Genomic DNA, 88,367 nt, shown 5'->3' with positions numbered 1-88,367 from the left:
TGCCCGGCCATCCACGTCTTTTCGTCATCGCTCATCGTCGCCAGAAAATCATCCCGAGGCGGAATGAACTTGCATAGATAGTTCTTCATAGTGTGCTCCGGTGTTTAAGTGGTCGCCAATGAGCCCCGATGTCATCTGCAGATTTACCTACAGATTCAGGGAGTGCCGCCAGTGCACACAAGTTACTATTTAATTGGTGGCAAGTCACTATGAAAATGATACTAACATTAAAGATCGCAATCGGGTTCGTGGGTTGAAGGTGTCGCGTGCCTGGCGTTTTTGTGTGGGATGTCGGTCATGTGGAATGAGCATACGGTCCTGATCGATCTTGCCGAAGCATGCCGATAGGATAACGTGTCGATGGTCCGCGCGCCGGACCATTGAAATGATCGGGCAATACCCGGCAGTCTCCGGTTGCTTCCTACAGTCGGCATCCTGCATAACGGGCGACAGACCACGAGGAAATTTGGCTATGATCTTTGCCGCGGCGCATATCTTCGAGGCTGTCATGACGAGTGTTCAGTAGTTGGAGCGTTGCCTCAACATGGAGCAAAAGTCGGGTGACCTTTCATAGTGGGACAAGGCCTCGGTCGCGAGATTCTATTTCTGTTACAATTATCTTGCTCGCGGCCGGAGAGGCGAGCCGCATGGGTGCCGGCGGACCGCACAAACTACTTGCCGAATTCGCCGGCGTGCCCCTCGTGCGCCGATCTGCCGAACGCGCTATTTCAAGTAGTGCCGACTCCGTAACCGTTGTTACCGGTTACAGGCAGGAGGAAATCAAGGCCGCCTTGGCTGGCCTTGAACTCAACTATGTCCACAATCCCGAATTTGCTTCCGGTCTTGCGAGTTCGCTGAAGCTGGGCTTCGGCGCACCGAAGTCCAGCTGTGCAGACGGCGTTTTGGTGATGCTCGCCGACATGCCGAATGTCACCGCCGATCATCTCACGATCCTGATTGAAACATTCCGGAGCGCCCTCGCCCAGACGATCGTGCGCGCGTCGTCGCAGGGCAAACCCGGCAACCCCGTCATTTTGCCAATGTCGCTGCATCAGGAGGTGACCCGGCTTGAAGGCGATGTCGGTGCCAGACACATTATCGAAGCCTGCAGCTTCCCGATTATCGACGTCGCTATCGGCTCCGCCGCCGCTCTCGACGTCGATACGCCGGAGGAGGTTATCGCAGCCGGTGGCATCCTCAAGTAACGGCACCATACGGGCCGCAAGTTTGGGAAGGCAGGGGACAAATTCATGCCCGACTGCTGCACAATTAAGATGGTGCGCCTGAAAGTCTAGCCACAAGCCCATAGGTTTCGGCCGCGGTACGGCCAAATCGCCTGTTGTAGCGTGCTTAAAAAGTCATATTCGACGACGCCCATCAGTGAGATACACCCCGCGATCCGTTCATCATAGGGTCATGGAAATTTCTCCAACCGGGTCGCGGCGACGTCCGCCAGAATGGAAAGCGCAAGCGAAGTTGCGTCTCTGGTCGGGCCGAAAAGACCTATTGGAGCTCTTATACGCTCGATCGTCTCTCGAGACACGTCGCGGCTTTCCAGTCGATCGGCCCGATTTCGATGAGTTCGCACACTGCCCAGCGCCCCGATATAAAATGCGTCCGACTTGAGCGCCGCTAAGAGTATTTGTTCTTCGGCATCGAGATCATGATGGAGCAGAATGACGGCGGTGAATGGATCGATCACTGGCAAGGGTCTAGGCTGTAGTGACAATTTAAGGGAATGGGATTCCGTTTTGTCGTTGAATCAGATTCAACACTGACTTTTGGAGGTCGGTGATGGATGGCGAGGTTTTGCGCGACGATCAGTGGGATCGGCTGAAATCGTTCGTTCCCGGTGGTCGCCAAGGCAAGCGCGGCCCGCGTAGTGACGGTCGCCGTTTTTTCGATGCGGTGTTGTGGCTGGCACGCTCGGGTGCACGCTGGCGCGATCTGCCGGAAGATCGTTTCGGGCCTTATCAGACGGTGAAGCGACGGTATTATCGGTGGATCGAGCAAGGTGTATTCGATCAGATTTTCGAAGCGATAGCCGCCGATCCTGATCTGGAGTGGCTTTCGATCGATGCGACCGTGATTCGGGCGCAGGCCCAAGCTGCTGGTGGCCGACGAAAAAGGGGGGCTCGCAAGCCCAGGCTCTCGGTCGCTCCCGCGGTGGATTTGGCAGTAAAATCCATGCGGTAGTTGACGCGTTGGGCCTACCGGTTCGCTTCCATCTTGGACCGGGACAGCAGAATGACATGGCTCCAGCTTGCGATCTTGTCCGGGGTATACCCGCCAAACAGGTGCTGGCAGACCGCGCCTATGATGCCGATAGCCTGCACGACATCATTCTCGAACAGGGCGGCGAGCCGGTCATCCCGCCGCGCCGCCATCGCAAGTATCAGCACGCCTACGACCGCATCGCATACAAGGCCCGATGGGGTATCGAAAGCTTCTTCGCAAAGCTCAAGCAGTGGCGGCGTATCGCAACACGCTATGACAAAATCGCCGCAAACTTCATGGGCTTCATCAAAATCGCAAGCATAATGCTATGGCTCAAATGATTAAATTGTCACTACAGCCTAGATAATTTCGAGCCATCTGCGATTAAAATGACATCATAGCCAGCAGCGTCTGCAAGCCTCTGTAGCACCTGGGCCTCCCCCATCTGGCCAGATATGACAAGTCGAGTTCGTGGTCGATATACCGTGTGCATGGTACCATCGCGAAAACCGGAAAGACGATTTGGCTGTTCGACGAACGTAATCGTTTCGTCTAGCCGCGAATAATCGAGCCCGCAAGCTTTCCGGCTTTCTAGCCATTCAATGGCGCGAACAAGCGGCTCGGCTTGTCGTAATATGTGTATGGATACGGTGATGCCTCCACCACAAGGCAGAACGATATCAAAAAAGGGAGACCCTTCTCCAAAGACAACGGTGCGATCTTTCCCGCTCATCATCGACGCCAAAGCTTCCGACGCAACGGCGGCCTCAACGCAGCCTCCAGACACGTAGCCACAAAATTGCCCGTTTGCAGCCACCGCCATGTGAGCGCCGAGCGCGCGGGCAGCGCCACCACGGACATCAACAAGAGTGGCAAGAACCGCACCTTGGGTCTGAACCGCGTTCGCGGCGAAACGGAGAATCTCCAACTGATCGTCGCCTGCGTTGATGCGGGACGGGGTTATCGCCGCAATGTGTTCCACGTGCTTTTCCTGCCCACTCATCGCATTTGCAGGACCACGGGATTGCTGCTGGCGGGATCAGTGTGGTCGCGCATTGCTTTCACGTCTTCCGGCGTGACGGCGCTGCCATGGTTGCCCCAAGCAGTGCGCATATAGGTCAACACATCCGCAATCTCCCTGTCGGACAATTGCTGGCGGAAGGGAGGCATGCGATATGAGTCTGGAACACCGGCGGTAACAACCCGGCCAGACCCATTAAGGGTGACATTGATCTGAGATTCTGGATGCTCTGCCAACGAAGAGGCTGCTCCGGCCAGTGGTGAAATCCATTGGCTTTGACCCCGACCATCTGCGCCATGGCAGAAACCGCAACGGGTTGAATAAATCTGCTCGCCCGGCGTTCGACTTCCGGTAGAGGTCGATGCGGCAACGGCATAGTGCCACGGCTTGCCGTCGCGATCGACATCCCCGGGCAGAGATTTGAGATAGTGGCCGATTGACCTAAGATCTTCATCCGTCATGAATTGCAGAGAATTGTTGTATGCCTCTGTCATAGAGCCAAAAACCACGGCATGCTGGTTGCGGCCGTTTTTCAGAAACTGGAAAATGTCGTCCTCACTCCAACGTCCAAGCCCCGTGTTGTGGTCTTGCCGCAAGCTTGGAGCGTACCAGCCGTCCAGCAACGCGCCAGACAAGAAAGCCGGACTGGCCTCGTCCAAGGCCTTTTCATTCATCGTCACACTCCGAGGCGTATGACAGGCACCACAATGGCCCGCGGCCTGGACAAGATAGGCTCCACGGTTCCACCGTTCATCTCTTTCAGGCTTTTGCACATAAACGCCTGCATCCACGAACATCGCGTTCCAGATCGCAAGGGGCCAGCGCAGGTTCAGCGGCCATTCTATTTCAGTCGGCTTGTTTGGATGGTGCTCAGGTTTAACCCCATTGAAAAAGAAAGCATAAAGTGCCTCGATATCAGTATCTGTCATCTTGACATAAGACGGATAGGGCATGGCCGGATAAAGTCGACTGCCATCAGGTGTTACACCGTGGCGAACAGCCCTATCGAAATCCGCAAGCGAATAAGTCCCGATACCTGTTTCCTTATCAGGAGTGATGTTCGTAGCGAAAATGGAACCGAGCGGCGTGCCCATTTCGAGACCGCCCACAAACGGTCTGCTGCCGGGTGTGCTGTGACACGCAACACAGTCAGCCTGCCTGGCGACCATTTCACCTCGCGCCAGAACTTCTAGCGTTATCGGCTTTGATGTCGCGCTATCAAACGGCGACGATGGCGTGTGTGTTACGAACAACACGGTTGCGGCGCATGCACCCATTATGATGCCGACGACAAACAGAAATCTCTTCAAGGCAAACTACCTTTTTTTGGCGGCCTCAAGTCCAGCCAAGCCGCCGGAAATGCGCGTTCAGGCTTTAAATCAACTCTCGAATGTGTAGTGAGAGAGCGGCATGCTTCGGATGCGCTGACCGGTTAATACTGAAACGGCATTGGCGACGGCAGGCGGCACCGCCGGAAGCCCTGGCTCCCCAACTCCTCCCATTATCTCGCCGCTTTCGATAATGCGCGTGTGCACACGAGGCATCCGCTCTGGACCGAGAATGGGATAAAGATCATAGTTGCGAGCGATCGGTTGGCCCATCTCGTAGACGGTTTCCTCTAACAAAACTTGCGAGAGACCCAAAGCCACCGCCGAGTTGATTTGGGCTTCAACGATCGCAGGATTGACAACGCTGCCTGGATCAATCGCTTGCCACAGGTCGTGAACAACAACTCCACCAGCCTTGATCGATACCTCCGCTATCGCAACGGTATGGCTACCGAACGGTGACGCCATGCCGATTCCCCGCGCACGGCGCGTACCATCGTCTGCCTTAAACGGCCCGCGCTTCCAGCCTCCCGACATGTCTGCGCCAGCTTTGAGAAGTGTGGTCAGACGGGGGTTGTCTTTGAGTAGGTGCAACCGCAGTTCATAGGGATCCTTGCCGCCTTTATCTGCGAGTTCGTCGAGGAAACATTCGTAGAAGAAATCGTTCATCGAGTTGCCAACTGACCGCCAGAAAGCCAGCATTGTCGGGTTTTGGACAAAAATTTGCGCAGTGCGTCGATTCGGTATGGCGTAGGATTTCCCAGTCAGCCCCTCGACAGCAGTATCATCGACCTTCTCCGGATTGTGTCCTCGCAGGCCCTCTGTCGGGCCTTCGCAGATGCTGACGGCTTCAAAGGCGACTGGCATCCCGCCGTCATCAAGCGCACCCCGGAATCGAACAGCCGCCATTGGCCGGAGCGTATCGCGAAGAAACTCCTCCTCGCGGCTCCAGATGAGTTTGATCGGTCGTCCCGTCTCCTTGGCCAACTGAATTGCCTGCACGTGGGGATTACCCGCTATATAGAGGAAATGCCGTCCAAAAAACCCGCCGAGCAGAGGACTTCGGACGTTGATCTTCGACACATCAAGGCCCGTTATTTTTGCGATATCAGCCTGAAACACCTCAGGTGCCTGATTGGGCATCCACACATCGAGACTGCCGTCTTCGTTGAACCTCGCAAGTGCCGATGGTGGCTCGAGCTGCGCATGATTGAGGTACTGGCTGTGATAGGTGGATGCCAGGGTATTTTTGGAAGAGGCAAATACCCCGGCAGGGTCACCCGCTTTCTCTGCTTCCCGGCCTTCGCCCGGCTCGTTCGCAAGACGATCTGCGAAAGCCACAGATGAAAAATCACTCGGCATGATGCGTCCGCCTTGAACAGCAGACACACCGTTCGCCTCCCGCCATTCGACCTGCAATGCCTCGACAGCGCGCTTTGCGTTCCACCAGCGCTCAGCCACGACCGCAACAGCACCAGGTAGGCGGTGAACGGAATGAACACCTTTCATCCCCCTCACGGCATCCTCATTTCGGATGGCGCCCACAGCCATGCCCAGGCGCGGCGCGTGTTGCACGGCGGCGTGCAACATGCCATCAACCTTGCAGTCGATGGCGTAAACCGCACGGCCAGTCGATTTGTCGAGCACATCAAGACGCTTGATGGGCTTACCAATCCACCTGAACTGGCCAGTATCCCTCAATTTTACGCTCTGTGCCGGAGGAATTGGCAGATCCAGTGCCTCGCGAGCGATTTCGCCGTACTCAAGCGAGCGGCCAGAAGCAACATGGATCACCTTGCCCGGCTCCGTTGTCAGTTCGGAAAGAGGGACACTGAGACGTCTTGCAGATGCCTGCAGGAGCATCAGACGTGCCGACGCGCCAAGGTGGCGCATGGTGTCATAACTGAAGCGCGTCGACATGCTGCCGCCGGTCAGGCGCATCTTGCCCCCGATGATTTGATAGTCGCGGCCAGCTGGCGCATTTTCAACGACGAATGAGGAAGGATCAAGGTCGAGTTCTTCGCCGACGATTTGTGCCATAGCCGTAAAAATGCCTTGACCACCTTCAACGAACGGACTCAGCAGCCTTGCGGTGTTATCCGGCCGGATTTCGAGAAATGCAGGTACACGCGTGCCAGGTGCGGCGGTAGCGGGCGCATCCTGTGCTCTTGCGACCACCGGCAAGCCAAAGCCGATCACCAGCGCACCAAAGGTCGCACCGGCAGATGCCAATAGCAGCCCGCGACGCGAGATATTCACGGGTTGGTTGTTCGGAAACTCGTCCAGGTTCATCGAGGCGCGGAAAATCTCGCTCATCGAGAAATCTCCTTACGGCTGGCAACGTCGTTCACCGCAGCCTTGATGGCATTGTAGGTGCCGCATCGACAGAGATTGATCATCGCAGCGGTGATGTCTTCCTGTGTCGGATTGGATATCTCCTTTAGGAGTGCAGTAGCCGCCACCACCTGGCCGGACTGACAATATCCACATTGTGGGACTTGGTGATCGACCCAAGCGGCGACGACCGCCTTTCCGATCGGATCCTCTTCGATCGCTTCAATGGTCACGATTGATTTACCTGCCAGCCCATCAAGCGGCGTCACGCACGAACGGGTGACTTTTCCATCTATTAGAACCGAACATGCTCCGCACTGGGCAAGGCCACAGCCATACTTGGTCCCTGTCATGCCAAGCTCATCTCGGATCACCCACAAAAGAGGCATGTCGGGATCGGCATCAACCCGATGGATGCTACCATTGACAGAGATTTCCATTGTTTGCTCCTTAGGTCTTGCATCCGCTCAAGCTTTTGGGGTTGTTATTTTTACGAACGTTCTGCGTTTTTTTGCAGTGGTGTTTGCCAGGACAAGAAGTTACTATTAAATCTGGAGTTAGTCACTATGAATTCGATATTATCGTGGAAAATCTATCAAACTTGCCCTGTCTCGTAGCTCGGAGACTCGCACTTGTAAGAGATTATTGGAGCATACTCATTCTGCGTGATGCCCAACCGGGCTCAATACCGCAAGATCCGTTTGATTTGATCGGTAGCCTGGGAGCACCCCATCCCAAACAACGTCTGGCGATGCCAGTCTTTGCGACTTTTCAATGGTGTACTTTACCAGAGCGGCGGCATAGATTTTGCCGCCGCTCCTATGATCGGTCAGTTGTTGCGCAAGCATGTCGCGATCCGCGCCAGCCTCCTTTTTCCAAGGCATGCCAATGCTCCGGCCGTTAATGTCTTTCTTTCCGTTGCTGTGGTCGCTCTTTGCTCACCCGCGCGAGGGATCGATCAGGAATTTCGCCCCCGTAGCCTTACGCTGATAAGACGCCAGCACTACGGGATCGAGTGCTTCGACCAGTCCGATCGTGCGGGTGTACTGGGTGGCGAATGTGGTCGTCAGTTCATCGTTGACCCGCTGGCGCAGGCGCTGCACCGCTTCCGGTCCTGCCTTCTGCAGGAACTGAGTCATCAGCCAGCCCGAGACGCTCCAGTCAAAGCCGAAGGCCAGGCGATCAAGAACAGCAAGAGAATAGTCAAGCATGCCATAGGAATAGAGATGTTTGGAGACTGCGGAGCCGTAGGGGGAGTAGCGAGTGAGATCGCGAGCCGCAGCCTTTTCGATCGCACGCAACATGTCGCTTCCCAGCGTTCCTCCCCCCACGGCATCAAACACCACCGTTGCGCCTGTCTCGGCGACGGCATCCACCAGATCGTCGAAAAACTGCGCGTCGCGGCTATTGAGCACATAGGTTGCGCCAATTTCGCGCAAGAGCGCCGCCTGCTCGGCCGAGCGAACGATATTAATCAGTGGAATGCCATCAGCCAGGCAGATGCGCTGGAGAATCTGGCCGAGGCTGGAGGCCGCGGCGGTATGGATGATCGCCTTGTGGCCGCCATTGCGCGCGGTTTCGATAAAGCCAAGTGCGGTCAACGGATTGATCGAGATCGCGGCGCCCTCGGCGGCGCTTGCTCCTTCCGGGAGGGCAATGGCGTCGTTTGCGCGAACAACGCGGTGGTCCGCATACATAGCGCCTCCCAAAGTGGCGACCCGCCGCCCCAACCACGCCTGCGCGCCCGCACCAGCCACGACCACGGTGCCGGCCCCTTCGTTACCAGGCCGTAGGGTTTGACCAATGCGTGCCTTCGCGCTGGCCAGCTGATCCGCGGGAATGTCGAACGTGAGTATCGGGCTCTCCGGCGTACCGGATTGACGCAACGTGCTCAGGTCAGCGGGCCCCAGAAGCAGGGTCAGGTCACTCGGGTTGATCGGAGCTCCCTCGACCCGGATGACGATTTCATCGGCAGCCGGCTCGGGAACGGTGACATTCACCAGGGCGAGGGTAAGTGTCCCGTCGTCATGGATCGTCGAGTGTAGTTCGCGTGAAATACTCTTCATGTTCAAGCTCCTTTTTGTATGTCGGTTTATGATGCTTGTGACGCCGCCTGCGCTGCGTTGGCGCGCATTCCGGCAAGAAAGATGGTGGTGAAGGTTGTGACGAGGCCGAAGACGTCGATGTCGCCGCTATGCATCTTCGATGCGATCATCGAGAATGAGGATGGCTATACCGTGAACAATCGCCCAAAGCGCGAGCGCCTCTGCGACCAAAGGGGCCAGAACTCCGATCGGCAACAACTGCGTCTGCATCAGCGCGAAAACTGCGTCCCCAGCGATTTTCAATTCGACATATTGGGGTTTCGCAAGATCCTTGCCGATCACCAGCAGAAAGATCGCCGGTTCCGCCATCGCGAAGCTGGAGCATGCCGGGTATGACGGCCGCCGTCAGCAAGGTGGGCACCAGCGAATTGAGGCGCAGCAGGTTCTCCAGTGCAACCGGATCGGCATTGGCGAGACCGCCACTCAGACCCGCGCCGGCATTGTTGACCAGAATGTCGATCGGCGGATCGGCACGCAGGCGCTGCGCCACCGGCTCCGTCTGTGCGGCATCCGTCAGGTCTGCGGTGATCACCTCGACGGTTACGCCATGGGCCGAGCGAAGCTCATCGGCAAGTGCGTTCAGCCGGTCGGTGGCTCTGGCAACGAGGACGAGATTGTGGCCGCGGGCCGCCAGACGGCGTGCGTAGACCGTACCGATGCCACTGGAGGCACCGGTAATAAGGGCGATTATCATGTCTGTTGTCCTTGAATAGTACGAAGGTTCGGGCGCCTTGGCCCCCGCTTTTCTCAGTCGCGCGCCTTCAGGTGCGGCATCGGATTATGCTCGTAGTGGCCAACGCCGTTAGCAACGATCGGATCGCGGGAAGTGAAGGATGCGATGCCCTGATCGAGCAGGTCGTCGAGGAAGGCGCCGTGCCCGGCCATCCATGTCTTTTCGTCATCGCTCATCGTCGCCAGGAATTCATCCCGAGGCGGAATGAACTTGCATAGATAGTTCTTCATAAAATGCTCCCGCTTTCGGTGAGAAACGGAGGCTGACCTTACACTGGAACCGCCGTTTTTATTGGACCTCAACCAGGCAGTAAGCTAATATCGATTTCATAGTCTGTCACTATGAAATCGATATTAACATGAAGAACGTTTCGGATTACCCCTGCCTTATCGCCCGAAGTCTTGCTCTCGTAGGAGATGCATGGAGTATGCTGATCATGCGGGACGCGCATGCTGGCCTCACTCGTTTCGACGAATTCAGAAAAAATCTGGGCATCGCGCCGACGATGCTGACCAGCCGGCTGGCATCGCTGACCGAGGAGGGGCTTTTGGAGAAGAGGCGCTATTCCGATCGACCGCCGCGCGATGAATATCTCCTGACACCAGCCGGCCAGGATTTGTTGCCCGTATTGTTTGCGCTAGCCTCTTGGGCAGGCAAGCACAGAGGTGGTGGTGACTTCACTCGCTTTTTCGACACCGAAGCGGAGACGGAGATCGATCCGGTGACCATAGATAAAGTGACTGGCGCCCCTATCGGCACACGCCCGATTACCATCGCACTTCCGAAGTGCGTTCCGACAGGCGACATTTAACTGCTGCCGCACGCACATTTGAAGACATTGGGCATCAAGACTCTGGTCTACCTATGGAGGCTGTTGATCCTCCGAGGATAAGCGTTGGAGGGGATATCCGAATACGTTCATCGTCAGGAATGTCTCTACCACCTTACCACCAGGCCGGCCTGACGGGTCCGGATCGACGAAAAGCGCTGGGTCAAGACCGGCGTCGAATTCACCGATGGCGAATTGTTCCTCAGCACGATGATCACCGACGGCAAGTCGGACTGGTCGGTGTCACAGCCCTTCAAGGAGCTCAAGGATTCTACATTCGCATTACGCGCGCCACGGGCGCGATGTGCGTCCATCCGCCTTTATTCTTTCCGGCCTCATGGCGGCCGCTTACTTCACGGCCCACTTTCCTGTCAGCTTTTTCCCGACTGAGAACGGCGGTTACACCGCCGCCGGTTGGTGTTTCATTTTTCTTTGTTTCGTTACGTCGGGCGGTGGGCCGACCAGTCTAGACGCTATCTTGTCTAAACACGCGGACCGCTAACTAAGAGCGATCCAGGTGACCATTTCGATCAACGGCCAGGGAACGAATGACCCCGGCGGAGGCGTTTGCCCTTCACAACTGCCCCCGGATGATGAGTTAGTTGACATTCATCTGTGCTCTTCAACGATATTGGCCCGGAAAAACAATATCCTGATCAACAAGAACGTTGAATTTGTAGCCCGGTCGGATCTGCAACGTCGGCTGCACGTCCATATTCCGCTGGATTGTCCGGTCGGCCACTCGCCCAAAGGTCTCGGCAAAATTGCGCCTTGCTGCGTCGGAGGCGGTATCCTGGGTGGCAAGCGTCGAGCTCTGAGGAACCGCCATGTCGATGCCGGTCCCGATCAGCGCGATCATAACCGCCGAGCCGAAGGTTTTAAGATAGTGGTTGTTCACCTTGTCATTGAAGCCGCCGTAACCTTCTGAATCCGTGCCGGCCATACCGCCGATTTGCAAAGTCGATCCGTTCGGGAAGATGATGTCTGACCAAACGACGAGCACGCGGCTCTGGCCGAACGACACCTTGCTGTCATAGCGACCGAACAGTTTCGTGCCCTGTGGGATCAGCAGGCGATGGCCTGTTGCGCTGTCATAGACATTCTGGCTGACCTGCGCGGTGATACGCCCTGGAAGGTCGGAATTGATGCCTGTTATCAATGTCGCCGGGATAACCGAGCCTCGTTTCAGTTCGTACAGGGACTGCTGCGGCACGACGCGGCTTGGCAGATAGCCGAGGTCCTTGAGGTCGGCATTGAAGAAGTCTTCCTTGGAGCTCTGTCCGTTTGGATCGACGTTCTGTCCGCCAAGACCGGCGCGCACAGCCGCGGCGTAAAGATCGGACGCGCTTCCATTGGTGGCGGCTGTCGTTGTCATCCGGGACGCGGCGCTCTCATCTTTTTCCGACCTTATTTCCAGCTTGCCACGATCGATGGCAAGCGGTGCGTCATAGGCGGAGTCTCGCGCCTGCATTCGCGCCATCCGCTGACGCTGCTGCTCGCGCAGAACCTGTTCCTGCTGCTCACGTGAGAGACGCGCCCGCCACACCTCTTCCGGCTCCAGTTCCGATTCGCGCCGTTGCTCTTGTCTCGCTTCGGGCTGTGCGAACGGATTGGCCGCCTTCTCTTCCTCCTGTTTTGTCTCGACCGGCGTCGGCTGGAAAGTCGTCTTCTGTTGGGGTTCGCCGATGATGCCGTCGGTGACGCCCCGTTTAATCTGGTCCGCATAGGTCGAGGCCGGATTGCCGGAACTCGTGTCCAGACCACTATCCTTGCCAAAGTAAAGCCCGCGCGAGGCGAGGCCAAAGAAGATAATGCCGAGGAAAGCGACGAGCAGCACGATCACGACGATGACCGGCAAGCGATTCACCCGCTTGATGCCCGATTTACCCTGGCTGTTCGCAGCGCCGCCGAGCTTGAGAGACTGCACCATGACGTTTCTCCCTCACCCGCGACGCATGAGCGACAGCGCGCTTGCCGGTGTCGCACCCGATGTCGTCACTATGTAGGCCCGACCGAGTTCGACACTGCTCGTCGAAAGCCGAGCGAGTACCTGGCCGTCGTAGGGCACGATGACATAGGCGAGCGGAACGACGGCGCCGCCGCGATCCGTCTTTTGATCGGTGACAACGGCATAGCCCCATCCCTTCAGGGCTGCTTCAAGTGCCTGTCCGAACGGCGAATTGTCTTGTTTGAGCGCAACGGTCACCTTCCCCTGCCCGATCTGTTCGGCAAGACGGCTGACCATATCGCCAGCAATGGCGCCCGCCGCCGGTCCGGAGATATTCGGGGGCGTCGCGCTGGTGACGAGGGCCCCACTATCCATCGACTGGCATCCGGAAAGGAGGATAGCGAGGGCAGTCGTTGCGGCGAAGCACCGGATCGGGCTCAGACGGTTTCCTCTGCGACGGAGGAGATTCAACATTACTGCCCTCCCCTGCTGATCGTCACCTTCTGCTGTTTCCAGCCGACGCCAGAGACGAGGACGGCACGATCGATATTGTAATCCACCACCATCATGTTGCTCTTCATGCGGTAGTTGACGATGCGGTTCTGGCCGCCGGAGACGACGAAGAGAACCGGTGCATCCTGCCCGGAGATCGACCGTGGAAACTGGATGTAGGTCTTTTGTCCATCCGAATAGACCCGCGTCGGCCGCCAGCCGGCACTGCCCGAGACGGAATAGGCGAAGCTTAGTTGCTCGGCTGGGACGCCCGCGCCCGGGATTGTACTGGCTTCCAGCCGCGCGTTGACATCGGCAAGCTTGGCCGAGACGTCCTCGGGATATTCGAAACCAACGCGCGCCATATATTGCGTGGCATGCGATTTCAGCTGGATATGATAGGTCCGCCGCGACGTCGTCACGACCATCGACGTGACCAGACCCGGCTCCGACGGCTTGACGATCAGGTGGATCGCTTGGCCACCCGCCGCTCCAGAGGTCGCAGGCTCTACTTTCCACCGCACAGTGTCACCGACCAGCACGTCCCGAACGACCTCACCACCCTGAAGCTCGATGTCGCAGACCTGCAGGGGTGAGCAGACGACCGACGGCTGCACTTCGCCATAGAGGAAAACCACCTTTCCATCCGCGCCTTTCGTGACAAGGCCGCGGCTTCCGCGCCACTGTGTTGAGATTCCCATACCCTTTGCCTCGTTTGCCGTGACACCATCGGCGGCGAGAGAAGCAGACGGGAGAAGGGTTGACGAGGCTGCAACGGCAATAGCGATGATGCCGGCGCTCATGGCGACCCGTGACAGTGCGTGTGATCTTTTCATGTTCAGGGCCATGCCTTTCAAAGCTGCGCAGTCCAGTCGAAATCGCGGAGATAGAGACCGATGGGATTGATACGGATGACACCTTCATCCTGGGGAGGCGTCAGTGTCACCGTGGCGATCCCGCGGAAGCGGCGAGTGGCAGTCTCCTTGCCGCGGCGATCTCGCTCGAACTCGGTCCAGTCGATCTGGTAGCTTTGGTTCGACAGCGCGACGATGTTGTTGACCTCGATCGCCACCGTTGCGGTCTTCGCCTTCTCGAAGGGCGAGTTGGAGCGAAACCAAGCATTCACCTTTTCCGTCGCTGGATCGGATGTGCGCAGCAGCCCATATGTCCGGTCGATATACTGCTTCTGTACAACCGCATCGGGGGTGACGGATCGGAAGCTCGACACGAAACTACCGAGTGTCGCGCGCACCACGCGTGGATCGGCATATTCGATCTGCTGCGGGAAGCCGGCATTGACTGATGTGCCGAGCTTGTCGACTTCGACGATATAAGGGATCAGCTTGACCTGCGTGCTCTGGTAGAGCGCGTAGCCGAAGCCGATAACGGCCATGGTCATGCCGGCTATCCCGACGACGCGCCAGGCGGCAGCCGCTTTGACGTACGAGCCATAACGCTCGTTCCATTCGTGGCGAGCAGCAACATAGGGATTATCGGGAATATTCTGTCCGGCCATTCTGGAGCGTTCCGTCACTTGTCATTGATCGGCGGTGGTGGAGGAGGTGTGCCAGGCCGGCCGGGCTGCTGATCGAGCTTTGCGTTGGCAAGGCCGAGCATCGATCCGGCATAGGCGCCGGGCGAACCGATCGCTTTTTCTTTCGCTGCGGAGCCGACCGCACCGGCCGCCCCGCCAACCCCCGCCTGCATGCGCCGTAGCGCAGCACTGGCCAGAGACGAGCCTCCTGCCCTCGCAGCACTGGCGGCTCCAAACCCTCTGTTTGCCGCGCCGATCGTTAGAAATCCGGCGCCGAGCGCCGCGGATGCCGCCTGCCCGCCGTGGCGGATGGCCTCCATTCCGCCGCCGACCGATGCGCCCTGAACCACGCCCTGCAAGATGGGTGGCACATACATGGCGATCACGAAGACGACGACAGAGATGCCGGCAATCGCCAACGTGGTGATGAACTGTTCCGATGTGGCGGTGGGAGCTTCGGCAAGACCAAGAAGGATGTCCGAGCCGATCTTTGCGATCATCACCAAGGCCATCAGCTTCATGCCAACGGAAAAGGCATAGACCAGATACTTGATCGCAAAATCCTTGGTGTGGGACGAGCCACCCAGCCCGAGCATGATCATGCCGGCGAGCAGGCCGACATACATCTCGACCATCACCGCGACGAAGATCGCAGCAACCAGCGAGAATGACACGACGACCACGACCATGGCGAAGACGGCGGCGATCGCCAGCGCGTTATCCTCCCAGAGACCGAACTTGGCCTGTTCCGACATCTTCGTTGCGACACGAATGCCGGCATCGAAGATGTTGGCGGGAGATGCCGATCCGCCACCGGCGCCGATCTGGTAGAGACTGTCGACCACGGCCTTGGCAAACTCCGGCCCCCTGTCGAGGATGAAGGCGAAGAGCCCGATGAACATGATGCGCTTGACGAGTTCGGCGAACCAGCTGTCGAGCGAGGCGGCGTTGATCGCCAGCCATACGGCGGCGATCCCGACCTCGATGCCGGCGAGGATCCAGAACAACGAGCGGGCTGCATTCATCACCGTCGTCTCCCAGCCCTTGGCAGCGGTGACGACGGAATTTTCAAGGGTGGTCAGGACTTGGCCCTGTTGTGCCAACGCCGGCGTGGTCGCCAGCAGGACGACTGAGATCGCGATGAACATCCGTTCGAGCGTGCGGGAAGAAGGAACAGCTACCATCGTGGCTTCATCTCCTGGCCGCCGCGGATGTCGCGGTTGGCGTCTCCACCGAAGAACTCATCACGATGTCGGCGCCGGTCTTCATCGGAGGGAGAACCTTTCGCTATCGCGCCAGATCGCAAAACTGGCTCCGGCCGAAGCAAGACCGAGGTTACGACGCTTGCACCCGCCGCGGAGACTACTGCTACAAGGGCGATAATGACGATCAGACGAAAACTCACCAGCGTGGCTCCATCGTTTGGCCGCCCCTGATATCGCGCTCGGTCCCACTGAAAAATTGTTCGCGCCGCGCCTGTGCCAGATCCTTTTGCGCCTGTTCGGACTGGTACCAGGTCCCCATCATCGTCATCTGCTGGGACACCAGACCGCGCAGTTTCTGCATCTGCGCGACCTGCTGGGCGGCAATCTCGTGCCCGACCTGCAGCGCCTTCATCTGGCCGTCGGACGATTCCGAAATTGATCTGAGCTGCGACATCGTGCTCTCCTCGCTGGAGAACTGATCGGCCGTGAGGTTGGCGGCCTTCAGTGTGCCGGCGATCGTGTCGCGATTGGTGTCGGACCAGCTCTGATAAGTCGTGGAGAAGCTCGCGCCGTCAGGCAGGTTGCTCTTTATCTGGGCAAAGCTCTGAAAGCGCTGCTTGAGGACATCGTCGACATTGCCCATGGAGAAGGCGACGCCCTGGCCCTGGTTGACGATGGTCTGGAGGTTCTTCAGATCGCTTTCGACCTGACCCCAGACATGGTTCGGAAGCTGCGCGGTGTTCTGTAGCATGTTCTTGTAGATGTTGAGCTGGTTCTGGATCTGCTCGGCCAGCTGCGAGATCTGTGTGATCTGGTTGTTCACCTGCTCAGCGGACTTGCCGACGAGCGAGATCAGTTCGGTATTGTTGGCAAGCTGTGTCCATTCGGTTGCCTGACCCGTCACGCCACCGGCCTCAGCTGGAAGCGGGAAAGCGGACGAGAGCGTGAGGAACACACCGAGCGCAGCGTGCCATATCCTATTCGGTTGGGAAGAGCGTGTGGGCATGGGCGATCCCCCTTTGCTGAAGCCAATGAAGAGGCCAGGCGGCCCCATATTCATGATGCAGGGCGCGGATGCGCTTGAGGTCTTCCTTTCCGGACGCTCCGACAAAGGAGAGCGCCACCGGCCCAAGCGCCATGTCAAACAGACGTCGACCCTCGGGCGACACGACGTAATAGTCCCGCTTCGGGATCGCGGTCGCGACGATCTCGATCTGCCGCTCGTTGAAGCCGATGCGCTCGTAGAACTCGCGCGTGCCCGGCTCCCGCGCAGCACCGTTCGGGAGGCAGATCTTGGTCGGGCAGCTCTCCTTCAGCACATCAATGATGCCTGACCGCTCGGCATCAGAGATTGACTGGGTGGCCAGCACCACGGCGCAATTGGCCTTGCGCAGTACCTTCAGCCATTCCCTGATCTTGTCGCGGAACACCGGGTGGCCGAGCATCAGCCAGGCCTCGTCAAGAATGATGAGGCTGGGTACACCGGTCAGGCGTTTTTCAATGCGTCGGAAAAGATAGGTCAGAACGGGCACAAGGTTGCGCTCGCCCATATTCATCAGTTCCTCGATCTCGAAGCATTGGAAGGCGCCGAGAGCCAGCCCGTCTTCTTCGGCGTCGAGCAGCTGCCCCATCGGACCATCGACGGTGTAGTGATGCAGGGCGTCCTTGATCTCCCGCATTTGGACACCCGAGACAAAGTCCGAGAGCGAGCGGCCGCGGGATTCGGCCATCAGGCCGACCTGCCGTGAAATGGCATTGCGGTAGTCCGGAGTGATCGTCACGCCCTGCAGTGCCACCAGCATCTCGATCCACTCGGAGGCGAACGCACGATCGCCCTCGGTCGAGAGCTCGGCCAGCGGGCAGAAAGAGAGTGGCCTTCCCTCCCCCGCTTCCTGAGCATCGCCGCCGATCTGATAATGATCGCCGCCGAGCCCCAGCGTCAGCGGCAGCATCGAGCCACCCTTGTCGAACGCGAAGATCTGCGCACCGGCGTAGCGTCGGAACTGGGCTGCGATCAATGAGAGCAGCGTTGATTTGCCCGACCCCGTCGGACCGAAGATCAGAGTGTGGCCGACATCGTCGACATGCAGGTTCAGCCGGAAGGGAGTTGATCCGCTGGCGACCTGCATCAGCGGCGGCGATGCGGCCGGATAGAATGGGCAAGGTGCGACCGGGCTTCCGGACCAGATAGAATTAAGCGGGATCAGGTCGGCGAGATTGCGCGTGTTGATCAGCGGCTCACGGATATTGGCATAGGATACGCCCGGCAGGCTGCCAAGAAATGCATCGGTCGCGTTGATTGTCTCGATGCGGGCACCAAAACCTTCGGCCTGGATCAGGCGCCGGACTGCCTCACACTTCTCCTGCAGGCTTTGCTGGTCCTCAACAAAGAGAACGATGACCGGTGTGTAATAACCATAGGCGACGAGCTGCGACGAGGCTTCGGCGATGGCGTCTTCGGTTTCCGCCACCATCATCATGGCGTCCTGATCGACCGAGCGGCTCTGTGTCTGGAAAAGCTGGTCGAAGAATGGCCTGACCTTCTGCTGCCACTTCTTGCGGGTACGCTCGAGCCTTCCGCGTGCCTCCTCGGCGTCAAGGAATATGAAGCGGGAAGACCAGCGATAGGTGAGCGGCATCAGGTCGAGACTGTTGAGTATCCCCGGCCAGCTTTCGGCGGGCAGGCCGTCGATCGCCACCACGCCAAGAAACCGGTTCTCGACAAGTGGCGTCAGGCCGTGCTGCAGCTCGGCCGTGACCAGCCAGTCGAGATACATTGGGATCTCTGGCAGGCGCACTGGATGATTTTCCCCGGTGATGCAAAAGCGGATGAACTGGAAGAGTTCGTCGTAGCGGGCGACACGATGACCGCCGCGCTCCGGCGTTTCGCGTGTCATCATCCGTCGGATCGAAACGACATTGGCAAGATACTGTTCGACCTCCCGGATCGACGTCAGAAAGGTTTCGAGCGCCTTGTCGGCATAGGTGGCGGACCGGCTGCCAACGTCGGAATAGACATAGCGCGTCAATCCGGACCGCCTCGGCTCCGGTGGACGCCAGGTCAGGACCAGGGCATGCCGGCTTTCGTAATGCCCCCTCTCCTTCTGGAAATGTGCCCGCCGCTCCGCATCGATGGCGCGGGTCACCGGATCGGTGAAATGGCTGGCCTCCTCCGTCGGATAATCTCCCGTCGGCACTCGGACAGCCTCGACCTGGATCATCCAGCCGGAACCGAGGCGCGACAGGATTGCATTGATCTGCCGCGACACCTCGTTCCGCTCAGCACCGGTCGAGCTTTCGCTATCGGGTCCGGCAAAGTACCAGCCCGCCATCAGCGAGCCGTCCTTCAGGAGAAGGACGCCGTTATCGACCAACCCGGCATAGGGAACGAGATCGGCAAAGGATGGTCCGGAATGGCGGAAGGATTTGAGGGCAACCATGCAGTGCTCCCTCAATACCTGCGCCACGGCGAAGACGTCGCGCGGTAGAAGGTTTTGTAGGAGATATGACGGATATAGACTCTTCGCATCAGCGGGTCGGCCTTGGCCATCATACGAAGGGCTGCGACCGCGACCAGCCAGATCGCAACGCCGAACAGCGCCGCATACCAGGTCAGAACCACGAAGATCAGGATGGCGGCAGCCAGCGCCGTCACAAGGACAAGCTCGCGATCGGCGCCCATCAAAAGGTTGGGACGCGAGAGTGCCCTGTGCACTCGCGATCGAATGAGGTTTGAGCCGGCTTCAGCCACGAGCCCCCTCCCCTACTGCTGACGGCGTCATCACAGCCGCAGGAAAGGCTGGAGCAACATCTGCGTCGGCGTGTACCTCGCCGATCGAGGCACCAGTTGCGCCGAACAGAGCGACGATCTGTGTCGCGCCGAGCAGTACGCCGCCGACCAGGGCGACATAGCAAAGGCGACGCGCGAAATCATTCAGCTCGCCTCCGAAGATCAGCATGGCGCCGGCGATGGCGACAGCGGCTAGCGCGATAAACCCGGCGACAGGTCCGGTGATCGATTGCTGGATCTGTTGCAGCGGCGATTCCCAGGGAAGGCCGCCTCCGCCCGAGGAAGCGAATGCGGAATCACTAAACCCGATAGAAATGGCGAAAAGCGTCGTGCCGGTGAGAAGAATAGAGATTTTACGCGACATGGCTGTCCTCATCGATATGGGCATAGTGTTCGGTCTGGTAGCGGCCGTTGCGGTATCCTTCGATGTGGATCACCTCACGGACCCGCCTCCCCTTTCCCGTTCGCTCGATAGAGACGACGAGATCGACGGCCTCTCCGATGACCTCCTGCATCGGTTGCTGGCTGGCCTCGGCGGTGAGTTGCTCAAGCCGCCGCAGCGCCGACATGGCGGTGTTGGAATGGATGGTAGTGACCCCGCCGGGATGACCGGTGTTCCAGGCCTTCAGGAGCGTGAGCGCTGCGCCGTCGCGGACCTCGCCGACGATGATGCGGTCCGGCCGCAGCCGCATGGTGCTTTTCAGTAAACGAGCCATGTCGATGGTATCGCTGGTGTGAAGCGAAACTGCGTTTTCTGCCGCGCACTGGATTTCGGCGGTGTCTTCGAGGATAACCATCCGATCGTCCGGGGCCGCCGCCACGATCTCGGCGATGATGGCGTTGGCAAGCGTCGTTTTTCCGGACCCGGTGCCCCCGGAGATGATGATATTCATCCGCGCATCGATCGCGCTTCGAATGGCAGATGCCTGGGCATCAGTCATCACCTTCGACTTCACGTACTCTGTCAGTGGAATGAGACGCGAAGCACGACGGCGGATCGTGAATGCCGGTCCGGCGACCACCGGTGGCAACAGCCCCTCGAAGCGGTGTCCGCCAATCGGCAGTTCACCAGAGATGATCGGTCGTTCGTCGTCGGCCTCCGATTGCAGGGCATGCGCAACGCTGCCGATGACGACTTCGGCTGCGGCAGTGCTCATTGCGCCGGCCGGTGCTACGCCGTGCCCCAGCCGTTCGATGAACAGCTTTCCGTCCGGATTGAGCATGATCTCGACCACGGTCGCATCATCGAGCGCGATGCAGAGTTGGTCGCCGAGGGCGTCCTGCAGTTTACGAACCAGACGAGGATGAGAGCGAAGTTGGGTCACGCAGCGCTCCGGATCTCGCGACCGTGATATTCGGCGATGATCGAGTGGTAGTCCGGTGGGCAGACCCGCTCGAAGCTAACCCGGTCGGCCGGCAGTGTTCCGGCGATGGCCACCGTGTTTCCGATTGCCACGGGTTCGCCAAGCCGCCTCATCGGCCATCCGGCCCGGTTCAGGATACGCTCGAAGCGCAGGTCGGTGGCCGTGACGATCTCGTCGTAGCCGTTTGCCATCGACCACTCGATGATCCCGGCAAACATTGTGAGCGTCGCGAGATGGAGTTGGCCCCCTCCCCTTGCCGCAGCCAATGACGTATCGACGCAAAAGCGCGAGCTCTCGACCACGCTGGCCGACGTGGTGAGCGAACCCGATGCCAGCAATTGCGGGAATGTCTGCTCCAGCATGGTCGGCCCCAGAGCCGGCAGCAGGCGCGCGCAGCCGACGACCCTTTCGTCATCAGTGGCCGCAAGTATGTAAGTCGGGTCGAGATCGTCGTACTCGTCCCGTTCTCCTGCCTCAGTAATCGTGACATCCCACTCAAGACGTTCGCGGAAGACTGCGGCGCGCAAGCAGTGCATCTGTTTCAGGAGATTTGAACGATCGGCGTAGCGATCCGGGGAAACGCTCAGAATCTGCATTTTGCTCTCCGCACGATGTGGACATGCGGGACAAAGATCATCTCAAAATGCGGCTGGCTATCTGCAGATCTGCAGAGAGCTGAGTCGGCTTGGAAACACGCCTTCGGTTGCCCAAGCCTGGCAAAGCCACAGGATTCTGTCTGCAGATCTGCAGAACTCAAGGAATAGAAATCATGCCGAGAATCGGCCTAACCTGCGGATAGATATTGAGAATTCTGACCCACGCCGAAGCTTCAGAAAATTACGTTAACTTCTTGTTAACTCTAATTCTCTTGCAGCATTGTTAGAATCGTGCGCTATCTTGAGACGGCATAAGCGCGTCTGACGCTTGCAAACCGTCTTGAACCTGAGGCTAAAGTGAACGTGATCGACAGGCACATCAGTAGAGCAGCAACCTCTGCACATATCACGCAGCGCGCCGAAGCGCTATCTGCGCGACTTCGTGCGGTCGGTGAGCGCGCCTTTCCGCCGACAGCGCAGAAGTCGCTTCGCTCATTCACTTCTGGCGAGGTTGCCGAGATAGTTGGCGTGTCTGATGGGTACCTGCGCCAACTGTCGCTGGATGGCCTCGGCCCGGCGCCGGATATTGGCTCGGGAGGACGGCGCTCCTATACGTTGGAGCAGATTAACGAGCTGCGGCGATACCTCGCCGACGCGCGTCCGAAAGAGGCTGGGCGATTTTGGCCACGTCGTCGTGAAGGTGACAAACTTCAGATCATAACCGTCGCAAACTTCAAGGGTGGATCGGCCAAAACCACCACCTCACTTTATCTCGCACAGGGTTTGGCGCTGCAAGGTTACAGGGTTCTCGCAATCGATCTCGATCCTCAGGCATCGCTTTCCGCGATGTTCGGGTATCAGCCCGAGTTTGATGTTGCCGAGAATGCCACCATCTATGGCGCAATCAGATATGACGACCAGCGGGTGCCGATGAAGGATGTCATCCGGTCGACCTACTTCACTGGCATCAGCGTTGTCCCTGGCAATCTCGAACTGATGGAGTTCGAGCATCAGACGCCTCGCTTCATGCTTCAGAACCGAGGTCGGCCGGAAGATCTGTTCTTCAGGCGTGTTGCGAGCGCAATCGATCAGGTTGAAGATGAATACGATATCGTCGTCATCGACTGCCCTCCTCAGCTCGGCTTTCTAACCATGGGGGCTCTCAATGCCGCGACGGGTATGATTGTTACCGTTCACCCACAGATGGTGGACGTCGCGTCCATGAGCCAGTTTCTTCTCATGACGTCCGATCTTGTATCCGTCATCGAGGAAGCGGGCGGTAAGCTCGATTATGATTTCCTTAGGTTCCTTGTTACTCGCCACGATCCGCGAGACGTCCCTGAACAGGAAATTGTCGGTCTGCTTCGCGACGTATTCGGAACTGATGTAATGACTGCTGCAGCCTGGAAATCGACTGCAATCGCCAATGCCGGTTTGACCAAACAATCGCTCTACGAGCTTTCGCGTGGTGCTGTAGGTCGGTCGACTTACGATCGCGCCATGGAATCGATCAGTGCCGTGAACCATGAAGCTGTCAGCTTAATCAATGACGTTTGGGGCAGGTGATCATGCTCCACAGTCAAAAGAATCAATCGTTTAGCTTGGTGTCAGCTGACGACACGACGTTATTGCCTCTGCATGGGCAGCGTTTTTATCGGAGAGACCAAAGATGAGCAAACGAACTCAATCAGTTCGCAATCTTTTCGCTGCTGGGCCGGATGTGGTGCCCACGGCCGAGACCCGCCAACCGATGCAGCGTGTAGCGTCGGGCGCGGTGCGGTCCTTGAAAGACACCTTCTCGGAAGTTGAGAGAGATTACGAGGAACTCAAGCAGCGGGTTGCGGAAGGCGCTCTGCCTATCGAGCTGGATCCCTCACTCATTGACCCCTCTCCTTTCTCTGATCGTTTTGCGGATCAGGATCCCTCCGCTGTCGAAGCACTCAAAACCTCGTTCCTGGAGAACGGCCAGGAAATACCTGTCCTCGTTCGCGATCATCCGACGGAGACCGGCCGCTATCAGATTGCCTACGGTCATCGCCGTGTGCGGGCTGCCAGCGAACTCGGCATCAAGGTAAAAGCTTACGTCCGCGAGCTAGGGGACGACCGCCTCGTTCTTGCACAGGGCATCGAAAACTCCGCTCGCGAGGACCTTACCTTCATTGAGCGCTCGATGTTCGCTCTCAAACTCGAAGACGGTGGCTTCGATCGGACACTCATTCAGACCGCTCTCTCAGTTGATCGTCAAGAGGCATCGAAGCTCATCAACGTAGGCCGCGCGGTTCCAACATGGCTAAGCGAAGCGATAGGAAGAGCTCCGAAAATTGGTCGACCTCGGTGGCAAGAGCTTGTCGACGTGCTGAAGAGCGAAGGCGCGGAAACCAAAGCGCGCAAAGCAATGAGGGACAGTTCTTTCGGCCACAAGACGTCTGATGATCGCTTTATCGCAGTGCTTCGCGCCATTAAGGCGATCGATAAGCCGGTTTCCGTGAAACCCCATGCCCTTATCGCAAAGTCTGCGGATGGGTCCGAGATCGCCACACTTGCTGTCACAGGTAAGGTTTGCAAGATCCAAATTGATAGAGATCGAGACGAGGCATTTGCCAAGTTCGTGATGGATCGGATTCCCGATCTTTACGAGAACTTCCGACAGAGCGCGTCCGGATCCGAAAGTTAGAAGGAAGAAACCGCAAAAGAAAAAGGCCCCCAAACGTTGCCGTCGTGGAAGCCTCTCTCATTGGTCTAAGCAGCCTGAGAATCGCATTTCCATGAATCCCAGTCAAGAGTCTTTGGCACCGTTTTGGTGAGCGGATTTCTTTTGCCGATCGAAAGGTGAAAGAAAAATGCAAAATGGAAGTGTAACGACGCCCTTCGGGCGGCGGCCGATGACGCTTGCGTTGGTCAGGGCCCAATTCAAGGTATCTGAGATCCGCGAGGGAAAGTCTGCGGATAAGTGGAAAGTGTACCGTGACGTTTGCGATGCGCGAACACTTCTTGGCTTGCGCGATCGTGCGCTTGCCGTACTCAACGCCCTCCTGTCATTTTATCCCGAGACGGAACTCAACCACGACGAAAACCTTGTCGTCTTTCCGTCTAATGCCCAGTTGATCGCTCGAGCAAACGGTATCGCCGGCACGACCCTGAGAGAGAACCTAGCTGTGCTGGTAGATGCAGGGTTGATCAATCGCAACGACAGCCCAAATGGCAAGCGTTACGTGAGGCGTGCCAAGGACGGTGCTGTCGAGACAGCTTATGGGTTCAGTCTTAGCCCCCTACTTGCCAGGTCGGAAGAATTCGCACTCATGGCGCAACAGGTTGCCGAAGACGCCCGACGTCTGAAGGTCGTCAAAGAACGCACGACTATCGCCCGCAGGGATGTTCGAAAGCTCATCACTGCTGCGATCGAAGACGGCGCGGCTGGCGACTGGGCGACGATCGACGCCGCCTATATCGCGGCGGTAGCGAGGCTGCGGACAGCCAAATCGAGAACGGATTTCGAAGCAATCTTGGACGAACTGTCACTTTTGCGTGAAGGCATTCTCAACATACTGGAATGCCAAGTTTTTTCGCAAGAATCCGACACCAATGATAGCGGTATCCGTCGGCACATACAGAATTCAAATACCGAATCTATAACTGAACTTGAACCAAGCTCCGAAATGGGGCAGGGCGAAACGGCGGTGGAAAATCTCAGCCGTCAATCCGAAACGCTAAAAGCTTTTCCAATTGGCTTGGTTATGCGGGCATGCCCGGAGATAGAGTCCTATGGGCCGGGAGGTGAAATCCGCAATTGGAGAGACCTCATGTCGGCCGCGGTGGTTGTCCGCTCGAGTTTGGGGGTGAGCGCGTCGGCCTATCAGGATGCTTGTGAGGCGATGGGGGCCGAAAACGCTGCGGTTGCCATGGCAGCGATACTCGAGCGAGCGGGGCACATCAATTCGGCTGGCGGATATCTCCGCAACCTCACATCAAGAACGCGTCGCGGTGAGTTTTCGCTCGGTCCGATGTTAATGGCGCTCCTGAAAGTAAATTCACGCGGCACAATGCGAGCGTGAGGTTATCTCGGCATCGCGTAGGTGGCTGACTATGGGGCTGAAGGCTTTGTCGTCAGCTGACAACACTCTAAAGCATTGAATTAATTGACTTGGAGGACAGACCACCAAGGATAGAAGATCAGTGCGGGTAATTATGTCGATGGCGCATCAGGCATTGATGAGCGAAGTCTGTTCAGGACGTCGGTCGCGGCGCGACGAAGGTCGTCGTCAGTCCAGATCTTGATGGAATGAGGCACAGAAAGCGCCTCGCCTAACATCAACGCTTCAGCTGTTTCGGTCCGGTCTATCTGGCGATATGCGTTAAGCGCGTCGCGCCGCAAGAGCCATGCCAGCAGATCAGCAGCCTGCAGACCTGGGCATTCGTCGTCACTCATAAACTTGGGGGTAGCAACATTTAAACCGGGAAAACCTCCAGCCGCCAGACGCGCGAATTCATCCATTCCTCCAAGGATTCTAGCAGCTGATTCTCCGCCCTGCTCATCGAACGTAATCTCGAGGCTTTTGTCGAAACGACGTTTGAACATGTGCTGATGGATCTGCGTCAGCAGGCCGTAGAATGCCATGTTGTAGACACGCAGCTCGGGATGTTCCGGAAACTGCTTGGGTGCAAACCAATGCTCGTGGCTCTCGAGTGGGATAGAGACAGCAAATGCATGCTCGACATGTTGAGTGATGCAATTGAGCAATTGAACAAAGACGCTGCTGCGGACCAAGGGGCTCTTTACGCCGGACGAATACCCTAACCGCCATACGTCGACAGCATGAAAATTGGTCATCCCATGGAGCGTCAAGATGGTATTCCACCTTGCATCGAACAACTGCCATTTCTCGTCGGATGCGAGATATCCAGCGAGAACCAGAACGGGGGATTGGTCCGATTTTCCACTATCGTCAATGTAAACCTGAATCATGGGTCTCCAGACAAGTTTGCTCTTGCAGGAAGAGCAAGGGCTTGAAGATTGGTGTGATTGCTACCTTCCTGGACGTTGGTTACGCATCAATCGGGGTGCGAAATGATGGAGCTGTAGTCCTCAAACCCAACGCTTAAAGTGCTGGTGTCGAGCGTACATTCGAAGGCCTTGAGTTGTGGGTGCTCTTGCCGGGCGTGACTAACGAGTGCCTCAGCTTGAGCAAGATCGGCTCTAATTCCAACATAGAGTTCGACGATGGATCCTGGCGGCAATTTATATAAATGCAAAGTCCGGGACGGCGTCGTAACAACGTCAAATGTTCCGCTTTCTGTCGTGCTGATGGGGGCGGATGTTCCCCTTAGACATTTTATAACTCGCACCTCTTCCTCGTATGACCAGTAAAGTGGCTTGCGAAGAAATACTCGTTGCAGCTTTTCAAAGTGATCAGCTGGAAAGTAGTGCGTAGCACCTACCGCCAGGCCGGTCTCGGGGCGGGTGGCGAATTCCGACACTTCTCGTCGCGAGGCATACACGACGCTACCAAACTGAGCCGGGATGAAGTTAGAAGCTACATTTGTGAAACCAGCTTTCGCAGCGTCGATGCCTAAGACGACACCATGATGATGCTCGGCGTAGTGAGCCCACATCAGCGCGTTGACCGGCGTTCGCGTAAGCGAAAGAACACCACTGTTTTCCGCCCATGCTTTGTTTTTTACCATCGCGGGTATGTTCGAGAACAAACCAGATGCCGGATCGGACGAAGGTTCTTCCGGATAAGAGGGCAGATCAAAAGGATCGTTGAAATGCTCTGGCCGGCTGAAGAGAATGGTACTGTCTCGCAAGACAGATTGGCCTGTTGAAAACGGCATGTACTTGTAGAGTATCACCAGACCTGCCTTTCGCATCGAATTTAGCTAGATATATATAACGGTAGGCATAAATGAGTGGCAGATAACCTGCATGCCGACGAGTAGAAATTCGCTAGAAATTGCATGACTTATACAGGATCCGCGCCGCAAGAGTGGCACTTACCATCGTGCTCGGGTGACGTACTCATCACATTGCCTTCGCAGTGCTCGCAATCGTTTCTCGCAACGGGATAATCGTTGCCACAAAGCAGGCAACACAGCGTGCTCGTTGACTTCAGGTAAGCTGTCCTGAATTCACTTTCGTCTACCGCTCCCTGTGCGAGTGAGCCTTCATAAAAGCATTCGTGGCAGACATATCGCCTACCGCCTTTCTTGCGCCCGGTAAGCGCTTCAATCTGACCGCTGCCCAGAGTCTCATAGAAATAGTCCAGCATCTCTGCGAGCTCCATGTGAGGCGTGGACCAGTCACCGTCGTGAAAGAACGAAAACCGCGTTCCTGAAATGTAGGCCATCCAGTCACTGAGGAACCGTTTTTTTGGCCACAACTCGGCGTACTGGCGCGCTAGCAGCTCGGCCATCTGCTTTGGTTCGAATACGGCGTTTGATGTTCCTTGGTGAACGATCTTGTTCCGCCATTGGCGAAGGCGATTGAACCGCTCCGTAAACTCGGGAGACATCGCGGTGGAACATACGGTGTTCACCGTGGTGAGAAGATCGGTCGCATCGAGGGTCCGCAGGTCAGTGAAGTCGATATCGCCGCCAGCTGCTTTGAACCTTTGATCCGTTCCGAGAAGGAGCAAGTAGGGACTCACCGCGCAGATTTTTGCTTTTAGGGCAAGCTCTGTAGCCTGGCCGGCCCAGGAACAGACTTTCTCGAGCTCGACTTTGCAGTGCGCGTAGTAGCGCTTTCGCTCATCATCCCAGTCGTCGGCTGCGTGTGGCTCTCGCTCGCGATGCAGTTCGAAATCGCTGATCAAGTGCAGGAGATCATTCCATCCGGCAAAGAACGCGGTCTTTGCAGCCTGCTCGAAATGATCCGCGGTGGGTATATTGATTATCGCCACTTGTGCCGCCGAGTTGAGTTAACGTCGAACTTCTATGACGCCTTTGCCTCTTCAACAATCGTAAATGAGCCTGAGTAAAGCGTTAGCTTAGCCACAGCGACAAAAAACTGATCCACGACCGATCCGAGGGTGGGCGAAAATACTGCCGATCCATCAAAATTTTGTGGCGGTCCGGAAGGCATTGTGCTCCAATCGCCCGTCAGAGCATCCGAGCTGCACGCCCACTTCTACGCGTGGCGTTGTTATAGTAGCTGGAAGCCTGCTGCACAGACCTGTGGCATGACTGCTCCATCGCCTCGGGGAGGGGGATGCCGCGATTGGCAGCCTCCGTCAGATAACCCGACCGAAGCCCATGTGCAGAAAACTCCCCAGGCTCCAACCCGGCCATTGCCGCCCGCTGCTTGAGGATCGCATTGACCGACTGCGGATCGATCGCCCGCCGCGACACCGTTCCCCAGCGCCCGATCGCTCGGAACACGCTACCGCTTTCGATCCTGGCGGCTGTCATCCAGGCGTTCAACGCTTCCACCGGCCGACCCGTCAGATAGACGACGTCGTCCTGCTCGCCGGAGGTGGTCTTGGTGCGGCCGAGATGGATGGCAAGAGAGGGGAGGGGGCTTTCCCCTTCGACCGGAATCGGCGGCTCGACGGTCAGTTGCTCGCGCCGCAGCCCGGCGACCTCGCTGCGCCGACGTCCCCCGGACGCAAACGCGACCATCAGGATCGCCCGGTCGCGCAGATCGCGCAGACTGTCGGTGGCGCAGGTCGCCAGCAGTTTGGCCAGCACGTCGCCAGTGACGGCCTTGGCGCTCTTGCGACGACGCGTCCGGGGGACAGCGCGCACGGCGAGCCGAATCGACGACTTGAGGGCAGGGGAGGTGAAGGCGCCGTCGAGCCCGCGCCATTTTGTCAGCGTCGACCAGTTGGCCAGGCGGCGGCGCACGGTTGCCGGCGCATGTGGGCCGGTGGATTTGAGAAAGCCTTGCTGCCGCAGGTTCTCTGCGATGTCCGCCGGCATGCCGTGATCTGGATCGATCATTCGCTTTTCCGGATCCCATAGATGCTGCGCCACGAATTTCAGAAGCAGCGCCTCGGGCGCTGGCCAGGGCAGGGACCGGCCGGTGGTCGCTAGGCCCCAGGCTTCGAGATAGGCGAGATCCGAGGTCAGTGCCCGCAGAGTGTTGTCACCCATGCCCTGGTTGACCAAGTGGCGCAGCGTTTCGACGTCCTGGTCGGTCAGCAGCTCGGCGAGCTCGTCGCGGCGTTCGAGCGGCAGCACGGCGGCAATGGTGTCGAGTTCCTCGGCGCGTCGCTCGACAATGGTCATTGATGTCTTGGCTTTCACCACGGACGCTCCAAAATTGCGGGTTTTACCGGCCGCTAGGACCGTGATCTGCTGCGATTCTTTCTGATTTGCGACTTCAGATCAACTACCATCGATAAACGATGGTTATCGATGGTTATAACCCCGTCCACCAATCATACCATGTGAAGAACCGCAATATCGATCTAGAGTTCGTTTAGCAAATCATTTACCATGATTTCAATGGCTTATGATCTCCCGAAAATCAGCATATCCACCTTGATGCGGCCGGCCTTCGACGCCGGTGTCGCCCTCACGCGGCTGGACGAACGTATCGCCCGTTCACCGGTCGGCCAGGGATGGATCGAACGATCCCATTTTGCCGATGCCTGCGCCTCGTTGTGGATCGACGGCGAACTCGTCCATCTCGAGGACCTCGTCCTGCACGACGCTACCCGCGATATTCGCACACCCACCCACGAACTGACAATCGCGCGTGACGTCTTGCGCACCCGCCGGCGCATCGCTGCGCAGTCGCCAGATTGGGCGTTATCCACAGAGGGTATCCGAACGTTGCGACAGACGTCGGACATCAATCCGGTCAGCGTTGAAGCAGTAAAGCCAGCCGACGTCGTTCGGCCCGCGGTCGCCATCGATAGGGAAGGGGATGGGGACGATGGTGATGACGTGGAAAATCTATCCGGCATCGACTATGCCGCCATCGATGCCGTTCTCGCCCGATCGGAGGCGGCGATCGAGAACGCAACACGGCCCGGTCGGAGTGGCGACCAGGAAAAAGATCCGATGATCTACGATCTCGACTGGGACGAGGACGCGCGGCTGGAGGAATGGCGTGCTGTGTTGCGGCAGGCCGAAAACCTGCCGGCTATGCTGCAGGCCATCGTCGCCCTCGATGCCTGGAACGAGCTATCCGTCCTGCAACACGCGCCCTGGCTCGGCCGGCTGCTGGCTGCCTCGATCCTGCGCCAGGCCGGTGTCACCTCGGGAGCGCATCTTGCTGCCATCAATCTCGGCGTGAAAAGCATTCCCGTCGATCGGCGCCGGCATCGCGATCGCGAAACCCGGCTGCTCGCGATTGCTCACGGCCTGATCGCGGCGGCCGAGCTCGGGTTGAAAGAGCATGACCGGCTGGCGCTTGCGCGAACAATGATGGAGCGGAAGCTCGAGGGGCGACGGACGTCGTCAAAGCTGCCGGAGCTGGTTGAATTAGTGATGGCGAAACCGCTCGTGTCGGCCGGGATGGTGGCGAAGGCGCTCGAGGTGACGCCGCAGGCGGCGCGGCGGATTGTTTTGGAGCTGGGCTTGCGCGAGATAACGGGGAGGGGGAGGTTTCGAGCATGGGGGATTGTCTAGTCGCGAGACGATCGGCGCGCTTCGGTCGTTTTCGGGCTATCAACCAACGCCCGAGGTTTCCTCGACCTATTTCACCACGAGGGAGTTTCTGTCCCACGCCGGGTTCGCGACGCTTTTCGATCTGCCCCACGCTAAGAAGGAACTTGGCTCAACCGTGAGGAGTGCCTCCTCAGGTCGCAGGTTCCGATCGTTAGCGACGAAGCGGGTTGGTGAAGACGTAAAAGATATGCGTCTCGGTCCCGAGGCCACAGAACGGTCTCCTGCCCTTCGAAGTTGGAAGGACCGTTCGCGCCCATTTCGGACGAAAAGCGTGAGTGACTGTGCAGTTTTCGTGAGGTTGGCGGAAGTCTATATACAATCATTGATATACATGATTCTGATATCAGCCTGGCCACGTCGGAATTAACTCGGGGGAATGCGTGGGGCTCTACGAACGATGGTGCGATGCCACCAGAGAAAAGGATAAGCGCAAGCGTTACTGGGCCTACATCGAGAAGGATGGAGGCCGAGACGATATTCGAGACGACCTCGCCGAGACCATCCGCTCGCACTACGACCGCCTCGAACGCATTGCCGACGACGTAAAGCGGCTCGGCTACAATGTTGCTGCCACCATCCTTAGCGAGGCAATGCCTCAAACGCCAAAGGGCCGTTCTGGCGATCTTGGCGAAATTCTTGCGACGGAGTTGGTGGAAGAAGAGATCGGCCTGCGCGTTCCTGTACGCCGTCTTCGCTACAAGGATGGCCGCAACATGGCCATGCGCGGCGATGACTTTATAGGCGCTGGTTACGACGGGGCTGGCGAAAAGCTCTGGCTCCTGAAAGGCGAGGCCAAGAGCAATGAGAGGCTTGGGAAGGCTACCGTCACGAGCGCCCGCAAGGTGCTCGACCGTGACAACGGGCGCTGTACGCCCGATTCTCTGCTGTTCGTCGCCAATCGCCTGCTCGACAGCAACGACCTGGACGACAATGCATTGGGCCGAAGCCTCCGCGACGAGGTGGGATTGAAGTCTCTCCGCGCCGATCGCATCGACCACATGCTCTTCACTGTCTCGGGCAATGGTCCGCACGCTTCGCTGAAGGACGACCTCCAAGCTGCGGGAACCAACCGAGACCACTACGTGGTGAATATTCACGTCGAAGATCACCAAGACTTCATCAAGGCGATGTACCAGGAGGCGGAAGATCTTGGAGACGATTGACGAGCTGACCACTTTTCTGGAAGCCGCAACTGTCGACGGCATTCTTGGGCGCCTCCTCTATCGCGGCGCCGCCTGGTCACTGATGCGCGAGGAAGGTGTCCTGCCGCCCAATGCGCCGCCGCTCGGCGTGACAATCGAGACCGATCTTGCAGAGCACGCCTTTGCCCTGCTTCGAGGTGCGATGGCGCTACGCGCTCAAGCTGGCCCCTCGGAATTGACTAGCAAGGCGTTTGAACGTGCCGCCAACGCCTTCGAAGCCCTCATACGCAACGGCGATCCGGGGGCGGCCGATCGCGGTTTCCGCCGGATGCTGGCTGCCGCAACCTATCACCTTGCCGGTTTCTCGGCCGTCGCCTATTCGCTCTTCAACGAGACCGCGGAGGACCTCAATGTATCGCCGGGCGAGGCGGCGATCAGGCACCTAATCCTGCGCGATCTCGGCGAAATGCGTGCTTTCGTCCGTGATTGGCTGAATGATGCCGCCCATGGAGATGAGCAGATTGCCGAGGTGCTTCGCGGCGAAGAACCCGACATCGATGAGGTTCTGTCGACCATACTCAACACGACGATCTGTCGCGCTCTCGCACATTTTGATTTCGCGCTCGAGACAGGTGAACCCGAGCCGATCGAGGATGCACGTGCATTGCTGCGGACCGCAGTCAGTCTTGCGGACAACGCCGAGAACGTCCCCCTGTGGTGGATTTCGAACCTCTGTCTCCACCTGATCGATGACCTCTGGCAGCACTCGCTACACCAGAACCTACCGACCGAGCCTCCGGACGGAACGGAGGAAAGATACCCGGATCTGCGGCGGCTGTTCATCTCGTCGCTCTACGCCCGCAAGACATCCGAGGTGGAGCTATGGCCATCGCAACGCGAAGCGGCCCGGCGTTCCACTGACGTTACCGACGATCTCGTCGTCGCCTTACCGACTAGTGCCGGCAAGACGCGTGTTGCGGAGATCGCAGCACTGATGACCTTGTCGTCGGCCCGCCGGGTGCTGATCGTCACACCGCTGCGCGCCCTCTCCGCGCAGACCGAACGCTCTTTCAGAAAGACTTTCGCGCCGCTCGGGTTCAGCGTCTCTTCGCTCTATGGCGCAAGCGGTGTTTCCGCTGGTGACGAGGATGCCTTGCGAACCCGCGAGATCATCATCGCCACGCCCGAGAAGCTCGACTTTGCGCTGAGAAGCGACCCTTCGCTCATCGATGACGTCGGCCTAATCGTCCTGGATGAAGGACATATGATCGGCCCGAGCGAGCGCGAAATCCGGTACGAAACGTTGGTACAGCGTCTGCTTCGACGTGCGGACGCGGGCGACCGCCGAATTGTATGTCTTTCCGCTATATTGCCGAGTGGCGACGAACTCGACGACTTGACCGCGTGGATCCGCTCGGACGAACCGGGCGGGCCGGTTCGGTCCGACTGGCGCCCCACGCGTCAGCGGTTCGGCGCACTAACCTGGCGGGGTAAGGACGCGCTGCTTCGGCTAGACCTTGATGAGAGCGGCCCCTTTGTCGACAAATTTGTTGTCGAAAAGCCCCCACTAGGGAGGGAGAAAAATTCTTACCCCCGCCAGAACTCGCATCTCACTCTGTTTGCAGCGTGGGAGTTCGCAGGCCAAGGCAAGCGGACTTTGATCTTTTCCACTCAAGCGAATTGGGTCGAGAGCTACGGCAAACAGGTCGTCGACCTCTGCAAGCGCGGCTATCTTCAGTCCCTTCTGGAAGATGAAGGGTCGATCGTCCGCGCCCTGGAGATCGGAAAGGAATGGCTCGGCGAGGAACATCCCGCAGTTGCCTGCCTGAAAGTGGGCGTTGCCATTCACCACGGTCGGCTTCCAAGTCCATTCCTGCGTGAGCTGGAATCGTTGCTTTCCGAGGGAACGCTAAAGGTGATCATCGCATCACCGACGTTGTCGCAAGGACTTAACCTGAACGCCGCTGTGCTACTGGTGCCCACGTTGTATCGGGCGTCAGAAAAGATCCAGGGAGAGGAGTTTGCGAATGTCGCCGGCCGCGCGGGCCGCGCCTTCGTGGATGTCGAAGGGCTCATTGTCCACGTAATGTTCGACAGGGTCGATTGGCGAAAGAGGGAATGGCGAAAGCTCGTTGCTTCAGCCAAAGCCCGTACGCTCAAGAGCGGTCTCATCCAAATCGTCGCCGAGATTCTGGAGCGACTTTCGCGGGAAGGAATTCTCGATCGCAAAGATGCCTGGGAATATCTCGCCAACGCCCGTGAAGCCTGGAGATCGCCAGGGGAGGAAGCTTCTTTGGCAGAGCGCTTGGCTGCGTCGAGACAAAATGATGCTGATGTGACTGACATCGATAGTGACGACGATGATGCCGAGCAGGAGGAGTCTATTGAAGAAGAGCCGCTTTCTCAGATCGTTGAACGTCTCGATGCGACCGTATTTGGCCTGATAGAAGCGCTTGACTCAGATAGCGCCGACCTGCCGAAACTCCTGGATGATGCTCTCAAAGGATCGCTCTGGGCCCGGCAGATCGCCCGCGAGGACGAGGACGTCGCTCCGCTCCATAAAATGGTGTTGGAGGCGCGTGCCAGGCTAATCTGGAAGACCACGACGGCGCCTGCAAGGCGTGGTCATTTTGCCATGGGTGTTGGACTGGAGGCCGGTCTTGCAATCGATGCAATGGCTGATGTGCTGGCCGAGCTCCTTGACCGGGCCGATGGCGCAGCGCTGGCCGGCGATATTGACGTGCTTGTCGATGCCCTCAGCGGCCTCGGTGAGCGTCTGCTTTTCATGCGGCCCTTCATTCCGAGCAAGGCGAATGCGCTTCATGCGAACTGGACGGTGATCCTGCGCAGTTGGGTGGCTGGCGAGGATGTTTCCACGATGGGACCACAGAATATGCGCGCCGTGGAGGAGGCGTTCATCTATCGATTGGTCTGGGCACTCGAGGCTGTGCGTACCCGCCGCATGTCGCTCGGGTGGTTGCCGGAAACGGTAGCCGGGGGCGCTGCAGCATCCGTTGAAACTGGCGTTCCGCAACTCATGATGTCGATACTTATCCGCGCGGGACTCCCATCGCGGCGCGCGGCGATGGAGGCGATCGAGGACGCGAAGCCGGCCTTTGTTAGTCCGGCCGAGATGCGAGCCTGGCTCGAATCCGACGAGATCACCGCCTATACCGACGCCGGCAACTGGCCGACTCCTGACACGGCCGCTCTTTGGGCGCGTTTTCGAACGGAAGCACTCAGTGGCGGCATCCAAAAGTGGTCGGTCGAACACTACAGTCGTCTGCTTGATATCGAGGTGGCCCCGCCTGCTGGCCTCTATCGGATAGTCACCGACGAGGGTGACGGGCGAACCTGGTTGGCCACACCTGACTATCGGCATATCGCTGCCTTTAGGAAGCCAGCGGTCGATCCCAAGCCCAGTCTATTTTCAGGCCGGTTGTCGGGGGACACGAGGCTGGTGGAGGCCTTGCGTATCGGTCGAGGCAAATTACGCTGGCCAAAGGCGGATACCTGATGAGGTCGGTCATCAGGTCGTGCTTTCGGTGCGGTGATCACCAACGCGTGCACTCGGTAAAGATCGAGTGCCTGGCTCGATGCGACGGTTGCACGGCCGTCTTAGCTTTGCCTAAGGGGACAGGACATGGCGGGTGACATTCGAACCCTATTCGTGAGCCTGCTGCAGGGGATGACCCACACCCAGTTGAGCGAGGAGCCGTCGCGGATTGCCGGACTGGTGGTGCCCAGCGAGGATGGACTGTCGAAGCGGCAGCGTATCGATATGGCCCTTTCGCCCCTTTCAGAGGCACAACTTGCGCAGTTTGCACTAAAATTTGCTGCCCACCGCGGCGACGTCGATCTCGACGAAGCCGGCCGAAAGGTTCTCGAGGCGGGCGACCCGCCCCTCTCGCAGATCACACGGCGAGATGTCGCCCGCGCTTTCGGGGACGATCTCGCGGGTGAGCGCAGCACGGTAGAGATGGTCGGACGCTTCTTCCCTCTCTCCTCACCCCTCGATGATTTCCTTGGCAGCAACGGTCGAAGCTTGCGTGACCGTGTTGATCGCCACATGGATCAAAACCCCGGTGACTGGTCGGTGGAGCATCTCTTTGGTGAAATCGGTGCGTTTGATTGCTCCAGAGCACGCTTCGCCGCTTTGGTGGAGGAGGCCGTCCACCCTCTTTCAAGGTCGGGTGACGATCAGCTTCAGATGATCGGCGCTATCAACAAGATCCTTGAACGCGACGGTTACGAGCTGGCACAAGAAAGCGAACTCTCAGGCCATCCGATCTTCGGGTTCCGTGCTATCGTGAGAGGGGTGGGCGGTCGGCCCAAGAACTTGATCTTTGCCTCCCGGGGAAAGAAGCCAGAGATCGGCTTTGCCGACGCGATCAACAATGACATCGTCATTCTATCTGGTGAGGAGAGCTGTTTGGTCTATGACCGACCGATCGGTTCGAACGGCCTTCGCTGGTCCGAGCTCGTCGACTGGTGGAGCGATGTCACACCAGGCGGGAATGCAGCGAGTCTTGGAGCGCGCTTGCAGGAATCTTTAGCCTCGGAAGCTGAACGGAGGCTTTTCGCCGGCTACTTCAAGGCGTTCCGTTCGGACCTAGGTGAGGCGCTACCGGCGCTCCTCCCACAAGTTTATCTTCATTATGACCCTGCTGTTGTGAAGACCCTGCGTCACCGCCTTCCACTTCCACGTCAACGCATGGATTTTTTGCTGCTTCTTCCCGGAAGGCAGCGCGTCGTGGTCGAAGTTGATGGCCAGCACCATTTCGCAGAAAAAGATCGTCCATCATTGAAGATCTATGCTGAAATGGTGTCAGCAGATCGCGAGCTGCGCCTTGCTGGATATGAAGTCTATCGCTTCGGAGCGAACGAACTCGTCGGGGCCGGCGCTGAAACGAGGGTGACAGACTTCTTCGAAAAGCTTTTCCGATTGCATCGAGTTCGACAGTAACAGATGTGTCGGGCAGTTGCGAAATTCGAGCTTTCAGCAGCCCTATCGGCTCCGAACATAATTAATGAGACGGTCCACGAACCCTTCCCTCGCGCAATCGGCCTGGGGCAGGTCTGTCGTGGGATCGAAGAATGCTTTCAGCATATAGCTTCCGATCTCTAGCGCTTCACTTTCGTCGGTCAAGCCGGAGAACCGTTCGAACGCCTGACCCAGTCGTTGCGCAGCGTGCGGATGGGTTGTGCCGCCACGGCGTACATCGTCGATAAGGCCGATCCATATGAAGGCTACGCAGATCGCAAGCGTCCGGAACTCGCGTTCCTTTGCATCCATGACTTTTGCGAGGATCCAATCCACAGCCCAGGCGTCAGCCTCGAATTCTTGCTGGTGAGCTTGGGGAGAGTCTGGCAAGTGCTTTTGCACGATATGACCGCACTCGTGCAGGACGACGACGCTGGCCGCCGCCAGGAATAGATTGGTAACGAGTCCATCCGGCGTAGAAAGCGGGGCCGCGTGATATGGAGCAGGCAAATCCTCGCTCCAGGATGCCGTCGAATCCCTGATGAGCGCAACGGCAGCGTGCTTGAATTCCATCACTTCGGAGCCCAGCCCACCCGGCTCGATGACGATCGTTGATTTGCCCGCCGCAGCGGCAGCCCTCACGAGGTCCATCATCGTGAGCACCGCGGCGGCTACCGCCCATATGCTCAGCATCGCCGCGTAGGTCCCCGTGATTTTCTTTTCCAACGGATAAGCGGTAAAGTTTGCCCGCCCCGCATTGATGTCCAGCGGCCACGGCTCTCCCTGCATTTCGCTGACCAGCTCGTCAACACGCTCCGGTGCGATCCGAAACGGACTTTGAGCAAGCAAGTGGACAAAGTCTTGCATCAGTCGTTCAGCATCAGTCATTCGAGCCACCTCCCAGATCGCGTGCGGGAAAATTATCTAGACATCTCAACAATCCGGCTCCCCCTCATCGAAGAAAGCCGTATTTGCCGAGCAGAAGCCGAATGTATGTGGGGGTTATTGCATAAACCTGCCTTGAGACGAGCGCGCCGTCAGGATGGGCTTGAATGTGCTCCCCACTTTCGACGTCATAGTAATTGAGAGCGATTTCTGCGGGCCATGGGAAGTTTGGGTCAAACGGCACCTCTGCATACGGATTGAAATAGACCTGAAGCCCATCCAGATGGGTTTCACGATGAAGCGATGAGTGCTGAATGAGCACATCTAAGCCGCCGATCTGTTGCTCGCTCTCTCGTCGTTGCGTGAGAAGGTAGTTCAGCGCGGCGAGCTGAAACCGGTGCGTCCCGACCTCCCAGAGCACGGAACCCGGCGCGATTTTGTGCTTGTCGATTACCCTGTAGCGGGTTGCCCGGACTAGCCTATCAATCTTACTTTCAACGACTGCTTTTCCAAAGGTTCCGACCGTCGAGAAAAAGACGGCGCTGATCTCCTTGAACGAATCGTTCGTGAAGATTCCCATCTCCACCGGAGCACCGGAAGGCTTCAGGAGCGAGGTTATCTTGCCTTGCTTCCCATAGTCTGGGCCTTCGAGCACCGGCGGCGTCAAGCCAAAAAGGACCATATTGATAAGTTCGTTATTTTGAGTGAGCGATAGGTCGCTATCGAAGGGGGCGATCGCAATGACGAACGGCCGACCTTGCACGTGGCTCCTCGAGGAATACGGGTGCTTCTTTCCATTCCTTCCGCGGAAAAGATCCAGCTTGTCCCTGATCTTCCCGGCAAGTTTAAGCGCACCGCGGGTCTTGAAATCTTGCTCGTCAAAGTTCTTCCGCTGCTTCGCAGTCGGGGGCTGATCAGAGACGACAGCTTCTATGTTGAACTCGTAGTTTCCGGGTCCTCGGACAAAGAAATCCGGCGACGACTTTGAAAAGTCCACACTGCATTTTAAATCAATAAGCGCTCTATTCAGATATAGCTCCCACATCGAGGAATTGAACGTCGTTTGAAATTCCTTGATGAACTTCTGGTTCTCTCCCCTACGATCCAGCAGGCCAGTCGCCCAGTTTTGAATGATGGGCTGCACCTTTGTGTAGTCTGGATCGGCCGAGATAAGACGAAAATGATCGTGGAGTTTTTCTTCCGGGAATCGCGGAGTGAACAAGTCTAACATTCATGTACCGTTCGCGTGTTACAGTTGCGCAGCGCGCTGATCACGCGGCACAAAGGTTTCCTATGGCGCCGGTCAATACGGGCCACGATCGAAGCGCCGCAAAAATAGTCTCGCTGTGACCAGAGTTATTTGAAGCCTGAATGTTGCGTCTTCTTCTTCGGACAGCCCAGGATGCCCGCCGTGAGGATGCATTCGGCTCATGAGTGCCTGGACAAATGGAGACTTTTTCCCATCAGGACTCCATTCATTGTAGTCTGCCAGCAGAAACGGCGGTGTGGCGCTTCCACCCAAGAAGTCTCGCTTCTGCCGGCTGTCCAAGGTGGGATCGCAACCCGCCAGGACCGCAATCTCATTAAAGTAGCTCTCAAGGAAGTTCCGAAGCTCGCCATTTGCACCTGACCACTCGCCTCGCTGGAACGCGGACATCGCTCTAGACAAATGGCCTTCGGCTGTGGTCAGTTGGTGTTTCCTGAGAAGTTGAACGACCTCGTTCTCGGCCTCTCTCATATTCAGCTCAGGGGCATCGGATGGTAACATCCTTACAAGCGTTGCGGGTGCCTTTGGGGCTCGTCTCCCCCACACGTCGTCCACCTCAGCAGGTTCAACGATCTCAAAACCGTCGAACCTAAGACCTGCTTTCAGCTTTTGCCACGATGCCGTCTCCTTTGCAGTTGACCAGTTTGCGAGCGCCTTTTCGATCATGGCACGCTCCAAGCTGACTTGGCCGGATTCAGTGTAGACTGCTGGACCACCTTCTACGGCAGCCTTGGAGAGGCTGACGACCCGGGCCGATTTGCTGCTCCCGCCACCCTTATCCTCAATCCCCCATTGCATTTCGAGAACATCAATCTCGCTATGGGAATAGCTATCTGAAATAACTTCAGCAGCAGCTACTACTGTCATCCGATTGAATTCGCCCATCGTCCTTTGGTCCCCAGTCGTAATTATGATGCAAGATCGTCGAACTTGCGCACAAACGCCGCTTGAAGATCAGTGTCAGCGAGTAGATCACAGCCGTAGCGATCGATGTAGTCTTCAATGAGCGTTTGAAACGTGTTTCGATAGACGATCTTCCGCGAGCAATTGACGCCGGTCCGCCCTGACGCGTGGATGGTCCAGCCGCCCTTGGTCCTTGCCTCATGCAACAGTGCGCAACGAACCTTCCGATAGAATTCGACAGCATCGTCACGCGTGAACAACGCGTTGAACGGCGCTGTTTCCGACAAAAAAGACGCAAAAAGTTCTCCGCTCGCGCTGTACTCGAAAGGCGGCTGAGCGTTTCTGTGGCGATAGATCAGACCACCACGACATGCCGCGAGAAATTCCAACATAGCACACTGAATGGAGACTATGCTGAAACCTTCACCCTCCCAGCTTCCCTCGTTCTGGAGAAGACGGATAGGCTTGAGATATCGGCTCTCCAGCCGCTCAAAGAAAAACTCTTGAAAAGCGGCTGCCCATGGTGACGCATCACTGCCGATTATCAGCTGGCTTGACAGTCGTCGCCAGTCTTCGTCGCTTCGACGCGGCGCCAAGAATATTTGCTTATCACTTCCGCTGTCCACTCCGGCCATACCTCTCTGCTCCCCAAAACAAGATTCTACCTAGGAGAGAAGTTGACATGTCATACAAAAAATATCAAGATACCTGACATTAGGAGATTCGTATGAGCGACGGTCCGCATAAAAGCTTGCCTCTGCGCCCCGGATACCAACGTGTCGCAGCCTGGGCCTATAAGCCTGCCTTCAGCGTTAGTCAGATTGGCGAGGCGGCCGAGTCCGCGCTCTTGCGCGATGTCGCCATCGAATTTGCCCCAACACTCAAGCCACTCCTCGCCATAGTCGATGGCCAGGACCTTCTGAGCCTGGGGTCCTCGATGCATAATCAGCTTGATAGTCTTCGGGTGGATCCCGCGGTCGATACGTTGGCAGCCAACGCTGTCGAGGGAACTCAGATGGCACTCCGCGAAGGATATGGTGGGCTCATTGCTATAGAGAAGGGATTGGCTTCCGCTTTGACCGAACGCCTCGCAGCTGGAGGCCGCGCCATGGAGGAACACTATCTCGTCAAAGCCGGGCCAGGCGCATGTCAGCAGATGCGTCGGCGTATGAACGAAACGATTACGTACATGACGAACAACGGAACCTTCGATCGCATGGCGAAATCCATTCTTGGCGATCGCTCAGTCAGTGTCGCGCGAACGCCAACTGTTCACGATGGCGTCGATCAAGGGGTTCCGCTTTGAGCACGATACCAGAAGACGCGCCGTCCATTCGGGTCGCTGTCATAGAGCCAGGGCGTAAGCCCGACGACGGCTGGCACTCAGCCGAAATCGGCAAGGCTATCGTCTTCAAGACCGAGGATCTGGATGATTATCGGACGAAGAACTGGGACAGTCGCGTGTACGACGCCATGCTTTTGATTGCCGCAGTCGAATACTGCGACAAGGTGCTGAAGCGGTCTGGCCTTCGTTGGGTGCGGAGATTTGAGCTTATGGTCCCGGTGCATGACGTCGCGCACTGGCAGAATCCCGATGTAGCGGGCTCGATCGTTGGCGCGTTGAAATTCTTGACCGGCGACGATTGGAAAATCACGTTCACCGCTGCATCGAGCGATGTGGACCGCGATTTTGGCCAGCAAAGCCTGTTAGAATGGGGGGATCCTGGTCGTACCATAACGCCCTTTAGCGACGGTCTCGATTCGCGGGCGATGTCGGCCATCCTTGGCGCCAAAGGGCGGGCAGACAGATTGATAAGGGTTCGGGTCGGCTCCAAGGCCGATGACCGTCCACTCCGTGATCGCAAAAGAGTCCCGTTTCTGAATATCCCGTTTTCCGTCAACATGCGGTATGGCGGCGGGATCAAGGAATCGTCTGTCAGGAGCCGCGGGTTCAAATTTACCCTGCTTAGCGCGCTTGCGGCCTATCTAGTTGGAACGCACGACGTAGCAATGCCGGAAAGCGGGCAGGGCGCATTGGGCCCGACCCTTGTCCCGACGAGTCACGGCTATGAGGATTATCGCAACCATCCGCGGTTCCTTCGCAGAATGGAGGACGTCGTGCAGGCGATCTTCCAGTACCCTGTCTCCTTCCGCCTACCGCAGCTGTGGAACACCAAAGGACAAACGCTTGCAGAATTCGCTGCGCTCGAGAGCAATCCCGATGAGTGGAACCGGACCCGATCGTGTTGGCAGCAGAGCCGGAATTCCTCGTTTGAGGGCAGACGCCGGCATTGTGGAATTTGTGCAGCATGCATGCTGCGTAGACTGAGCTTTCATTCTGCCGGTATCAGCGAGCCGAAGGAAAACTACATCTGGGAAGACCTTAGGGCCGGTGAATTCGCCGATGGTGCCGTCAGAGGGTTCACCAAGGTGACGCGCGCGATGCAACGCTACGGCATAGCTGGGGCATTGCATCTTGATCATCTTGCCGAAATGCGCTTTTCCCCGGTGCATCAGCCACGCGTGAAGCGAAGCGCCTGGCAGCTTGCAGACCATCTGCAAATATCGACGGACGAGGCCGAAGAGCGACTCTTCGGCCTGCTGGAACAGCATGACAGAGAATGGAAGGCATTCATGAAGGATCTTGGGCCAAAATCATTCGTCGCCCAATGGTTGGCGTGACCGATATGAGTGAAGGTCATGACCAGCTCAATCCCGAGCAACTCGGCGAGCGGCTTCGCATTGCCCGGGAGACCGCAGCGAAGACGCAAGCGGACGCGGCTGCCCTGATCGGCGTGGGACGCACTACCCTCGTTGCCATGGAAAAAGGCTCTCGGCGGGTCAAGATTGGCGAGCTTCAGCAGCTCGCCCACTTTTACGGCACCAGTGCCAATGCGATCCTGCGCAAAGAAGCTGTGCACGTCGAGCTCGCCCCTAAATTTCGCAAGCTTGCCGACCACGAAGAAGCCTTTGTCTCGAAGGCAGCAGAACTTATGGCAGATCTTGTTCGGGCCGATGTTGAATTGGAAACGCTTCTTGGCATTCCCCACGTCCGTAATCTGCCGCCCGAGCGTGCCATCCTCGCCGGTGATGTTCGCCAGCAGGCTGAGCAGCATGCCCTGGAACTCCGTCACTGGTTAGGGCTGGGGCTTGCTCCCGTTTCGGACATTGGCGCTGTCCTGGAACTGCAAATGGGCGTGCGGCTTTATGTTCGCCGTCTGCCAGCAAAGATTTCTGGGCTCTTTGCATTCGAGGAATCGGTCGGAGCCTGTATCCTCCTCAATTCGAGCCATCCACTCGATCGGCGCACGCAAACGGCAGCCCATGAGCTTGGGCACCTCGTTGCAACGCGGACTCAGCCGGAGGTCAATGAAATCGACGAGTTGGAAAGTTCGCGGGAAGAGAAATATGCGAATGCATTCGCGCGTGGGTTTCTCACCCCGGCCCAAGCGGTCCGCCAGAAATTTGAGGAAGTCACGGCTGGCGCATCGAGCCTGACGCGCCGTCATGTCATCGTTCTCGCTCATTTCTTCCGTGTTTCCCGGGAGGCCATGGTGCGGCGGTTGGAGGAGCTGCAACTGACCAAACGCGGCACTTGGGACTGGTTTCAGGCGAACGGTCACATCACCGATGACCATGTGAGGCAGGTTCTCGGTGATGCAGTTCAAAATGATCGTATGAAGGACGAAGCCGCTTTGCCGGTCCCGCTTAAAACCGGGCTGATGGCCTATCAAGCAGCAAAGCGCGGTCTATTGAGCGAGGGCCAGATCGCGCGGATGCTGCATATGGATCGTGTCAAAGTGCGCGACATCCTCAGCGATATCGATACCGAAGAAAGCGGGGGCAATGCGGCAACCTCTATTCTCCGGTGATGTCTCAGCTCATCTCGTGGTCGATACGAGTGTGATCATTAATCTCAATGCGACGGGACGAGCGAGCGATATCGTGCGCGCATTCGGAGTAAAGCTTCGGGCATCCGCCGTCGTCCGCGATGAGCTCGTCGCCGACCGTTTTAGTGCAAGAAATGATGCAGAAATGGCCGCAGCGCTCGTAAGCGAAGAATTGCTCCAGTTTGTCGAACTCGATGATCAGGGTGAGCGCATCTTTGCAGGCCTGGTTAGTGGCAGCGCCGCAGAAACTCTGGATGACGGCGAAGCTGCAACCCTCGCGGTTGGGGCGGTATTGGGACATACGGTTGTGATAGATGAACGCAAGGCTCAGAGGATTGCGGCCGAACGCTTTGCTGGCATGCAGATCATCGCCACTGCGGATATCCTCTGTTCCGAGCGCGTGGTCGCGAACCTGGGTGCCGAACAAGTCGGAGATTTGATCTTCAACAGCTTGGCGGGGGCGAGAATGTTTATTCCGGAAAGGCATCATGGCTGGGTGATCGATTTGCTCGGTGCGCGTGCTGTCGAATGCCACAGCCTCCCGGCGGCACTACGCCAGGTGGCTAGTTCTTTGACGTGACATGCTCCGTTGCGAGCCTGGCAGAAAGGACATGACAGTGATCATAGATGTGAATAAGCGGCGTGCCGGACCTATAGCGCTTCATGGGCTTTTTAACGCCGATCGCGCCTACACGATCTTTTACGACGAAACCAACAATCATCGCCTTGTCCACGTTCGCGAGAGCGGGCTGAACATCCCCGAAGCAAATTGTTTCGTGGTCGGCGGAGTGGCTTACGATGGGCCGCAGCGCGTCTTTGATCTCGGGCGTCTACGCAAAATTCTTGCGGTGCAGGACAATGCACCCGAGATCAAGTTGAAGTATGTCGCGACGGGCGGTTTTCTGCAGATGCTCAGCAGCAGGAAACTGGAGACGTTTCTGCGCTGGATCAGCGAACAGGGCCTCTATGTCCACTATTCGGTCGTTGATCCAATCTATTGGAGCATTGTCGATATTATAGATTCCATTTTGTCGGACGACGTGGCGACGCATCTCATCCCTTTCGAGCGTTCTCTAAAAAACGATCTTTTTTCAATTCTCCGATACGATTTTGAAGGGTTGATTGATCTTTTCCGGCGCTACACATTTCCCAATGTCGGTTCCGAGAGGAGGCGTGACTTCATTGATGAACTGTTGGACCTCGCCGAAGCTCGATCCGATTTGCTCGATCACTTCAATTACATGATGCTAAAGGGCGTGTTGCAGCTGGGGCGAAAGATTAAATCGCTTCCCTTCCTTGAGGCAGAAGCTCCTAATGTTCTGGTCGATAGCTTCGGTCATTTTTTTCTGGAGCGTCTTTATATCCTTAAGAACGCGTCGCACATCCTGGACGTCGAGGAGCTCGTTATCGACTACCTCAAAGATGTGACCTTCGTCGACGGCAAGACGAAGATGAACCATTTTCGGTTCGTCGTCTCCCACAGTGAACCAGGAATTCAGATCTCAGACGTCATCGTCGGCCTGCTGGGCAAATATTTCTCATTTATCTGTGCGACAGCGGACGAAGATTTGGTGGAAACTCGCCAAACGTTGAAGCCTCAACAGCTTATGAACCTTTCGCTTTTGTCTGGCATTTTGGAGCGCTCTGTCGAGGAGAATCCTGTTTTTGCCCATGCGGTCATGAGCAATCGCGATAGAGCAATATCAGAAGAATTTCGGGCACCCGCGTGACTGCAATTGGTGCGGCGGATTGGGTCGACGCTATTTTTGGTGGGCTTGGTACAAAGCTACAAATTGAAGTGGAGCTGCGGCTTCTCGAAGCCGGCATCGTTCCTGTCTGCTTTCGTCAGTGACGACAACGTAACGCCGAGCAACCGAACGGAAAGTTTGAAAGGGTAAACCGTCGTCAGCAAGTCGGCTGCGATACGGAGAACGTCGTGGCCATCGGCAAAGGGTAGGACGCTTGTCTTGCTTCGTGTTGCTTGCGTAAAATCCGAATATTTGATCTTCACGGTCACGGTTTTGGCCTCGATGCCTGACGACTTGCAATAGCCCCAAACCTTATCTGCAAGCGGCTTCAACTCGTCTCTAGCAACCCCGAGGTCATTGATGTCTTGGATGAAGGTGTCTTCTGCTCCTACCGATTTTCGGACCCGATCCGGTCGCACCTGACGCTCATCGATGCCGCGGGCGATTCCGTAGAAATAACCACCCGACTTCCCAAAGTGCTGCGACAAGAATTGCAGCGATTTCGTTTTCAGATCCGCCCCGGTTTCGATACCAAGCCGATGCATCTTCTCTGCGGTGGCCGGACCGACGCCATGAAACTTCTTGACTGCAAGTCCTTCTACAAAGGCAGGCCCGTTCTTTGGGGTGATGACGGCCTGCCCGTTGGGCTTGTTGAGATCCGAGGCCATCTTTGCGAGAAATTTATTGTAGGAGATGCCGGCGGACGCATTCAGACCAGTCACCGCTTTGATCTTCGCGCGTATCGCCAAGGCGATTTCTGTCGCGATCGGCATTTCCTTTAGATTTTCGGTCACATCAAGATAGGCCTCATCCAGTGACAAGGGTTCGACCAAAGACGTGTACTCGGCGAAAATTTCGCAAATTTGCCGGGACACTTCGCGATAGACCTCGAATCGCGGTTTCACGAAAATCAGGTCAGGGCATTTGCGGGCAGCAGTCACCGATGGCATTGCCGAATGAATGCCAAAGACGCGCGCCTCATAGCTCGCTGTGGTCAGCACGCCTCGGGCGCCTGCACCTCCGACCGCTATCGGTTTCCCACGGAGATCCGGATTGTCGCGCTGCTCCACGGATGCGTAGAACGCGTCCATATCCACGTGGATTATCTTTCTAATTTGGGCAGTGTTATTCATTTCACTATCCAGCCGTCTGTAGAGGTAGAGTAGAACAAAACAAGAACATAGCATGGTGGATGGAAACTGCAACCCTTGGAGGGGCCTGCGTCGAGGAGCGCTGCATCGCTTGCAATTCGTAAAAGTTTTGTTATCTTTTGGTGACGGAGCCGAACGCCAGGGCTGCAAGCGACCCAAAAGGCGGCACATCCTAAATAAGATCCTGAACGGCAACCATTCAGCCGGCGCAGGGTGTTCATAAAGCGCTTGCGACCACCCCTCCACGACGCCGGTGTGAAATGGATTTGTCATGTCTACCCAAAAAGATTGCGCAGATTACCTGCGCGCAGCCTACCGGAATATGACCGGCGAGAAACTTCGCTCGTCTCATGCCCACGAGCTTGTTGCAGCTTACTTCGGTTATGGCACCGCTGCGGCTCTGCAAGCTGATGTCACATTTCCCCTTTCCTCCTTGGAAGAGGCTGAAATCCTTATTCCTGACATTGATGGTATCAATCGGCGGCGTGCGGAACTGTCGAATGTTCCTGTTGAACTTCCCGACGGTAGGGCGATTGCAAAGATTATCTCGGCGTCGCTTGAGGCGGCTGGGCATTTCAGGGGAGAGATATGGGATTCGACCTACCTGAGTGATGACATCAACGATTACATCCAGCGCGACCCCATGGTCATAGAAAACGAACTCGCCGGAGAGATCGCAACGACCAACGCCTATTTCGATGAGCTCTACATCGAGGAGACGAGCGTGGAAACTCATGACGATAGCTTGATCGCAACGCTGTCGGGATCGCTCAACGGTGAGCAGGATCAGGATCGGGCGTTCCACGGCGATAAGATCAAATTCACGAGCATCATGACAATGCGTCGTGCTGCCAGCCGTGTCGGGTACTTCGAGCCGGAGTTCGAGACGGGCGGGAGAGTCGACGATTCCATGTATTACGATCCTGAATGGGCTTGAAATGATAGGGGGCCGCCTCAGGGCGGTCCCCTCTTTCATCTTCATCTAAAGTTCTGTGACTTCAGTTCGACAGCCTGTTTTCCCGAGCAGAGTGCGGAACCTTGTCACCCGGCTTCTAGGCACGCCGCGACACGGGTTTCAGTACTGTTGTTTGATTTCATCGCGAGATTATCCTTGATTTTACCCTAAAAGAAACATATCAGTGTTGATATAGTCACTTTTGGAGTAATATCATGATTACAGCTGAACAATGCCGGGCGGGGCGGGCTCTTATCGATTGGTCTCAAATCGAACTATCCGAACGTGCGCGCATCGCTAAAAAGACAATCGCAGATTTCGAGCGCGGCAATCGCGCCTACCACCCGAAAACGCCTCATGCGGTCAAGGTCGCTCTCGAATCGCATGGCGTGATCTTCATTCCGGAAAACGGGGGCGGGGTAGGGGTTCGCCTCCGTAAGGCGATGCCCCGCCTGTTTCGTCGTGATCCCGTTGACGGCCGCGAGTGGATGGCGTTTGCCTTTGACTACAAGGGACAGCGCCATACAGGCTTCGTCACCTACCGCTCGCTGGTCCGGGTCGCGTTGGATAGCCTCAGCCCGACCGAGATCTTCGATCGGGATAAGGCACGGATCCTGTTGATCGCATCTGACAAGATTGATGCCGACCAGGTCGACGAGCATGGGAGGGTGCTCGTTGACTGGGGTGATCTGTCGCCCGTCGAGTTCGATAGCGATGAAGAACGCGCACGAAACACCGAAGGCGACTGAGACGGCGAGATGCGTCAAAATAATTCGCACATGTTCAATTCTTTCGAAAAGCCTGCCGCACCTCCTCCCGCGGCAGGCTTTTTCGCTCTGAATTCAGGAGTTAGAGCAGACTGCCCGGTTCCACCGGCTCTCCGGATTTCGAGATGATCGACGATCCATACGGTTCGCGCGACGAAATGATCAGCGCGTCATCCGGTAACGGGCGGGCCAAATCCTTGGCTTCATCCCATGGCGCCCGCATCCAAATGTCGGTCTCTTCCTTCGTCAGCAACAGGACGGGCATCGCCTTCTCATGGATCGGCTTCACCAGGTCGTTGGGATCTGTGGTCAAGAACCCGTAGAGATCGTCGGTGGTCAGGCCGTCCCTGACCTTTCGGACACTCTGCCATTGCGGCACATGGAGACCGGCAAAGAACATCAGCGACTTCTCCTCATTGCAGGCGAACCAGGCATTCGGCACGTTTCCGCCAACCACCTGGCTGGCCGGATCCGGCTCGGCGAAGCTGGTAACCGGGACGAGGCATCTGTTCTCGACACCGAACCACCGCTTCCAGTGCGGAAAACTGAGCTTGCGCACATTGGTCGTGCCGCGGTCGGCCTCCATGCGGATCAGTTCCTCAAGATCGAAGGGTCTGCCCTTGGCCGCAAGCTTCTCGGCCTTGGCCTTGGCGCCTTTCTCGAGCGCGAAGCGAGGAGAGGGCAGTCCCCATCGTGCGTGGACCAGCTGCTTCTTGCCGCCAGCCGTGTTGCGGACGATCGGCCCCATCTGGTCGGGGTTCATCTGGTAGGCCGGCATCAGGTTGATCAGGCTTTCCGCATCCTGGGCCCATTTCGCGACCCAGTCCTTGTCTTCCATCCGATAAAGATTGCACATCTCACGCCATCCACTTCGCTCAGGTCGTGGAAGACAATCTAGCGGATGGCTCTGATTTCGCTAGTCGAGCTTGAAGACGTCGGCATTGTCCTGCCGTTCGCGCAAGCCCTTGTAGGAAGCGTGCCGCAATTTGCCGTCTCCGGTCCAGGCCCGAAACTCGATCTCGGCAATCAGCGTTGGCTCGACCCAGACAATGTCGGCCTTTCCGGAATAGGGCACCGGCGGCTGCTTTCGTTTCCAGCGCAGCTTGTCCAGCATCTTGCGCAGCCTGATCATCTCGGCTTCCTTGAAGCCTGTGCCGACGTTACCGACATGAACGAACACATCACCGCGGTAAGCGGCAAGCACCAGCGACGCGAAGCCGGAAGGCGACGCCGTCGATGGCTCATAGCCGACCACCATGAAGGCTTCGCTCTGGACGCATTTGATCTTCACCCAATCGCCGGTGCGGCCGGAACGATAGGGCTGATCGAGGTGCTTGCCGACAATGCCTTCCAGACCGAGGCGGCAGACGTTCTCAAGCAGGGCATTGGGTTCGGCGTCGAGTGTCTCCGACAGGCGGATGGCGCCGTCTTTGCCATCGAGCGTGTCCTCGAGAAGATGCCGCCGCGATCGGTATTCGACACCGCGCAGGTCATGACCGTCGAGATAGATCAGATCGAAGGCGTAGAAAACGGCGTCAGAGGCACGATTGCCAGCCGTCTTGCCGGAAGCACCCAAAGACTGCTGCAGCAGCCCGAAATCCGGCCGTCCTTCTTCGTCGAGAACAACAGCCTCACCGTCGATGATCATTGTCGCAGGCCCAAGCGCTCGAGCGGCCTGTTCGATTGCCGGAAACCGATGCGTCCAGTCATGACCGCCACGCGTGAGGATCCGGATGCCCGTCGGCTCGATATGGACAGCCAGTCGGTAGCCGTCCCATTTCAGCTCCCAGCTCCATTGGTCACCGATAGGCGGACGCGCTTTCAATTGTGCGAGGGCCGGCTCAACGCGGTCAGGCATGGGGTCGAACAGAAGCTGTGGCTGCGCCGGGTTGCGCTTCCGACGTGGCTTCGAGCGGATCGGGGCTTCGGTATCGCGAAGAAGCGGCTTTGATCTCGGGGGCTTCGTCATGCCGAGAGTTCAGCACAAAAACCTTAAGAATAGTGTGACGTTGCACATCTATCCCCGCTATCCACCATCGGCGCCCGACGGGAACACGGATCTGGCAAAAATCTCAACTCTGGTTACGTCCTTGAATCCCCTTCGAATCTTTGGATTTCCTAATGCTGGGATAATATTCCTCAACTCTGTGGTGCTTGACTCTTTCATGGCATAAGAACAAACAATGAACTTATAGCCCGTACGACATGATGTCGATCCTTTGAACACGATCTTGAAGGGAGCCGTGAACGATGACTGCTGCCCGCCAGAGGGTGATCTGTGATTTGCGCGACCGCATCGCGTCGATGGAGGGCGGATCCGCGAAACGGGCTGGCGCGCTTTCCTTCGGCGTTGCCGCGATCGATGCGGCGCTGCCTGGCGGAGGTCTTGCCTATGGCGCGCTGCATGAGTTCGCGGGCGGTGGCTCGGGCACTGTCGATGGAGCAGCTGCCGCCCTCTGTGTCGCCGGCATTGCCGCGCGGACCAAAGGGCCCGTCGTCTGGTGCCTGACGCGGCCAGATTTGTTCTTTCCGGCCCTGGCGCAGGTTGGCCTCCATCCCGACCGGGTGATCTTCGTCGAGTCCGATCGCGAAGAGGATGTGCTCGCCAACATGGAAGAGGGGCTGTCCTTTGGTGGGCTCGGCGCTGTCGTCGGCGAGCTCGTTCGCCTGCCTATGGTCAGTTCCCGCCGCCTGCAGCTTGCAGCCGAGCGAACCGGGACCATGGCGCTCGCGGTCCGCCGATGGCGGCGACAGACGGAGGCCAATGACTTTGGGCAGCCGACGGCCTCGACCACGCGATGGCGTGTCAGCGTGATGCCGTCAGAGGAGTTGCCGGTACCGGGGGTGGGCAGGCCTCAATGGTTTCTGGAATTGATGCGCGTGAAAGCGGGTGAGTGTGCTGAGTTTCTCGTGAGGGCGTGCGATGACAAGGGTCGTCTCGATCTATCTTCCGGATCTGCCGACGGATCGCATTCGTCGGGCCGATCCGTCTATTCCGCCTGAACAGCCAATCGCCGTGATCGCGAGAAGCGGTTCGAAGCGATGGGTGTCTGCCGCCGATCCGGCTGCCAGAAAGGCGGGCGTGCATGCCGGCATGGCGGCGGCAAAGGCGCAGTCGCTGTTTCAAGGCCTGATGCTGGTTGACGCAGATTCGCAAGCCGATCAAGCCGCGCTCGAGCGCATCACGCTCTGGGCGCTGACGATCTATTCGCCGATCGTCGCCGTCGACGGGATTGATGGTATCGTCATGGATACGGAAGGCGCCGATCATCTGCAGGGTGGTGAACTGCCGATGGTGACGAAGATCGCCAACCAGTTTCTTGCCCGAAAACTGACGGCGCGCGTGGCGGTTGCCGACAGCTGGGGTGCTGCCCATGCTTGCGCCCGCGCCATCAATCGCGAAACGATTGTCGTTCCTCCGGGCGAGACGGCCCGTGCCGTCGAAAAACTACCGATTTCGCTTCTGCGCCTGCCGTCAAAGATCGTCTCTGATCTGCGCATTCTCGGTTTCCAGACAATCGGCGAGCTTGCCAACACCCCGCGGGCCCCGCTGACATTGCGCTTCGGTCCGGAGGTCGGTCGCCGTCTCGACCAGATGCTCTGTCGTGTCGCCGAGCCGATCGAGCCCATCCGGACCGCAGAGCTGGTTGAAGTCTCCAAGGCCTTTGCCGAACCGATCGGGGCAGTCGAAACAATCAATAAATATGTTGGCCGTCTGGTCGTGCAACTCGTTGACGAACTCCAGAAGCGCGGGCTTGGCGTTCGCCGTGCCGACCTGATCGTCGAGAAGGTCGATGGCACGAGACAGGCCATCCGCGCCGGAACCGCCAGGCCCGCCCGAGATGTCGCCTGGCTGACAAAACTGTTTCGGGATCGGACGGAAAAAATCGAGCCGGGTTTCGGGATCGAGAAGCTCACGCTCGTCGCCGTCATGGCCGAGCCATTAGAGGAGGCGCAGAAAGCGTCCGCTCTGGTCGAGGAAGAGGTTCCGGATGTCACGCCGCTCATCGATATCTATGGAAACCGCGGCCAACGGGTCTATCGTGTCGCGCCCGTTGCCTCCGATGTGCCGGAACGCTCTGTCCAGAGGATCAGTGCCGCGGCCGATCCAGTCGCAGTGACCTGGGTTAGTCATTGGCGCCGGCCAGTCCGGCTGCTGGCCCGGCCGGAACTGATCGAGGCGATCGCGCTGATGCCGGACAGGCCGCCGGTCTCCATCACCTGGCGTGGCAAGCGCCGCAAGATCAAGCGTGCCGATGGCCCGGAACGTATTTTTGGCGAGTGGTGGCAGCGCGACGCCGAAATGGAGGCCGTGCGCGACTACTTTGTCATCGAGGATGAAGCAGGCGAGCGCCTGTGGGTTTTTCGCTCCGGCGATGGCATTGATCCGGATACCGGTTCCCACCGCTGGTTCTGCCATGGGATTTTCGCATGAGCTACGCCGAGCTGCAGGTCACGACGCATTTTTCGTTTCTGCGCGGGGCGTCGTCTGCGCAGGAGCTGTTCGAAACCGCAAAGGCTTTAGGTATCCAGGCGCTTGGCATCGTTGATCGCAACTCACTGGCCGGGATCGTCCGCGCGCTCGAAGCCTCCCGCGCGACGGGTGTCCGGCTGGTCGTCGGCTGCCGCCTCGATCTGGCTGACGGTATGTCATTGCTCGTCTATCCAATAGATCGTCCGGCCTATTCGCGCCTGACTCGGCTGATCACGCTCGGCAAGTCGCGCGGCGGCAAGAACAACTGCATCCTGCACTGGGATGACGTCATGGCTTACTCGGAAGGGATGATCGGCATTCTCGTTCCGGATCTGCCGGACGCAATCTGTGCCGGACAGCTTCGCAAGATCGCGCACGTTTTTGGTGATCGTGCCTACGTGTCGCTGTGTCTGCGCCGGCGCCCGAACGACCAGATGCGTCTGCATGAGATCTCCAACATGGCGACACGATTCGGGGTCAAAACCATCGTTACCAATGACGTGCTGTTTCATGAGCCTGGCCGGCGCCAGCTGCAGGATATCGTCACCTGCATCAGGCATAACACCACGATCGATGATGTCGGATTCCAGCGTGAGAGGCATGCTGACCGGTATCTGAAGCCTCCGGAAGAAATGGCTCGCCTGTTTCCGCGCTATCCAGAGGCGCTGGCGCGAACCATGGAGATCGTGCGGCGCTGCAAATTCTCGCTCGAGGAACTCACTTACCAATATCCCGAGGAGGCGATCGTGCCGGGCAAGGATGCCCAAGCGTCGCTTGAGCATTACGTCTGGGAGTGCGTGCCCGATCGCTATCCGGAGGGGCTGCCGCCGGATGTCCTGAAAATCGTGCGGCACGAACTCGATCTCATCCGCACCATGAAATACGCCCCCTATTTTCTAACGGTGTTTTCGATCGTACGCTTTGCGAGAAGCCAGGGCATTCTCTGTCAGGGCAGGGGATCGGCGGCCAATAGTGCTGTCTGCTATTTCCTCGGCATCACCTCCATCGATCCCTCAACCAATGATCTGCTGTTCGAACGCTTCGTCAGCCAGGAGCGCGACGAGCCGCCGGACATCGATGTCGACTTCGAGCATGAACGGCGAGAGGAAGTCATCCAGTGGATCTACAGGACCTACACGAGAGACAAGGCAGCACTCTGCGCGACCGTCACCCGCTACCGGGCAAAAGGTGCTATCCGCGATGTCGGCAAGGCGCTCGGCCTGCCCGAAGACGTGATCAAGGCGCTGTCATCGGGCATGTGGTCCTGGTCGGAGGAAGTACCGGATCGCAACATCCGCGAACTCAATCTCAATCCCGACGATCGCCGTCTGGCGCTCACCCTGAAACTGGCGCAGCAACTGATGGGAGCCCCGCGCCACCTTGGCCAGCATCCAGGAGGATTTGTCCTCACCCATGACCGGCTGGACGATCTGGTGCCGATCGAGCCGGCAACGATGAAGGACCGTCAGATCATCGAATGGGACAAGGACGATGTCGAGGCGCTGAAGTTCATGAAGGTCGATGTGCTGGCATTGGGCATGTTGACCTGCATGGCCAAAGGCTTTGATCTCATCCGCGAACACAAGGACGACGATCTCGATCTGTCGAAAATCAAGCAGGAGGATGCCGCTACCTATGCGATGATCCGCAAGGCCGATACGCTCGGCACCTTCCAGATCGAAAGCCGCGCGCAGATGGCGATGCTGCCGCGCCTGAAACCCCGCACCTTCTACGATCTGGTCGTCCAGGTGGCGATCGTGCGTCCCGGTCCCATCCAGGGCGACATGGTGCATCCGTATCTGCGAAGGCGCGAAGGAAAGGAACCGGTCGAGTATCCAACCCCGGAGCTGGAAGCGGTGCTTGGCAAGACGCTCGGCGTGCCGCTGTTTCAGGAAAGCGCCATGCGGGTGGCGATGGTCTGCGCCGGTTTCACCGGCGGCGAGGCCGACCAGCTGCGCAAGTCGATGGCCACCTTCAAGTTCACTGGCGGCGTTTCACGCTTCAAGGACAAGCTGGTGTCCGGGATGGTGAAGAATGGTTACTCACCAGACTTCGCCGAAAAGACATTTTCCCAGCTTGAAGGTTTTGGCTCCTACGGTTTTCCCGAAAGTCACGCGGCCTCTTTTGCGCTGATCGCCTATGCCTCGAACTACATCAAGTGCCATTACCCGGATGCCTTTTGCGCTGCGCTTCTCAACAGTCAGCCGATGGGTTTTTATGCTCCCGCCCAGATCGTCGGCGATGCGATCAAGCATGGCGTCGAGGTGCGACCTGTGTGCGTCAACCGCTCCCGCTGGGACTGCACGCTGGAGCAGATCGGCAATTCCGACCGGCATGCCGTCCGGCTCGGTTTTCGGCAGGTGAAGGGACTGGCTATCGCTGACGCAGCGCGGATCGTGGCGGCTCGGATGAACAGCCCCTTCGCATCGGTGGATGACATGTGGCGCCGGTCCAGTGTTCCGACGGAAGCGCTGGTTCAGCTGGCGGAGGCCGATGCATTCCTGCCATCGCTCGAACTCGAACGACGCGATGCCCTCTGGGCCATCAAAGGTCTGCGCGACGAACCATTGCCGTTGTTCGCAGCCGCGGCCGAACGCGAGATGGCTGCGATCGCCGAGCAGCAGGAGCCGGAGGTTGCGCTTCGGCAGATGACGGACGGGCACAACGTCATTGAAGACTACAGCCATACTGGGCTCACCCTGCGGCAGCACCCGACTGCCTTCCTGCGCAAGGACCTGTCAGCACGAAACATCATCACATGTGCCGAAGCGATGAATGCGCGGGATGGGCGGTGGGTTTATACGGCGGGCCTTGTTCTCGTTCGTCAAAAGCCCGGATCGGCCAAGGGCGTCATGTTCATCACCATCGAGGACGAGACGGGACCGGCCAACATCGTCGTCTGGCCCACCTTGTTCGAGAAGAGGCGGCGGGTGGTGCTGGGGTCCTCGATGATGGCGATCAACGGCCGAATCCAGCGGGAAGGGGAGGTCGTGCATCTCGTCGCACAGCAACTGTTCGACCTGACAGCGGACCTTGTCGGTCTGGCTGATCGGGATAGCGAGTTCAAGTTACCAACTGGGCGCGGCGACGAATTTGCCCATGGAGGTGGAGGGCCGGATTCACGCGACAGGCCAAAGCCCATTGTCCCGAGGGACCTGTTCACACCTGATCTTCATATCGATACGCTGAAGGTGAAGAGCCGGAACTTTCATTGAGCGATCTAGGTAAGTGTATAGTCGGAGGCTCTATTGGTTCAAAGCGATGTTACTTCTCAGTGGCCAATTCGCTGAAATTCTTGATGTTGACCGAGGCGTCAGGAAACCTTGCCGTAATCTCCAACGTGCCGCCCAACGCTTCGATATAACGTCGCAGATTGCTGACATAAATATCGGCGCGCTGCTCCAGCTTTGCGACAGCCGGCTGTTTCACATGGAGTGCGCGTGCCACATCCTGCTGAGTTTTTTCACGGGCCACGCGCAGCTCGTGTAACGCCATGTCTTCGAGAATTGCCTTGGTCGCTTCATCGTTGCGGGCACGGCGTTCTGGCGACATTCTGTTGCGCAAGTCGTTAAAGGAGCGATGTCCAGTCATATCAACCCTTCCTTCCCGATCTCGATCAGGTAATTGTCATATAGTCGATCAGCGACCGGAATCATGATTTCATAAAAGCGGTCGTCGCCGGTTTTATTTCCACCGACAAGCAAAATAGCAGTGCGACGCGGATCGAAAGCGTAGAATACCCGGTAGGGTTCGCCGCCGCTCTGAATCCGCAGTTCCCGCATATGTTCGTGCTTTGAACCTTCGATGCCGGATGAGTAAGGGAAGGGAAGTTGCGGTCCTTTGGCTTCTAGAAGCCCGACTACCCTTACAATATCATCCTGAACGGCCTCGATCAGCGTCGTGTACCACTCACCAAACTCATCGGTATATTCAACGCTCCAACTCATCGGTGCTCCAAATGTATTCCATCTGTGGAATATTTCAAGCGATATTCCACAGATGGAATAACTTGACCCCTCAAAGTTGACAAGTGGAGATGGCGCTGAGCTGTTGGCGCCCACGACGATCGTTCCATCGAACTTGTGATCCGGAGCCTGCGTGAGAACGACGTCGGACCTCGATGCGGCTTCCGCAACCGTCCGGAATAATCCGCTTCACGCTGCATGCGAGCCGTCTCCCGCAGTTATGCCCATCGACGCCGATCCGACGTCGGAGCGAGGGAACAACCGGCAAGGCGATCGGGGAAGGCGATAGATCCGTATCAGCACGATTATTGTGGATCTATGGCAGGTCTATGGGGCGTCCCAATCCCGCTCTTGATGGATGGCTTCCTGGTCCAGCCCCGGATCTCCGTCGATCAACCCGCTGACGGGGTCCGCTAGCAAGCTGCGGCCGCTTCGGCTGTGCCTTCGCGGTGATCGCGACCGGTTCCGGACACTGACGGGAGCCATCGAGCGGGAATGGCCCGCTCCAAAGATGGAGCCTCAGATGAACACCGATCTTTCGATTGCGCGGAACCACGCCTTCCAACTTTCCCGCATCCTGATGGTTCCAGTCACGCTGTTCAGGTCTGGCGACGAGTTCGGCGTTCTGCCGAGCGACGAACTCGATGACGAAGACGATCTGGAGATCGTGCATGAATACGTTCCGGGTGGGTCTCATTGAGACCCTTCATCTCCTTGGTGCCGCTTGCGAGCGGCAGGCGGCAAGGGAAGCTTCGCCGCGCCTTGGCACCGACGGTAGGCGTTGATCTGCAGATCAGCAGATTGCCAGGGCGCGCCCTTGCCCCCTTTTGCTCTTCGCTGCCGCCGGAAACGGTCCCGCAAATTGCGGGAAGGATGAATCTGGAGAGAAGGGCGGACGCGAGAGCGCCGGGAAAAATAATGGAGAAACAGAAACTGGAAGACCTTCGGGACCGTGTCCCGTGCGCAGCCTTGCTGGAACAGGCTGGCTTTGCCATCGACGTCAAGGAAAGCACCCGCAAGGCGTTGAAATACCGGCGCGGCGCGGAAATCGTCATCGTCATCCATGGGGGGCGGGGTTGGTTCGATCCGCTGTCCGACGCGAAAGGCGACGTCTTCGGTCTCGCGGAGCATTTGGACGGCGTCACCTTTGTCGAAGCGCTCGACTGGGTGGCCAACCTCGTCGGCGTCATCGCCGCGGATCCTGTTTGGTCTCGGCCGGCCAGAAGCCTCACTCATAGCACTTCCGTCCCGGAACGCTGGGCAAAACGACGGAGCCCGTGGCCGGGATCGATGACTTGGCGCTATCTGAGAACCGAGCGCTGCCTGCCAGCAACGATCATCCGGGAGGCTATCCGCGGAAGTCTCCTCCGGGAAGGACCTTATGGCAGCATGTGGGCCGCACATGTCAATGACGATGGCGCTGTCACCGGATGGGAGGAGCGCGGTCCCAATTGGCGTGGGTTTTCCGCAGGCGGCTCGAAAATTCTGTTTCGCCTTGGTTCTTCCGATGCCATGCGTCTTTGCGTCACCGAAGCGGCGATCGACGCCATGAGCCTTGCGGCATTTGAGGGGCTTCGCGAGGGCAGCCTCTATCTCAGCACCGGCGGTGGTTGGTCTCCGGCGACGGACGCCGCGGTCCGTAAGATGGCCGCGCGTCCCGGTGTTGTTCTGGTCGCGGCCACCGACGCCAATAGCCAGGGCGAGACCTTTGCCGGCCGCCTCCGTGACATTGCCGATGAGGTGGGCTGCGACTGGTTGCGACTGACGCCGCCATCGGAAGATTGGAATGAAGCGCTGAAGGCACGGGAGGAAGAAAAGGGGGAGAGAAGAATGGAAACAAGCGGAGGCCTGCCGCATGCCCGCCGGTCGCGTCAAGGGTGAAGCTTCGCCCGCTTGTCAGCGGCCCTTGACCCGTCCGGACGGAGAGGCGGCTTGAGGGGAGGGGTCAGGAAGGGCTGAAGAGACGATGGCGACCAAGAAGGATCTGCTGCGCTTCGCCCGGACAATGCCGAAGGAGCCAATCATGACCCTTTCCTCTATCCGCAAAGTCTACCAGGTCGTCGCCGACCGCCATCAGATGTTCAGGCTGTTCGATCGGCATGCACAGCGTCCTCATCGTTTTGGCGCTGACGCAAGCGCGCTCTATGCAGGTGAATGGTTCGAAATCACCGAGCGCGAGCATGATTATATGTTCGAGATCCTGCCGCCGCTTTGGATCCGGGGCTCGATGTTCGCAATGCGCGAATTTCTGACAGGATCCGTCACATCGGTTTTCTTCGCGCTACGGATCGACGGCGTCATTCGTCACTTCCATGGATATTGCGATCTCTCCGGCGGCCGACCGGTGGAAGACATGCGGCTGGCGATCATCGAACGGGAGACGCGCCCGGTGCGAGCGATGACGCGGAATGAAAGTCTCGAGCACATCTGGAGTGCCACGGCGGACGCTTATCGTGGCTACTCCGATGAAACCGCCCCGCAGTATCTGCCAGGTCATCGCGTCATCACGCTCTACAGCGAGGCTGGCTCTGCCAGGTCAAAACTGCTCGACGACCTGACCGACGATGAGATCGCCACCAAGTTGCCCGTCCAACTGCGCCATCTTGCCCGTGCGGCAGTCGCAGCGTGAGGAGATGCGTGCCATGCTTTCCTTTCCGATTGAATCCGTGCGGGCGGTGATCGCCCGCGGTCGCGCCGACGCCGAGGCCAACGGCGGCTACCGCAATTCCCATTATGGCCTTCATCCCGGCCGCGACGAGCAGCCGGGTGTATGGCTCGTGGGAGACCACGGTGTCTATCTGTGCTCGAACGGCAAATTGCCGGATGGAGAAAAGCCGTTCGTCGCCTATGCGCTCGAATGCGATCCCCGCACGAACGATGGCTGGTTCGAAGTCAAGCGCAAGACCTTCGGGGGAGACGACGGTGTCGAATTCATCGATGCCTACCAGCTGGAGGCGATGATCGCCGCCGCCTCCAATGCCAGGTACCTCGGCATCAGCTTCCAGCCGGACTCGATGGAGCTCTTCATCATCGAGTGGTCGTAACGTTCCCGCCACAGCGGGATCCCCAACGTCAATCTGCGTCGCTTCGCCGCCAATCACCGCGGCGGGCCGATGACGCGCGCATTCATATGGAGATTTAACATGAGCAACGATCCCTTCACGCTCGACATGTTTGGCAATACCGCACTCTCGTCCGGCTTTGGCATTGGCGTGACCGCTTTCGGTGATTTTTCGCCTGTCGCCGCAAACGACGACGATCCGGATCCGACGCCGCCGGCGCCAGCGCCAGCGCCGGCATCCGCACCTTCGAGGGCGGCCGTACCCTACCGGCCCACGAGGCTTCGAGCAAACTTCTATCTCGAGGGTGACCGCGGCTTACCTCCGTCCTGGAAGGATCGTGCTCGCGCCAATGTTGCGGCGATCCTCGTTGCCAATAACATCTCCGGGCAGGACCGGCCGGCGACGCCAAAGGAGCAGGCGCAGCTGGTCCGCTTTACCGGCTTTGGCGCCGGCGAGCTGGCCAACGGCATGTTCCGGCGGCCGGGTGAGATCGATTTCCGACAGGGTTGGGATGAGCTCGGCTCCTCGCTCAAAACCGCCGTCTCCGAAGCCGACTATGCGTCGTTGGCCCGCTGCACCCAGTACGCCCATTTTACGCCGGAGTTCATCATCCGGGCGATCTGGGCCAGCATCCAGCGGCTTGGCTGGCGCGGCGGCCGGGTGCTGGAGCCAGGCATCGGCACGGGCCTGTTCCCGGCGTTGATGCCGGAGGCTTACCGCGATGCGGTCTATTTGACTGGGATCGAACTCGATCCGGTCACAGCCCGCATCGCGCGCCTGCTTCAGCCGAAGGCCCGGATCATCAATGGTGACTTCGCTCGCACTGATCTCGCGCCGATCTACGATCTTGCTATCGGCAATCCGCCCTTTTCCGATCGCATCGTCCGCTCGGACCGCGCCTATCGGTCGCTCGGCCTTCGTTTACACGACTACTTCATCGCGCGCTCCATCGAGCTTCTGAAGCCCGGCGCACTCGCCGCCTTCGTTACTTCAATGGGCACGATGGACAAGGCCGATACGACGGCGCGGGAGCATATCGCCAGGTCGGCCGATCTGATTGCGGCGATCCGGTTGCCCGAGGGCAGCTTTCGCCGGGACGCCGGCACGGATGTTGTCGTCGACATCCTGTTCTTCCGCAGGCGCAAGGCCGGTGAGCCGGAGGGGGACCGGACCTGGCTCGACGTTCATGAGGTTCGCGCCGCGATTGATGATGAAGGTGCAATCCGCGTCAATCGCTGGTTCGCCCGCCATCCCGACTTCGTTCTCGGCACCCACGCGCTCACGTCGGGACCATTTGGCGAGACCTATACCTGCTTGCCGCGTGGAGGTGAGGATCTTGAAGCCGTCCTCACCGCTACGATCAATCTCCTGCCGGCTGATCTCTATGAAGGTGAGCCCACTCCTGTCGATATCGATCTGGAAGACGAGCTCGGAGACATCGTCGATCTGCAGTCGAGGGATAGGGCCATACGCGAGGGCAGCTTTTTCCTCGACCGGACAGAGGGTTTGATGCAGATGCTCGACGGTTCGGCCGTGCCGGTCACCATGCGCAAGGGTCGCTCCGGCGACGGGCTTTCCGAGAAGCATATCCGGATCATTTCGAAGTTGATCCCGATCCGTGACGCGGTTCGCGAGGTTCTGAAGGCTCAGGAGACAGACCGGCCCTGGCGCAATCTCCAGGTCCGCTTGCGCATCGCCTGGTCGAGTTTCGTGCGGGATTTTGGGCCGATCAATCACACCACCGTCTCGATCCAGGAAGATGCGGAGACCGGCGAAGTCAAGGAGACCCATCGCCAGCCGAACCTTGCACCTTTCCGCGACGACCCCGATTGCTGGCTGGTTGCGTCGATCGAGGACTACGATCTGGAGACCGACACGGCCAAGCCGGGTCCGATCTTTTCCGAACGCGTGATTGCCCCGCCGGCGGCGCCGACCATCACATCTCCTGCCGATGCGCTCGCCGTGGTGTTGAATGAGCGTGGTCATGTCGATATCGACCATATCGCGGAGCTGCTCCACAGCGATCCCGCGACTGTGCTCGACGAGCTGGGCAGCGAAGTGCTTCGCGACCCGAATGACGGATCCTGGCAGACCGCCGATGCCTATCTTTCAGGGGCAGTCCGTACCAAGCTCGCCGCCGCGCAGGCCGCAGCCGCGCTGGATCCGGCCTATGATCGCAATGTCCGCGCCTTGGCGGATGTTCAGCCAGCCGACCTGCGGCCTTCAGACATCACCGCCCGGCTCGGTGCGCCGTGGATCCCGGCTGCCGATGTCGTCGCGTTCGTGAAGGAGAAGATAGAGGCTGATATCCGCATCCATCATATGCCGGAGCTTGGCTCCTGGACGGTGGAGGCTCGGCAGCTTGGATACAGCGCCGCCGGCACGTCGGAATGGGGAACGAGCCGTCGCCATGCCGGTGAACTCCTCGCTGATGCCCTGAATAGCCGGGTTCCCCAGATATTCGACACCTTCAAGGATGCCGATGGTGAGCGCCGGGTTCTCAATGTTGTCGATACCGAAGCCGCGCGCGACAAGCTGCAGAGGATCAAGCAGGCATTTCAGGACTGGGTATGGACCGATCCCGATCGCACCGAGCGGCTGGCGCGCGATTACAACGATCGCTTCAACAATATTGCGCCGCGCAAATTCGACGGCTCCCATCTCAAACTTCCCGGCGCCTCTGGCGCCTTTACTTTGTATGGGCATCAGAAGCGCGGCATCTGGCGGATCATCGCCGATGGCTCGACCTACCTCGCCCATGCCGTCGGCGCCGGCAAGACGATGACGATGGCGGCGGCGATCATGGAACAGCGGAGGCTCGGGCTGATCGCCAAGGCGATGCTCGTCGTGCCCGGCCATTGCCTGGCACAGGCCGCGCGCGAATTTCTGGCGCTTTATCCCAACGCAAGGATCCTCGTCGCCGACGAGACCAATTTCACCAAGGACAAGCGGGCCCGCTTCGTGTCGCGGGCTGCCACCGCCACCTGGGATGCGATCATCATTACTCACTCGGCGTTTCGCTTCATCGCCGTGCCATCGGCCTTCGAGCAACAGATGATCCAGGACGAATTGCAGCTCTACGAGGATCTGCTGACCAAGGTCGAAAGCGAGGACCGTGTTTCGCGCAAGCGCCTCGAACGGCTGAAAGAGGGATTGCAGGAGCGGCTCGAGGGTCTCGCGACGCGCAAGGACGATCTTCTGACCATCTCGGAAATGGGCGTCGACCAGATCGTCGTCGACGAGGCCCAGGAATTCCGAAAACTCTCCTTCGCCACCAACATGTCGACGCTGAAGGGTATCGACCCGAATGGATCGCAGCGAGCCTGGGACCTCTACGTCAAATCCCGCTACATCGAAACAAAGAACCCCGGTCGCGCGCTGGTGCTCGCATCAGGCACACCGATAACCAACACGCTCGGCGAGATGTTCTCGATCCAGCGCCTGCTCGGCCATGCAGCCCTCGCTGAACGCGGGCTGCACGAGTTTGACGCCTGGGCATCCTGCTTCGGCGATACGACGACCGAACTCGAAATCCAGCCATCCGGCAAATACAAGCCGGTCAGCCGCTTCGCCTCCTTCGTCAACGTTCCCGAACTGATCGCCATGTTCCGGTCGTTCGCCGATGTCGTCATGCCGGAGGATCTCAGGCAATATGTGAGGGTCCCGAACATCTCGACCGGGCGCCGGCAGATTCTGACGGCCAAGCCAACCGCTCTGTTCAAGACCTATCAGCAGATACTCGACGCGCGCATCAAGGCGATCGAGCAGCGTGAGGGACCGGTCAAGCCCGGCGACGATATCCTGCTATCGGTTATCACCGACGGGCGCCACGCGGCGATCGACCTGCGCTTCGTGATGCCTGAAGCTGAGAACGAGGAAGACAACAAGCTCAATCTTCTCGTGCGCAACGCCTATCGGATCTGGAAGGAAACCGGTGAAGCCATCTACCGGCGGCCCGATGGCAAGGATTTCGATCTTCCGGGGGCGGCGCAGATGATCTTCTCTGATCTCGGCACCCTTAATGTCGAAAAGTCCCGCGGCTTCTCGGCCTACCGCTTTATCCGCGACGAGCTGATCCGGCTCGGCGTGCCGGCGTCGCAAATCGCCTTCATGCAGGACTACAAGAAAACCGAAGCCAAGCAGCGGCTGTTCGGTGCTGTCCGCGCCGGCCAGGTGCGTTTCCTGATCGGCTCCTCCGAGACGATGGGCACCGGCGTCAACGCCCAACTTCGGTTGAGAGCGCTCCACCATCTCGATGTGCCGTGGCTCCCGTCGCAGATCGAGCAGCGCGAGGGTCGCATCGTCCGCCAGGGCAACCAGCATGACGTGGTCGATATCTTCGCCTACGCCACCGAGGGCTCGCTCGACGCGTCGATGTGGCAGAACAACGAACGCAAGGCGAGGTTCATCGCCGCAGCACTCTCCGGCGACACATCGATCCGTCGGCTCGAAGACGTCGGTGAGGGCGCCGCCAACCAGTTCGCTATGGCTAAAGCCATCGCCTCCGGTGACGAGCGACTGATGCAGAAGGCGGGTCTCGAAGCTGATATCGCTCGGCTTGATCGTCTTCGCGCGGCGCATGAAGACGATCAATATGCCGTTCGTCGGCAAATGCGTGATGCCGAGCGTGAGATCGAAGTCTCGACCCGGCGCATCGGCGAGATCGCTCAGGACATTGCGCGTCTCAGGCCGACCACCGCCGATGCTTTTATGATCATGGTGCTTGGCCAGGCATATACCGAGCGCAAGGAAGCGGGCCGGGCGCTGATGAAGGAAATCCTGACCCTGCTCCAGCTTCAACAGGAGGGGGAGGTTCATCTGGCGACGATCGGCGGTTTCGATCTCGTCTATGATGGCGAGCGGTTCGGCAGGGGCGATGGCTATCGTTACGAAACGTTGCTCCAGCGTACTGGTGCAGACTACGAAATCGATCTGGCGATCACGGTCACCCCGCTTGGCGCCATCTCACGCCTGGAGCACGCACTCAGTGGCTTCGAAGAGGAACAGCACCAGTATCGCCGGCGGCTCGAAGATGCCGAGCGGCGATTGGTTTCCTACCGTTCCCGATACGGTGGCGCTTTCGCGTTCGCAGACGACCTGAAGGAAAAGCGGCTGAAGCTGCGGGCAATCGATGCTCAACTGTCGGCAGATCTGGACAACGAGACCGTCGCGGCAGCTGCATAGCTGCGTTGCACAATAAATGTTTCCCATTGTTCAAAATTCAGGCATAACGCCCTCAGCTGATGCACATGGCGGTCACCTCCCAGTTCCGTCGCAGCAGCTGTTCCCCTCTGGAGGTTTTAGATCTCCACACTTCATGGGCCGCGGTTTTCACCGGCGGCCCTTTTTCTTGGTGTCTTACTGTGGCCAAGTCATTTGCCATAAGACGGATGCGACATACGAGCCCAGCACACCGAGCAAGAAGGCGATACCGCGCTCTGCCCACCGTTGCGCTTTCGTCGGTACGCCCAGCGCCTTTCGGACTGCTTCCGTCTCAATAGCCTTCAAAGCCTCAAGTGCTTGCGCTTCCGTCACCAAAGTCGACTTCTGATCTTTTGCAGCTGCTATCGCTGCGGCAAGCGTCGAAAGCTCCGCCTTGTTCCTGTCGGCCTGGATTCCCAGTTCGTCAATTGCCTCGAGCGCCTCGCGCATGTTTTGTCGTGCGGCGTCGATCTTCTTCAATCGCTCATCGACGGTCTCGCGCGATTGACCGACAGCGATGGAGAGATCGAAGGGACCAAGCTTCGCCTTGATTCCGAGATCCCTTAACAAGGAGGCACTGGCTCCGGTTAGCGCATCTAAAACTTCCCCCAGAATCACACCACCAATCTGCGCTTGGCCCTGAGGCCTGATGTTCCAACGTGGCCCAAGGCCCCGGGGCTCTACCGGTTCGTCCTTTTCGTCCATCTTTCCCCCCTCGGTTCGAACGATCGATTTCGAACGATGCGCCGCAACAACAATCGATTAAGCCGAAACAAGCTTTGCCTGCAATGGAAAGGAGAGGAGATGCAGGGAAATGAAGGGTGCGGTCGCAGATCGGTCCTCCTGCCGACGCTATCGCTCAACCGCCGCCTGCGCGATCCCGGCCGCTTGTCCTTCGCAGGGCTGGCAGCCCCGCTTGTCCTGCCCAGCAGGGATGCTCGGCCGCAGTTGCGGCAGTCCGGCCGCTCGGCGGTCCGGGAGGTGTCTTCGAGAAAATATGAAGACAGGAAGGGCTGGCAAGGCGCCGGTCCGGAACCCTCTAGATAAGGACAAATCCCATGCAGATCATGAAGGTTGACCCGCGTGCACTGAAGGAAAATCCCGACCGGATGCGCCAGTCGAAATCCTCGCCACAGGCCGATGCGTTGATGCTGGCAACGATCAAGGCCGTTGGCATCGTCCAGCCGCCGGTTGTTGCCCCCGAAACCGATGGCGGAAACGGCTATATCATCGACGCCGGACATCGTCGCGTGCGATTGGCCATCGCCGCCGGCCTGGAAGAGATCGAAATTCTTGTCGTGGATGCCGCTAACGACAATGGCGCCATGCGCTCGATGGTCGAAAACTCGGTTCGGGAAGCGCTCAACCCCGTGGATCAGTGGCGCGGCATCGAACGTCTCGTTGCGCTCGGCTGGACCGAAGAAGCGATTGCGGTCGCTCTCGCGCTTCCTGTTCGCCAGATCCGCAAGCTGCGTCTGCTCGCCAACGTCTTGCCGTCCATGCTCGAACAGATGGCGCTGGGCGACATGCCGTCCGAGCAGCAGCTGCGGATCATCGCTGCCGCCGGTCAGATCGACCAGAAGGAAGTCTGGAAGGCGCACAAGCCGAAGAAGGGCGACACCGCTCCGTGGTGGCAGATCGCCAATGCGCTCACGAAGAAGCGCATGTATGCCCGGGATGCGAACTTCGGTGACGATCTGGCTCAAGCCTATGGCATCGAGTGGGTCGAAGACCTCTTCGCGCCAGCCGACCAGGACGGGCGCTACACCACCAATGTCGAAGGCTTTCTCGGCGCCCAGCATGAATGGATGACCGCCAACCTTCCCAAGCGTGGCGCCATCGTCGAGGTCAACAGCTGGGGCCAGCCGGAGCTGCCGAAGAAGGCGGCGCAAGTCTACGGCAAACCGTCCAAGTCCGACTACACCGCGCTCTACCTCGATCGCGACGGCAAGGTGCAGACAGTGCATTACCGCATGCCCGAGGCGGCCAAGCCGAAGGGCGCCGCTGGAGACGGCTCCACGGCGGACAGCAACGATGGCGACGCGATTGCCTCGCCGAAGTCTCGGCCCGACGTGACCCAGAAGGGCCATGACATGATCGGGGATTTTCGCACCGACGCGCTGCATGATGCGCTCGGCCGTGCGCCGATCGAGGATGACATGCTGATGGCGCTGCTAGTGCTGGCCTTTGCCGGGCAGAACGTCCGCGTCGACTCCGGTGCAGATGGGACGTTTTATTCCGGCAAGCGCTTCTCGCGCCATGCGGTGGCACTGTTCGATGAGCATGGAAAGCTTGCCTTTGACCAGGACACCCTGCGGATCGCCGTTCGCTCCGTGCTGATCGATGTCTTCTCGTGCCGCCGCGGTATGTCGAACAGCGGTATGGTCTCGCGCATCGCCGGCGAGGCTATCGGAGCCGATAAATTCCTGCCGAACATGGGTTCGGAGGAGTTCCTCCTCTGCTTGTCCCGCCAGGCGATGGAAGCATCGTGCGCCGAGGCATCCGTGCAGCCTCGGCCCAAGGTTCGTGAAACCCGTGCAGCGCTCGTCGAGCATTTCGCGAACGAGCACTTCGTCCATGCTACTGCGCGCTTCGCACCGCCAGCCGACGAGTTGCTCGACTGGATCCGGGCGAGCTCAGCTACGGACATTGTCGGCGCGGCCTCGCAAGATGACGGTGGCGATCATGTTGACGACCCAGCCGAGGATCAGGAAGGGCACTTCGACGGGGCTGCGGATCAGGACGATCTGCAGGATACAGATCTTTCTGACCACGAAGAGCCCGACGCCGGCTTCGATCAGAGGGACGCAGCATGACCGCCGTCTCCCAGTCGAACATGACAGCGCCCACCCCCGATTTCTCGGGGGTGGAGTTTGCCACCAGTGCGGACGGTCTATCCGTCCACAGGCCCTCCTCCTTCATCGGCTGGCGAAGCTCGGGGGATGGGCGATGATCGACGTCCGCGCTTCGAGACCGCTGACGAAAGCAATCGTCGCCCGGCGTGAGATCCAGCGGCATCTGGAATGTCTCACCCGGCAAATTATAGCTCGCGCGGGAAGGCAGACGACGACGGTGAAAGCCCGGAGCCGAGCGCGTCGCCGATCGGGTCGTCGTACTTGCCATCAGGAGCTCGTCGACCGCCTCACCTTCGAGCGTTGGGTCGAACTCGACATGATCCGCCGCAGGCTGGCGATGCAAGAGAGTGTCATCGGTGAACTGCAGCATGGCGACGAGCGACCTTTGCATCGTCCGGCGACATAGGCAGGCCCGGAAACGTAGCCACTGGTGCTGAACTTGCCCGGCTTCGATGTCATCGGCGTGGCGGGTTTGGCCGCGTGTGTTCCTTCCCGCTAGAGCCAGATATCGGGCCGTGCTGGACTTGCCCTTCTTGTTCGCTGCGGTCTAAACCGGCGGCCGGGCGTTTCAAGGCCGCTGTCGCGCCGCGTGGCGGCCGACCCAGCCTCCCTGCGCGAGGGCAGGCTCGCCGTCTGCTCAGGTCAAAACCTGCTTGCCCGCAAACCTGCCCTGCTGGCTCAGCCGGATCGGACCTGTGAAGCCGCCCGTCCTTTGCCGGTTCCTGGTCGTCCGCATCGAAGGGCAGACCGGCACGGGCCGGAACCGCTTCGGCAGCCAAGGAAGGAACAGACATGGCCAAGCCCGCAACTCCAAACCGCTCCAACGCACGGATCTCGCAACTTCGCAAAGGAGCAACCCTCGAAATGGTCCGCCTCTCCTGCCCAGACACCGCCCAGGCACTCAAGATCGCCGAAAGCTTCGGCACCACAGTTGTCGACAGCGAAGGCATCCGCAGTCTGCACGAGCGGCTGATCGTCGAGACCGCCGACAGCCTCTCCGAAGGGCTCGGCGATAAGGCTATGCAAATCCATCTGCAGCGTATCGTCGGGGCCTTCGTCGGATCGGCGCATGGCGCCGGACAGTTTTACTCCCGCGCCGTCACCGAGGCACGCGACGCGACAGCCAAGGCGTCGAATGATGCCCGCGACGAGGATCTCGATGGTCCGGTCGGCTACGACAGTGCTGCCCAGCGCAAGCGGGAATTTGCGGCCGACATGGGTATCCAATCCCACGCGCTGCGGATGGCAGCAGAAGGCGCGGTGGTAGCCTACGAACAGGTCGTCGGCGAGACCTGGAAACCCTTCGACCGGCCGGTCGAACACCCGGGCGCATCGCTCGACCGCAAAGCAGCGGAAGTTCAGATGGCCGCATTCGGATGACACATTTGGCGGGGACGCACCCCGCCTTCTTTTCCTGATCCGAGGCCGGTGCCTAGAGCATCGGCCTCTTCTCATGTCGAACAGGAAACCTGGAGACGCGACTGTCGCGGCCCGTCCCGCTCGGCGGTCCTGCAGGAGCCGGGTGCCCATGCAACGGCTTTGCCGTCCTCCACGCTGTTGCGGCCGTTCCGGTGCATGGCCACACCATCGGCCCCTGACGTCGAACCTCCGTGACGGACTGCGACAGGCGCGGTCTCTGAAAAGGAGAGAAAAGTCATGACAAAGAAATCAGAAGCGGGTCGCGCGGACATCTACACGCGGATCACCGATCGGATCGTCGAGGATCTTGAGAGAGGCGTCCGCCCCTGGATGAAGCCATGGAGCGTCGCCAACACCGATGGCCGCATTACCCGGCCGGTGCGCCATAACGGCCTTCCCTATTCGGGCATGAACGTGCTCCTCCTATGGTCGGAGCAGATGTCGCGCGGCTTCGCCTCGTCGATGTGGATGACCTTCAAGCAGGCGCTCGAACTGGGCGGGGCCGTACTCAAGGGCGAGGCTGGCTCAACCGTCGTTTTCGCCAGCCGTTTCACCAAGTCCGAAGCGCACGGGAACGGTAACGAGGTCGATCGGGAGATCCCCTTCCTGAAGGCCTATTCAGTGTTCAATGTCGAGCAAATCGACGGTTTGCCCGCTAGCTATTATGCGCCGCTGGCCAAGGTCCTTGATCCGGTTGAGCGGATCGAGCGCGCCGATCGCTTCTTCCGCAATACCGGTGCAGTCATCCGTCACGGCGGCAATCAGGCCTACTATTCGTCCGTCATGGACTACATCCAGATGCCGCCCTTCGAGGCATTTCGCGATGCTGCCGGCTATGCGGCCGTCCTCTCTCATGAGGCGACCCACTGGACGGCGGCGGAACATCGCGTGGGACGTGACCTGGCGCGCTATGCCAAGGACCGGACGGAGCGGGCGCGGGAGGAACTCATTGCCGAGCTCGGCAGTTGCTTCCTATGCGCTGACCTCGGTATCGCGCCGGAGCTTGAGCCGAGGCCGGATCATGCATCGTATCTGCAGTCGTGGCTCTCGGTGCTGGCCAACGACAAGCGGGCGATCTTCCAGGCGGCAGCGCACGCACAGCGCGCTGTTGCCTATCTCCACGGGCTTCAGGGGGGTGAAACGATTTCGGATAAGGTTGCAGCTTGAGCGCGGCAGCGCATCCGGACTTGTCGAGGGGCCGCCTGGTGGCGGCCCTTCCCGAGGCTTCAGCGCGATCGAAGCTGTAAAATCGCGACTAAGAGCGCGGCGACCGCTACGGCAAGCGATATGTATTCATAAAGACCAACACTCATCTCTGTGCACCCCTCAAGCTGCAGCCTGCGTGCGTTTGCGCGCACCGGGTCGGACAGCCTTTCGTTTCGCCTGGGTGGCCTCTTCCTTCGCCTTGGCCATGTCCAGAGAAATTGCTTTGATTCGCTCGACCAAGGGCGAGAGATCGTACTCGTTCGATATCCGTCGGCCATTGTTGAAACGGTTGACCCGCTTCAACAAGCCCTCTTCCTCGAGCCTGGCAATCGAGCGCTGAACGGTCTTGGGAGTGACGGCGAGCCGCTCGGCGATGCGCGCTTTTTTCGGCCAGGGCATTTCGTCGGGCCGCCACCAATGCTCAATCAGGTGGATGAGGACGGCAAGATCCGTAGCATTGATCTTCAGACGCGCCTGGCCTTGAAGCAAGGCCTTCGGCAGGACGGTGTATCCCACGTCGATCGCCTCTTTGCCCCACTTCTTGATCAGGACCTTATCGTCCTTCTTGTCGGCATCCTCATTGGCCGGCTTATTTTCTACTTCTTCGGTCACTTTGGCCTCCTTGTGGCTTGTTTGTGACCTGTATTTCGGGCATAAATGACTGGAAATAAAGGGCAAGGCCCCTGATCACGTATGGACATATGGGGGCATACGTATGGACATTCAAGACCCGTCGCGGTGTGGGCTGTGATGTCCACTGAAGTAGTAAGCAATCGTGATATAGGATCAGCGGAAGCAGGATGCTGGAGTATAACCAGGCGTCATGGACAAATTTGTCCATACAAACTGGCCCATTTTTCCCTGCTGTAGGGCCTTGGTGCTGCAATCAACGAGCTTTTGAAGCAATTTCGGTCTAAGTGACCACCTGTTCGATAATACCGGATAGGCGTTCCGGTCGAAGCGTGCCCCTGCTGGGCATCGACAGCGGCTTCGGCACTTTCGACTGGGGTCGATACCGTCACGAAAGAGACGGCCTGGACATTAATCCCAACAGCTCCGGCTAAAACCTACCCGGTGCCCAGAACGTCGAGAAATGCAGCGTGTGGGAACGCGATACCGTGGAAACGTTCCTTCGAGATCCCCATTGTAACGACAAGTTTCGAGTGGCTGATAGGGCGGGATACCTCGGGAGGAAGCGCGACGTGTCGAATGCCATTGCCATATCCCTTCCCGTCAGAGTTTTCGGCGACCCATCTGCGGGCTCGATGAGGCATGTCTGACCGGAGACCGGCTGCGCCTCGATCGTCTTCCCGCAACGGCAGCCTCAGATTTCTTACCCCGGAAGGCTGCACCTTCCTCCTCGCCGACTAACAAATCTGCGACTTGCCGCCCTCCATTTCATTGCGGCCCAATGCCACCCCAGCGCGCAGGCGCGCCGGGGACCCCGGCTGGGTGCGGTCCGATCGTCACCGGTCTGTTCGACAGCCATCGAGACCGCGATGGGCGCGGCCCGAACTTGAGAAAAGGAATACGACAATGGCAACCATCGGCACCTTCACCTCCACCGAAAACGGCTTCACCGGCTCCATCCGCACTCTCGCCCTCAACGTCAAGGCCCGCATCGTCCGGGTCGAGAACTCCTCCGACAAGGGCCCACAGTTCCGCGTCTACGCAGGGAGCGTCGAACTGGGCGCCGCCTGGCAGAAGACCTCGGGCGAGGGCCGCGACTACCTCTCGGTCAAGCTTGACGATCCGAGCTTCCCGGCCCCCATCTACGCAACGCTCGCCGAGGTCGAAGGCGAAGATGGCCTCCAGCTCATTTGGTCTCGCCCGAACCGGGACTGATTGACATCACAAGGCTCCGCCACCGGCGGAGCCTTCTCCTCTAACCGAGATTTCAAGCCGGACCACGCATCGAGCGAGGTCCGGCTTTTTTGGGTGCCATACGGAGAGGAGGAAAAACCTGCTCAGTATCCGATGATGATGCCGACGGGATTGCCGACGTCAAGGATGAGCGGTGCCCCCAATTTCGAATTGGCAGCAGAGCCGCCAACACGAAATCGGCTCCCCCACTCCCCGGCGCTGCCGGTCGCTTCAGCGATCCCTGACATCGTCATTCCCTTTCCGGCGCCGCTGATCGTCTTTCACATAGGAGATCAGACAATGACCTACGAAATCGAATGCCAGATCAAAGAACTTCGTGCGGAATTGCGTAATGCTTTGGAGCCTTGCGAGCGCCGCCAGATCGAAGCCGAGCTCGATCTCGCGCAGGCCGAACTGACGGTCGCGATAGCCGAGCTGGACGGCCGCGTCGATGCGGAGCCACCGTTCTGAGGGGCGGCGTCAACCGCGTCTTCATCACACGCTGTCGCAGATCTCATGTCGATCCCATTTCATTGACATCAGGGATAGTGCGTCCCGGGCGTCTGGCTGCAACCTGATAACGCCAGAATTTTCCCCGCCTCCGGCTCCTCGCGGACCAAAATTCAGTCGCCATCAGGTCCTCCGCTCCACTTCAGCCCTGCGGGTGCAGCCCTCCTTCCCGGTCCGCCCATCATCCCCGCAATGAAGCGCAATCAACCGGAGATCCATGATGCAACAGCTCGCAAAATTCCTTTCCGCCACCGGCCGCCGTCTTCGCACCCTCGGAAAGATTGTCTGTCACCTTTTCCGCAAGGGAAAGCTCGGTCTGAAGATCGCTATCAAGATCCCGTTTTTCGCAGACGTCGAGTTCAATATCGAGACCGAATGGGAACGGCGCCAGTGAGCGCCGACCGGCTCGGCCTTAACCGGCCGAGCCGTCTAGCACCAGGGTTCCCGACGGCCTGTCCAGGTCCGGGCCAGTCCTTCCGAGACCAGGATATCGCCGAGGCTATGGCCATTTCGCACGAGAACCCGAAGTGCTCGGCCATAGCGATCCGTGTCGCGACCGGGCCATGCTCGAATTTCGAATGGACCTTGGTTGACCAGTTCGATCAATCGCTCGGTCGCTCGGGTTCCCAGAGCAAGTTCCGAGGGGCATTTGGGCTCGCTGATCTCAGGTGCGTCTATGTCGGCAATTCGGACTTTCGTGCCATCGATCCACAGCGTATCACCATCAACGACGCAGGCAGTCCGATGGCCGCCGGTGCATTTCCCGAACATTGTCGCAGCAATATTCGGTGCGGCCAGTGTCATCGACGCAGCACTGGCCGCGAGGGCGATCATGAACATGGTGCGGAGCACTATGCCGCGCATAGTGAGGTTGCGCCGCCCTCTCTTTTTCCGGAAGAAAAGCCGGAGACCATGCGAATATGCCAAGCGTCGAATGCTCCTATTTATCGTAGTCGATGTGTGGATGTTAGCCAGTGTCTGCGAGAGATCTCCGACCTTCAATGACGGGCTGCCGAACGGGTGACCCGGTATCCGCGGGTTCGCTTGCGGCGGAGAAGATCCAGGAAGGTAGTGACCGCATCTTGCTCTCTGGCAAAATGCTGGGTCTTCATCTGGCCCTGGGCTCCAATCCGGCCCCATCGGCGTGTCAGGCAGATTTCGCCGAACAGGTTGGGCTCGATCGTCATGGCATAGAAGCGGGCCATGTTGCGCGCTTCGTCCGTGCGTTCCACATAGAGCTGATAGGGTTGAGTGAGCATGGCAGCATAATCGCTCGGCCGCCAATTTTCGTCCAACGAGAGATATGAATCGATTGCGTCTGACCGATTCGTTTTCGTGAAGTTCCGGTGAACACTGTGGGCGGTCCGCCTGCGGCGTTCAGCTCTATCCGCTGAGGCGAACGAAGCCCAGAGGTCTTCGCCCATACGGGTCACGATCTTCCCGCGAATGCCACGCGCCATCAGCGCGAACAAACGTCGATCAATATCCGAGGAAGCCGAGGACATTGCCGCCATAGAACTCTCCGTAGTCGTCGGGAAGGCCAATGACTTCCCCACTGTCCTTGTCGATCAGCGCGCCGTCGGCTTCACGTACCACCGCCGTGATGCCGTGCTTGCGGCATTCATCGATCGCCTCGGCCGCGCTCACCTGTGCTTCGCATGCTTCCCAATATCTCACCGTTGGGTCCTCGATCTATTGCACAGCCGGTTCATCCGTGCCGGAAGAGTTCTTGTGAAACCGGTTCTCTCCGACACAGGCCTTCATGTCCTCGCGGCGGAACCAGACAGCGCGCCCGCATCGAAGGGGTGCATTGCCTGAGGTGAAGACGATCTGCTCGTCGCCGCGCATGCGCAGAACCTCATGCGGAAGAATCAACGGTCGGCGGCTGAGCTGCTTTGATCGCGACCTCGACGATCCCTTCATTCCGGACGAGCGATTGGTTTGGTCGACCTCGACTGTGGTGTCACCGCATCGTTTGGAGATGTAGTCTGCAGTATCAGGATCGTTGATCGCCGCGAACGAAATCCACGACGCGGATTCGAACCATTTGCTCGTCGCATCACGCCCGCCATAAGCCTCGCGCATCTGGCCGAGCGACTGGAAGATCATCGTCAGCGTGATGCCGTATTTGCGGCCTGCATCGCGCGCGGTTTCGAGGATGCGCAGATAGCCGAGACGTGCCACCTCGTCGAGCAGGAAAAGGGTGCGATCCTTCACATCGCCGTTGCGGTTATAGATTGCGTTCAGCAGCGAACCGATGACGACGCGCGCCAAGCCCGGATGGGCTTCCAGCACTTTCAGATCGAGCGCGATGAAAATGTCAGTCTCGCCGTCTGCGACCTCGTCGGTCGAGAAACTGTCGCCGGACACCAGACCGGCATAGTTGGGATAGGACAGCCAGTGTGTTTCCTTGACTGCATTGGCATAGACACCGGAAAATGTCTCCGGCGTCATGTTGACGAAGACGGAGACATTCTCCTTCACGAAATCCGAATCCGACCCTTCATAGATCTTCGTCAAACGAGCTCGAAGCTTCGGCTCGGGTTCGGACAGATTGGCGCGAACCTGGCGCAGCGTCTGGTCTTTTTCATCGGTGTGTCCTGACAGGCAGACGTCGGCGATCAAAGCCGTCAGGAGTTGCATCGCCGAGGCTCTGAAGAAGTCGTCGCGGGCAGATGCCGTGCGTGCATTGTCGGTCATGATCCACGTCGCGACGGCGACGATATCCTCTTCCTTGGTATTGCCATGACGACCGATCCAGTCGAGCGCGTTGAAGCCGACACCAGACGCTGTTGGATCGAGCACGATCACCTTGCGGCCGGCCTGACGTCGATGTTCGGAAACCATCGGCGCGACCTCGCTCGACGGATCCAGCACAACGAGACCGCCGCCCCATTTGAGCGCGGTTGGGATCGTCACCGAGGTCGTCTTGAATCCACCGGATCCGGCAAAGACGATGCCATGCGACGATCCGAAGGAACCATCAAAGCAGAGCAGCGGTGACTTGCCGCCGGCACCCCAGCTTTGCGGTTCATCAGCGCGAAACTGCATTGTGGAAACACTATCGCGATCGACGCGGTATCGCTCGCCGATGACGATCCCACCGTGCTCGGGAAACAGCTTTGCAGCCTCCTGCATTTTCATCCAGTCAGCATCCCCGTGGACAGCGCGCCGACCACCGATCCGTTTCGGGGCTGCCATTGCGAAGGCGGCATTCCCCTTGACCGCAACCCGCAAAGCGAAGACGCTTCCGATGAAGGCCAGGCCCGCGCCAATCATCGTTGCCGGATCGGCATAGGCGAGAACCGATTGCCCGGCTGGCACGTTGCTGGCGATAGCGGCCAGGCGGATTGCCTCGCGTACAATGGCGATGATGATGACCACAGCACTTCCAGCGAGCACGCTCCGACCGGCGACCTTGATATTCGTCGAGCCATTTGCGGCGAACAGCGCAACAACGCCGATTGCGGTTGCCGCGACGTAGGGCAGGGCGAGACCAGCCCTTCCTAGCATCAGCTTAGCCTGCGCTGTTGTTCCGAGCGCCGCCACCCGATGTTCCGTGCCTGATATCAGGATCATGGCTGCGACCATGATTGCCGCGGGCAGGATTGCCAGAAGCAGCCTATTCGCCGTCATTGCCGAAGGCCTCCGCGCCGATTGCCATCAGTCGAGCCTTCTCTATCTCGTCGCCCTTGATCCGCCTGCCGGCATCGATCAGCAGGCCGAGGAGCAGAGCACGCTTCTCGTAGCGCAGCCCGGCCTTGACGATCAGGCCGCCGAGCTCGATCTTCTCCCGCGTGTCTTTCTTGCGCGCATCTGATGTCATCGCTTTAGCCATGCGCTCAAACCTCACCAGCCCCGCCCGCATCCGCGCCAGGCGCGAGCGCCGCCGACGTCCCGCTTGCGGTTCGGCCATCTCCAGCGTCTTTCTTCCCGGTCGCAAGACCTTTGCCTCCGCGAAACCGTTTGGCGACGTCCTCGAAGGCCGCCTGAAGCTCTGCCTCGTCAATCTCGATTTCCCCCAGACCGGCCTTGAGTGCGATGCGCCCGATGCGTTCGGCCTCACGGGTCTCGGCCTGCTTCAGCTGATCCTGCAATCTGGCGATTTCTTCCCTGATCTTCGATGACGGTTTCTTCATTCCGGTTGCTCCTTTGAAGTCTGGGCGTTGCACTTGTGACGCCCAGATTCTTCCGGATGTGCCTGAATTGAAATCTGCAGATCTGCAGATCGCCAAGGGCGATGCTTTTGTGAATGATCCCGCCGTTCCGAAGGAATGGCTCCAAGGGCGCAATTATACGTCGCGATGCGACGCGTTGCTTCTCGGTCCGGTGAGACCGGGCTCTACCGCCACTCCCGACGAACTTGGTTCTAACCGGAAGCGCTCTTCGCCGTGGCCATCGCCCATTTCTCAGCCAACATCGTCAGCCGCGGCTCGGGCCGCAGCGCGGTGCTCTCTGCCGCCTATCGGCACTGCGCGAAGATGGAGTACGAGCGCGAGGCCCGCACCATTGATTACACCCGCAAGCAGGGCCTGCTCCACGAGGAATTCGTGCCTCCAGCCGATGCCCCGAAATGGGTTCGTTCACTGGTCGCTGATCGGTCTGTCGCCGGAGCGTCGGAAGCCTTCTGGAACACGGTCGAAGCTTTCGAGAAACGTGCCGATGCACAGCTTGCCCGTGACCTGACGATTGCCTTACCCCTGGAACTTTCGGCGGAGCAGAACATCGCCCTGGTCCGGGATTTTGTCGAGAAACACATCCTGGCGAAGGGCATGGTCGCCGATTGGGTTTATCACGACAATCCCGGCAATCCGCATATCCACCTGATGACGACATTGCGGCCGCTCTCCGACGACGGGTTCGGGTCGAAGAAAATCGCTGTCATCGGAGAGGACGGCCGGCCGGTGCGAACGAAATCCGGCAAGATCCTTTACGAACTCTGGGCCGGATCGACCGATGACTTCAATGTGTTGCGAGACGGATGGTTCGAGCGGTTGAACCATCACCTGGCGCTTGGCGGTGTCGATTTGCGCATCGATGGCCGCTCCTACGAGAAGCAGGGTATCGATCTTGAGCCCACCATCCACCTTGGCGTCGGGGCCAAGGCGATCGAGCGCAAGGCGGAGCAAAGGGGTGTTCGCCCGGAACTGGAACGGGTCGAGCTGAACGAGCAACGACGCTCGGAAAACACCCGCCGGATCCTGCGCAATCCTGCCATCGTGCTCGACCTGATCACTCGAGAAAAGAGCGTCTTCGACGAACGCGATATAGCGAAGGTCTTGCATCGCTATATCGACGACCCCGCGCTCTTCCAGCAATTGATGTTGAAGATCATCCTGAACCCGGACGTGTTGCGGCTGCAGCGCGAGACGATCGATTTCGCCACCGGCGAAAAGCTGCCGGCGCGCTATTCGACGCGGGCGATGATCCGGCTGGAAGCGACGATGGCGCGGCAGGCGATGTGGCTGTCGAACCGGGAGGGAAGGGGCGTTTCCCACTCCGCTCTGGACGCTACGTTCAAGCGGCATGAACAGCTGTCCGATGAGCAGAAAGCGGCGATCGAGCGCATTGCAGGACCTGCCCGGATCGCCGCGGTTGTCGGACGCGCCGGCGCCGGCAAGACCACGATGATGAAGGCGGCCCGCGAAGCGTGGGAGCTGGCTGGATATCGTGTGGTCGGCGGAGCGCTTGCCGGCAAAGCCGCCGAGGGTCTGGAAAAGGAAGCCGGAATCGAGAGCCGCACGCTTGCGTCATGGGAGCTGCGCTGGAACCGAGGCCGTGATGGTCTGGACGACAAGACGATCTTCGTCATGGACGAGGCCGGCATGGTTGCCTCGAAACAAATGGCGGGCTTCGTCGATGCCGTGGTCAGGTCGGGCGCGAAGATCGTGCTGGTCGGTGATCCGGAGCAGCTTCAGCCGATCGAGGCCGGGGCCGCTTTCCGCGCCATCGTCGATCGCATTGGCTATGCCGAACTCGAAACCATCTATCGCCAGCGCGAGGGCTGGATGCGCAAGGCGTCGCTCGATCTCGCACGCGGCAATGTCGAAAAGGCGTTGAGTGCTTATGGTGCCAATGTCAGGATTACGGGCGAGCGTCTGAAGGCCGAAGCTGTCGACCGCCTGATCGCCGACTGGAACCACGGCTACGATCAGACGAAGTCGACCTTGATCCTCGCCCATCTGCGCCGCGATGTTCGCACGCTCAATGTCATGGCCCGCGAAAAGCTCGTCGAACGCGGCATTCTCGGAGAAGGCCATCTGTTCCGGACCGCCGACGGCGAACGCCGTTTCGACGCTGGCGACCAGATCGTCTTCCTGAAAAACGAGGGATCGCTAGGCGTCAAGAATGGCATGATCGGACATGTCGTAGAGGCCGCAGCAAACCGCATCGTCGCAACGGTGGGCGAGGGCGATCAGCGGCGCCAGGTGATCGTCGAACAGCGGTTCTACAACAATCTCGATCACGGCTACGCTACGACGATCCACAAGTCCCAGGGCGCCACCGTTGACAGGGTCAAGGTGCTCGCTTCCCTGTCTCTGGATCGGCATCTGACCTATGTGGCGATGACCCGCCATCGCGAGGATCTGCAGCTCTACTACGGAACGCGGTCCTTCTCCTTCAATGGCGGGCTGGCCAAGGTTCTCTCCCGAACGAACGCCAAGGAGACGACGCTCGATTACGAGCGCGGCCAGCTCTATCGCGAGGCACTGCGCTTCGCGGTGGCCCGCGGCCTTCACATCGTGCAGGTCGCTCGCACCTTGGTACGCGACCGGCTCGACTGGACACTGCGCCAGAAAGCAAAACTGGTCGATCTCGGCCAGCGTCTTACCGCCTTGGCCGTCCGCCTCGGGGTCACTCAATCCCTACACACTCAACCGATGAAGGAGGCCGCTCCCATGGTCGCAGGCATCAAGACATTCTCAGGCTCGGTAGCCGATACGGTCGGTGACAGGCTCGGTGCAGATCCGTCCCTGAAGCGGCAATGGGAGGAGGTCTCGGCGCGCTTCACTTACGTTTTCGCCGATCCTGAAACCGCCTTCCGCGCGATGAACTTCGATGCGGTTCTGGCAGACAAGGAGGTGGCGAAGCAGATCTTGCAGAAGCTGGAGGCTGAGCCGGGATCTATCGGTCCAATGAAGGGCAAGACCGGCATTCTCGCCACCAAGTCGGAGCGCGAGGCGCGTCGCGTCGCCGAGGTGAATGTGCCTGCTCTCAAGCGCGATCTTGAGCAATATCTTCGGATGCGCGAGACTGCTAGACTGAGAGTTCAGGCGGACGAGCAGGCGCTTCGCCAAAGGGTCTCGATCGACATTCCGGCGCTATCGCCGGCAGCGCGCGTCGTGCTGGAGCGGGTGCGTGATGCAATAGACCGCAACGATCTGCCAGCGGCGATGGCCTACGCGCTCAGCAATCGTGAAACCAAGCTCGAAATCGACGGTTTCAACAAAGCCGTTACCGAACGGTTCGGGGAGCGGACGCTGCTGAGCAACGCCGCGCGCGAGCCCTCCGGAAAGCTGTACGAAAAGCTTTCCGAGGGTATGAAGCCGGAGCAGAAGGAGCAGCTAAAACAAGCCTGGCCGGTTATGCGCACGGCGCAACAGCTCGCGGTCCACGAGCGCACTGTCCAATCACTGAAGCTGGCCGAGGAACAGCGGCTCACACAACGCCAGACGCCGGTACAGAAACAATGAGGCAGAGACGAGTTCTGCTGTTTCTGACCGGCTCCGCCGTCATCATATCCACACTGGCGGCGGCTGCGTTCACGGGTGGCTATCGGCTGAATCTGACCCCAAGCGAACCGCTCGGCCTCTGGCGCATCGAAAAGCTTCAGCGTCCCGTCGCTATCGGCGATCTGGTGTTTTTATGCCCACCCATGACAGCCGTCTTCGCAGAAGCACGGCGGCGCGGATACCTGCGCCGAGGGCTGTGCCCCGGTGGAGTTGCGCCGCTGATCAAGACAGTTGCGGCGCTCCCTGGGCAGCGTGTCGAAATCACCGATCACGTGCTGATCGATGGTCGCTCGGTTCCCGCGTCGTATGTCCGCGGAAGGGACGGCGACGGCAGGGCGTTGACGTCTCACCCCGGCGGTGTCGTGCCGCCGCATCATCTGTTCCTTCACTCCTCCTTTGCGAGCTCCTATGATAGTCGATATTTTAGCCCGGTTCCGGATTCAGGTCTTCTCGGCCTGGCGCGGCCCGTCTTCACCTTCGACCCGGGATCGCAGTGACGATCATCTGACTGATCGCTCGAAATCCATCCTCCCAATCATTGCGTCCATGGCCGTTGGGTGGATCGGCTGGAGCGGGGAGGTGCTTCTTCTCCCGCTCGCCACGTTCTTTCCTTTGCTCTGGGCAATGGCGCCGTCACGTACGATCGTCGCACTTGTTGCGGCGGGCTATTTCCTGGCGGCCTCCCGCGGATTGCCGCAGGGCGTGGCCAACTTCTATGCCGCCGATCTTTGGCCCGGGTTGGTGCTTTGGGTGATGGCTTGCGTCTCGTTTGTTGGCGCGCATGCCGCACTCTGGATGAAGCGTCGTGACGAATTCGCGTCCGGGAAGAGGGGTGCGGATTCGGCGAGGGCAGTGCGCTATCTATCGGCGATGGCGCTGACGGGGCTGCCGCCGTTCGGTATCACTGGTTGGGCGCATCCCCTGACAGCTGCCGGTGTGTTGTTTCCCGGCTGGGGATGGTTTGGACTGTCCGCGATGGCGACCGGCCTGCTCATCATGACGACAAGGCTTTGGCCGGCCGCAGCCGTCATCCTTGGAGGATTCTGGCTCTGGTCCGCCGCGACGTGGACGGAACTGAAACTACCTTATGCATGGAGGGGCGTCGACCTTCAGCAAGCTCAAAGCCTCGGTCGTGACGGATCGCTTCAGCATCACCGTGACCTGATCGCAACGGTGCACCGGAGAATTGCTGCGTATCCGGACACGCATGTTGTGGTGCTGCCGGAAAGCACGCTCGGCTTCTGGACGCCCACGGTCGAACGTGTCTGGCGGGAGGTCCTGCGGGGATCCGATCTCACCGTTATCGCAGGTGCTGCAGTCGTTGATCCCAAGGGCTATGACAATGTCATGGTGGTGATCTCGGCCGACGCCGCTGATGTCCTCTATCGCGAGCGCATGCCTGTCCCGGGCTCGATGTGGCAGCCCTGGTTGCAATGGACCGGGCAGGGTGGCGGCGCGAAAGCAGACTTCTTCGGCAATCCGGTGGTCGAGGTTGACGGAGTGAGGATCGCGCCGCTGATTTGCTACGAGCAGCTTATCCTTTGGCCGATCCTGCAATCGATGCTGCACGCGCCCGAGGTGATCGTTGCCGTTGGCAATGGCTGGTGGACGGAAAACACCTCGATCGTCGCCATCCAGAAAGCGAGCGTCTCAGCCTGGGCAAGACTCTTCGGCCTGCCCGTTGTTATGGCGTTCAACACATAAGGAGTACCCAAGATGTTCGATGCCGTCCTTATACAACAATGCGCCGATCCTACCCTGAAGCCCGCGATCGTCGAGCAGTTTATCACCCGTGCCGGATCGCAGGACCCTCTCGCCATCACCGTGCGCTCCGGCAACCGCGTCGTGCTGGTGCCGAAGCCAACAACGGCGGAGGAGGCACTGGCTGTGATCCGCAACAATCTCGGTCGCAACACCGTTCGCGTTGGGATCACACAATATCCAGCAGGCGTCGGCATCGTCGAGGCTGGCCAGTTAAAGCCGGATATGGTTGAGCCTTGTGAGAATATCCGCATGGGGACGGCGCTCTTCGCCAAGGTCTTTCGCATCGTTTTGGAATGGTATGGCAATCCCACAGCGAAAGAAGTCCTGCCACAGGTCATGGATGATGCGGTCCTTGCCTGGCAGACCGGGTATTTCGAAGGAGTGGCTGTGTTTCGCGCGGAGGATCCGGGGCAGGAGAAAATTGCTAGGCCTGAAGCGGTCGATCCCGTAAAGCCCGACCAAAGCGGTGCCTCTGAAAACGACGACGGTGCGACCGAAGTTGGACCTGATTCGAACAAGGCAGGCATCAGGATCGACCTTTCCGGGATCGGTGCAAGGCCGTGAATCCTGGCAGTCTGCAGATCTGCAAGGCGATTGTTTTCCATTGCCCTAGCGGAAACAGTCTGGAGCTTTTATAAGACAAGGTAGGGCGGTACGCGCCGCCCAGGGGTGTGGAAACCCTTACTCGGCGGTTGGTGTCGGCCGATGCGACACCAGAATCCTCTGGCCATTGGCCGGTGGGCCTGCGACGTATGTCCAGGTGCTCCGGTGCTAAAGGTCGCAGGACTGTCCGAGTACAGTTTCCAACCCCCGGCTTGGGATCAGAGATTAACGTTTGCGGGGGCGCACCGCAGACTATATCTAAGGGTTGGATCACCTATGGATTTGAAAGATTCAGCAGTGTCGGACACATGTGAATTGCGCCCGGTGATCGGGCTGACGCGCGGGCTGCCAAACTCGGACATCGAGACTTTGACAGTAAATGCCATTCGGCTGCACAGGCAACTCGTCGAAAAGGCGGATCAGTTTTTCCAGGCGCTGCCGGAGGATTATCAGACTGGAAAATCGGTCGGTGGCGATCAGCATCTCGAATACATCGAAGCGATGATCGAGATGCATGCGCAGATGAGCGCAGTTAGCGCACTGGTTGGCGTTCTGGGCTACATCCCGAAGGTGTCGGTCAATTGAGAATTCCCGGCTAGATGAGGCCAGCACGGATAGCCAGTGCCACCAGGTGCGGCATCGTATGGATCTGGAAGCGTTTTCTCGCCTCTTCCAGTTTGCTTTTCACGGAATTGTATTTGACGCCTTCGAGATCGGCGGCTTCTTCCATCGTCTTGCCGACTGAGATCCAGTTGAGGTACGCGGCCTCCTTCGGGTCGAGCCAGGCCGGGTGCTGTGCAGTCGGCGTTAGGGGCAACAGGGTCATGCGGGTGTGCAGCTGCCCAACAGCGGCGGCCGCGGCGACTGGATCGATATCGCGTCCGAGGTCAACTGAGAATTTGTCAGAGGCGAGCGTGAACATGGAAGTCGATCCGTTGGCCGCTCGAATGGGGACGGTGACTCCAGAGCGGATCCCGAAATCCGCGGCCTGGTCTAAGAACGCCCGCTCCTGCTTGGACAGGTGCCGCCGTTCATCCTCTCCGCTCCAAGTGAACACTCGCTTCAGAGACTTTGCGCGGTTTACGATTGGGTCGATTGCCTCGAATTTGCGATTAAAATATATCGAACGCCACTCGGAAGGATAATTTGATAAGGCGATCGTGTGCCCCGGCCGGATGTATAAATAGGCATAGCTAGAGAAGCCCGCTTCGTGGGCAAGACGGATGAGAGCATCCTTGAGAACATTCTCGTCGCCCCGAAGCGCAGCAAGATCGATTAGCTTGTCCAGCCAATGTTGCATATTTTACTCCGTAATTTGTCAGGTAGGACAGGTCACGAGGTGCACGCAAAAACATATTCAAATTCTAATACAATCCTAAGTTGCATAATCCAGTTTATGGAACTCGGCTATCTCAGTCCCAAAAGAGATTGTTTTCAAAGCCAGTAGCACACTTGATCGGAAGTTACTATCATTTCAATACTATATACTCCGGATAGCATGATCAAGAGAGTGCTCGCGTATTTCTATTCGCCCAGGTCAGCCGCTCCCGTCGATCGCACAGTTGCAGCATCCTGGGGTTAAAACATCTGACAACGTGATGGCCAGACGCCGTGATGGCATCGCTTACGATATACTCCGGCGGACAGACTGAGGCGTTGCGCCTGTCCATATTCGAAACGCCCTGACAAATGAGTTCGCATCTTCGAAGCCCAGCAGCAAAGCGATCTCGGCACTCGACATCGCGGTCTTGCGCAAATAGTGATCCGCTAGCGACGATCGCACAGAATCGAGGGTTCGTTGGAACGATGTGCCCTCCTCCTGTAGCCTTCGCTGCAGCGTGCGGCTCCCTACCCCTAATCTTTTGCCGACCGATTGCATGGACACATCACCGGCTGGCAGTGCTTCGAGCAGTGCGCTCCTGACCCTTTCGACCATGCTTGCGGTCCGATCTAGATCAGCTAGCCTTTGGCGCAAGGAAGGCTCGAAAAATAGCCAGATTTTGTGGTTCTCAGTCAAGAACGGACGATCAAAGTCTGCTGCGTCGAACACCAGGGCCGCCAGCGTCGCATCTTCGACCGGGACGCCGAAGAAGTCTTCGTACAAGACAGTGTCTCTCTCGGGCGCATCCGTCGAAAGTGGCCAAGCGACTTTAAGCGGCTTCACGGCGGTGCGCGTTGCAAGGCGTGCAAGTTGGACGAAGAAAACCAGCTTGAATGCCAGGAACACGGCGGGCGGTGGTTTTGTCTGGTCGAGGAAGTCGATTATAACAGTTGCCCGCGCTGCTGTCCGCTCGACTTGTATTGTCATAGGGGCAATCAACCGGACATACTGCGCTATTCGCTCAATGGCGTTGCCGAGGTTGGCGCTGCACAAGGCGGCGAACAACTCGGGATCAAACCAGTCGCTGGTCATGACCTTCGCAATCCGCAAGGGAGCAGGCAAGCCAGGATCGAGGGACCGCGCCTCCTCCTCAATGGCCGTCCAGAGGTTGAAGAACGCGGGTGAGGTCAGGCGAACCTGGTCACGCGCAAACAAGTCACCTGGCAAGTCGGCGCGGCGCAGGATGGGCGGAGCATTCAATCCCGCATCTTGCATCAGTAGTCGCCAACCCGGCCAAACGGCGTAGTCTAGCGTCGAAATCGATCGGCCAGGGGTCATTGGTGGGGTGTCCGTCATCGTTCCATTTTATCCGGCAGATCACGCCAGCACAATCGCGAATGGCGCCAATCTGCATACTCTATACGAGCGGTGCTGCGGCAGCATCCTGCCAATTCCGGGCACGACACCATCACTGAGTTTGGCGCGATCCGCATTTTCTTTGGCATGTTCAGCTAGTGAAAAGACGAAGCATGCGAGGCATATATGTCTCACGAAAACATCTAACCGCAGTTGCTGCGACTGGAGCTATGACATGTCAAAGACCGTTCTCATCACCGGTGCCTCATCTGGCTTCGGATTGATGCTCGCCAACAAACTTCACGCACAGGGTTTCAAAGTCATCGGCACAAGCCGTGAACCCGAAAAGTATGCGGGCAAAGCCCCTTTCAAGCTGATCCGTCTGGATATCGACGATGACGCGTCGATCGAGGCCCTTCCGGGTGAGCTTTTTCAGCATGTGAAGCAGCTGGATGTCCTGGTCAACAATGCCGGCTATATGCTGACGGGCCTTGCCGAAGAGACGCCACTCGACCTGGCGCGAAAGCAGTTCGAAACAAACTTCTGGGGAACCGTGAAGGTTACGAATGCGATCCTGCCATATTTTCGCAAGCAGCGTTCCGGCAAGATCATCACGGTCAGCTCGATCGTTGCCTTGATCGGTCCGCCGAACCTTTCCTTCTACGCGGCTTCGAAGCACGCTGTTGAGGGGTATTTCAAGGCGCTGCGCTTTGAGCTGAATCCTTTTAACATCAAGGTCAGCATGGTCGAGCCGGTCTGGTTCAAGACCAATCTCGGCAGCAACGCGATCAAGGCGGTGGCCGGCACCATCGCCGACTACAATACCTATCGGAAGCAGGCCAATGCTGCGACCCAGAAGGGCATTGACGATGCTGAGAAGCCGGACGCCGTCGTCAAGAAGATCGCCGACCTGATCGCGGCAAAGGAACCCAAGTTCAGCAATCCGGTCGGCAAAATGACCGGCATGTTCCTGTTCCTGCAGACCTATGCGCCGAAGATGTTCGAAGGCTCGATCCTCAAGAGCGTGTCGAAGGCGGCCTGACCCAAACTCTCGATTAGCGTTGTCAGATGAACTGGATGCACGTTATGAAAACGTATCTCTCTTCCCAGAGCCTAGTCGGCGGCCACTCGCGTCGCGAAGCCTTGCGCGTGGGAGGGGCTGCGGCTGCGCTGGCTGGCTTCTCCATAGCGGGACTTGCTTGGCCTTCGGCCACGATGGCCAGCGCGAAACCTCTAACTGCGGCGACAACGCATTTCATCGAAGTGGGCGGCCGCAAACTCGCTTACCAATCGGCTGGCGCGGGCAAGCCGATTATCCTGGCTCACCGCTTCCGCGGCGTTCTGGGTCTTTGGGATCCGGCATTCATCAATGCGCTGGCTTCGCAGGGCTTCCAGGTCGTGACCTTCGACTATTCCGGTATGGGTCTTTCGACAGGCGAGAAATCCTACAATCCGATGTCTCTTTTGAAGGATACCAAGGATCTTATCGACGGGCTTGGCCTGAAGGACGTGGTGATCGGCGGATGGTCGTATGGGGCTATTGTTGCGGAAATCTATGTGGCCATGTTCGGCGCGTCGGTCAGCCATGCTGTTCTGATTGCGGGCGTTCCGCCAGGCAAGCTGGTAAAGTCGGGTGAGCAGCGCTTCCTCGATGTGGGAACGCAGGGACCAGCGACGCTCAAGCAATATACCGAGCTGTTCTTCGAACCCAATGATGCGGCAAGCCGCGCAGCATCGAAACAATCGTTCGATCGGATCTTCTCCGACGAAAACATCAGAAGCCCCGATGTGCCGGCAGACTGGGCAAAGCAGCAAGTTCCCGCGTCACCGCCAAATCCGGTAATCCCCTCCGAGGATGTACTGAATGCGCTGAAGCACACCAACGTGCCTATCCTGCACCTGAATGGCGACCACGACATCTCGTTCCCGGTCGAAAACTGGTACGCCCTCAACGGGGAGTTCCCCACGCTCAGCCTGATCACCTATCCGCGCGCCGGCCATGGGGCACATTTCCAGTACCCGGAACTCGCCGCATCTCAGATCGCGGCCTTCATAAGAAACACGAAGAAGGTCTGACGACAACGACGGCGAGGCAATTCATCCGAAGATCCGCAGCTTTGAGGATCGCGAGTAAAGGAGCACACTATGAAGAACTATCTATGCAAGTTCATTCCGCCTCGGGATGATTTTCTGGCGACGATGAGCGATGACGAAAAGACGTGGATGGCCGGGCA

At 58.6% G+C, this 88,367-nt stretch carries 82 protein-coding genes and 4 pseudogenes; 41 read left to right on the top strand and 45 right to left on the bottom strand.

Annotated elements, in window-relative coordinates; genetic code table 11:
• Positions 1-560 precede the first annotated feature (560 nt).
• On the top strand, positions 561-1,205 hold the full coding sequence (locus ACQZ40_RS21005; protein ID WP_336510123.1) for a nucleotidyltransferase family protein: 645 nt from the start codon (positions 561-563) through the stop codon (positions 1,203-1,205).
• 209 nt (positions 1,206-1,414) lie between these two features.
• Here ACQZ40_RS21005 and ACQZ40_RS21000 read toward each other — a convergent pair.
• Positions 1,415-1,702: pseudogene (locus ACQZ40_RS21000) on the bottom strand (XdhC family protein); the annotation flags it as partial.
• 92 nt (positions 1,703-1,794) lie between these two features.
• On the opposite strand from ACQZ40_RS21000, the gene ACQZ40_RS20995 reads away from it, so the two are divergent.
• Positions 1,795-2,558, top strand: a protein-coding gene (locus ACQZ40_RS20995; protein ID WP_174000816.1) for an IS5 family transposase whose coding sequence is annotated in 2 segments (ribosomal slippage) — positions 1,795-2,122 and positions 2,122-2,558 — 765 coding nt in all. Because the reading frame shifts where the segments join, the coding sequence is not laid out codon by codon here.
• Positions 2,559-2,569: 11 nt separating this feature from the next.
• On the opposite strand, the gene ACQZ40_RS20990 is transcribed toward ACQZ40_RS20995, so the two are convergent.
• From ACQZ40_RS20990 to ACQZ40_RS20975, 4 genes are all read right to left on the bottom strand, one after another.
• Positions 2,570-3,199 (bottom strand): XdhC family protein, encoded by a 630-nt coding sequence (locus ACQZ40_RS20990; RefSeq protein ID WP_336510124.1) that lies wholly within the window; start codon positions 3,197-3,199, stop codon positions 2,570-2,572.
• Between the two features lie 17 nt (positions 3,200-3,216).
• The gene (locus tag ACQZ40_RS20985; RefSeq protein ID WP_236766982.1) at positions 3,217-4,548 is read right to left on the bottom strand and encodes a c-type cytochrome; all 1,332 of its coding nucleotides are present in this window, start codon (positions 4,546-4,548) and stop codon (positions 3,217-3,219) included.
• A 69-nt stretch (positions 4,549-4,617) separates the two neighbouring features.
• Positions 4,618-6,882: a xanthine dehydrogenase family protein molybdopterin-binding subunit gene (locus ACQZ40_RS20980; protein WP_174000818.1), complete on the bottom strand. Its 2,265-nt coding sequence runs from the start codon at positions 6,880-6,882 to the stop codon at positions 4,618-4,620.
• A complete protein-coding gene (locus ACQZ40_RS20975) occupies positions 6,879-7,340 on the bottom strand; it encodes a (2Fe-2S)-binding protein (protein ID WP_174000819.1) in 462 nt (153 codons plus the stop codon). The genes ACQZ40_RS20980 and ACQZ40_RS20975 overlap by 4 nt, the downstream gene beginning before the upstream one ends.
• Positions 7,341-7,483: 143 nt before the next feature.
• On the opposite strand from ACQZ40_RS20975, the pseudogene ACQZ40_RS20970 reads away from it, so the two are divergent.
• Positions 7,484-7,603, top strand: a pseudogene (locus tag ACQZ40_RS20970) (winged helix-turn-helix transcriptional regulator); the annotation flags it as partial.
• Here ACQZ40_RS20970 and ACQZ40_RS20965 read toward each other — a convergent pair.
• The 5 genes and pseudogenes from ACQZ40_RS20965 to ACQZ40_RS20945 all read right to left on the bottom strand — a co-directional run bounded on the left by ACQZ40_RS20965 (position 7,557) and on the right by ACQZ40_RS20945 (position 9,968).
• Entirely contained in the window at positions 7,557-7,784 is a 228-nt protein-coding gene (locus ACQZ40_RS20965) for a hypothetical protein (protein WP_174000820.1), read from the bottom strand. The pseudogene ACQZ40_RS20970 and the gene ACQZ40_RS20965 overlap by 47 nt on opposite strands.
• A 54-nt stretch (positions 7,785-7,838) precedes the next feature.
• Positions 7,839-8,966 (bottom strand): zinc-binding dehydrogenase, encoded by a 1,128-nt coding sequence (locus ACQZ40_RS20960; RefSeq protein WP_174000821.1) that lies wholly within the window; start codon positions 8,964-8,966, stop codon positions 7,839-7,841.
• A 126-nt stretch (positions 8,967-9,092) separates the two neighbouring features.
• Positions 9,093-9,314, bottom strand: a complete 222-nt coding sequence (locus tag ACQZ40_RS20955; RefSeq protein WP_423753063.1) for a hypothetical protein — start codon at positions 9,312-9,314, stop codon at positions 9,093-9,095.
• Between the two features lie 7 nt (positions 9,315-9,321).
• Positions 9,322-9,699, bottom strand: a pseudogene (locus tag ACQZ40_RS20950) (SDR family NAD(P)-dependent oxidoreductase); the annotation flags it as partial.
• Between the two features lie 53 nt (positions 9,700-9,752).
• The gene (locus ACQZ40_RS20945; RefSeq protein WP_174000823.1) at positions 9,753-9,968 is read right to left on the bottom strand and encodes a hypothetical protein; all 216 of its coding nucleotides are present in this window, start codon (positions 9,966-9,968) and stop codon (positions 9,753-9,755) included.
• Between the two features lie 128 nt (positions 9,969-10,096).
• On the opposite strand from ACQZ40_RS20945, the gene ACQZ40_RS20940 reads away from it, so the two are divergent.
• Complete coding sequence (locus ACQZ40_RS20940) at positions 10,097-10,549, top strand: winged helix-turn-helix transcriptional regulator (RefSeq protein ID WP_174000824.1); 453 nt, start codon at positions 10,097-10,099, stop codon at positions 10,547-10,549.
• A 134-nt stretch (positions 10,550-10,683) separates the two neighbouring features.
• Positions 10,684-10,872, top strand: a pseudogene (locus ACQZ40_RS20935) (DUF1349 domain-containing protein); the annotation flags it as partial.
• A 317-nt stretch (positions 10,873-11,189) separates the two neighbouring features.
• Here the strand turns inward: ACQZ40_RS20935 and trbI are convergent.
• From trbI to traI, 12 genes are read right to left on the bottom strand one after another with little or no spacing between them, the layout of a single operon-like run.
• Positions 11,190-12,497, bottom strand: coding sequence for an IncP-type conjugal transfer protein TrbI (gene trbI / locus ACQZ40_RS20930; protein WP_174000825.1), 1,308 nt, complete (start codon positions 12,495-12,497; stop codon positions 11,190-11,192).
• A gap of 12 nt (positions 12,498-12,509) precedes the next feature.
• Positions 12,510-12,989 carry a conjugal transfer protein TrbH gene (gene trbH, locus ACQZ40_RS20925; protein ID WP_174000826.1) on the bottom strand — a complete coding sequence of 160 codons (480 nt, stop codon included), beginning with the start codon at positions 12,987-12,989 and terminating at the stop codon, positions 12,510-12,512.
• Complete coding sequence (gene trbG, locus ACQZ40_RS20920; protein ID WP_423753064.1) at positions 12,989-13,810, bottom strand: P-type conjugative transfer protein TrbG; 822 nt, start codon at positions 13,808-13,810, stop codon at positions 12,989-12,991. Before trbG ends, trbH begins: the two co-directional genes overlap by 1 nt.
• A gap of 50 nt (positions 13,811-13,860) precedes the next feature.
• Complete coding sequence (locus tag ACQZ40_RS20915) at positions 13,861-14,523, bottom strand: conjugal transfer protein TrbF (protein ID WP_174000828.1); 663 nt, start codon at positions 14,521-14,523, stop codon at positions 13,861-13,863.
• A 14-nt stretch (positions 14,524-14,537) separates the two neighbouring features.
• On the bottom strand, positions 14,538-15,725 hold the full coding sequence (gene trbL / locus ACQZ40_RS20910; protein WP_174000829.1) for a P-type conjugative transfer protein TrbL: 1,188 nt from the start codon (positions 15,723-15,725) through the stop codon (positions 14,538-14,540).
• On the bottom strand, positions 15,719-15,946 hold the full coding sequence (gene trbK / locus ACQZ40_RS20905; protein WP_174000830.1) for an entry exclusion protein TrbK: 228 nt from the start codon (positions 15,944-15,946) through the stop codon (positions 15,719-15,721). Before trbK ends, trbL begins: the two co-directional genes overlap by 7 nt.
• Positions 15,943-16,752, bottom strand: a complete 810-nt coding sequence (trbJ, locus tag ACQZ40_RS20900; RefSeq protein WP_174000831.1) for a P-type conjugative transfer protein TrbJ — start codon at positions 16,750-16,752, stop codon at positions 15,943-15,945. The genes trbK and trbJ overlap by 4 nt, the downstream gene beginning before the upstream one ends.
• Complete coding sequence (locus ACQZ40_RS20895; RefSeq protein WP_174000832.1) at positions 16,724-19,186, bottom strand: conjugal transfer protein TrbE; 2,463 nt, start codon at positions 19,184-19,186, stop codon at positions 16,724-16,726. Before ACQZ40_RS20895 ends, trbJ begins: the two co-directional genes overlap by 29 nt.
• Before the next feature lie 11 nt (positions 19,187-19,197).
• Positions 19,198-19,497: a conjugal transfer protein TrbD gene (locus ACQZ40_RS20890; protein WP_174000833.1), complete on the bottom strand. Its 300-nt coding sequence runs from the start codon at positions 19,495-19,497 to the stop codon at positions 19,198-19,200.
• On the bottom strand, positions 19,490-19,900 hold the full coding sequence (gene trbC / locus ACQZ40_RS20885) for a conjugal transfer pilin TrbC (RefSeq protein WP_174000834.1): 411 nt from the start codon (positions 19,898-19,900) through the stop codon (positions 19,490-19,492). The genes ACQZ40_RS20890 and trbC overlap by 8 nt, the downstream gene beginning before the upstream one ends.
• The gene (trbB, locus tag ACQZ40_RS20880; RefSeq protein ID WP_174000835.1) at positions 19,890-20,861 is read right to left on the bottom strand and encodes a P-type conjugative transfer ATPase TrbB; all 972 of its coding nucleotides are present in this window, start codon (positions 20,859-20,861) and stop codon (positions 19,890-19,892) included. Before trbB ends, trbC begins: the two co-directional genes overlap by 11 nt.
• Positions 20,858-21,496 (bottom strand): acyl-homoserine-lactone synthase, encoded by a 639-nt coding sequence (traI, locus tag ACQZ40_RS20875; protein ID WP_174000836.1) that lies wholly within the window; start codon positions 21,494-21,496, stop codon positions 20,858-20,860. Before traI ends, trbB begins: the two co-directional genes overlap by 4 nt.
• Before the next feature lie 357 nt (positions 21,497-21,853).
• Between traI and repA the strand changes: the two genes are divergently transcribed.
• From repA to repC, 3 genes are all read left to right on the top strand, one after another.
• Complete coding sequence (repA, locus tag ACQZ40_RS20870; protein WP_174000837.1) at positions 21,854-23,062, top strand: plasmid partitioning protein RepA; 1,209 nt, start codon at positions 21,854-21,856, stop codon at positions 23,060-23,062.
• Positions 23,063-23,165: 103 nt separating this feature from the next.
• Positions 23,166-24,170: a plasmid partitioning protein RepB gene (gene repB, locus ACQZ40_RS20865; RefSeq protein ID WP_174000838.1), complete on the top strand. Its 1,005-nt coding sequence runs from the start codon at positions 23,166-23,168 to the stop codon at positions 24,168-24,170.
• 166 nt (positions 24,171-24,336) lie between these two features.
• Positions 24,337-25,548: a plasmid replication protein RepC gene (gene repC / locus ACQZ40_RS20860; protein WP_174000839.1), complete on the top strand. Its 1,212-nt coding sequence runs from the start codon at positions 24,337-24,339 to the stop codon at positions 25,546-25,548.
• Positions 25,549-25,679: 131 nt separating this feature from the next.
• On the opposite strand, the gene ACQZ40_RS20855 is transcribed toward repC, so the two are convergent.
• The 4 genes from ACQZ40_RS20855 to ACQZ40_RS20840 all read right to left on the bottom strand — a co-directional run bounded on the left by ACQZ40_RS20855 (position 25,680) and on the right by ACQZ40_RS20840 (position 29,740).
• Positions 25,680-26,459 carry a DUF3800 domain-containing protein gene (locus tag ACQZ40_RS20855; RefSeq protein ID WP_174000840.1) on the bottom strand — a complete coding sequence of 260 codons (780 nt, stop codon included), beginning with the start codon at positions 26,457-26,459 and terminating at the stop codon, positions 25,680-25,682.
• Positions 26,460-26,545: 86 nt separating this feature from the next.
• Positions 26,546-27,346 carry a DUF2971 domain-containing protein gene (locus ACQZ40_RS20850; RefSeq protein ID WP_174000841.1) on the bottom strand — a complete coding sequence of 267 codons (801 nt, stop codon included), beginning with the start codon at positions 27,344-27,346 and terminating at the stop codon, positions 26,546-26,548.
• 110 nt (positions 27,347-27,456) lie between these two features.
• Entirely contained in the window at positions 27,457-28,392 is a 936-nt protein-coding gene (locus tag ACQZ40_RS20845) for a hypothetical protein (protein WP_174000842.1), read from the bottom strand.
• A 199-nt stretch (positions 28,393-28,591) separates the two neighbouring features.
• Complete coding sequence (locus ACQZ40_RS20840; protein WP_174000843.1) at positions 28,592-29,740, bottom strand: tyrosine-type recombinase/integrase; 1,149 nt, start codon at positions 29,738-29,740, stop codon at positions 28,592-28,594.
• Positions 29,741-29,929: 189 nt separating this feature from the next.
• Between ACQZ40_RS20840 and ACQZ40_RS20835 the strand changes: the two genes are divergently transcribed.
• The 4 genes from ACQZ40_RS20835 (at position 29,930) to ACQZ40_RS20820 (ending at position 37,216) form a co-directional block, all read left to right on the top strand.
• Complete coding sequence (locus ACQZ40_RS20835) at positions 29,930-31,069, top strand: RHE_PE00001 family protein (protein ID WP_174000845.1); 1,140 nt, start codon at positions 29,930-29,932, stop codon at positions 31,067-31,069.
• A gap of 419 nt (positions 31,070-31,488) precedes the next feature.
• Positions 31,489-32,271, top strand: coding sequence for a HamA C-terminal domain-containing protein (locus ACQZ40_RS20830; protein ID WP_174000846.1), 783 nt, complete (start codon positions 31,489-31,491; stop codon positions 32,269-32,271).
• Entirely contained in the window at positions 32,258-35,767 is a 3,510-nt protein-coding gene (locus ACQZ40_RS20825) for a DEAD/DEAH box helicase (protein WP_174000847.1), read from the top strand. The genes ACQZ40_RS20830 and ACQZ40_RS20825 overlap by 14 nt, the downstream gene beginning before the upstream one ends.
• A gap of 126 nt (positions 35,768-35,893) precedes the next feature.
• Entirely contained in the window at positions 35,894-37,216 is a 1,323-nt protein-coding gene (locus ACQZ40_RS20820; RefSeq protein ID WP_174038105.1) for an AbiJ-related protein, read from the top strand.
• Between the two features lie 42 nt (positions 37,217-37,258).
• Here the strand turns inward: ACQZ40_RS20820 and ACQZ40_RS20815 are convergent, their stop codons facing one another.
• The 4 genes from ACQZ40_RS20815 to ACQZ40_RS20800 form a co-directional block, all read right to left on the bottom strand.
• Positions 37,259-38,122 (bottom strand): phage exclusion protein Lit family protein, encoded by an 864-nt coding sequence (locus ACQZ40_RS20815; protein ID WP_174000849.1) that lies wholly within the window; start codon positions 38,120-38,122, stop codon positions 37,259-37,261.
• A 64-nt stretch (positions 38,123-38,186) separates the two neighbouring features.
• Positions 38,187-39,350 carry a hypothetical protein gene (locus tag ACQZ40_RS20810; RefSeq protein ID WP_174000850.1) on the bottom strand — a complete coding sequence of 388 codons (1,164 nt, stop codon included), beginning with the start codon at positions 39,348-39,350 and terminating at the stop codon, positions 38,187-38,189.
• Positions 39,351-39,422: 72 nt separating this feature from the next.
• The gene (locus tag ACQZ40_RS20805) at positions 39,423-40,271 is read right to left on the bottom strand and encodes a hypothetical protein (protein WP_174000851.1); all 849 of its coding nucleotides are present in this window, start codon (positions 40,269-40,271) and stop codon (positions 39,423-39,425) included.
• 23 nt (positions 40,272-40,294) lie between these two features.
• Entirely contained in the window at positions 40,295-40,924 is a 630-nt protein-coding gene (locus ACQZ40_RS20800; protein ID WP_174000852.1) for a hypothetical protein, read from the bottom strand.
• 92 nt (positions 40,925-41,016) lie between these two features.
• Between ACQZ40_RS20800 and ACQZ40_RS20795 the strand changes: the two genes are divergently transcribed.
• Genes ACQZ40_RS20795 through ACQZ40_RS20775 form a run of 5 tightly spaced genes read left to right on the top strand, consistent with a single transcriptional unit; the run spans position 41,017 to position 45,909 of the window.
• The gene (locus ACQZ40_RS20795) at positions 41,017-41,595 is read left to right on the top strand and encodes a hypothetical protein (RefSeq protein ID WP_174000853.1); all 579 of its coding nucleotides are present in this window, start codon (positions 41,017-41,019) and stop codon (positions 41,593-41,595) included.
• Positions 41,592-42,971: a 7-cyano-7-deazaguanine synthase gene (locus ACQZ40_RS20790; protein WP_174000854.1), complete on the top strand. Its 1,380-nt coding sequence runs from the start codon at positions 41,592-41,594 to the stop codon at positions 42,969-42,971. The genes ACQZ40_RS20795 and ACQZ40_RS20790 overlap by 4 nt, the downstream gene beginning before the upstream one ends.
• A gap of 5 nt (positions 42,972-42,976) precedes the next feature.
• Positions 42,977-44,161, top strand: coding sequence for an XRE family transcriptional regulator (locus tag ACQZ40_RS20785; protein WP_174000881.1), 1,185 nt, complete (start codon positions 42,977-42,979; stop codon positions 44,159-44,161).
• Positions 44,136-44,759, top strand: a complete 624-nt coding sequence (locus ACQZ40_RS20780; protein ID WP_081043885.1) for a hypothetical protein — start codon at positions 44,136-44,138, stop codon at positions 44,757-44,759. Before ACQZ40_RS20785 ends, ACQZ40_RS20780 begins: the two co-directional genes overlap by 26 nt.
• Positions 44,760-44,790: 31 nt before the next feature.
• On the top strand, positions 44,791-45,909 hold the full coding sequence (locus tag ACQZ40_RS20775) for a DUF3800 domain-containing protein (RefSeq protein ID WP_174000855.1): 1,119 nt from the start codon (positions 44,791-44,793) through the stop codon (positions 45,907-45,909).
• Positions 45,910-45,965: 56 nt separating this feature from the next.
• Here the strand turns inward: ACQZ40_RS20775 and dinB are convergent, their stop codons facing one another.
• Positions 45,966-47,060: a DNA polymerase IV gene (dinB, locus tag ACQZ40_RS20770; protein WP_015084371.1), complete on the bottom strand. Its 1,095-nt coding sequence runs from the start codon at positions 47,058-47,060 to the stop codon at positions 45,966-45,968.
• A 289-nt stretch (positions 47,061-47,349) separates the two neighbouring features.
• On the opposite strand from dinB, the gene ACQZ40_RS20765 reads away from it, so the two are divergent.
• Together ACQZ40_RS20765 and ACQZ40_RS20760 are read left to right on the top strand one after the other, a co-directional pair.
• Positions 47,350-48,015, top strand: coding sequence for a hypothetical protein (locus tag ACQZ40_RS20765; RefSeq protein WP_236766989.1), 666 nt, complete (start codon positions 47,350-47,352; stop codon positions 48,013-48,015).
• A 233-nt stretch (positions 48,016-48,248) separates the two neighbouring features.
• Entirely contained in the window at positions 48,249-48,782 is a 534-nt protein-coding gene (locus tag ACQZ40_RS20760; protein WP_015084373.1) for a helix-turn-helix domain-containing protein, read from the top strand.
• A gap of 100 nt (positions 48,783-48,882) precedes the next feature.
• Here ACQZ40_RS20760 and ACQZ40_RS20755 read toward each other — a convergent pair whose 3' ends face one another.
• Together ACQZ40_RS20755 and ligD are read right to left on the bottom strand one after the other, a co-directional pair.
• Complete coding sequence (locus tag ACQZ40_RS20755) at positions 48,883-49,656, bottom strand: SOS response-associated peptidase family protein (protein ID WP_174000856.1); 774 nt, start codon at positions 49,654-49,656, stop codon at positions 48,883-48,885.
• A gap of 60 nt (positions 49,657-49,716) precedes the next feature.
• A complete protein-coding gene (gene ligD, locus ACQZ40_RS20750; protein ID WP_174000857.1) occupies positions 49,717-50,769 on the bottom strand; it encodes a non-homologous end-joining DNA ligase in 1,053 nt (350 codons plus the stop codon).
• Between the two features lie 281 nt (positions 50,770-51,050).
• On the opposite strand from ligD, the gene ACQZ40_RS20745 reads away from it, so the two are divergent.
• From ACQZ40_RS20745 to ACQZ40_RS20735, 3 genes are read left to right on the top strand one after another with little or no spacing between them, the layout of a single operon-like run.
• Positions 51,051-51,803: an ImuA family protein gene (locus ACQZ40_RS20745; RefSeq protein ID WP_174000858.1), complete on the top strand. Its 753-nt coding sequence runs from the start codon at positions 51,051-51,053 to the stop codon at positions 51,801-51,803.
• Entirely contained in the window at positions 51,724-53,235 is a 1,512-nt protein-coding gene (locus ACQZ40_RS20740; RefSeq protein ID WP_174000859.1) for a Y-family DNA polymerase, read from the top strand. Before ACQZ40_RS20745 ends, ACQZ40_RS20740 begins: the two co-directional genes overlap by 80 nt.
• A complete protein-coding gene (locus tag ACQZ40_RS20735) occupies positions 53,232-56,489 on the top strand; it encodes an error-prone DNA polymerase (RefSeq protein ID WP_174000860.1) in 3,258 nt (1,085 codons plus the stop codon). The genes ACQZ40_RS20740 and ACQZ40_RS20735 overlap by 4 nt, the downstream gene beginning before the upstream one ends.
• Before the next feature lie 49 nt (positions 56,490-56,538).
• Here ACQZ40_RS20735 and ACQZ40_RS20730 read toward each other — a convergent pair whose 3' ends face one another.
• Together ACQZ40_RS20730 and ACQZ40_RS20725 are read right to left on the bottom strand one after the other, a co-directional pair.
• Positions 56,539-56,865: an XRE family transcriptional regulator gene (locus tag ACQZ40_RS20730; protein ID WP_080830938.1), complete on the bottom strand. Its 327-nt coding sequence runs from the start codon at positions 56,863-56,865 to the stop codon at positions 56,539-56,541.
• Positions 56,862-57,221: a type II toxin-antitoxin system RelE/ParE family toxin gene (locus ACQZ40_RS20725; RefSeq protein WP_080830936.1), complete on the bottom strand. Its 360-nt coding sequence runs from the start codon at positions 57,219-57,221 to the stop codon at positions 56,862-56,864. The genes ACQZ40_RS20730 and ACQZ40_RS20725 overlap by 4 nt, the downstream gene beginning before the upstream one ends.
• Positions 57,222-57,762: 541 nt before the next feature.
• Between ACQZ40_RS20725 and ACQZ40_RS20720 the strand changes: the two genes are divergently transcribed.
• From ACQZ40_RS20720 to ACQZ40_RS20700, 5 genes are all read left to right on the top strand, one after another.
• A complete protein-coding gene (locus ACQZ40_RS20720) occupies positions 57,763-57,939 on the top strand; it encodes a hypothetical protein (RefSeq protein ID WP_174000861.1) in 177 nt (58 codons plus the stop codon).
• A complete protein-coding gene (locus ACQZ40_RS20715; RefSeq protein ID WP_336510129.1) occupies positions 57,936-59,120 on the top strand; it encodes a DUF3991 and toprim domain-containing protein in 1,185 nt (394 codons plus the stop codon). Before ACQZ40_RS20720 ends, ACQZ40_RS20715 begins: the two co-directional genes overlap by 4 nt.
• A 142-nt stretch (positions 59,121-59,262) precedes the next feature.
• Complete coding sequence (locus tag ACQZ40_RS20710; protein WP_174000884.1) at positions 59,263-59,868, top strand: DUF1419 domain-containing protein; 606 nt, start codon at positions 59,263-59,265, stop codon at positions 59,866-59,868.
• A gap of 13 nt (positions 59,869-59,881) precedes the next feature.
• Positions 59,882-60,283 carry a DUF3085 domain-containing protein gene (locus ACQZ40_RS20705; RefSeq protein ID WP_174000862.1) on the top strand — a complete coding sequence of 134 codons (402 nt, stop codon included), beginning with the start codon at positions 59,882-59,884 and terminating at the stop codon, positions 60,281-60,283.
• 99 nt (positions 60,284-60,382) lie between these two features.
• Entirely contained in the window at positions 60,383-65,485 is a 5,103-nt protein-coding gene (locus ACQZ40_RS20700; RefSeq protein ID WP_174000863.1) for a DEAD/DEAH box helicase family protein, read from the top strand.
• Between the two features lie 174 nt (positions 65,486-65,659).
• Here ACQZ40_RS20700 and ACQZ40_RS20695 read toward each other — a convergent pair whose 3' ends face one another.
• Positions 65,660-66,208 (bottom strand): hypothetical protein, encoded by a 549-nt coding sequence (locus ACQZ40_RS20695; protein WP_113090811.1) that lies wholly within the window; start codon positions 66,206-66,208, stop codon positions 65,660-65,662.
• 353 nt (positions 66,209-66,561) lie between these two features.
• On the opposite strand from ACQZ40_RS20695, the gene ACQZ40_RS20690 reads away from it, so the two are divergent.
• From ACQZ40_RS20690 to ACQZ40_RS20675, 4 genes are all read left to right on the top strand, one after another.
• Positions 66,562-68,319, top strand: a complete 1,758-nt coding sequence (locus ACQZ40_RS20690) for a ParB/RepB/Spo0J family partition protein (protein ID WP_174000864.1) — start codon at positions 66,562-66,564, stop codon at positions 68,317-68,319.
• Positions 68,320-68,452: 133 nt separating this feature from the next.
• On the top strand, positions 68,453-68,764 hold the full coding sequence (locus ACQZ40_RS20685; protein ID WP_174000865.1) for a hypothetical protein: 312 nt from the start codon (positions 68,453-68,455) through the stop codon (positions 68,762-68,764).
• 386 nt (positions 68,765-69,150) lie between these two features.
• A complete protein-coding gene (locus ACQZ40_RS20680) occupies positions 69,151-69,738 on the top strand; it encodes a hypothetical protein (RefSeq protein ID WP_174000866.1) in 588 nt (195 codons plus the stop codon).
• A gap of 276 nt (positions 69,739-70,014) precedes the next feature.
• Positions 70,015-70,944 (top strand): ArdC family protein, encoded by a 930-nt coding sequence (locus ACQZ40_RS20675; protein ID WP_174000867.1) that lies wholly within the window; start codon positions 70,015-70,017, stop codon positions 70,942-70,944.
• Between the two features lie 159 nt (positions 70,945-71,103).
• Here the strand turns inward: ACQZ40_RS20675 and ACQZ40_RS20670 are convergent, their stop codons facing one another.
• On the bottom strand, positions 71,104-71,595 hold the full coding sequence (locus ACQZ40_RS20670; protein WP_174000868.1) for a helix-turn-helix domain-containing protein: 492 nt from the start codon (positions 71,593-71,595) through the stop codon (positions 71,104-71,106).
• Positions 71,596-72,519: 924 nt separating this feature from the next.
• On the opposite strand from ACQZ40_RS20670, the gene ACQZ40_RS20665 reads away from it, so the two are divergent.
• From ACQZ40_RS20665 to ACQZ40_RS20655, 3 genes are all read left to right on the top strand, one after another.
• Complete coding sequence (locus ACQZ40_RS20665) at positions 72,520-72,828, top strand: DUF736 domain-containing protein (RefSeq protein WP_112392071.1); 309 nt, start codon at positions 72,520-72,522, stop codon at positions 72,826-72,828.
• Entirely contained in the window at positions 72,829-73,317 is a 489-nt protein-coding gene (locus ACQZ40_RS20660; RefSeq protein WP_174038103.1) for a hypothetical protein, read from the top strand.
• 259 nt (positions 73,318-73,576) lie between these two features.
• Positions 73,577-73,750, top strand: a complete 174-nt coding sequence (locus ACQZ40_RS20655) for a hypothetical protein (protein ID WP_174000870.1) — start codon at positions 73,577-73,579, stop codon at positions 73,748-73,750.
• Between the two features lie 35 nt (positions 73,751-73,785).
• Here ACQZ40_RS20655 and ACQZ40_RS20650 read toward each other — a convergent pair whose 3' ends face one another.
• The 6 genes from ACQZ40_RS20650 to traC form a co-directional block, all read right to left on the bottom strand.
• Positions 73,786-74,283: a thermonuclease family protein gene (locus ACQZ40_RS20650; protein WP_236766990.1), complete on the bottom strand. Its 498-nt coding sequence runs from the start codon at positions 74,281-74,283 to the stop codon at positions 73,786-73,788.
• Positions 74,284-74,354: 71 nt separating this feature from the next.
• On the bottom strand, positions 74,355-74,870 hold the full coding sequence (locus tag ACQZ40_RS20645; RefSeq protein ID WP_336510130.1) for a WGR domain-containing protein: 516 nt from the start codon (positions 74,868-74,870) through the stop codon (positions 74,355-74,357).
• Positions 74,836-75,003, bottom strand: a complete 168-nt coding sequence (locus ACQZ40_RS20640; protein ID WP_448748598.1) for a hypothetical protein — start codon at positions 75,001-75,003, stop codon at positions 74,836-74,838. Before ACQZ40_RS20640 ends, ACQZ40_RS20645 begins: the two co-directional genes overlap by 35 nt.
• 45 nt (positions 75,004-75,048) lie before the next feature.
• Positions 75,049-76,992 (bottom strand): Ti-type conjugative transfer system protein TraG, encoded by a 1,944-nt coding sequence (gene traG / locus ACQZ40_RS20635; RefSeq protein ID WP_174038107.1) that lies wholly within the window; start codon positions 76,990-76,992, stop codon positions 75,049-75,051.
• Entirely contained in the window at positions 76,979-77,194 is a 216-nt protein-coding gene (traD, locus tag ACQZ40_RS20630) for a type IV conjugative transfer system coupling protein TraD (RefSeq protein WP_162732719.1), read from the bottom strand. Before traD ends, traG begins: the two co-directional genes overlap by 14 nt.
• Before the next feature lie 4 nt (positions 77,195-77,198).
• Positions 77,199-77,495 carry a conjugal transfer protein TraC gene (gene traC / locus ACQZ40_RS20625; protein ID WP_174000873.1) on the bottom strand — a complete coding sequence of 99 codons (297 nt, stop codon included), beginning with the start codon at positions 77,493-77,495 and terminating at the stop codon, positions 77,199-77,201.
• A 252-nt stretch (positions 77,496-77,747) separates the two neighbouring features.
• Here traC and traA point away from each other — a divergent pair, with 252 nt between their 5' ends.
• The 5 genes from traA to ACQZ40_RS20600 all read left to right on the top strand — a co-directional run bounded on the left by traA (position 77,748) and on the right by ACQZ40_RS20600 (position 84,041).
• Positions 77,748-81,050, top strand: a complete 3,303-nt coding sequence (gene traA, locus ACQZ40_RS20620; RefSeq protein WP_174000874.1) for a Ti-type conjugative transfer relaxase TraA — start codon at positions 77,748-77,750, stop codon at positions 81,048-81,050.
• Positions 81,047-81,586 carry a conjugative transfer signal peptidase TraF gene (gene traF, locus ACQZ40_RS20615; RefSeq protein ID WP_174000875.1) on the top strand — a complete coding sequence of 180 codons (540 nt, stop codon included), beginning with the start codon at positions 81,047-81,049 and terminating at the stop codon, positions 81,584-81,586. Before traA ends, traF begins: the two co-directional genes overlap by 4 nt.
• Positions 81,498-82,793: a conjugal transfer protein TraB gene (locus ACQZ40_RS20610; protein ID WP_174038111.1), complete on the top strand. Its 1,296-nt coding sequence runs from the start codon at positions 81,498-81,500 to the stop codon at positions 82,791-82,793. Before traF ends, ACQZ40_RS20610 begins: the two co-directional genes overlap by 89 nt.
• Positions 82,794-82,805: 12 nt before the next feature.
• Complete coding sequence (locus tag ACQZ40_RS20605) at positions 82,806-83,417, top strand: TraH family protein (RefSeq protein WP_174000877.1); 612 nt, start codon at positions 82,806-82,808, stop codon at positions 83,415-83,417.
• Positions 83,418-83,732: 315 nt separating this feature from the next.
• A complete protein-coding gene (locus ACQZ40_RS20600) occupies positions 83,733-84,041 on the top strand; it encodes a transcriptional repressor TraM (protein WP_174000878.1) in 309 nt (102 codons plus the stop codon).
• A gap of 10 nt (positions 84,042-84,051) precedes the next feature.
• Here the strand turns inward: ACQZ40_RS20600 and traR are convergent, their stop codons facing one another.
• Together traR and ACQZ40_RS20590 are read right to left on the bottom strand one after the other, a co-directional pair.
• Entirely contained in the window at positions 84,052-84,756 is a 705-nt protein-coding gene (gene traR, locus ACQZ40_RS20595; RefSeq protein WP_174000879.1) for an autoinducer-binding transcriptional regulator TraR, read from the bottom strand.
• Between the two features lie 324 nt (positions 84,757-85,080).
• Positions 85,081-86,052: an AraC family transcriptional regulator gene (locus ACQZ40_RS20590; protein WP_174000880.1), complete on the bottom strand. Its 972-nt coding sequence runs from the start codon at positions 86,050-86,052 to the stop codon at positions 85,081-85,083.
• Between the two features lie 316 nt (positions 86,053-86,368).
• Here ACQZ40_RS20590 and ACQZ40_RS20585 point away from each other — a divergent pair, with 316 nt between their 5' ends.
• Positions 86,369-87,175, top strand: a complete 807-nt coding sequence (locus ACQZ40_RS20585) for an SDR family NAD(P)-dependent oxidoreductase (RefSeq protein ID WP_174000887.1) — start codon at positions 86,369-86,371, stop codon at positions 87,173-87,175.
• A 44-nt stretch (positions 87,176-87,219) separates the two neighbouring features.
• Entirely contained in the window at positions 87,220-88,209 is a 990-nt protein-coding gene (locus tag ACQZ40_RS20580) for an alpha/beta fold hydrolase (protein ID WP_236775148.1), read from the top strand.
• The last annotated feature ends 158 nt before the right edge of the window (positions 88,210-88,367 follow it).

This window comes from Agrobacterium sp. 16-172Ci, assembly GCF_053522725.1.
This window is presented reverse-complemented; position numbering and strand designations above follow the sequence as displayed.

What these genes read in the sequence shown, in the direction of transcription:
- ACQZ40_RS20980 (WP_174000818.1), bottom strand. Translation starts at nt 6,882, where the DNA reads ATGAGCGAGATTTTCCGCGCCTCGATGAACCTGGACGAGTTTCCGAAC.
- ACQZ40_RS20975 (WP_174000819.1), bottom strand. Translation starts at nt 7,340, where the DNA reads ATGGAAATCTCTGTCAATGGTAGCATCCATCGGGTTGATGCCGATCCC.
- ACQZ40_RS20965 (WP_174000820.1), bottom strand. Translation starts at nt 7,784, where the DNA reads ATGCCTTGGAAAAAGGAGGCTGGCGCGGATCGCGACATGCTTGCGCAA.
- ACQZ40_RS20960 (WP_174000821.1), bottom strand. Translation starts at nt 8,966, where the DNA reads ATGAAGAGTATTTCACGCGAACTACACTCGACGATCCATGACGACGGG.
- ACQZ40_RS20955 (WP_423753063.1), bottom strand. Translation starts at nt 9,314, where the DNA reads ATGGCGGAACCGGCGATCTTTCTGCTGGTGATCGGCAAGGATCTTGCG.
- ACQZ40_RS20945 (WP_174000823.1), bottom strand. Translation starts at nt 9,968, where the DNA reads ATGAAGAACTATCTATGCAAGTTCATTCCGCCTCGGGATGAATTCCTG.
- ACQZ40_RS20940 (WP_174000824.1), top strand. Translation starts at nt 10,097, where the DNA reads ATGAAGAACGTTTCGGATTACCCCTGCCTTATCGCCCGAAGTCTTGCT.
- trbI (WP_174000825.1), bottom strand. Translation starts at nt 12,497, where the DNA reads ATGGTGCAGTCTCTCAAGCTCGGCGGCGCTGCGAACAGCCAGGGTAAA.
- trbH (WP_174000826.1), bottom strand. Translation starts at nt 12,989, where the DNA reads ATGTTGAATCTCCTCCGTCGCAGAGGAAACCGTCTGAGCCCGATCCGG.
- trbG (WP_423753064.1), bottom strand. Translation starts at nt 13,810, where the DNA reads ATGAGCGCCGGCATCATCGCTATTGCCGTTGCAGCCTCGTCAACCCTT.
- ACQZ40_RS20915 (WP_174000828.1), bottom strand. Translation starts at nt 14,523, where the DNA reads ATGGCCGGACAGAATATTCCCGATAATCCCTATGTTGCTGCTCGCCAC.
- trbL (WP_174000829.1), bottom strand. Translation starts at nt 15,725, where the DNA reads ATGGTAGCTGTTCCTTCTTCCCGCACGCTCGAACGGATGTTCATCGCG.
- trbJ (WP_174000831.1), bottom strand. Translation starts at nt 16,752, where the DNA reads ATGCCCACACGCTCTTCCCAACCGAATAGGATATGGCACGCTGCGCTC.
- ACQZ40_RS20895 (WP_174000832.1), bottom strand. Translation starts at nt 19,186, where the DNA reads ATGGTTGCCCTCAAATCCTTCCGCCATTCCGGACCATCCTTTGCCGAT.
- trbC (WP_174000834.1), bottom strand. Translation starts at nt 19,900, where the DNA reads ATGTCGCGTAAAATCTCTATTCTTCTCACCGGCACGACGCTTTTCGCC.
- traI (WP_174000836.1), bottom strand. Translation starts at nt 21,496, where the DNA reads ATGCAGATTCTGAGCGTTTCCCCGGATCGCTACGCCGATCGTTCAAAT.
- repB (WP_174000838.1), top strand. Translation starts at nt 23,166, where the DNA reads ATGAGCAAACGAACTCAATCAGTTCGCAATCTTTTCGCTGCTGGGCCG.
- repC (WP_174000839.1), top strand. Translation starts at nt 24,337, where the DNA reads ATGCAAAATGGAAGTGTAACGACGCCCTTCGGGCGGCGGCCGATGACG.
- ACQZ40_RS20855 (WP_174000840.1), bottom strand. Translation starts at nt 26,459, where the DNA reads ATGATTCAGGTTTACATTGACGATAGTGGAAAATCGGACCAATCCCCC.
- ACQZ40_RS20835 (WP_174000845.1), top strand. Translation starts at nt 29,930, where the DNA reads ATGATTTCAATGGCTTATGATCTCCCGAAAATCAGCATATCCACCTTG.
- ACQZ40_RS20820 (WP_174038105.1), top strand. Translation starts at nt 35,894, where the DNA reads ATGGCGGGTGACATTCGAACCCTATTCGTGAGCCTGCTGCAGGGGATG.
- ACQZ40_RS20815 (WP_174000849.1), bottom strand. Translation starts at nt 38,122, where the DNA reads ATGACTGATGCTGAACGACTGATGCAAGACTTTGTCCACTTGCTTGCT.
- ACQZ40_RS20810 (WP_174000850.1), bottom strand. Translation starts at nt 39,350, where the DNA reads ATGTTAGACTTGTTCACTCCGCGATTCCCGGAAGAAAAACTCCACGAT.
- ACQZ40_RS20805 (WP_174000851.1), bottom strand. Translation starts at nt 40,271, where the DNA reads ATGGGCGAATTCAATCGGATGACAGTAGTAGCTGCTGCTGAAGTTATT.
- ACQZ40_RS20800 (WP_174000852.1), bottom strand. Translation starts at nt 40,924, where the DNA reads ATGGCCGGAGTGGACAGCGGAAGTGATAAGCAAATATTCTTGGCGCCG.
- ACQZ40_RS20795 (WP_174000853.1), top strand. Translation starts at nt 41,017, where the DNA reads ATGAGCGACGGTCCGCATAAAAGCTTGCCTCTGCGCCCCGGATACCAA.
- ACQZ40_RS20785 (WP_174000881.1), top strand. Translation starts at nt 42,977, where the DNA reads ATGAGTGAAGGTCATGACCAGCTCAATCCCGAGCAACTCGGCGAGCGG.
- ACQZ40_RS20780 (WP_081043885.1), top strand. Translation starts at nt 44,136, where the DNA reads ATGCGGCAACCTCTATTCTCCGGTGATGTCTCAGCTCATCTCGTGGTC.
- ACQZ40_RS20775 (WP_174000855.1), top strand. Translation starts at nt 44,791, where the DNA reads ATGACAGTGATCATAGATGTGAATAAGCGGCGTGCCGGACCTATAGCG.
- dinB (WP_015084371.1), bottom strand. Translation starts at nt 47,060, where the DNA reads ATGAATAACACTGCCCAAATTAGAAAGATAATCCACGTGGATATGGAC.
- ACQZ40_RS20765 (WP_236766989.1), top strand. Translation starts at nt 47,350, where the DNA reads ATGTCTACCCAAAAAGATTGCGCAGATTACCTGCGCGCAGCCTACCGG.
- ACQZ40_RS20760 (WP_015084373.1), top strand. Translation starts at nt 48,249, where the DNA reads ATGATTACAGCTGAACAATGCCGGGCGGGGCGGGCTCTTATCGATTGG.
- ACQZ40_RS20755 (WP_174000856.1), bottom strand. Translation starts at nt 49,656, where the DNA reads ATGTGCAATCTTTATCGGATGGAAGACAAGGACTGGGTCGCGAAATGG.
- ligD (WP_174000857.1), bottom strand. Translation starts at nt 50,769, where the DNA reads ATGACGAAGCCCCCGAGATCAAAGCCGCTTCTTCGCGATACCGAAGCC.
- ACQZ40_RS20745 (WP_174000858.1), top strand. Translation starts at nt 51,051, where the DNA reads ATGACTGCTGCCCGCCAGAGGGTGATCTGTGATTTGCGCGACCGCATC.
- ACQZ40_RS20740 (WP_174000859.1), top strand. Translation starts at nt 51,724, where the DNA reads ATGACAAGGGTCGTCTCGATCTATCTTCCGGATCTGCCGACGGATCGC.
- ACQZ40_RS20735 (WP_174000860.1), top strand. Translation starts at nt 53,232, where the DNA reads ATGAGCTACGCCGAGCTGCAGGTCACGACGCATTTTTCGTTTCTGCGC.
- ACQZ40_RS20730 (WP_080830938.1), bottom strand. Translation starts at nt 56,865, where the DNA reads ATGACTGGACATCGCTCCTTTAACGACTTGCGCAACAGAATGTCGCCA.
- ACQZ40_RS20725 (WP_080830936.1), bottom strand. Translation starts at nt 57,221, where the DNA reads ATGAGTTGGAGCGTTGAATATACCGATGAGTTTGGTGAGTGGTACACG.
- ACQZ40_RS20720 (WP_174000861.1), top strand. Translation starts at nt 57,763, where the DNA reads ATGAACACCGATCTTTCGATTGCGCGGAACCACGCCTTCCAACTTTCC.
- ACQZ40_RS20710 (WP_174000884.1), top strand. Translation starts at nt 59,263, where the DNA reads ATGACCCTTTCCTCTATCCGCAAAGTCTACCAGGTCGTCGCCGACCGC.
- ACQZ40_RS20705 (WP_174000862.1), top strand. Translation starts at nt 59,882, where the DNA reads ATGCTTTCCTTTCCGATTGAATCCGTGCGGGCGGTGATCGCCCGCGGT.
- ACQZ40_RS20700 (WP_174000863.1), top strand. Translation starts at nt 60,383, where the DNA reads ATGAGCAACGATCCCTTCACGCTCGACATGTTTGGCAATACCGCACTC.
- ACQZ40_RS20695 (WP_113090811.1), bottom strand. Translation starts at nt 66,208, where the DNA reads ATGGACGAAAAGGACGAACCGGTAGAGCCCCGGGGCCTTGGGCCACGT.
- ACQZ40_RS20690 (WP_174000864.1), top strand. Translation starts at nt 66,562, where the DNA reads ATGCAGATCATGAAGGTTGACCCGCGTGCACTGAAGGAAAATCCCGAC.
- ACQZ40_RS20685 (WP_174000865.1), top strand. Translation starts at nt 68,453, where the DNA reads ATGATCGACGTCCGCGCTTCGAGACCGCTGACGAAAGCAATCGTCGCC.
- ACQZ40_RS20680 (WP_174000866.1), top strand. Translation starts at nt 69,151, where the DNA reads ATGGCCAAGCCCGCAACTCCAAACCGCTCCAACGCACGGATCTCGCAA.
- ACQZ40_RS20675 (WP_174000867.1), top strand. Translation starts at nt 70,015, where the DNA reads ATGACAAAGAAATCAGAAGCGGGTCGCGCGGACATCTACACGCGGATC.
- ACQZ40_RS20665 (WP_112392071.1), top strand. Translation starts at nt 72,520, where the DNA reads ATGGCAACCATCGGCACCTTCACCTCCACCGAAAACGGCTTCACCGGC.
- ACQZ40_RS20655 (WP_174000870.1), top strand. Translation starts at nt 73,577, where the DNA reads ATGCAACAGCTCGCAAAATTCCTTTCCGCCACCGGCCGCCGTCTTCGC.
- ACQZ40_RS20645 (WP_336510130.1), bottom strand. Translation starts at nt 74,870, where the DNA reads ATGGCGGCAATGTCCTCGGCTTCCTCGGATATTGATCGACGTTTGTTC.
- traG (WP_174038107.1), bottom strand. Translation starts at nt 76,992, where the DNA reads ATGACGGCGAATAGGCTGCTTCTGGCAATCCTGCCCGCGGCAATCATG.
- traD (WP_162732719.1), bottom strand. Translation starts at nt 77,194, where the DNA reads ATGGCTAAAGCGATGACATCAGATGCGCGCAAGAAAGACACGCGGGAG.
- traC (WP_174000873.1), bottom strand. Translation starts at nt 77,495, where the DNA reads ATGAAGAAACCGTCATCGAAGATCAGGGAAGAAATCGCCAGATTGCAG.
- traF (WP_174000875.1), top strand. Translation starts at nt 81,047, where the DNA reads ATGAGGCAGAGACGAGTTCTGCTGTTTCTGACCGGCTCCGCCGTCATC.
- ACQZ40_RS20610 (WP_174038111.1), top strand. Translation starts at nt 81,498, where the DNA reads ATGATAGTCGATATTTTAGCCCGGTTCCGGATTCAGGTCTTCTCGGCC.
- ACQZ40_RS20605 (WP_174000877.1), top strand. Translation starts at nt 82,806, where the DNA reads ATGTTCGATGCCGTCCTTATACAACAATGCGCCGATCCTACCCTGAAG.
- ACQZ40_RS20600 (WP_174000878.1), top strand. Translation starts at nt 83,733, where the DNA reads ATGGATTTGAAAGATTCAGCAGTGTCGGACACATGTGAATTGCGCCCG.
- traR (WP_174000879.1), bottom strand. Translation starts at nt 84,756, where the DNA reads ATGCAACATTGGCTGGACAAGCTAATCGATCTTGCTGCGCTTCGGGGC.
- ACQZ40_RS20590 (WP_174000880.1), bottom strand. Translation starts at nt 86,052, where the DNA reads ATGCAAGATGCGGGATTGAATGCTCCGCCCATCCTGCGCCGCGCCGAC.
- ACQZ40_RS20585 (WP_174000887.1), top strand. Translation starts at nt 86,369, where the DNA reads ATGTCAAAGACCGTTCTCATCACCGGTGCCTCATCTGGCTTCGGATTG.
- ACQZ40_RS20580 (WP_236775148.1), top strand. Translation starts at nt 87,220, where the DNA reads ATGAAAACGTATCTCTCTTCCCAGAGCCTAGTCGGCGGCCACTCGCGT.